The following is an 89,396-nucleotide window of genomic DNA, read 5'->3' on the forward strand; positions in this document are numbered from 1 at the left end:
CGCCTACATCCACGAAAGGAAGTATGCCGGAAAAAGTTGTCCGGAGAAGTTGGCCGCCATCCGCCGGGAAATGAAGAAAAACCAAGCAAACGTACTGTTGGTATCGGCATTGGACGAGATAGCCTGGACGCTGAACCTGCGCGGAAACGACGTACATTGCAATCCGGTCGTGGTCAGCTATCTGATAGTCTGCGAGCAGGAAGCGCACTACTTCATCCAGCCCGGCAAAGTGACGGAAGAGGTTTCTGCCTATCTGAAAGAGGCCGGTGTCACCCTCCACGCCTACGAATCGATTGAATCTTTCCTGAAAGAACTGCCGGACAGCTGCATCATGCTCGAAGCAGACAAAACGAATTACGCCGTTTACTCCGCCCTCTCCCCTACCCACCGGATAGTGAACGAATGCTCACCGATAGCTCTGCTGAAAGCCATCCGCAATGAATGCGAAGTGGCCGGCATACGCGCCGCCATGCAACGCGACGGCGTGGCCTTGGTGAAATTCCTGAAATGGCTGGAGGAGGCTGTCTCCGCAGGCAACGAGACAGAGCTAAGCATCGACCGGAAGCTGCATGAATTCCGCGCCGCACAACCGCTCTACAGGGGCGAGAGCTTCGACACCATCGCCGGCTACAAGGAGCACGGCGCCATCGTCCACTACGAAGCCACTCCGGAAAGCGACGTCGCCTTGAAACCGGAAGGTTTCCTGCTGCTCGACTCGGGAGCGCAATACCTGGACGGCACCACCGACATCACCCGTACCATCGCATTGGGAAATCTGACCGAAGAAGAAAAGACGGATTATACTTTAATATTGAAAGGACACATCAACCTCGCCATGGCCGTCTTCCCCGAAGGCACCCGGGGAGCGCAACTGGACGTATTGGCACGCATGCCGATATGGCAACACCGCATGAACTATCTGCACGGCACGGGACACGGCGTAGGCCACTTCCTCAATGTGCACGAAGGGCCGCAAAGCATCCGCATGAATGAAAACCCGGTCGCCTTGCATGCGGGAATGGTCACTTCCAACGAACCGGGCGTTTACAAAGCCGGAAGCCACGGCATACGTACGGAGAACCTGGTGCTGACCGTACCGGCAGGCGAAGGCATGTTCGGTAATTACCTGAAATTCGAGACCATCACCCTCTGCCCCATCTGCAAGAAGGGCATCCTCCCGGAAATGCTGACAGCAGAAGAGATAGCATGGCTGAACAACTACCATCGTCAGGTCTATGAAAAACTGGCGCCAAGCCTGAACAAGGAAGAGCAGAAATGGCTGGAAGAGGCGTGCAGCGAACTAAAATAAAAATACAGAGACACGGAGGCACAGAGATTCTATCTCTCAATCTCCAGACCAATCCTCTGTGTCTCCGTGTCTCTGTGTTCCATCATTAATCACCAATCATTAAACACCCAATAAATGGCACTTATCAAATCAGTAAGAGGCTTCACTCCCGAAATCGGAGAAAATTGCTTTCTGGCAGACAACGCCACCCTCATCGGCGATGTCAAAATGGGACAGGATTGCAGCATCTGGTTCAACACCGTGCTGCGCGGCGATGTCAATTCCATCCGCATCGGCAACGGAGTAAACATCCAAGACGGAAGCGTGCTCCACACTTTGTACGAGAAATCGACCATCGAGATAGGCGATCACGTATCTGTAGGCCACAACGTGACCATCCATGGGGCCACCGTCAAAGACTATGCCCTGATAGGCATGGGAGCCACCATCCTCGACCATGCCGTGATAGGCGAAGGAGCCATCGTAGCCGCCGGTTCACTGGTATTGAGCAATACCGTGATCGAGCCGGGCAGCATCTGGGGAGGGGTACCCGCCAAATTCATCAAGAAAGTGGATCCCGACCAGGCCAAGGAACTGAACCAAAAGATTGCACACAACTATCTGATGTATGCGGGATGGTACAAGAAGAATGAGGTATAAAAAAAATGAAGAATGAAGAAATCTGACAGCGCAGCCAGATTCTTCATTCTTCAATTCTTAACTCTTCTTTTTTCAAATGTTTTCTATCGCACGTTGGATACGCACCAGCGTCTCTTCCTTACCTATCAGTTCGGTAATGTCAAACATGTGCGGGCCTTTACACTCTCCCACCACCGCGAGGCGGAAGGCATTCATCACATTGCCCAAATGATAGCCATGTTCGGTAATCCATCCGATGACGATGTCCTCAGAGGGTTTGGACGAGAAGTCCTCGATGCCGCGCAACACTTCCATGAGTTCGGTCATGATGCGGGGGGTATCTTCCGACCAGCGTTTCTTCACATCCTTTTCAGCGTAGGCTACAGGAGCCACGAAGAAGAAGCGGGTCTGATCCCACAACTCTTTCACAAAGTTGACACGCCCCTTCACCAGCGACACCACTTTGGCAAGGAAGTCATCGCTATAATTGCCGACCGCCACGCCATTGGCCTCCAGCACCGGCTTGAAGAGCGCGGCAATCTCCGCATCGGGCTTCGCCATGATATACTCATGATTGAACCAAATGCCTTTCTTATAATCGAACTTGGCACCCGACTTGCTGCAATGGCTCAAGTCGAACAGCTTCACCAGCTCATCCATCGACATCAATTCCTGGTCGTTGCCCGGATTCCATCCCAACAGCGCCAGAAAGTTGATTACGGCTTCGGGCAGGTAGCCCGATTCGCGATAGCCCGAAGAGACATCGCCCGTCTTGGGGTCGTGCCACTCCAACGGGAACACCGGAAATCCCAGACGGTCGCCGTCGCGCTTGCTCAGTTTGCCGTTTCCCTCGGGCTTCAGCAACAGGGGCAGGTGGGCAAAGGCAGGCATCGTATCTTCCCATCCGAAAGCACGATACAACAACACGTGCAGCGGTGCAGAAGGCAACCACTCCTCGCCACGGATGACGTGCGACACCTCCATCAGATGGTCGTCCACAATGTTGGCCAGGTGATAGGTAGGAAGCTCATCGGCCGACTTATAAAGCACCTTGTCGTCCAGGATGGAAGAGTTGATGACCACTTCGCCCCGAATCAGGTCGTTCACATGCACATCCTCATTCGGCTCTATCTTGAAACGCACCACATACTGCTTGCCGGCCGCAATCAGCTCGTCCACTTCTTCCTTGGGAAGAGTCAGCGAATTGCGCATCTGTATGCGGGTTGAAGCATCGTATTGGAAATTGGCTATTTCCGCACGTTTCGCCTCCAGTTCTGCCGGAGTGTCAAAAGCGATGTAAGCCTTTCCCGCCTCCAACAGAATCTGCACATATTTCTTGTAGATGTCACGGCGTTCCGACTGGCGGTAAGGGCCGTGGTCTCCACCGAAGCTCACTCCCTCGTCAAACGGAATTCCCAACCACTTGAAAGATTCCAGGATATATTCTTCCGCTCCCGGCACAAACCGGTTGGAATCAGTATCTTCAATACGGAATATCAGATCTCCTCCATGCTGACGCGCAAAGAGATAATTGTATAAAGCTGTACGCACACCGCCAATGTGCAACGCCCCCGTAGGACTTGGGGCAAAACGGACTCTGACCTTTCTTTCTGTCATAATCTATCTTAACATATAAATAATTTAGGTGGCAAAATTAATCCTTTTTTTCCACACTATTGTTTTTTTTTGTACTTTTCGCAAAAATTTCAGTTGATATGAGCTATTTCAAGACTAAAAGAGAATTTACACTCAGAGATTTGTTATACAGAGCTTTGATATTTATCGGTACTGTAGGGGCCATTGCCTATTTTCTGCCACGTGACGGCAAGTTCAACTATCAATTTGACATTGACAAGCCTTGGAAATACGGACAGCTGATGGCCACATTCGATTTTCCCATCTACAAATCAGACGATGTGGTGAACCGGGAACAAGACAGCCTCCTGGCCTCCTTCCAACCCTATTTCCAATTGGACAAAAGCGTGGAGAAAAGCGTGCTTTCCAAGCTGAAGACAGACTACCAGAACCATCTGCGCAGCCTGCTTCCCTCCATCGACTACGTCCGCTTTCTGGAACGGAAACTCACGGAAGTATATCGCGCCGGCATCGTCGCTACCGAAGAACTGGCCCAACTGCATAAAGACAGCACCACCGCCCTGATGGTCATCAACGACAAACTGGCCAACCAACAGGACATCGACAAAGTGTATTCGGTGAAAAGTGCCTACAACTACATCCTCACCGCCGACACCGCCCACTATCGCCCGGACATCCTGCGGCAATGCGCGCTGAACGAATACCTGTTTTCCAACCTGACCTACGACGAGCAGCGGACGGAAACCGCCAAGAAGGAGGTGCTCGACAACTACTCATGGGCCAACGGCATCGTGCTGAGCGGACAGAAAATCATCGACCGCGGCGAGATTATCAACCAAGACACCTACAACATCCTCGAAAGCCTCCGGAAAGAGTCCATCAAACGCAGCGAATCCATCGGACAGAAACGATTGATACTGGCCGGACAGGTATTATACGTCAGCCTCTTCATCCTCTGCTTCATGCTCTATCTTGACCTGTTCCGCAAAGACTACTATAAGAGCAGGGGCAGCCTATCCTTGCTCTTCGCCTTGATTATGTTCTACTGCATCATAACTGCCGTCATGGTTGCCAACAACATATTCAATGTCTATATCATCCCGTATGCCATGCTGCCCGTCATCGTGCGGGTATTCCTCGACTCACGCACGGCATTCATCGCGCAAACCACTACCATTCTGATATGCTCCATCTGCCTGCGCTATCCGCATGAGTTCATCTTGCTGCAACTGTCGGCAGGGCTGGTTGCCATCTTCAGCCTGAGAGAACTTTCGCAACGCTCGCACCTGTTCCGGACAGCGCTTCTTGTGATATTGACATACGCCACCGTTTACTTCGCCTTCGAACTGATTACAGAGAACGACCTGACGAAAATCAACGGAAGCATGTACACGTACTTCATCATCAACGGCATCTTGCTGCTGTTTGCCTATCCTCTGCTCTTCCTGGTGGAAAAGACCTTCGGTTTCACCTCCAACGTCACGTTGGTGGAATTGTCCAACATCAACACCAACCTGCTGCGCCGCATGTCCGAGACCGTTCCGGGCACCTTCCAGCACTCCATGCAGGTGGCCAACCTTGCCGCCGAAGCGGCCAACCGCATCGACGCCAAGAGCCAACTGGTACGTACCGGTGCCCTGTATCACGACATCGGAAAAATGGAGAACCCCGCATTCTTCACCGAAAACCAGTTGGGCGGAGTCAACCCACACAAGAATTTAGGATATGAGCAGAGCGCCCAGGTGGTCATCAGCCACGTGACCAACGGACTGAAACTGGCGGAAAAGCACAACCTGCCGAAAGTCATCAAAGACTTCATCACAACCCACCACGGACAAGGGAAAACCAAATACTTCTACATCTCCTGGAAGAACGAACACCCTGACGAAGAGCCCAATGAAGAGGCGTTCACCTACCCCGGCCCCAACCCGTTCACCAAGGAGCAGGCCATCCTGATGATGGCAGACTCTGTGGAAGCGGCTTCGCGCAGCCTGCCCGAATATACCGAGGAAAGCATCAGCAACCTGGTTGAAAAGATTATCGATTCACAAGTGGCGGAGGGATACTTCAAGCAGTGCCCCATCACCTTCAAGGACATCGCTACCGTGAAAACCGTATTCAAAGAAAAACTGAAAACGATTTACCATACTCGCATCAGCTATCCGGAACTGAAAAAGTAGCCTACAGCCTCTCCCCCAACCCCTCCCCAGTAGGGAGGGGAGAAGAGAATGAAATCACTAATCACTATAACACTAAATCAGCATGGAAGTAACACAGAAAGAACAAAAAAGAGCCGAACGACTGCTGCAAAGCCGGCACATCGAGCCTCAACACATCAAGAGTTTCAGCTTTATGCAACGTTACCCGCAAAAGCCTGCCAAGGAACAGCCATCGTCTGCTGTGAAGTACGGGCCGGGCATCCTGACGCTCCATCTGAAAGAGGGGAAAGACAGGGTAATATGCCTGCACCCTTTCCGCCATCCCTCTTCGATGATCCGCTACCTGGTGTCACAAGGAATTCCGTTCGACAACTACATGCCCCGCGAACGCACCGCAACCGAACTGCCGGCCACCACCTACCGACGCCCGTCGCTCTACATGTTCTGGTTCTTCGTCCTGTTCCTGACATTTCTTATAGTAGGTTATTACTCCGTCAGTGGCGAAGTGTGGTGGGGATTCATTCCGGCGACCGTCTCCTTCGTCTTAAGTCTTTTCTTCCTCAACATGCTGATGACACGCTTCTGTTATCTGACACTGGAGAAAGATGCGCTTGTCATACAAAGCGTAGGCAGAACCATCCGCTATCCGTATCGGCAATTGCGGAAAGTAAACTTCGACTTCGCCCGCGAACAAGCCTTCACACACGTCATGGAGCTGCTGGATGACAACTATCGCTACCGGCTGTTCTACATCGGCAGGGTTCCAAGAAAGGAATTGAAAGAAATCGCCGAACGCCTGTCAAAAGCCGGTGTGGATGCCACTTGCAGCCTGAACATCGACAAACGGCACTACCACGACACGTCATCGTTCCTTTAGAGGCCGATGAGCAGTAAAAAGCCATGAGCAAACGGACAGCTTTTCCCGCATGCCGAGAAGCGATTTCACAAAAAGTCGTATCTTTGCCGTCGCGATGAAAAAGTTTGCCGACGTCATATTGCCTCTGCCCCTGCACAGCTGCTTCACCTACTCCCTGCCGGAAGAGTGGGCGGACGAGGTGCAGACGGGCTGCCGGGTGGTAGTGCCATTCGGACGGAAGAAGTATTATACGGCCATCGTGCGTAACGTGCACTACTACGCCCCCACCGACTATGAGGTGAAGGAGGTATCGGCATTGCTGGACACCCGCCCGATACTGCTGCCCGAACAATTCCGGTTCTGGGAATGGATTGCCGATTACTACCTCTGCACGCAAGGCGATGTATATAAGGCGGCACTGCCCTCCGGCCTGAAGCTGGAGAGTGAGACCATCGTGGAGCACAATCCCGACTTTGAGGCCGATGCCCCCCTGTCGGAAAAGGAACAGCAGATACTGGATATGCTCTCCACCAACCCGGAACAATGCGTGACGAAACTGGAAAAAGAGAGCGGCCTCAAAAACATCCTCTCCGTCATCAAGTCCCTGCTCGACAAAGAGGCCATCTTCGTCAAAGAAGAGCTGCGCCGCACCTACAAGCCCAAGACCGAAACCCGCGTGCGCCTGACCGCCGCCGCACGCAACGAGCACCGTCTGCACATCTTCTTCGACGAGCTGCAACGCCGCGCCCCCAAGCAACTGGACCTGCTGATGAAATACATCGAGCTGTCCGGCTTCTTAAGCGGACGGGATGTGAAGGAGGTATCCAAAGCCGAACTGCTGCGCCGAACTGCCGCCACACCGGGCGTATTCAACGGTCTGGTGGAGCGTGGTGTGTTCGAAGTGTACCGGCAGGAAGTGGGACGATTATCCGCAGCTCCGCAGAAAGAGACCGTTTCGGTCAATCCGCTGAACGAACACCAGCAACAGGCCTATCGCTCTATCCTGGAAAGCTTTCAAAGCAAAAACGTCTGCCTGCTACACGGAGTCACCGCAAGCGGCAAGACAGAAATATACATCCACCTGATAGAAGAGACCCTCCGTCAGGGAAAACAAGTGCTCTACCTGCTGCCCGAAATAGCCCTTACCACACAGATTACGGAACGGCTGCAACGGGTCTTCGGTTCCCGTCTGGGCATATACCACTCCAAGTTCCCGGATGCCGAACGGGTGGAAATCTGGCAAAAACAGCTGTCGGACAACGGCTACGACCTCATTCTGGGAGTCCGTTCGTCCATCTTCCTCCCTTTCCGCAACCTCGGTCTGGTGATTGTGGACGAAGAGCATGAGAACACCTACAAGCAGCAAGACCCCGCCCCCCGCTACCACGCCCGCAACGCCGCCATCGTATTGGCCGCCATGTATGGTGCCAAGACATTGCTGGGCACGGCGACCCCCTCCGTCGAGACCTGGCACAACGCCACTACCGGCAAGTACGGATTGGTGGAGCTGAAAGAGCGCTACAAAGCGATACAGCTGCCGGAAATTGTCCCTGTGGACATCAAGGAACTGCACCGCAAGAAGCGAATGAACGGCCCCTTCTCCCCGCTGCTGTTGCAGCATATCCGCGAAGCGCTGGAGCTGAAAGAGCAGGTCATCTTGTTCCAGAACCGCCGTGGCTTTGCTCCGATGATAGAGTGCAACACGTGTGGATGGGTGCCCAAATGCAAGAACTGCGACGTGAGCCTGACCTATCACAAGGGCCTGAACCAGCTGACCTGCCACTACTGCGGCTACACCTATCAACTGCCGCGCGTCTGCCCCGCCTGCGAAGGAGCCGACCTGCGCAACCGGGGATTCGGCACGGAAAAGATAGAAGACGACATCCAAATCCTCTTCCCCGAAGCCCGCGTGGCACGGATGGACCTGGACACCACCCGCACCCGCACCGCCTACGAGCGCATCATCGCCGACTTCGAGCAGGGGAAAACAGATATCCTGATAGGCACCCAGATGGTTTCTAAAGGACTGGACTTCGACCACGTCAGCGTTGTGGGCATCCTCAACGCCGACACGATGCTGAACTATCCCGACTTCCGCGCCTACGAACGTGCCTTCCAGCTGATGGCGCAAGTGGCAGGACGCGCCGGACGGAAAAACAAACGGGGCAAGGTGATACTGCAAACCAAAAGCATCAACCACCCCATCATCCCCCAAGTCATCGCCAACGACTACGAAAGCATGGTGGACGGACAGCTTGCCGAACGGCAGATGTTCCACTACCCGCCCTACTACCGCCTGGTGTACGTCTATCTGAAGAACCGCAACGAGACCCTGCTCGACCTGATGGCACAAACCATGGCAACCAAACTCCGCACTATCTTCGGCAACCGGGTATTGGGTCCCGACAAACCGCCCGTGGCACGCGTGCAGACCCTCTTCATCCGCAAAATCATACTGAAAATAGAGACCAACGCCCCAATGGTCCGCGCCCGCGAACTGCTGGTACAGGTACAGAAAGAGATGATGGCAGAAGATCGGTTCAAGTCGCTGATTGTGTATTATGATGTGGATCCGATGTAAAGGAAAAACTCAAAGTTATGATAAAAAACCAGCCGAGATGCTTTGTAAACTTCTGATAGGAATACAACGGTCAAGGCAGGATCCGCTTTCGATGCCGGAAAGCGAAGTCCGGGGAAAAGGCTGATAGCCTGATATCATGGCGTGAAGCGTAACGACATAAAAAACTTGATTATAAAAGAGAAATATGAAAAAGATACTTTTTGTCTGCCTCGGCAACATTTGCCGTTCCTCCTCCGCAGAAGGAGTGATGAAGCGTCTGGTAGAAGAAGCTGGACGCGAAGATGAGTTTTTAATTGATTCTGCCGGTATCCTCTCCTATCACCAGGGGGAGTTGCCGGATAATCGGATGCGTGCCCATGCCGCCAGACGTGGATACAACCTGACCCACCGTTCGCGCCCCGTGCGCACCGAAGACTTCTATACCTTCGACCTGATTATCGGTATGGACGACCGCAATATTGACGACCTGAAGGAACGTGCCCCTTCGGTGGAAGCATGGAGCAAGATACACCGTATGACAGAGTATTGCACGAAGTTTACATACGCCGACCACGTACCCGACCCTTATTACGGAGGTGCCGAAGGGTTCGAGTACGTATTGGATGTATTGGAAGATGCGTGTGCGGGGTTGCTGGAAAAGTTGTAAGCGTCCCCGCCTACTTCCTAACCAGATATTCATTGAACATGATTCCCGTCACTATCAAGGCGAGGCCGATATAGGTCGCCAGCACAATTTGCTCGCCCAAAATAAGGGCAATAAAGAACAAAGACAGGAAAGGCGACAAATAGCAAAGCTGGTTGATAAGCGCCGGATTAGTGGTTTTCCGCATAGCAAGGCTGAAGAAAATAAAAGGAATACCCATCTCGAATCCGCCGACATACATTCCCGACAAAATGCCGGGCAGCGTATGAAGATTCACGCCCACCACCGCTGCGCCTATCAGCAGATAGCCCGTGCCAAACAGGAAACTCATGAACAGTGCCACACTGCCGTCTGTTTTATCTTTGAACTTGTTGTTTATCATCCAGTACATGGCCCACAGCAAAGAGCTCAAGAACGCCAACAGCAATCCGAACACCGATAGGTTCATACCTTCCGACTGCCCTGTGCCTATCGAAATAAGCGCCACGCCGCTCAATGAAATGAACATACCGATGTACTTCTTCGCCGGTATGGGCTGATGGGCGAACAAGGCAAGCAGGATCAACAGCATAATGGGCCAGATATAGTTGACAGGTTGAGCCACCTGCGCAGGCAGCAGGTCGTAAGCCTTGAACAACACCAGATAATAGGCCACCGGATTCAGCAATCCCAACATAGCGAAATACCCCCACTGCTTGCCGGACAATTCCGCCACCTCTTTCCATTTCTTCCGGACGGTGATCAAAAGGGTGAAAATGACCAATGAAGTGCAGCTTGCCACCAAGAGCATTTCAAAATGGGTAAGGTGCATCAACGCAATTTTAAAAGCGGTCGCCACGGTGGACCAACTGAGCACTGCAATGCAGGCGTAAAAAACAGAACTTGTATTATCTTTCATAAAACCATCATAAACTAAGGAGTTACCGAGAATTAAAAATTCTCGGTAACTCCCGAATAGCTGCTATACAATTATTTAGAAGATGTAAGCTGCGGAAACCTGCCAAGTCTTGTTCTTAACGCCAACAGCTTTAACGGCATCCGCAACCTTGAAGCTGTCGCCCAACGGAATCTGATAGTTCACACCCACCTGCAAGTGCTTGATCAACTTCAGACCGGCACCCAGGTTAAGCCCGCATTGCGTCTTACGGTCCACTCCATCCTTTTCTTTCAGATCGAAATAAAAATCGGGACCGGCAGCCAGATAAATACCCAACAAGCTTCCCAAACCAATGGTATATTTCAGATTGACAGGAATCTCGATACCCTGCTGCTTCCAGCCATCCTCTCCTTTCTGCGAGAACAGCAATGCGCCATCCACTCCTAAGCCTACGATAGGAATCGTCACTTCAGCCATCGGACCGATGAAGAAACCGGTGGAATTGTCCTTGTTTCCTTTAACTCCGCCATCCCAATCAATCTTTGTCATATTCACACCGCCTTTTACACCAAACTTCAACAACTGAGCCTGTGCCGGCATAGCCATAAACATACAGCATACGACTGCTACAAAAGCACTAAAAATCTTCTTCATAACTCATTCTTTTTTAAAATTACGCGACAAATATATGTAAAATCTTTCTAAAAGAGCAAGTAGCACAGAAAAATAGATTCATATCCATACCATATTTTGATTATTTTCTTCATCTTTGTAACATAAACATTCATTCCTTAAACAGATTATGATGAAAAAAGAACTATTACTGCTCAGTGCCATCGGTTTATTATCCTTTACAAACCTCCGTGCACAGGAATTCCGGCTACAGCCTACCCCACAGGAATATGTATCCCAACAGGATTCCGTTGACATTCCCCAACAATACCAACTATTGTCCGGCAATTCGCTGAACGGAAAGGCAGCGCTTCCCCTACTCCGCTCCCTGTTGCCGGGAGAAACCGCTCATGCAAAATTCCGTATATATATAGGTACAAAGGACGATAAAGCGGTGAAGAGCTACAAAAACCGCATTCCTCAAAGGTCGGAAGGCTATTACCTGAAAATAGAAAAAGACCGCATCGTCATTGCCGGCTCCGATGAACGAGGCACCTACTACGGCGTGCAGACGCTTGCCCAACTGCTTACGCTACACAAGTTGCCCCTTGCAGAAGTGACCGACTTTCCCGATGTCCCCTACCGTGGCGTGGTGGAAGGCTTCTACGGTACACCGTGGAGCGAGGAAGCCCGAATCCGCCAACTGGAGTTTTACGGACGAAACAAAATGAACGTCTATATCTACGGACCGAAAGACGACCCCTACCACAGCACGCCCAACTGGCGCAAGCCCTACCCGCCCAAAGAAGCCGAACAACTGAAACGACTTGTGGACAAGGCCCGTGAAAACAACGTCATCTTCTATTGGGCTATCCATCCGGGACAGGACATCCGCTGGAACGATGAAGATCGTGCTTTGCTCTTGCAGAAGTTTGAAAATATGTACCAACTGGGCGTACGCGGATTCGCCGTCTTCTTCGACGACATCTCAGGTGAAGGGACCAAGGCTGGCAAACAAGCCGAGCTGCTGAACTACATAGACGATCACTTCGTAAAGATAAAGAAGGATGTGGCCCCCTTAGTAATGTGTCCTACGGAATACAACAAGTCATGGGCGAACGTAAAAGGCGGCTACCTGACCACCCTCGGCGACCAGCTGAACAAAGGCATCGAAATCATGTGGACCGGCAACAGGGTCATCGCCACCATAGACAAGCCTTCCATGGAATTCATCAATCCGCTGCTGAAACGCAAAGCGTATATCTGGTGGAACTTCCCCGTATCCGACTACGTGCGCGACCATCTGTTGCTGGGTGCCGTCTATGGTAACGGACTTGACATCAAAGACGAATTGGCGGCATTTGTCTCCAATCCGATGGAGTATGCCGAAGCTTCCAAAATCGCGCTCTATAGTGTGGCCGACTATACCTGGAATATGGAGAAGTATGACAGCAACGTTTCCTGGGAACACGCCATCCGGGACTTGATGCCACTCCATGCCGAATACCTGAAAACCTTCGCCGCCCACAACTCCGATTTGGGCAAGAACGGGCATGGTTTCCGCCGCGAAGAGTCCACAGCTCTTCAGCCTGCCCTCGCCGCCCTGCTGAAAAGCTATCAGGAGAACGGAAAGGCTGCCGATGATGCCTACCGGCAAGTGGCCGAAGAGTGCCGCAAAATTATCCTATCGGCAGATATGCTGCTTGCTTCCGGCAATGAGAACCGTCCGCTTATCGACGAAATCAGGCCATGGCTCGACCAGTTCAAGCTGGTGGGAGAATATGGAGAAACCGTCTTAAACATGATTCGCCAACAGGCGCAAAAGGAGGCTTTCGCCCAAAGCCATGCGCACGCACAAGCCTTGCAAACACTGATGACAGACAACGATGCCCGCTATCCGCAAGGTGTGAAGAGCGGAAGCGGACAATTGATGCCGACTTTCGACGCGCTGTTTGAGGCCTCCACGAAGCAATACAACGAACGCTTCCACACCACACTAAACGCACGTGCCATCTATTCACCTTATACATTGGAAAGCAACGTGACACAACTCGCCCTGCTCCCCACCCAGCAAAAGGGAAAAGAAGGTAGCATCACACCTTCCAACGAAGTCATCAACTGGCAAGCAGGCGGTTCGCTGACTCTTTCAATGGACCATCCGCGCATCCTCTCTTCTTTAAGAATAGATTTAGGCACATCGGAAGAGACATACGCAAACTTCAAACTGGAGACAAGCCTTGACGGTGAAGAGTGGCAACCCGCAACCCTGCAAACTGTATGGAAAGGCTACACCACGAAGCAAGCGGACGTGAAAGGACGGAAAGTGATGAAGATCAGACTGACAAACATTTCCGACAACGAACAAAAAGTCTATTTCAAGACATTCCGATTGACAGAATAAATTAGAGTGATAAAGTGATAGAGTGGTAAGGTGATAGAGTGGTAAGGCGATAATGAAAATAAATTGCACTACCACTACCACTCTACCACCTTATCACTTTAAAACATTATCATTTTAAAACTATGAAACTGAACAAAATCATATCCCTTTGCCTCCTTATGGCAAGCTGTACGGGCGGTCTGAGTGCCGCCGAACGTACTTATGACCTCTCCCAAATGGGCTTGAAAGCCAACAGCAAAAAGAACGCAAGTCCTATCTTGCAACGAATCGTCAACCGTATTAAATCCGAATGCGCTCCGGAAGACAGCATCATCTTACGCTTTGCGAAAGGAAAGTATCTCTTTCAGGAAGCAGGTGCCGCTGAACGTACCTATTACATCTCCAACCATGACCAGACCAATCCTAAAAAAGTCGGCATCAACTTGGAAGGCTTCAAACACCTGACACTGGATGGCAACGATGCCGAACTCATCTTCCACGGACGGATGTTGCCACTGGCATTGCTCAACTCCGAGAACTGCACCCTGCGCAACTTCAGCATCGACTTTGCCAATCCGCACATCTCCCAAATCGAGGTAGTAGAGAACGATGCCGAAAAGGGCATCACTTTCGTACCTGCCCCTTGGGTGAAATGGCGCATCAGCAAAGATTCTGTTTTCGAGGCATACGGTGACGGTTGGACAAACCACCCCCGGTATGGAATCGCCTTTGAAGGAGAAACCCGCCACATCGTTTACAACACCAGCGATTTGCCCTGCCCCACCAAAGGAGTGAAGGCAACGGCGGACGGCAAGCTGCTTTCGCCGAACTGGAAAGACAGCCGCCTCGTTCCGGGCACCGTGATAGCCATGCGCGGCTGGGGACGTCCCGCCCCGGGCATCTTCCTTCATCACAACCGCAACACCGTACTGGAGAATGTGAAGGTACACTATGCCGAGGGCATGGGTCTGCTTGCACAACTGTGCGAAAACATTACGCTCCGGGCTTTCGGCGTTTGCCTGAAAGGAGCGGATGACCCGCGCTACTTCACCACCCAGGCCGATGCCACCCACTTCTCCGGTTGCAAAGGCAAGATACTCTCTTACGACGGTTTGTATGAAGGTATGATGGACGATGCCATCAACGTACACGGCACCTACCTGAAAGTAGTGAAACGGGTAGATGACCATACCCTCATCGGACGTTATATGCACGACCAGTCGTGGGGTTTTGAATGGGGAGAACCGGGCGACAGCATCCAGTTCATCCGCTCCAACACAATGGACATCATCGGGCAACCCAACAGCATCACCGCCATCGCTCCGGCCGATAAAGAGGAAACGGCAGGCGCACGTATGTTCCAAATCACATTCCGTGACCCCATTGACCCGCAAATCTGTGAAAAGGAGAAGTTCGGCATCGAGAATCTGACGTGGACACCCGAAGTGGTATTCAAAGGAAACACCATCCGCAACAACCGGGCACGGGGCACGCTGTTCAGCACCCCGCAAAAGGTAGTAGTAGAAGAAAATCTCTTCGACCACACTTCGGGAACCGCCATCCTGCTGTGCGGCGATTGCAACGGCTGGTACGAGACGGGGGCATGCCGCAACGTCATCATTCGTAAGAATCGTTTCGTCAATGCGCTGACCAACCAGTTCCAATTCACCAATGCCATCATTTCCATCTATCCCGAAATCCCCAATCTGAAAGGGCAACAACAATATTTCCACGGTGGCAAGGATGACAGCATCATCATCGAAGAGAATGAATTTGATACCTTCGACGCCCCCATCCTCTATGCCAAGTCTGTGGATGGGCTGATATTTCGGAACAACGTCATCAGGAAGAACAACGAATACAAACCTTTCCACTGGAACCAAAACCGCTTCTTGCTGGAAAAGGTGAATCGGGTGAGAATCGATTAAAAAAACGGAGAGGATGTGCGTGAGATATAATTGAGGCACATCCTCTCAACGTATAAACAATGAGCCAATGATAGAAATCAGAAAAACCAGACCGACAGAGTTAGATACGCTCATGGATATTTTCGAGCAGGCCAAACGCATCATGCGAAAAGACGGAAACATGCATCAGTGGAGGGGCAACTACCCTTCTACTGACATCATCAAGAAAGACATCCAAAACGGCCACAGCTACGTATGCCTTGAAAACGGAGAAATCATCGGTACCTTCGCGTTCATCCCGGGCAAAGACCCTACCTACGCGCAGATCTATGAAGGAGAATGGCTGGAAGACACGCTTCCCTACGGTGTCATCCACCGGCTGGCCAGCACAGAAACGAGCAAAGGAGTGGCCAAAGCCTGCCTGCAATGGTGCCATGCCCGGATTCCGAACCTCCGTGCAGACACCCATCGCGACAACCGCATCCTCCAGCATATCCTGAAGAAAGACGGTTTCCACTATTGTGGCATCATCTATCTCGCCAATGGAGACGAACGATTGGCGTTCCAAAGGGTAGAATGACGGCCGGAATGGAGCACTCCCTAAAAAAAAATCAACCGAAAAAGAACAACGAAACAGAAAACGCATTACATTTGCACCCGAAACAAGGAAAGATGCCAGAGTGATCGAATGGACCGGACTCGAAATCCGGCGAACGGCTTTTGCTGTTCCGTGGGTTTGAATCCCACTCTTTCCGCCAGCGGGGTCAGAACTTCCGCTTCAACTCCTCTACTCCTGTCCCCGTGAAATAGTCTTCCACAAAGTCCCAACGCTGTTCGTCCGTCAGTTTATCCGTTCCAAAGAAAAGGGAGAACAACTCTATCTGCTCTTGGAATATCTGCTCGTTATTATCCAAAATCAGGTTACGGTAATCGTCACCGGAAGCGAGTTGCTGCAAGGTGTCCGCATCATGGAAGCGCACAAGGACACAAGGAGTGCCTCCTCCTTCCACACTGAACGAAAGGCAATCGAGCATAGAAAGCAGATTGAGAAGCATGTTCAAATCGGAGAAGGGCGTACAATAGAAAAGTAAGCGATCGCCCTTGCTACCCACAATGCGCTGGCTGAACAGTTTCTGATAGCGGGAAAGCAACAAGTCGAATCCTTTGGTCACTGTGAACGAAAGCTCGTTGGACTCCTTTTTCTTCACACTGCTGATATAGCTCACACTGCGTCCCTCTTCCGTACGGCTCTCCAACAGCGAACCGATGAAACGCTTGGCCGAACGCACATCCATGCCATGCGCTGCAAAAAGGTTGCGCAATTCCTCTTCATCGAAACGACCTTTGGACTTCAACAACGCCGTCTTCAACAAAGTTACCAGATTCTTGAACAGGGCATCCATCCGTTCGCGGATGACAGCGGCATCCTCTTTCAGCAGCACTTCATGCTTGCCCACGGAGACGGCACGCGAACCTTCCCACAAAGTGCCATTATTCAGTTTCTGCTTAAAGTCCTTATAACCGAAATCGGGGAAACGCTCTTCCCACAGGGCTTCCAAACGTGCCTTATAGACACCCTCCTGCCCCTCCACCGGGGTCAGATAATCTTGGAACTCACGGATAAAGGCATCCCCTGTCTTGTCCTGGATATAACCTTCGGTCAGCAAATTCTGAGGACTGACCTCCAGCAGATGCCTGCCGTATCGTTGCGCCAAATCCTCCTCCAGCCACAGCAATGCCGTCTTGATGAATTGTCCCAATTCAGCCTCATACTCCAGTTTGTTTCTGGTTCGGGGCAGCTTTACAATAAACTCAAAATCGGAAAGAGAAACCTGTATCGCGTTTTTCTCCCCTTTCATACGGTAAACCTCCATCAGCTTCCGCAAGATAAGTGCCAACTGCTCTTGCGCAATGTTGCCCGTCTGATGCAGCCGCTTCATATAGTAGAAATCGCGTTCGTGGAAATCGGTAGCGGCGATACCCCGGACATCTGCATCACGCGCCGCACGACCTATCTCCTGAATGTAATCGACAAACGTTCCGGACGGAGCCACGTGATAAACACGGTCGATGTCACTGATATCCACTCCCATACCAAAAGCCTTGGTAGCGACAATCAGTTGCTTGGTTCCCTCCTTAAACTCCCGCACAATCTCAGCCTTCTGCTCTTTGTCCTTCTTGCCGTAATAGGAAGCCACCAAATGCCAGTTTGCAGGCTTCACCCATCCCTTCATACGCATATCAATGCCACCGGCAAAGGGATAGTAGAGCAATGTCTTATGCCCGTCCAGAAAATCATCGATACGGGCAGCCACCACATTCTGCTTGGCTTTGTCGTAGGTTTCTCCCTCTTCAATAGACAGTTGCCGGATATCGAAGCCGATGTTACGGCGCTTCACCGTACCTATATAGAGCATACACGAATCCATCTGCAAGGAGCGGATGGTATCGAATATCATATCATTGCCTCCGTTGGGATTCCATACCGCCGTAGCCGTCAGCGCAAACAGGGGGAAAGCATAACCCAGATTCTTTTTCAGGTCTTTCAAATAACGTCCTAAGAACCAGTAGTCCACCCGAAACTCCTTTCCCCAGGTTGTCACCGTATGCGCCTCATCAATAACGATAAGACCGATGCGACGTTCGCCCACAAAATGCTTGATATCGTATGAGAGAAGCAGCTCCGGCGAAAGATAAAACAGGTCGATCTCTCCCTCACGCACCTGCCGATAGACTTCGGTTTTCTGCTCAGGCGACAGGTCGGACGAAGCGTATGCCACACGGGAATAACCTATATCCTGCAACCCTTCCACCTGATCGACAATCAACGCTTTCAAAGGGGAGATAATGATAGTCAACAAGTTGTACTCCCTTCCCAAATAGATAGCGGGCAACTGGAACAACAGCGACTTTCCGGAACCCGTAGGAGCGGTCAGCAAGATATTGTCCGGATGCGCCTCAGCCTGCTGTGCCTTTTCCACCTCCCGAATCACATTCTCAATCAGTTGCCCTTGCGAAAGGGTGACTTTCTCCTTTCCTTTGAACAAATCATCATAAATCTCCAGTTCTCGGAACTGATTGTAACCATAGACTTCTTTCAACAGGTCTTTTACCGTTTCCCGGCATTTCTCCGGCAAATGTCGCTCTCGCAGTGTGGGCAGTGCGTATGTCGCTCTTTCTTGCATATCTATCATATTAACAGGAGGATATTAAATGAACAAATCACATCGTGATGTGATTGGGCAAAGATACTGATTTTTGAATAAGCGGAGCATATAGCAATCAGTATATTTATAGGGAAACCATGAAATAATGTAAGCGGCACAAGGCTTTCGGTCAACCGCCCCCTTAAAACCAACAGCGGGACGAACAACCTTTCCTTGTTCGTCCCGCTGATGGTTTACGTTTTGACCTATCCGGCAGTTGTCAGTACTCTTCCTCGTTAAAAAAGAAATCTTCCTTACTGGGATAATCGGGCCAGATATCTTCTATGCTTTCATAAATATCGCCTTCATCTTCCATCTCTTGCAAATTCTCTATCACTTCAAGGGGAGCACCCGAGCGCATGGCATAATCTATCAGTTCATCCTTAGTTGCCGGCCAAGGAGCATCTTCCAACTTCGATGCTAATTCCAATGTCCAATACATGATTCTTAGTATTAAAATTGTGAGTATTAAGTTCTATTTCTATTTGAGGGCAAAAGTATAACAATTTATTTCACATACAACTATTATTCCAAAATATTTCAACTTTTTTCTCATCTTGATTCATTTTACGTGAAAGGACGAACAAATAGTCGGACAAACGGTTCATATAAGACAATAGTTCAGCGGTTATCTCCACCTGCTCGGCAAGAGCAAGAATCCGCCGTTCGGCACGCCGACAAACCGTACGGCAAACGTGGCAGACTGCCGCTCCACGGCTTCCACCGGGCAAGATGAAAGCTGCAAGGGGAGGCAAAAGCGCATCCAGACGGTCAATCTCCCGCTCCACCGATTCCACCTGCTCGCCGGTGATGACACTCGCCGCCTTTAATCCGGTTTTTTCCTGATCGGTAGCTAACTGGGAGCCTACCGAAAATAATATGTTTTGCACTTGCTGCAAGAAAACTTTGTCCTGCTCATCAGACAGATAGGTGACAAGCAGCCCCAAGTTGGAGCTCAATTCATCGACTGTGCCATACGCTTCAAGGCGGATATGGGTTTTGGGCACACGGGTACCGCCTACCAGTGAGGTGGTTCCTTTATCGCCGGTTTTGGTATAAATCTTCATAAGGTTGTAACTTTATTTAAAGGAGCTGTCGGGAGTTAGAAGGAGTTATCCGGGGGTTAGAAGCCGATACTCCGATTTGCACAAACCCGGACTATCGGTTTTCAACTGCTCCAACGGAGCGAGGCGGAGTGTGACGGCTCCTTCCAACTCCAGACAGCTTCTTCTCCTTAAACGCCTAAAGACAATCAAAAGTTGACAATATAGTCTTGTTTTATCTTCGTTTTATCAAAGAAAATGATGCCCAGGTCGTAAAGGTCGAACGTAATGCCCGCCTTTTCATCCTGCTGCATACGCTTCCAAAGGGCGACCATCTCAGAAGTGTAGCGAATGCCTTCCACCACAAAGACCGACTTTCCGCACGTGCGGGCGGCACAGACACGAAAGACCTCCTCTACGAATGCAGGACGACGGTAGTCGTGCAGATAAAGGAAGTCAACAGGCACGCCTGCTTCCAGAAACAGCTCCGACAATTCGGTGGCAGCCAGATAGTCCGCCCCCACCTTGCCCGCCTTCAGGTAGAGGGAAGAAGCGGCAAGCGTGCCGGCATCTACCACCACATTCGGTTGGGCCTCGTTCACCAGCCGGAACAAAAGCCGCTTTATCTTCTTCGATTCATATTTCCAGTTCTTGTCCTTCTCCGGTGCCAGCTTCTTCTCCTCTTCGGCCAAATCCTTGTATTTATAATAAGGTGTGCGTTCATAAATCACCTGCGTAATCAGATTGAAAGCAAAGGGAGAATGCACCCCGTAACCGCAACGGTGGCGGAAACGAAGCAACCAGATGAAAGGGCGTTTCAACGCAAGAGTTATATGATTCATAGCTTCATGTCTAAAGATTAGTACAAAGATACGAACAATAAGCGATTAAACGCTATTGCAAAGAGAAAAAGAGAGGCAATTTGCAAGAGCAAATACACGACTTGACAGACACTTGCTCCTGACGTGACAGACACTTGTGTTTGAGACGACAGACACTTGCGTCTGTCCGCTCAGACACAAGTGTCTGTCAAATGGGGTAATAATGGGCTCATTTCAGTTCGAAAGAAACCGCTCCACGTATATCTGTGGAGGAGGCGCCAATGTATGCCTTGAACTTGCCCGGCTCGTATTTCCAGCCAGAGGAGGCCTCATCGTAGAACTTCAAATCATCCGGCGTAAGGGTGAAAGTCACGCTCTTCTCCTCGCCCGGTTCCAATGCGATTTTCGCAAAATGCTTCAGCTCTTTCATGGGGCGAAGCACACTGCACCGGTCGTCACCCACATAGAGCTGCACAACCTCCTTACCGGCAACGCGGCCTGCATTCTTCACGGCGACCGTGACCGTCAGCGTGCCGTCGGCGGCAATGTTTTTGGCGGAAGCCGTCGGCTTGCCATAGGTGAAGGTGGTATAGCTCAGCCCATGCCCAAAGGGAAAGAGTGCCGGGATCTTCTTCGTGTCGTGCCAACGATAGCCTACCAATATGTCTTCCTTATACTCCTGGCGGATGCTGTCGCCCGGATAGCTCAGTTCGCCGAAGGCGTGTGCGCCGCAATCTGTCAACCGGACTGGAAAGGAGAACGGCAGCTTACCGCTGGGATTCACCTCACCGCTCAGCACATCGGCCAACGACTTGCCACCCATAGAGCCAAGGTACCAGCCCTGCACAATGGCGGGGACTTGCGCCACCCACGGCATCTCCACCGCATTGCCACTAAGAAGCACCAGCACAAGGTTCGGGTTCACGCCCGCCAACTCCTGAATCAGTTCATTCTGTCCGAAGGGCAAGCCGTAATCCAGACGGTCGCCGCCTTCACAATCCTGATAATGGTTCTTGTTCAGGCCGCCTACCATTATCACCAAATCTGCCTTCTTCGCCATCTCCACCGCTTCGGCACGCAGGGAATCCGTTATATGCTGCGGAATCTCATCGGCCCGGCCGTACATCGGACGACCGGCAACATAGCCTTGAGCATACGTCACCTTATTGCCATAAACGGCACGCAATCCCTCCAGCGGGGAGATCATATCCTTCACCTTCAGTTCGGAAGAGCCACCACCCTGGTTCAACAGACGGACAGCGTTGTCGCCCACCACCAGGATGTTCCGATACTTATCCGCAGCAACGGGCAACAGCGGAGCACCTTTCTTTTCTGCCGGCGCGTTCTTCAGCAGGACGATGCCTTCGTTGCCAATCTCGCGGGCAGCGGCATAGTGCGCTTCCGTCGCCACCGAACCGAATGGTTTCCGGGTGTTCATCGCCGTACGAAATATCAGGCGAAGGATGCGCGAAGCCTTGTCGTCGATGGTGGACATCGGCACCTTGCCCTCCTTCAGCATCTTCAGGTAGGGATCGGCCAGGTAGTAATCATTGTAGCCGAAAGCGCTTTCGGAAGTCAGGCCGTTGGTGTAAGAGCCCATCTCAATGTCCAATCCGTTGACGGCAGCCTCATAAGTGTCGTGCGCACCGCCCCAGTCGGTAACAACGCAGCCATCGAACTTCCAATCGCCTTTCAGAATTTGGTTCAGTGCAAAGTCGTTGTGGCAGGCATGCTGGCCGCGAATCTGATTGTAAGCTCCCATGATGCTCCACGCACCGCCTTCCACTACCGCCGCCTTGAAAGCGGGCAGATAGATTTCGTGCAAGGCACGGTCGCTGAGATAGACATCGATATGTCCGCGCCACAACTCCTGGTTGTTCAAAGCGTAATGCTTGACGCAAGCCGCCACACCGTTCTTCTGCAATTCCCGGATATAAGGCACGCACATCACGCCTGCCAAATAAGGGTCTTCGCCCATGTATTCAAAGTTACGCCCATTCATCGGCGTTCGGTAGATGTTGACACCGGGTCCCAGCAACACATCCTTCTCGCGATAGCGTGCCTCTTCACCAATGGCTTTGCCATACTTGGCGGACATTTCCGGATTCCAGGTAGCGGCAAGGCATGTCAGGGCGGGGAACGCGGTGATGCTGTCATTCGTCCAGTTGGCATAGCCCCAATCGTTCCAATTGATTTCGGCACGCACGCCGTGAGGACCATCGCTCATCCAAAGTTCGGGAATACCCAGACGGGGAACGCCCGCGCTGCTGAATTTGCTCTGCGCATGGCAAAGGGCCACTTTCTCCTCCAGCGTCATCCGGCTGAGGGCATCTTTCACTCGTGCTTCAAGGGGTTGGGCATCGTCCATATAGACCGGCGTCTGCGCAGAGGCGGCGGTGAGGGCGCATGCAAATAGTAGGGTGGTTAAGAATTTCTGTTTCATACTAAAATGGGGGCCTCTCCCCCGGCCCCTTCCCCGTAGGGAGGGGAGATGGGAGAATAGGATTGTAATGTTGAACGTATTAATTATTTTATACGGGCTTATCTGAGCTATCAAAAGAAAGATTCAGGGAAACCGAAGTCTGAGTACTCTCACACTTCCCCTCCCTACGAGGGAGAAGCATCGTTGCCGTCACCTTCACGTTTCCTTTTTCGCCGTTACTCTGCACTACCAGCAGACATTTCCCGTAGAAGGCTTTGCGGTGGTTGGCTTTGAAGCGTTCCATGGAAATAGGGCTTCCGTTGTCCACGCCGGCAATGAAGCCGGTACCCTCTACAGTGAAAGTGATGTCGTTGTCGGCATTCGGACAGAGGTTTCCGTCCTTGTCCAGAATCTCGACGGTGACGAAACTCAGGTCTTTGCCATCTGCCCGGAGGATGGAACGATCAGGAGTCAGACGGATTTGTGACGGTTCACCGGCGGTACGGATTTCCTGCTCGGCAATCACCTTACCTTCCTTGCGGGAGACGGCTTTCACCATTCCCGGCTCGTACTTCACGCGCCACATCACATGGAAGTCATCCTCTCCCTTGCTGCGAACGCCCTGCGACTGACCGTTGACAAAGAGTTCCACCTCATCGGCATCGTTATAGTATGCCCACATATCGACCTCCTGTCCCGGCGTCCAGTTCCAATGCGGAAAGAGGTGCAACACGGTCTTGTCGGACCGCCACTCGGACTGGTACATATAGTAAACGTCTTTTGGGAAGCCCGCCAGGTCAATGATACCGAAGTAAGAGCTGCGGGCAGGCCAGCCATAAGGGGTAGGCTCGCCGATGTAGTCGAAGCCCGTCCAGATGTATTGTCCGCTGATGAAGCCGTTGTTCTTCACGCGACGCAACGTGCCTTCGTGACGGTTTCCCCAAGGCACATGGCAGTTGTCGTAGGAAGAACAGGAGAACGAAGCATCCTGGAAAGGTTTGTCCCATCGTTCGGGCCAGATGAACATCGAGTCGCTCGGCATGCGGTAGTAGCCGCGGGTCATCAGGGCAGAAACACTTTCTGTCACGATGAACGGCTTATCCGGGAAGTTCTCGGGAACACCTGCAAACCAATCGTCGTGATAGTTGAAACCGATAACATCCAGCGCACCGGAGCGGAAAAGGTGGTTAGCCGGATTCGGCTCGTTGCAGCCCGCCGTCACGGGGCGTGTGGGGTCGAGCGACTTCACCATATCCACCAACTTTTGGGTCAGCAGAGAGTTTACGGACTGTTCACCCTCCTTTGCCAGCCTGTCGGCACCGTGGCCGAAGTTCAATATCAGGTTGGCTTCCTCCAGGCTGAGCGTATCGGCCTGGGCATCGGTCCATTGCTCCAGCACTTCGTTGCCGATGCTCCAGATAAAGACGGAGGGATGGTTGCGGTCGCGCACCACGAGGTCGGTCAGGTCGCGTTCATGCCACTCGTTGAAGTAGCGGGCATAGTCGTGACGGGTCTTCTGCTTGCGCCACATGTCGAAAGTCTCGTCCATCACGATGAAGCCCATGCGGTCACAGAGGTCGAGCAGTTCCGGTGCGGGCGGGTTGTGGGAACAGCGGATACCGTTACAACCCATCTCCTTCAGAATTTCCAATTGGCGCTCTATCGCACGGACATTGACGGCAGCCCCCAAACAACCGAGGTCGTGGTGCATGCAGACACCGTTTATCTTCAGCGGCTCTCCGTTCAGGACGAATCCTTCCCGGGCATCGAAGCGGAAGGTACGTATGCCGGTCGGGGTATAGTAGGTATCCAGCACCTCACCGGTCCGCTTATCTTTGAGGATAGATGCCATCTTATATATATAAGGTGTACGGATGCTCCAGAGATGAGGGTTCCGCACAGAGATTTCCTGCTCCAACTCTTGCGAGGCGGTGGCGGCAATGCTTTGTTCAGCCACCGTTTCGCCCACCACATTTCCTTCCGCATCCAGCAGACACGTCAGCAGGCTGACTTCCGCCTGTGCGTCTTGTCCTGCAACGGCATCATACTGCAACCGGGTACGTATCTTCAGCCGGGCACTGCCTGCCGACACCTCTTCTGCCGTGACGTAAGTTCCCCACTGTGCCACGTGCACCGGATTCAGCTTCGTCAGCCAGACATTGCGGTAAATGCCGCAACCGGAGTACCAACGCGAGTTGGGTTGTTCGGCATTGTCCACGCGGACGGCAAGCACGTTCTTCCCGCCCCACCGGATATAGGGAGTCAGGTCGTAACTGAACGAAATGTAGCCGTAGGGACGTGTTCCCAGTTTATGCCCGTTGATATAGACGGTGGAATTCATGTAAGCACCGTCGAAGTCGATGCGCAGCCGCTTTCCTTCATCGGCTTTGTCAATCGTAAAAGACTTGCGATACCAGCCGATATCGCCGGGCAACGCACCGCCACCCGTACCGGAAGGATTGTCCTCGCTGAAGTCTCCTTCAATCGCCCAGTCGTGGGGCAAGTTCAGCTTCCGCCAGGCGGAATCGTCATAATCAGGCCGGGCGGCAGCCGCATCATCGCCCAAACGGAAAGTCCAGTCGGCGGTGAAGTCGAGGGAACGGTCATCCACGGTGATTTCTTCTTTGGGAGTGGCACAGCCGGTTGCCAACAGGAAGAGACTGATTAAAGAGTAAACTATTCTATTCATAGCCATTTATAGTTTCACAATTTGCGCCTTTCCGTCGTACTTCACCACTACCCCCTTCGCCTGCGGTTGGTCTTTGCTGACCTTCACAACCGTGAAAGTACGTTCTTTCAGCATGCCGGGGAAATCGCCCGTGCGGTCGCCAATGGACAGCGTCCCTTCAACATCGTCATAAATGAAAGGAATGGTGGCATACTGCCCTTTCTCGTAGTTATAGTTCACCCCTTCATCCTCGTAGAGCGTGAAGGCACCGTTCTTGCCCGCATAGACATAGAGCGTGATTTCCTCCGCCTGCTTTTCATCGCTATACTGCATATCGGGACCGAAAGGCAAGATGGAACCTGCACGTACATAGAGCGGAATCCGTTCGTAAGGAGCGTCCACCTCCAGCCGCTGACCGCCGGACACATATTGGCCCGAATAGAAATCGTACCAACCACAACCTGCCGGGAAATAGACCTCGCGGCTGCGTGCCCCGTACTCATAGACCGGAGCCACCATCAAGGCAGGGCCGAACATATACTGGTCGCCGATGTTGTTCACATCCGCATCAGCCGTAAAGTCCATCACCAGCGGACGCATGATGGTATAGTCATCGAAGTGGGTCATACCCGCCAACGAATAGATATACGGCATCATCCGATAGCGCAGCTTCGTATAATAAACTACGGAGTTGTAGCACGGATGCCCTTCGGGAGCAATGTTCCAGATTTCGCGGAAGGGATATTGCCCGTGCGCACGGAACAGCGGGCAGAAAGCGCCGAACTGATACCAACGGGTGTTCAGCTCCCGCCACTCCTTGTAGTCCGCATTCTCGCGTCCGGTCTTGTTGTACTCCACCTGGCCGGCCACGTAGCGGTTCTCCACACAGAAGCCGCCGATATCCATCGTCCAATAGGGAATGCCGCTGACGGCAAAGTTCAGTCCGGCCGAAATCTGTGCCTTCATATCTTCCCAACGGGTAGCGATGTCACCGCTCCAGGTAGCGGTGGAGTAGCGTTGCAGTCCGGCAAAGCCCGAACGGGTCAGCAAGAAGACACGCTTGTCGGGCTCCACACCGCGCTGTCCGTCATAGATAGCCTCGGCATTCATCAGGGCGTAGGCATTAAAGAACTTGGCGGAAGGGCCAAGGGCCGTGGGGCCGCAAAGGTCCTTGCGATATTGCAAGTCTGTGCAGTCGCGGATGTTGGGTTCGCTGGCATCCATCCACCAGGCATCGATGCCGAGCGGATAGTAGTGGTCCTGCATCTGCTTCCAGAAGAGCTTCCGCGCCTCCGGTTCGTAAGCATCATAGAAGGAACCTAAGTAACCGGGGCCTACCCAGTCTTTGATGCTGTCCTTGATAGCCTGCCGATACATCCATCCCTTCGCGTCGAACTCCTTGAAGTGCTCGGTCGTGGCATAGAACTTGGGCCATACGGAGACCATCACCCGCCCGTGCATCGCATGAATGGAATCGACCATCCCCTTAGGGTCGGGAAAGCGGACCGGATCGAACTCGTGGCTGCCCCATGCATCTTGCGGCCAGTGCAGCCAGTCGATGACGATGTTGTCGATGGGAATCTGGCGATCACGGAATTCCTTCAATGTGGAGAGCACCTCTTCGCGTGTATTATACTTCTCACGACTCTGCCAGTAGCCCATCGCCCACTTCGGCATCACCTGCGCCTTTCCGGTCAGTGTGCGATAACCGCTGATGACATCGTCCATGTCATCACCGTAAACAAAATAGTAGTTCACTTCGTTCTGCATTTCGCCCCACCAGGAAAGTTTTTCCTGCTCTTCATCCGCCACCGGACTCAAAGCACGCAAACCGCAGTAAGAGACCACGCCGTCCGGCTTCCACTCTATCTTCAGGGGAACACGCTTACCGGCTTCCAGGTCAACGGCAAATTTGTAGCTGTTGGGATTCCAAGCCGTGCGCCAGCGTTCGGGCACAACCAGCTCGTTATCGATATAGACCTTCATATAGCCCGCATAGTAGAGGATGAAGCGGAACCGTCCCGTTTCAGCCGGTTCTATCTCGCCCTCATACATCACATGGGAGTTCATGAACGGAAATCCGTCGGGCAGGTTGATGACCTTGTCCAGGTGGGCGGCACGGTCCAAGTGCTCGAAGTAGAGAGAGTCTTCGCGGCGCACGATGGTCGCCTCCTCCTTCTTCTCCGGAGTATAGGTACCGGTCAAGGCACCTTCCTTCCCCTCTTTGTCGTAAAGCTTGAACACCTTGCCCAGCTGCGAGTAGTCGCGCGGGTCGCCAAAACGGCACAGCGAATAGCTGTCCCACAGCACGCCATAGTGCTTGTTGGAGACAATGAAAGGCACGGAAACCTTCGTGTTGTATTGAAACAGCTCCTCGTTCTTTCCTTTATAATTGAACTCATCCGCCTGGTGCTGTCCCAAGCCGTAAAAAGCCTCATCGCTGCCCGCTGATTGGAACACCTGACGCACACTATAGCCCTTTGTCCCTTCCACCTCCATCGGTATGAAAGTTCTGCCGTTCCGCTCTTCGGCAAGAATCTGTTTGCCATCGATATCCGTGAAGCGCACTTCACCCGTCTTCTTTGAAACAATGGCACAAAGTGCCGAAGTCTTTACAATGACCTCATCCCCCTGTTCCTCTACCTTGAAATCGGCCTTCTGCCTGGGAACGATGATCAGACTCTGCTCTTCCGAGAAATCCTTCTCCGGAGTAGCCGATACATGGATGAGCTTTTCACCCATCACCTCTACCTTTACCTTGCGTACATCCGTCGGCCGCTGTTGTCCGACTTCCACAACCACACCGCTTTCGGTCTGTTGGAATCCGCTGCCGGAACATGCCGCAAGCATCCATCCGACAAGCCAATACACTGAAGTGTTTTTCAATTTCATATTACTGCTTTTTTAAGTGATATTTCGCTGACGTAAAGGTAAGCTATTCACTTCAAAACAGGCGTGCCCAATGTTGACAGGAAAGGGTATTTTTGATTTTTCCTGAGACAATATGTTTCCGTTAGGGGTATCTTTTGTTATTTTCCCTCCCTTTCCTGATAGGCAGAGGGCAAAACTCCGAACTCTTCCTTGAAATACTTGCTGAAGTATTTGGGATTATTGAAACCCAACTGATAGGCTATTTCCGACACACTCTGCTGGCTCTCGCGCAACAACTGCGCGGCACGCTTCAGGCGGATGACGCGGATGAATTCGATGGGAGTTCTCCCGGTAATCTGCGACAGTTTCTTGTACAGATGCACCCGACTCATCCCCAACGCCCGGCTCAACTCTTCTACCGACAGGTCGCAACGGGAGATGTTCGCCTCCACGTACCTGATGGCGTTCTCCACCAGCTTCTCGTCCATCGAGGTAATCGCCACCTCGCCCGGTTCGGGTTCTATCATCGTCTTCTTCTTGCGCTTCTTGCTCAGGTCTATCAGCTTGCGCATCCGCAGAATCAGTATCTCCACATTGAAAGGCTTGGTCACATAGTCGTCCGCACCGACGGTCAGCCCTTCCACCTTCGCCTCTATCGCTTGCCGTGCCGTGAGCAATATCACTGGAATGTCGCACGTGCGCTTGTCGGCTTTCAGGCAACGGCATAGCTCGTTTCCATCCATTTCGGGCATCATCACATCGCTGACCACGATGTCGGGCATCAGCTCCGGCATCTTCCGCCAGGCTTCCTTGCCATTGTAGGCCGCCTCTATGCGGAAGTAGAGGCGCAGGCTGTCCCTCATAAAGGCGACAAGGTCTTCATTGTCATCCACAATCAGGGCAAGCGGTTTTCCATTGTCTCCGTTCCCTTTTTCCGCATCCGGCAAGGTTTCTGGCAACGCTTCTTTCTCCGCATCCGGCAAAGAGGTTTCGGCAGCGCCCGCCCCTGTCGCAAGCGAGGCCGCTTTAAGAGCGTTCGCCCGCACGTGCTTCACAGGGAGTTCCACCAGAAAGACGCTTCCTCCGCCGGGGTTGTCCACCACACGCACCGTTCCCTCGTGCAGCGTCACGAAGTCGTGCACCAGGCTCAGCCCGATGCCGCTACCCATGGGTTGCTGCTTCAAATCGGCCCGCTCCACCTGATAGAAACGTTCGAAGATACGTTCCTTCTCCTCATCTCCGATGCCGACACCCGTATCCGAAACCTTTATCAGCAACTTCTCGGGAAGCTCTTTCGACATCTCCAACGCCACGTCCACGCGCCCTCCTTCGGGCGTGAATTTGAAGGCATTGGACAGCAGATTCATCACCACCTTGCCAATCTTGTCTTCATCGAACGACATCTCCAGTGACTCCATGGCCGAGAAGAAGGTCAGGCGCACGTGCTTCTTCTCCGAAAGCATCAGGAACGAAGTACAGATGCCGTGCACATACGCCACGATATCGCCTTCGGACAAGGTGAGGTGCAACCCCGCCATCTCGTTCTTACGGAAGTCGAGCAATTGGTTCACCAGGTTCAGCAGCCGTTGCGCATTGCGGTACATCAGCTCCAGCTTGCCGCGCAACTTCTCGTCCGTCACCTCCTTCAGCACGCCTTCCATCGGCGACAGGATAAGCGTGAGTGGAGTGCGCAGTTCGTGGCTGACACTGGTGAAAAAGCGGAACTTCAACTGGTTCAGCTCTTCTTTTTTCTTTGCATCCTCCTCCAGCTGACGCATTCTGAACTTGTTGCGCTCCTTGCGCTGTATCAGGTAGAGCGCAAACAGAATAGCTCCTACTGCCAGCATGGCATAGACGAGGTATGCCCACGGAGTCATCCAGAAGGGAGGCTGCACGACAATCTTCAAGCACGCCTCTTCGGTACCCGCATAGCCGTCGCTGTTGGTCGCCTTCACCTTCAGCCGATAGGTTCCCGGGGCCAGGTTGGTATAAGTGACGCGATGTATGCCGGCAGGGGTGGTCAGCCATCCGTCGTTGAAGCCCTCCAGCTTGTAGTGGTATCGCGTCTTTTCGGGCAGCACGAAGTTGTCTGAAGCAAACAGCACCGTGAACACGTTCTGACTATACGTCAGGACAACCTTCCCGGCCGTGTTCAGCGACTCCTTCAACAGGATATGTCCCGCATACTCATCGCCCACTCTCACCTCTTCGTTGAACAGTTGAAAACCGGTGAACATCACCTTGGGCAACTTCCGGTTGTATCTGATGCCGTCCGGCCTGAAGCGGTTCAAGCCGTAGAGTCCTCCCACCACAAGTTCACCCGTATGCAGGCGCCTCAAGGAACGCTGGTTGAAGTCGCAGCTTTGCAGACCATCCTTGTCGTCGTAGGTATAACAGCGGAACAGGGGTTGCCGTGTCTTCTCGTCCATGGTCAGCACGATATTGGTCAGCCCGCCTCCCGCACTGACCCACATAGTCTTGTTATCATCTTCCGTAATGCCTAGCATCAGCATGCCGGAGAAATCGGGCCGGATGGGTACTTCATACAGTTCATCGCGCTTCGGGTCATACAAGTCCAGGCCTTCGCGCGTACCTATCCACAACAAGCCGCGGCTGTCTTCATATACTTGATGGATGTTTTTGTTCGAAAGTTCCGCCCTCCCCTGCTTAGTGCCCGTGAAGTCCGTAATCTTTCTGGTGGACAAATCCATAAAGGCCAATCCCTTGGAAGTTCCTATAACCAGCCGGTTGTCTCTGCCGATGCAAAGAGAAGAGATGTAGTCCGAGGGTAGGTTTGAGTTTCCGGCAGCATAGGTGGCAAAGGTTCCCGTCTGCGGATTCAGGCATTGCAGCCCCCCGCCCAATGTACCAATCCAGATGTTCCGGTCGGCATCTTCCGCCAATGCCCACACGTTGTCATCGGCCAACGAATTAGCATCGCCCTTGCGGGCCTTGTAACGGACAAACCGATTGCCGTCGTAGCAATTCAGTCCTCCCCAGAAGGTGCCGGCCCACAACTTGCCGCCGCTGTCGCGAAGCAGGCAGACCACCACGTTGCTCGAAATGGAACGGGCTTCCTCCGTATGCCGGAAAGTGGTATATTCGTCCGTCGCGCGGTTCCAGCGAATCAATCCGCAATCATTGGTGCCCAGCCATACGATGTCATCCCCGCCGTCTTCCACGCAGTTCACGTCGCCCACTTCGGCAATGCCGAACTTGAAAGCGCTTTCGTTGTAGAAGGAGACGCCTTTCTTGTAGGTGCCCACCCACATCGTTCCGCCCTCGTCTTCATAGAGGACTGTCACCGTATTGTTGGACAACGTACGGCTGTCACCGGGAGTATTCATCAGGTATGTCTTCTCCGCTGCCGCCGGTTCTATCAGTTCGATGCCGTCCTGGTCTCTGCCTATCCATATACGTCCGTACTTGTCTTGCGCCACAGCCCGCACGACGTTGTAGGTATCTGTCCGGGGAGAACGCTGTTCCCACGTGTCACGAGGCAGATTGTAAATCCACACCCCTGCCACACTGAACGCCCACAACCGTTCGCTATTATCCGCAAACAGACCAAATTCCACATCCTTCATCTCGCCACAATCTCTCGGGATGTCACGATTTATCCAGCAGACTTTCGGCTCCGCCTTATCCATACAGACTATAACACCGTCCTCCAGTATCAGCAGCACCTTTCCGCCACACTCTTTCATATCAGAAGCGACGGCTTCCGTTCCAAGTGCCTCCGAACCTTCCACCGCCACCGCCTTGTCCTTTCCCTCTTCATACCGATAGATGCCTTTGCCCTGAACCACTATCCAAAAGGTGTTCGCGCTGTCAATATAGACCAGCGAAGGGCTTCCGGCGATGCCGACATTCCGCATCCACGCCTCCACGTTGCGGTCGAATGTCTCCGATGCTGCATTGTAAATGGCATATCCGGAAGCCATACGTATCCACAGATTGCCGGAAGCATCTTCCTGGATGCCCTTGATGTAGCTGTCGGGAAGAGACTTCTCGTCATCCTTCCGGTTGCGATAAATCTTTACGTCGTAGCCGTCATAGCGGTTCAGCCCGGAAGCCGTACCAAACCACATAAATCCTTTGGAATCTTTATAGATGGCATTCACCTGATTGTTGGACAGCCCGTCCTTCACCTCCAGATGCTTGAACATATAATTGTGTGAAAATATCGGGAAACATATCACCCAAAGCCATATAAGCAGAAGTCGCACTCTTTTCATACTATCAGATTTTGTTGCAAATGAAAGGAAAAACAGGTAAAGAAACAAGAAAAGGAACAGTTTTAAACAAAGAAACTCCCTTTGGAAAGTAGTTCGGCCTGCCTTATAAAGTTGCACAACCGTGCCCATAAACTTCATCTCGCGTGCGGAGATGTACATCTCAGCAGCTGAGATATACATCCCGGCACGCGAGATGTATATCTCACGCCGCGAGATGAAGTTTTTCTGCTGTGTTTGTCATTTTTCCCCGCCAGAAAAACTATTTTCCCTACCGTTCTTTGCCTTTTCCGCTCAATCTTCTTCCCGATACTCCAATATATCCCCCGGTTGGCAATCCAGCACTTTGCAGATTGCCTCCAGCGTAGAGAAGCGTACAGCTTTGGCCTTGCCGGTCTTCAGGATAGAGAGGTTGGCGGGAGTGATGTCCACTTTCTCCGCCAGCTCGCTCAAAGATATTTTCCGACGAGCCATCATAATGTCAAGGTTTACTACAATCATATCTGTTTCCTCTCTTCGTTAAATGGTCAAGTCTTGTTCCTCCTTCATCTTCACCCCAACGGCAAATATCTCGGTGAAAAGCGCCAACAGCAGATAAGAGGGACGGATATATTTGGGCGAATAGGGCAGCACCGCAAAGTCTGTCAGTTCCACCTGCGAAGCGGCGAGGTGATAGTCCATATAGAAATTGACTTCCATCATCAAGTATAACAGCAACGTGGAATAGACGAAGAAGCGCATCCGCCGCACATTCTCCCGCGTAAAGACTTCCCCACGCAACACCCGCATAATCAACCGGAAGATGCACCAACAACCATACAGAAAGAACAGGCAGACCAGAAGGGTGACAACCGTCTGCACATAGCGCATGGACGAAGGCTTCACGCCTACCCGCACGGAAGAGACAGCGCACTCCACCTTCCGTTCCAATACCTTGTTAAATACAGAATCGCACTCCTGCACAGCAATCGGACGCACACGCAAACCCGCAACAGGGTCGCGGCTTATCATCGCATCGTTGTATCCGGCAGCAAAATCCCACCAACTCAAAAACGTATCTCCCAACCAAAAGAGCACCACCAGCAGTGCCAACAATTTTATCATTCTCATATCGTTACATCCTCCTTTATTAAATGGTTAAGTCTTGTTCTTCCTGCAACTTCAGCCCGATGTTGAAAATCTCTGCACCCAACAGGGCAAAGATACCTGCCACCAGATAGAGCAAAGAGGAAATGCCATTGAATGACGGCCGGTAGTTCTCAAAATCGACCAAAGAACTTATCATCCGATAATCGATATAGGCAAACAGAAAACTGAAAAGCCAAGTAACGGCCAATGCCCACCCCAACCGGCGCAATAGGCGCACATTGTCGAAAACAAAGACCCGGCACTTGCGGACATTTGTCAGGAAACGACGGGCCTGCCTCATCGAATAGACCAAACAAGCAAAAAGCGCTATGCCGCACAAGCATCCCGCCGCCCGTACACCAAACGGCACTTGCCGCACATCCAAAGCCACAAATCCCGTCTCCATCTCTTCATAACGCACGGGCAGCACCTCGCCGGAGCGGATATTGGCCAGCGAGTCCGTATAATGATAACCGGTCTTCGACTCCAGTCTGACAGGGAGCCTGCGCTCTGTCCCTTCAGAACAATTCTGCACTACATAGTCTATGACACGACCACCTTCCACCATAATAAAATACCCATACAATCCGCCAATAAAAAACGAAAGCAGATAACACAACATCTTACTTCTTGATATTCCTTTCATTATCATCGTTACATCCTCCTTCCATTAAATGGTTAAGTCTTGTTCCTCCTGCAACTTCAGCCCGATGGCAAACACCTCCGCCACAATCAGCGCCGTGAGTCCGATGACGAGGATGGTGGTGCTCACCAGGTCGGAAATGGAGAGGTCGTAGTTCTGCAAGACAAGCACTTCGCGCAAGCTGCAAACAGACAGATAGCAGGAAAGCAACGAGCAGCCGAACCCTGCAATCAGCAACAACCCCATACGGCGCAGCCGGCGGACGTTCTGCCAGTTGAAGATGTGCGAACGGTTGACCGCCACTATGAGTTTGAAGAAAAGCACTATCGCCCAAACGATGGCAACAAAAGTCAAGAGTCCCAACACACCGGATGCCGCGGAACTTACCCAACTCCGGTTCGTCCTTACGCTGACTGCCATCGAACTATACATCACGGGCACATACTCCCCGCTCTTCTCGTTATAAATGGAATCGGAAAGCAATTTCATGACTCCCTGATTCAACGAACGGGGTATTAAGCCGATGTATTCCATCCCTTCCAGTTTACGGAAGCTTTCCATCGCCTCCTTATCACTGCTTTCCATTATCTCTTGCGAGGCTTCCACGCCGGCTTTCATTCCCAGCCCCATATAATAAGCGGTCACTGCTACCGAATAGCCTAACACCAGTAGCACAAGTACACAAAGGATGTTCAATCGTCTTTTCATCGTTCTGTTGTCGTTATCGGATTCATATTGTTCAGTTTCTTCAGCGCCACTCCGAGCAGCAGCACGGCAACCACCAAGGCTATCGCATAGGCGGGAGCGCCCATCAAATCGGCTGTCGTATCCACCTCCTTGTAGTTCAGGCTGAGCCAGACGGAGAGGCTGTTGTTCAGGATATGTATCAGGATGCCGGGCACCAGGCTGCCGCTCTTATAATAGAGCCATGCGAAGAGAAAGCCCGAGAAGGAAGCCGCCACCACCTGTGTCGGATTCAAATGGAAGATGCCGAATATCAGTCCCGAAATCAAGATGGCCTTGAACGGCGCATACTGCCGGAGCAACACTTTCGTAATGGCCCCCCGGAACAGCAGTTCTTCCAGCACAGGTCCCAGCACCGCCAGACAGAGAATGCCCAGCCAGCCCGTCTGCAACACGTCGAACGTACTCTCCATCCAATCGGGCAAAAACTTGAGGCACGACATCAACGCATCCACCAAGAAGATGCAACCCGCACCCGCCGCCAAGCTCCATCCCAAATAAGAGGGAGTGAGAGGGTCATAAAGGCGTTTGTCTCCTGTCAGGTAACGCTTCTTCCACAGGTAGAACGTCATGAAGAGAAAACCCAGTAACATGGCAGGCGCCACCACCCATGTCTTCCCCTGACCGTTTTCCAACGTACCCGTTGCCCAATAGGCATATACCGCATACATCGCACCGACCACCAACGCGCCGGCCAATTGCATCAAAAAGTAAATCAATACCAGTTTAATCGAAGTTTTCATCTTTCTTTTTCCTTTCAAGTTCTACAAAGATACCCAGTTTTGTACCTATCTGTCAAGCTCCCGCAATCATTCCTATTAATAGCGTCATCGCTACGGAGAGTGATAATACCAACACTGTAATGCTCATAAATGCTTTTTTCATAACCAAACCTTTTACTAATTATACTTACTTTGAATTGTTCTCTTCACGAATCCCGATAATTATTTATCGTTTTTCGATATGCAAAGAAAGAGTATTCTTCTGAGATGACAAAGAAAAACAGCAATTATTTATCGAAAAACGATAAAAAAGGTGTGTTTTACAATAATAGCGGATAGAAAAAACTAAAATAAGAAGAGACAGAGACAAAAAAGAAAAAAAGAGCCCATTCAGCAGGAAAGCACCGCCCTAATTTCCTTTTCATCCCGGCGGATGCGCGCCACAAGCGCCTCAACCGTATCGAACTTCAGTTCCGGACGCATAAAGCGGACAAAAGATATGCGCATCGGTTGCTGATAAATATCGGCATCGAAATCGAAGATATGAACCTCAATGCTGCGATTGGCACCGTTGTTGAAAGTAGGACGATAGCCGATGCTCAACATGCCACCGTATTCCGTACCGCCTATGGACACACGAACGGCATACACTCCATCGGCAGGAACCAATTTGTCCGGGTCATTGAGATGCAGATTGGCGGTAGGGAACCCAATCTTGCGGCCTACCTGATAGCCGCTCACCACCGTGCCGTTCAGAAAGAAATCATAGCCCAGATACTCCGCCGCCTCCGACACGTTGCCCGCCAACAACAGACGGCGGATGGCAGAAGAGCTGACCGTCCCTTCCGCTCCCGACTCTCTCCCCCCCCTCATATAGGAATATACGCGTGCCAGAAGCACCTCCATGCCCAGCTCCTTGCCGTAGTGCACATAGTCATCGAACCCCTCGCTGCGATTGTGACCGAAGCGGTGATCGTATCCGATGACCAGCGCCGCAATCCGATAGCGTTCTTTCAGTATCGCCATGAATTGCCGTGCCGAAAGCCGTGCCACTTCCTGCGTGAAGTCGAGCATGATGCAACAATCTATCCCCGTTTCCGCCAGCAGCGCCACCTTCTCATCGCGCGTAGTCAGCAAGTCGGGCCGACAATCGGGTTTCATCACCTTGCGCGGATGTATCGGGAAGGTAACGACCGACGAGGCAAGCCCACGCACCGCCGCAACCTCGCGCACCTGCTCTATCAGGTAGCGATGCCCTCGATGTACGCCATCGAAGAAACCGATGGTGGCCACCCTTGAACGGCAAGCGGAAATGTCTGATGTATCGGAAAGGAGAAACACGGGAAGATTTATGATTTATGAACTATCAATTATCAACTGTCAATTAACCAAAGATTTTCCCCCAATCCTCGTGCGCCATCGGAGTATAGGTGGAGATGCCCAGGGTTTCTGCGGTACGGCAATTGGCTTCGGAGTCATCGATGAAAAGCGTTTCTTCCGGAAGAATGCCTGTCTCATCCAGCACCTGCCGGAAGATGTCGGCATCGGGCTTCGCCTTTTTCATCTCGAAAGAGAGGTAGATATGCTCAAAGTAATCTTCTACTCCAAACACCTTGTGGGGGAAGGCGTTCCGGCATGCCCACTGCCAATGGAGCTCATTGGTATTGCTCAGCAGATAGACCACATAGTTCCTGCGCAACTCCAACAACAAATCCAGCTTGAAAGCGGGGATTTCCACCAAGAAGCTGTTCCAGGCTTCATCTATCTGCGCATCGGTCACGGGCTTTCCTATTCTGCTTCGAATCTCATCCCGAAACTCCGCACTGGTTATCAGTCCCTTTTCATACTTCTGGAAGAAGTCCTGCTGATGATAGATGTCCAATACATTCTCTACATCGGTCAGTCCCAGTCTCTTAAAATTCTCAACACAACGCTTGCGGTCCAAGTCTATCAGGACACCGCCAAAATCAATGATAAGATTTTTAATAGTTCCTTTTTCCATCATTTTTCCAATCTCTATTTTTGAGTAATACGCCGGATAAAGCGGAACAATTCGCCTGCCCACAACACAAGGGAAGTGGAAGCAACAATTGTCACCCACGTAGTGAGGTCGAGCGGTTCGGTGCGGAACACGCTACCGCCAAACTGCACAATGAGTACCTGCCCCACAAAGATGGCAAACACAACCAATTCCATTCCGTACGATTTGGAGAGCCCCTTGAACGCCGAGTCCGTAGTGCCGAACACCCGCGCATTGAAGAGGTTCCAGAATTGAAGCATCACGAAGAACGTGAAGAATATCGTCAGGCGGCGAGTCGTCATCCCCCCGTCTGCCTGATTGCACCAGAAGAGCAATCCCATCAGCAACAGCAAGAAAACAAGCCCCATCCCAAAGATGAACATCCCCATCGACGAGGTGATGATGAAGTCCGTACTCTTGCGCGGCTTCTCTTTCATCACGTTTTCATTCGGTGGAATGGAGGCCAGCGCCAATGCAGCGAACGTATCCATTATCAGGTTCACCCACAGCATCTGCGTGACGGTCAGCGGAAGGGTAGTGCCCAGCAGCGATCCCAAGAGCACAATGAGCAGCGCCACAAAGTTGATTGTCAGCTGAAAAAGGATGAAACGTTGAATGTTCTTGTACAGAGAACGGCCCCACATCACTGCCGTGCCTATGCTGCCGAACGAATCGTCCAACAGGGTGATGTCGCTCGCCTCCTTGGCTACGGATGTTCCCGTACCCATCGAGAGTCCCACTTGCGCGTAGTTCAATGCCGGGGCATCGTTGGTTCCATCGCCCGTCACCGCCACCACTTCACCTTTTCGCTGCAACAGCTGCACCAGGCGTTGCTTGTCTGTAGGACGCGCACGCGACATAATCTTCAGCTCCGTCACGCGCTCCAACGCCTCCTCATCCGTCAGTTCGGCGAAGGCGGCTCCCGTAATGCGGTTCTCCTCCGTATCTTCCGGTGTCCACAGGCCTATCTGGCGGGCTATCTCAGTGGCTGTGCCCGATGTATCACCCGTCACAATCTTCACTCCGATACCTGCCGACCGGCACTTTGCAACAGCGGCAGGCACATCCGGACGGATAGGGTCGCTGATGGCCGCCACGCCAAGGAAGGACAAGCCTTCTATCAATTGAGAATGGAGAATGGAGAATGGAGAATTATCCGTCTCCGATCCTTCTTTTTCATCTATTATCTTGAAGGCAAAGCCAAGGGTGCGCATCGCCATGTCCTGATAACCGCGCAACTGCGCCTCTACCGTTGAGCGGTACTCTACGGCATCCACACGCCTGCCATCCAACACCACGTCCTTGCACTTGCCCAGCACGATTTCGGGAGCACCCTTCACGTACAATATCTTTTTCCTCAACAGGGAAGACTGCACCAGTGTGGCCATGAACTTGCGTTCTGTGGAGAAGGTCAGCTGGTCGATGACCACAGCATCTTCACGCAACGACAAGTAGTCCTGTCCTTGCGCATTCAGCCAAAGCAGCAAAGCCACTTCCGTGGGATTGCCCACCCCTTTCAGCCGCTCGCCGGAAACTCCTTCTTCCAAGAAAGCGGTGGAATTGGCGCTGATACCCTCCATCACCAGCTTGCTGACATCATCGTCGCCCAACTTACCGCCGCCCTTCAGCGCATAGAAATCGGCCTTATGGACTTGCATGCGGTTCTGAGTCAGCGTCCCCGTCTTGTCCGTACAAATCACCGTGATGGCACCCATCGTCTCGCAAGCGTGCATCTTGCGCACCAGGTTGTTGGTAGAAAGCATGCGACGCATATTCAGAGCCAGGCTGAGCGTCACGCTCATCGGCAGCCCTTCGGGAACAGCAACCACAATCAGGGTGACCGCCATCATAAAATACTCCAGCGTAGCCCGCAAGGCAGGCAGCCAATCACGGAAAGTATGAAAAGAGGAGAAATCATACACCAACACCACATCCTTCACAAAGAAGATGAGGAATGCCAATCCGGCTACGGAGAAGCCTATTTTACCTATCAGATTGGCAAGTTTGGTAAGCTGAATGTTCAGGGGAGTGGGTTCCGCATGATGCTCGGTGCTTTGTCGTGCCACTTTTCCTATCTCCGTGGCATCTCCTACGGCCTCCACGCGCATCGTCCCGTGTCCGTCCACAACCGTCGTGCCACGCAGTATGCGATTGGAAGCATACGTTGCCTCTTCATCAAAATCGGCCTCCACCACCGTCTTGGCCACAATCGGCTCGCCGGTCAGATTCGATTCGTTCACTTGCAGGGAGACGGCTTCCAGCAGTTCGCCATCGGCCGGAACCTCCTCACCGGTCTCCAGCATCACGATGTCACCCACCACCACCTCCTTGCGGGGAATCTCCTGTATGCGGCCGTTGCGGAGCACTTTCACCAGCGTCTCTTCGTTCACTGCATTCAGCAGGTCGAATTTCCGACCCGCATCATATTCGAAGAAAAAACCGATGCCCGTAGCCAGCAGGATGGCAGCTATGATGCCGATGGTCTCGGCATATTCATCTTCTACAATGGAAATAATCAGTGAAAACAAAGCAGCTACCAACAGCACCCTCACCACAGGGTCTTCAAATTTCTCCAGATACAATTTCCACAAAGAAGGCCGTTCGGGAGGCGTCAGCAGATTGACCCCATGCGCGGCGCGGCTCTTCCGCACCTCTTTATCGGTCAGCCCGATAGGGGTATGATTATCCTTTGTTGCAGTCATCAAGCTCTTTTAAATTTGGATTAGGGAACGCAAAAGTACAATAATAATTCTGTAAAGACATCATATAACCCTGAATTTATATAATCATTCAAATTAGCTTCCGTCTTTTCACAATCCAACATATTCTGATGGAAAATTGTTTTGCTTTTTTCTAACCGGCACAAAGAATGTAAAGCATTTTCCTTCTCCCTCTCACATCCGGCACGTCTTGGTGAAAAAACAGCCTTCTCCACCTTTCTTCCGGCCTGTCTCTGGTCTGCCCCCTACCAGGGCCTATTCGGCTTCGGACGTTCTTCGGACAAACTCCACTCCCTAGGACCGAAGAATGTCCGAAGAACGTCCGAAGAAACACCGAAGAAACTATGGAGCAGAAAAGGACCTGACAAGACGCGGACCGGAAGAACAAAGGATGGGGAAGAGTTCGCGAAGGGAACGATTCGTGTAAACATTTACGACTTTCAAATCACGGTTCCTACACCAGAAGGAGTTGGCGCCAACTTATATACCTATCCTCCCTAAAGAACTACCGTCACATTTTCGTCTGAAGCGCCGAACAAAAGCACAAGTTCATCTGTTCTTATAGAAGAATAAACCTAAAAAAAGGAGGAAATTATGGAAAAGTACATTTGCACCGTTTGCGGCTACGTTTACGACCCCGAGTTGGGTGACCCTGAGCATGGAATAGAACCGGGAACGCCCTTTGAAGACGTTCCCGATGATTGGGTTTGCCCCCTGTGCGGAGTAGGCAAAGATGAATTTGAGAAAGCGTCTTAAGGCGCTTTCTTCTCTTTTATATCGCTGCTGACTTCCACCACGTTCACCACGTAGTCGCCCAGCTTCTCGCATTCTGCAATGATATCCATGTAATAGACACCCATCTGGTAATCATATTCCTTGTTGTTCACATCCAAGATATTCTGATTCTTCAGCTGGTTGCGATAGTTGTTTATCTCGTTTTCGATATTGAACGACTTATTGACATCAATGTTCTGATGTTCGGGGCGCTCCACTACCTTAATCATCTGTGCCAACGCACTATCCGTCAGCTTCATCATGAAGTGGATATGGCCATATTGCTTTTCCGTGAATTCCTGATCGGTCTGACGGCGGCGGTTGATGGTACGTGCCAAGTTGTAGCAGCTGTCACCGATGCTCTCTATCTCCGTCACTTCACGAAGCATGGCACGTATCTGCAACTTACTTTCTGAACTCAAACGCCCTTCGGATACTTGGTTCAGATAGTTGGCAATCTCCAGTTCCATACTGTCGCTGATATTCTCATATTTCTCGATGCGGCTGAACAGCTTGTTGAAATCATCATCTTTCTCTGTATGAAGCAAGTCCTGCACCATGCCAAACATGCGATGCGTGCGTTCGGCAAAGAGGTGAATCTCCTTGCGTGCCTCCAGGATGGAGAGTTCGGCCGTAGAGAGCAAGCCTCTGGAGATGAAGCGCAAACGGTACTCTTCATCCACCTCCTTCAACGGAAGCAGTACGCAGACAATTCGTTCGATGGCCTTCACAAACCAGATAAGCAGCAACACATTGAACACGTTGAACGCCGTATGAAAAGCGGAAAGCTCGAATGCCACTTGCGAAGCGGGGTCGCCTCCCTGATGCATCACATCATTCACAAACCACGACACGCAACGGATGAAAGGATGGAAAATAATCAGCACCACCACCACGCCGAACACATTGAACAGCAAGTGAGCCAACGCCGCCCGTCGTGCCTGCGTATTACCCGTCAGAGCCGCCAAGTTGGCAGTAATTGTCGTACCGATATTCTGTCCCATAGCAAGCGCGGCACCCAGCTCAAAGCTAATCCAGCCGTTGGCACACATGATAAGCGTGATGGCCATCGTTGCCGCCGAAGCCTGCACAATCATCGTGAGCACCGCACCCACCAACACAAATATGATGATGGAGAGGAAGCCCAAATCGGTCCATTCTTGCACAAAAGCCAGCATTTCGGGATTCTGCCCCAAATCGGGCGAATAGCGTTGCAGATAGGAAAGTCCCATGAAAAGGAAAGAGAAGCCGAAGATAAATTCACCGATAGACTTGCGTGAACTTTTTTGTGAGAAGAGGAGCGGAACGCCGATAGCCAGAAGGGGAAGCGCAAAGGAGGCGATATCGACCTTGAACCCGAAAACCGAAATGAGCCAGGCAGTAACCGTGGTACCCACATTGGCACCCATAATCACGCCAATAGACTGGGAAAGTGTAAGTAAACCTGCATTAACGAAACTTACCACCATCACTGTGGTTGCCGAAGAGGATTGAATCAGAGCGGTAATCAAAATTCCGGTCAATACGCCGGTCACCCGATTCGTGGTCATTGCCGTCAGAATGGTTCTCAATCTGTCACCGGCAAACTTCTGTAGTCCCTCGCTCATAATCTTCATACCATACAGGAACAAAGCCAACGAGCCTAACAGCTTTAAAAGATCATAAAAAGAATATTCCATCTTTAATTATTTAAGGTGTTTCATTCTTTCGTATGTTATAATGCCTATATTTAACGTATTAAACTTTTAAAAGCAGAGCATTATGGAACATACGGTACAAATTTGTTGCAAAAATAACAATATTTTCCAAAAATTCCCTATCGGAAGCACACTTTTGGATATTTATTCCGGTTTTCATCCGGAACTCCCCGGCCGGGTGGTCAGCGCCAAGGTAAACAACCGTTCCGAGGGACTGAACTTCCGCGTATATAACAACAAAGACGTGGAATTCCTCACCATACGCGACTCTTCGGGGATGCGAACCTACGTCCGTTCGCTCTGCTTCATACTCTACAAGGCCGTCAGCGAACTGTTTCCCAACGGCAAACTATACGTGGAGCATCCCGTTTCCAAAGGTTACTTCTGCAACCTGCGCATCGGCCGCCCCATCGAACTGGAAGATGTCATCACCATCAAGAAACGGATGCAGGAAATCATCGCCGAAGACATACCCTACCACCGCATGGAGTGCCAAACCTCCGAAGCGGTGCGCATCTTCAGCGAACGGGGAATGGACGACAAAGTGAAACTGCTGGAAACTTCCGGCTCCCTCTATACCTATTATTATACTTTGGGAGACACCATTGACTATTATTACGGTAACCTCCTGCCAAGCACCGGCCATATCTGGCTGTTCGACATCGTGAAATACTACGACGGCCTGCTGCTGCGCATCCCCAACAAAGAGAATCCGAATGTACTGGAAGAGGTGGTGAAACAAGAGAAGATGCTTGACGTATTCAAAGAGCACTTGCGCTGGAACTACATCATGGGGCTGAACAACGCCGGCGACTTCAACCTGGCCTGTGAAAAGGGACATGCCACCGATCTCATCAACGTGGCCGAAGCCCTGCAAGAAAAGAAGATAGCACAGATTGCCGATGAAATATACCGACGCAACCAGAACGAAAACGGCGTCAAGCTGGTGCTTATCTCCGGTCCCTCGTCTTCCGGCAAGACCACCTTCAGCAAACGTCTCAGCGTGCAACTGATGGCCAACGGTCTGCGCCCCTACCCCATCTCACTGGACGACTACTTCGTAAACCGTGAAGACACGCCCCTTGACGAAAACGGTCATTACGACTACGAATCTCTCTATGCCCTCGATCTCAACCTGTTCAACACCCAGCTACAAGCATTGCTCCGAGGAGAGGAGGTGGAACTGCCCCGCTTCAACTTCACCACCGGTAAAAAAGAGTACAGAGGCGAAAAACTGCGCATCGACAATCATACCGTGCTCATTTTGGAAGGCATCCACGCCTTGAATCCCGAACTGACCCCACAGATTCCGGCGGAAAACAAGTACAAAATCTACGTATCTGCCCTGACCACCATCTCGCTGGACGACCACAACTGGATTCCCACAACCGACAACCGCTTGCTGCGCCGCATCATCCGCGACTACAACTACCGTGGCTATTCGGCAGAAGAAACCATCTCACGCTGGCCCAGCGTGCGGGCGGGCGAAGACAAATGGATATTCCCCTACCAGGAAAACGCCGATGTCATGTTCAACTCCGCCCTGCTGTTCGAGTTTGCCGTCTTGCGCAGCCACGCAGAACCCATCTTGAACAGCGTCCCCCGCAACTGTCCGGAATATGCAGAGGCCTACCGATTGTTGAAATTCATCAAATACTTTATTCCTGTACAGGACAAAGAGATTCCGCCAACCTCTTTGCTGAGAGAATTTTTAGGCGGCAGCAGTTTTAAGTATTGAATGAATTATCAATTGCCGATTATCAATTGTCAATTATTTATTCTACCTTTGCGAACGAATCAAACAATTCAACGTATGAAAAGAATCATTTCAATACTTCTGTTGGCCACCTTATGTATTTGCGGCCAAATCCATGCACAAAGCCGTGCAGACGAACTTATGAAGCAAGCACAAGAAAGCCTTGCGAAGAAGGAGTATATCAAAGCACGCTACCTTTTCTTACAGGCTTACAATGCTTTCGCAACCCGGAATAGTTATGACAAAGCAGTAGAGTGCGGCATCCATGCCAGTGCCCTCTATCACCGGGAAAACTATTATAAAGAGGCCTTCGAGCTGCTACGCAGTGCCGAACAGGTGGTGACTACCGGCGAGCAGAAGACCGAAAAGGCCATGCCCGAACTGCATTTCCGTATCAGTAAAGAACGCTTGCAGATGTACATCAACCTGAAAAATCCGGCACGAGCCAAAGAGCAACTGGCACGTCTGGAAGAGACAGCCAAAGCTTCACGCAACGACTCCTTGAACAACGACCTTCTCTATACACAAGCCAACTACTACTACACCTTCGGTTTGAACGCACAAGGGGATGCCGCCATCAACCGCCTGATAGGGCAATACAAAGAGCTGAAAAACTATGCCAAGATAGACGAATGCTACAAGACGCTTATCGGTATAGCCCGCAAAGCCAACAATGCCGGACTGGTGGCACGCACCTACGACAAGTACATCCTTTGGACCGACTCCGTAAAAGCGCTCACCGCACAAGATGAGCTGAATGTACTGAAAAGAAAGTACGACGAGAGCCTGGCCACCATTCAGGAGAAAGACGACTCGCTGAGTGCCAAACAATACATCATCATCGGGCTATGCGCACTGGCCGCCATCCTCGCTGCCGTACTGATATTCGGTGCCATCGTATTGCTGCGCTTCATCGTGCTCACCCGCAAGCAGAAGAAAGCCATCTGCATCGCCAACGAACACAACGAGCTGAAGACCAAGTTCATTCAGAACATTTCCGCCCAAATGGAGCCGACACTGAACACACTCGATGCTTCGCTGCCGGGAGTAAAGGCGCTGCACATCTTTGCCAACCACATCCAAGAGTTGTCTGAACTGGAGAGCACGCTATCCGAACCTTACGAAATGCAGGAAAAGAACATCTCCAACTTCTGCGAGAGCATCATGGACAAGATTAAGGGAAAGACTCAGGAAGATGTCTCCCTCGCCGTCAACGCTCCCAAACTGAATGTGAAAATCAACCCCGAACAACTGGAACGTGTATTGCTGCACCTGCTGACGAACGCCGCCGAATACACGCCTGCCGGCGGTAAAATATGGCTCGACTTCAAGAAACGCGGTGCACATACCCACCAGTTCATCGTCAGCGACACCGGCTGCGGCATTCCCGAAGAGCAACGTGAAAACATCTTCAAGCCCTTCACCGAAGTGAAAGACCTGACCCAAGGCGACGGCCTCGGCCTGCCCATCTGCTCGCTGATAGCCACCAAGATGAACGGCTCGCTGACCTTGGATGGCAGCTACACCAAAGGCGCACGCTTCGTGCTGGAGCTGCACGCATAAGACATTGAGAATACAAATATCAAAGAAAAGAAGACCGCAGATTCTCTCTGATTGATTTACAAAAAAGAAAGAATCTGCGGTCTTCTATTTACTCCTGTGTCATCCGTGTGCCATGATGAGTTCTTGACACACCTCCACAAAAGCTCCTCTTTTTATCGTTCTCGTCTCATCCGATATCCATAAGTCACTATCACTACAAAACAGAACAACGGCAATATGAACGACAGATTAACCGCGGGCATGCCAAACAGCGTTTTACAATCGATGATAGATGCCTGAAGCGGAGGCAATATCGAACCTCCTAAAATGGCCATGATAAGTCCTGCCGCACCAAACTTGGCATCGTCGCCCATGCCTTTCAATGCTATACCATAAATTGTAGGGAACATCAACGACATACACACGGACACTCCCACCAGACAATACATGCCCCAGATATTCTGAAGAAGGACAACACCTGTCGTAAGCAGGATTGCAGCAAACGAAAGCACCATCAGCAACATTCCGGGCTTTACGAAACGAAGCATGAAGGTACAGACAAAACGGCTGATGCAGAACATCACCATTGCCACGATATTATACTTCTGAGACAGAACCTCGGCTGCCTGTTCCTCCATCCCCTGCGACATGAACAGATGAGTGCCGTACTGTATGATAAACGTCCAGCACATGATCTGTGCGCCCACATAAAAGAACTGTGCGACGACCCCATATTTATAGCTGCTTCGCGAGAAGATGCGCTTCAATGTAGGGATAAAATCAATGGAATGCGACTGGTCGGCATTTCTGGGCATCTTCGACATTCGGATGACTACAAACATCGCTATTATCACCAGCCCTATCACAAGATAAGGCGCTATAAGCACAGACAAATCGGATTCCTTGACAGCTTCGAACTCTGCCGGGCTCAGCAATGCCCTCTCGGCAGTATCCATAGGATGCAACTTATTTTGGATGAAGTTCATCGCCACATACATACCCATCAGCGAGCCAATAGGATTGAATGCCTGCGCAAGGTTAAGGCGACGTGTCGCCGTCTCTTCCGTCCCCATAGAAAGGATATAAGGGTTGCAACTGGTCTCAAGGAAAGACAGTCCGCATGTCATAACAAAGTATGCCAAGAGGAAAGGATAATAGTCTCCCGTAAGTTTTGCCGGGAAAAAGGCCAATGCACCCAAAGCATATAATCCCAGACCCAACAACACCCCTGCCTTATAGGTATATTTCCGGATAAACATGGCAGCAGGAAAAGCCATGGCAAAATATCCGCCATAAAAAGCCACTTGTATCAAAGCACCGTCGGTCACGCTCATTCTGAAGATTTTGGAAAAGGCCTTTACCATTGGATTGGTAATATCGTTCGCAAATCCCCATAGGGCAAAACACATTGTAACCAATATGAAAGGGTACAAATAGCTGACCCCGTCTTTACTAATAATGGATTGTTTCATGAATAATTTTAAGGTTAATAAATTAAGACGAAAGGAATCAGGTTTCAATACAGATAGAACATCCTTTCCATCGGCTGCCATTTTTCGGAAGAGGTGCTTCCCGGTTCAGAACACTGGAATATGGACATATAATCTTCCCACTCTTGTTGGCGGGGCAATCCGGCAAGTTTCTCCATGGCAGTGTCCCAGTCAAAATCCAAAGGAGTTTCCACAATCATGAAAAGCCTTGTTCCCAGGAGGTATATTTCCATTTCCAGTATGCCTACACGGCGTATGCCCTCAAGCACTTCAGGCCATACCTTTTCCTTGTTGTGACGCAACTTGTACTCGGCTATCAGTTCCGGATTATCCCTTAAATCCATTGTCCTACAATATCTCTTCACATTGCAGCCGTGATTTTTTACTGCATATCCTTTGTTTTCCATCCGTTATAATTTTAATGTTTCACATTCATTTATATCTGGTCTGAACCAGGATGTTGCCAATTGCCGTAGCTTCGACAGGACCGGCTTCCACCTCAAGGCCTGTTGCCAATGCCGTCAACCGATTGAGATATTTATTCTGCGAACCTCCTCCTATGATATGAAGCCTTTCGACCGGTCGAGGCAGCAACTTGTCAAGTCCCTCTATGCCTTTCCTGTATCTCTCTGCCAACGACATCAAAACACATTTCACAAATTCTCCCTGTGTCTGTGGAACCTGCTGTCCGCTTTCCTTACAATAGGCACTTATAGCCTCCGCCATATTGAGAGGACTGGTGAAGGAGCTATTGTCAACATCCACCACAGATGAGATGTCGGCTTCTTCCGCAGCAGGAATCAGCACGTCATATTCCGTACATCGACCCTCTTCCGCCCATTCCGACATAAGTTTCTGAAGAATCCATAGTCCTGTGATATTCTGGAGGAAGCATATTTTTCCATCCACACCGCCTTCGTTTGTAAAGCCGTTGATTCTGGCTTCTTCCGAAAGAATCGGCTCATCGGTCACCACTCCGAGCAAAGACCATGTACCTGAACTCAAAAAGGCCGTAACCTTCCCGTCCTCTTTAACCGGCACCCCATATACGGCACTTGCCGTGTCATGCGACGCCACTGCCACTACCTTCACATCATAGTCTAGTCCGAGTTCTTCCCTTATCTCCGGTTTCAGAACTCCTCTTTCCTGTCCGGGCATTACGATGTCGCAGAAAAGATGTTCGGGCAGTCCGAGTTCCCTGATCAGCCCATAATTCCACGCACGGGCCTTGATATCCATCAGCTCGGAGGTGGAGGCTATGCTGTATTCATTGTTGGCGACACCGGTCAGGAAGTAACTGAACAAATCCGGCATGAACAACAGTTTGTCGGCCACAGCAAGCAACGGGTTGTTTTCCTCCTTCATGGCATAGAGCTGGAACAAGGTGTTTATGGACATCACCTGTGTCCCGCTTACCGAATAATGCTCGCTCCGGTCAATCAAGCTGAAGACTTTCTCAGGCATGCCGTCAGTGCGGCTGTCACGGTAGCAGACCGGGTTTCCAATCAGGTTCCCGTTCTTGTCAATCAATCCGAAATCCACGCCCCACGTATCAATGCCGATGCTGTTTATCTTATACCCTTTTTCAACAGCCATCCGTATTCCACTCTTCATGTCTTCAAAAAGAGAAAGGAAATCCCAATAGAGATGCCCCCCCATCCTGACCTGCCTGTTCTGAAAACGATATATCGTATCCAAGCAGAGTTCACCATCGGAGGTGTAGCCGGCAATCACCCGCCCGCTACCTCCTCCGAAGTCTATAGCTAAAGTCGCTTCTTTCATTTCGTTTTCTTTCCAAGAACGTAGGTTTCCAAATCGTCTATCTCAGCATTTGTCAGCGTTTCATATTTTCCACCTGTCAATAAGATGATTCTACACGCCATTTCAAAGAACATGGCTCTTTCGAAAGCCTCATCAAAGTTTTTGCCGCAAACCACCTGCCCATGCTTTCTGAGAAGAACAGAATTATGCTCTTTCATGGCAGCTATCACAGCGTCCGCAAGTTCTTTCGATCCGGGTCGGTAATAGGGCACCACCGGTATGGAAGAGCCTACATGGCAGGGCACTTCTGCCGTAACATTATAGTCATTCGGCAACTCCTTCATGCAAGCCACCGCCGTTGCGTATGGCGACTGGAAGTGCAGAACCACGTTTACGTCCGGTCTTTCCCTCAACACTCCAAGATGAAAACCGTTTTCCATGGTCGGCTTTACCCCATTAAGCACTTCGCCAGTCTCCAGTTTGCATACCGCCACCTTTTCTTTAGACAGCGAAGGCACCCATGAGCCTGTTCCCGACAAAAGTACCTCATCGCCTACTCTCCAGGAAATGTTACCGCTACTGCATATTGTCAAACCTGCATCACCTACACGGTGAGCTTCTGAAATGAATTTCTCTATTTGTTCGTTCGTTATCATAATACTTTCTTATATAAATCCAAAATAATTTCTTCTGTCACTTCACGTGGGTTACCGGGAGTACATACATCTGCGTATGCCGCCTTGGCAAGACGGGGAAGATCTTCTGCCTTCACACCCAACTCTGAGAGATGCTGAGGAATTCCCACACGCACGGCAAGCTCCTTAACAGCCTTTACCGCCGCATCGGCTGCCTCTTCCTTGCTCATGCCTGCCGAATACACATTCATTGCCTTAGCGATGTCCACATACTTATCAAGCGCTGCTGAAGCATTGAATTCCATGATTGTAGGCAAAAGTAATGCGTTGGCCACACCGTGAGGTATATCAAAGATTGCACCCAACGGATGTGCCATTCCGTGTACCACTCCCAAGCCTACATTTGAAAATGCCATACCGGCTATATATTGCGCCACCGCCATTCCGTTACGAGCATCTGCATTGTCCGGTTCATTTACGGCAGTTTCAAGATAGCGGGCTATCATCTCGATGGCCTTGATTTCGAACATGTCACTCATCTCCCACGCGCCTTTGGTTATCAAGCCTTCTACGGCATGAGTAAGGGCATCAAGACCCGTAGCGGCAGTCAGGCTTTTGGGAAGAGTGTACATCAATTCGGCATCCACTATCGCGATGGCAGGAATATCGTTAGGATCGACACAAACCATCTTTTTATGGTTTTCCTCATCGGTTATCACATAGTTGATTGTGACCTCGGCTGCTGTTCCGGCCGTAGTCGGAAGAGCGATTATGGGCACTGACTTCTTCTTTGTATCAGCCACTCCTTCGAGTGATACGACATCGGAGAATTCGGGGTTATTGGTTATGATGCCTATAGCCTTGGCCGTATCCATGGATGAGCCACCACCAATGGCAATAATGAAATCCGCTCCGGAAGCCGCGTATGCCGAAAGGCCCGCCTTCACATTTGAAACGGTAGGGTTCTGTTTGATTTCGCTGAACACTTCGTATGGGATATTCGCATCGCGCAATACGGACAACACCTTATCGGCTACACCGAACTTTATCAAGTCCTTGTCTGTGGCAACAAAGGCTTTTTTAAGCCCAAGGCGTGATATTTCTTTGGGAAGCACTTCTCTGGCTCCCGGACCGAAGTAAGAAACTTCGTTCAAAATGAATCTGTTTATCATAACAATCAGATTTTATGAAGTTACGAACAGGCAGTAAAAAGATCCACTACCTGTTCATAATCTCCCCAATTAACTATAACATAAATAATCAGTAATAATCTACTCGCTTTTACTTATAGATAGGTCCATAATTCTGGCAAGCTCTATAGTCGGCCCCTTCCTTATCCATACCGAATGCATTCCATGCTGCCGGACGGAAAATTTTATCTTCGTCCACATTGTGCATACATACGGGGATGCGAAGCATGGAAGCCAATGTAATCAAATCCTGACCGATGTGGCCATAGCTGATTGCTCCGTGGTTTGCGCCCCAGTTGTTCATTACCGAATATACATCCTTGAATGCCGGTTTATCGCACAAACGCGGTACGAACCATGTCGTAGGCCATGTACGGTCAGTGCGTTCGTCAAGAAGCTTATGTATTTCGGGGTCTATTTCCACCGTCCAGCCTTCTGCAATCTGAAGCACGGGACCAAGGCCTTTCACCAGGTTCAAACGGCTCATCGTGACAGGCATACCACCTTTTGAGAGGAAGTTTGAAGAGAAACCGCCGCCACGGAAATAATCTCTGTTGGCAGGATACCATGTCGTAGCTTCCAGACATTTCTCCACTTCCGCATCTGTAATTTCCCAAGCCGGCTTCATGACAGGATTTCCTTCGGCATCAGTCTGCTGGCCTGTACCGTCAAGCGTAGTGGCACCTGAGTTGATAAGGTGTATGATACCGTTCTCTGCCAATCCGGTAAGTTCTTTTCCCGTTACACGCTTTACGGCTTCAGGGCTCCAGTATGTACGTACATCCGAGAAGATCTGCGCACGGTTTGTCAACAGATGTCCGAAGAGCATGGCCACCCCGTTGCAGGCGTCATTCTCTGTCGCTACCACAAATGCCTCACGGATGCCGTTCCAGTCAAACGATGTATTAAGCAGCGCTTCCGAATAGTCACCGTTCGGATAGAAGTCTGTCCACTGACGCTGGCCTTGGAATCCGGCCGCAATCGCATTATGTCCGAGCGCCTCTTCCTTGAATCCCATCTCCTTGAGTTTGGGATTACCGGTCATCAGGTCGCGCATGATGATTGTCATCTTAACGATAAATTCCCAATCGGCATCCTTTTCTTCACGCGTCTTTTTCTTTGCATCAGTATTGAAATCATGACCTTCGTTCTTCTTGCAATACTTCTCTGTCCATGCCATAGCCTTGGCATATTCTTCCTGGTCATAGATGCCTTCGGTCATACGGCGGATTATTTCTGTAAGGTCAACCGATTCATTGCGCATTCCAAGATACTCTTGGAAGAAATCGGGATTTACGATAGACCCCGCAATGCCCATCGACACACTGCCCATAGAAAGATATGACTTGCCGCGCATGGTGGCCACAGCCTGTGCCGCACGTGCGAAACGGAGTATTTTCTCAGCCACATCAGCCGGAATTGTGTTGTCCTCAAGATCCTGCACATCACGTCCATAGATGCCAAAAGCAGGCAAGCCCTTCTGTGCGTGTCCGGCAAGCACAGCTGCCAGATAGACAGCTCCCGGTCTTTCGGTTCCGTTAAATCCCCAGACAGCCTTCGGATAATAAGGGTTCATATCCATCGTCTCAGCTCCATAGCACCAGCAAGAGGTAACCGTAATAGTAGCGCCTACCCCTTCACGTTCAAACTTTTCCGCACAAGCAGCACTTTCAGCCACACGCCCTATCGTAGAATCGGCAATCACACATTCAACCGGGCTTCCGTCTCCATTCTTCAAGTTAGAAGAAATGAGTTCAGCCACGGCTTTGGCAAGGTTCATAGTCTTTTCTTCAAGGCTCTCGCGGACACCACCCTGACGTCCGTCGATTGTGGGACGAATCCCGATTTTCGGATAATTTTTCATTGTTTCGACAATTTATAGAATTGGTATTTGATATTTTTACTCACATATTCCGGCATAGGAAAGCTATGCTGAACTATGCAGACTTCTCTGTAAACAAAAGTATAACAACATCCGGATAAGGCTGAAATCATACCGAACTTCGCAAATGCACCTCCGTGTGGAGATAAGTCTGAACGGCTTCGCCCGTAAGTATAAATTTTGCAGCCAGCCTCCCCATTTCATCCCAATTTACACTCAAAGCAGTGATTCCGTCGTCTATCACCTCGTATGCGGGCGTATCATTGTATGCAATAATACCAAAATCGCGTCCGCACTTCATGCCTTTTTCCCTACTTCGTTTTATGATGTTCACAACATCCGTCTGCCGTATAACGATATAAGCCACCTCTTTCTCCACATCTGTAATGTCCTCAAGCTCTGAAATTTCAGAAATGAAATCATTATCACGACAATACTGCCTGAAACTATCTGCCGACACGCGGGGATGCTTGGAATCGACCGGCAGCTGGAATATAATCTTACGATATTTCTTCAGCCTCCCGGTCAGTTGCACAAGGACATTATAAAATTCATCATCAAAATTCTGGCATATATAAGAATAATTCTCTTTCTCAAACCTTCCGAAGTCGAGCAACAACAGACGCGAAGGGTTGATCTTATGGAACAAAGGAGAGAATCTCGCATTATCAAAGTTCATCACCACATAATAATTATAGCGGCCTATGGCTTCGTGCAATATCGTATTGAAAATATGCTCATTGTATTGATGAAACCACAAATCCACTTTATACGACGTGGATAGTCTGCGTACGAAACTGTTATACAATGTATTCTTAAAAGGCGAATACTCGTCAAGCAGCAGAAATATCTTTTCCTGACGGTTTTTCACATAATACCCCTTGCCTGGAGTAGAATCAATAAGCTTCCGCTCGCGCAAATCGGAAAACGCCTTAAAGACAGTATCGCGCGACACGTTATAAGCCTTACTGAGAGAATTGATAGAAGGCAGACCGGTATCTGTCTTGTACTTCCCCATCATGATATCCTGTTCGATGATATCCGACAGCTGTTTTACTTTTGTGGACTGCTGTCCGAAGTTCACTTTATCTCTCATTACTCAGGCTGTTATCTGTGCTGAACTGTTCTGATGCAAAGGAATGAAATTTGTGTCTCACAGCAAAAGAATATTATATGTTTAAAAACATCCGGAGGCGTTTTTTATCCAAACGGCAAAGTCTTGTCCCAACCTGTTGATGGAACTAAATCGACCAGAAAACAACTTCTGCAATTTTCCCTATATTCCCCGGTTTGACAGACACTTGCGTCTGTCGTCTCAAACACTTGTGTCTGTCAGCTTGAACACAAGTGTTTGTCACGTTGAACACAAGTGTCTGTCAGCCCATTTTTCAGCCACTGATAATCAGTATATTATAAAACTTTGAGCAGCAAGCCTGCGAATTAACTCCGCTGATGCGGCAGCCACAACTTTTGCATCACGCTTTTTGCATTTAAAAGAGTTAGAAAAGTTTAAACCGATACTTCTGCAACCACATATATGCACAAGAGCATCGGCTTTTAGTTCCTCTAAAAGGAAATGGAAATCACAAATATTTACACAAAAAATCTCCCTCCCACAAATTCCATTATCCTCTGTTCCTCCTGCCCGCATCTTATCAGGTCCTTTTCTGCTCCGTACTTTCTTCGGTGTTTCTTCGGACGTTCTTCGGACATTCTTCGGTCCTAGGGAGTGGAGTTTGTCCGAAGAACGTCCGAAGCCGAATAGGTCCTGGTAGGGGTGGGATAAGATGCAGACAGGGAGAACAAAAAGGAAAAGGGGAAAGGGTGTTTTTTTCACCGGAACACGAAGAGCGCTGGAAGGCTACGAATTTTTCTTTACATTCAAAAAGAAAGAGAAGAAACAGGGAGGTGTGTACGAATTTACTCTTTGCTCTGATTTATCGGTTTTTATTGCGTAATATGCCGATGTTTGCGTATCTTTGTACATCGTATTAGTCCAAAATGCCAAAGTTATGATGAATACACCGGTCGATATGCTTCGTAAGCTCCCGATAGGGATACAGAGTTTCGAGAAACTTCGTTCCGAAGGATTCATGTATGTGGATAAAACCGCATTCGTATTTCGGCTGGTACAGGCGGGTGTCCCTTGTTTCCTCAGCCGTCCCCGTCGGTTCGGAAAAAGCCTTTTGCTTTCCACTTTGGAGGCTTATTTCAAAGGGAAAAAAGAATTGTTCAAAGGGCTTGCCATCGAGCAGTTGGAACAGGAATGGTTGGAATATCCCGTGTTGCATCTTGATTTGAATGCAGAAAAATACGACAGCAACGAACGGCTGGAAAAGATGCTTGAACGGCAACTGGAAGGATGGGAAGCGACCTATGGCGTAGATAAAGGCAACATGACCTATTCCGGACGCTTTTCTGCCGTCATACAGCGTGCTTGCGAACAGACCGGACGTCGCGTGGTCGTGCTTGTGGACGAATATGACAAACCCATGCTGCAAACATTCGCCAGAATAAACGAACAAACCGTAGAGGATATAAATGCGGGAAAAGAAAGTGCCTTTGCCGCATTATACGACAGCTACTATAGCTACCTGTGCGTGTTTGCCACCACCTAATTATATTCAATGCGGACGAGGCTAAGGAGATTGTCAATGACGTGTTCATCAATGTATGGAACAGCAGAGGAAGGCTCAACTTTCCCATTCATAATTACCTGCTGCGGAGTGTACAGAACCGCTGCCTGAACCACATCCGCACGCTGCACACGCGCGAACGGGTGCTTGATGAATATCGGGAAGAATTGCTGGCCTTTCAGGAAGAGCTCTGCGCGAATGACGATGACCCGCTGCAATTATTGGAGATTGAAGAGCTGAAAGAACGGGGCGGCACGGTAATAAGATTCACTGCCTGCCAAGTGCAATCTGGTCTTCAGAAAATATCTGTACGAAGGCATGTCTCCGCAAGAGATTGCAGACGAGCAAGCCATGTCTGTCAATACGGTGCGGGTCCACATCAAGAATGCGATGGACCGCATCAAGCTCCGGTTAGGTCCTATGGCGGGGATGTTGCTGCTGTTCGTTTATGGCAAGCTATGAAGGAAACACAAAAAGCCTGCCGTCACATATCAGGACACGGCAGGCTTTCTATTTTATTCTATAAATATATCGGAAAAAAGAAACGGACTTATCTCAACGCCTCCACCTCTTCCGGTGTCAACGGAATCTTCTTGCCCAAACGACGGGCACCGGTTTCGGTAATCAGATAGTCTTCTTCATTGCGGATGCCACCAAAATCACGATACTCTTCCAACTTATCATAGTTGATGAAGTCGGCGAACTTCTTTTCACCCTTCCAAAGATCCATCAGTTCGGGGATGAAATAGATACCCGGCTCTACGGTAATCACAAAGCCCGGCTCCAAAGGAACGGCAAGGCGCTGGCTCTTGCGACCGAACTGCGTACTCTTAGGCTGACCGTTGTAACCGACCCATACTTCACCTAAGTTCTCCATGTCGTGCACATCCAGCCCCATCATGTGTCCCAATCCACATTGGAAGAACATGGCGTGCGCACCTTCGCGCACCGCATCTTCGGTATTTCCCTTCATCAAGCCGAGGTCTTTCAGTCCATCGACCATCACGCGTGCCGCGAGGTCATAGACCTCCATGTAAGGCACTCCGGGACGAAGCGCATTGACCGCCGCTATATGCATGGCATTTGAAAGTTCGTAAATGACGCGCTGGCGCGGAGTGAACGTCTTATCGACAGGCATTGTGGACGACATGTCACCGCAATATCCCGAAGGGAGTTCGGCACCGGCATCAATCAGGAACATGTCGCCCGACTTCACCTTATTGCCGTGATAGTGGTTGTGCAGCGTCTGACCGTTCACCGTAGCAATCGTAGCGAACGAGAGTTCGCAGTTGTTCATCTCGGCGACGCGGTTCATCTCGGCCACCACTTCATACTCATACATTCCCGGACGAAGCACCTTCATGGCGGTGATGTGCATATCGGAAGTCACGTTGCAGGCCTTCTCTATTTCCACAAGTTCTTCTTCGGTCTTATAGTTACGCTGTGCCACTACCGCACGGATAAACGGTACGGAACCTTCCTGATGTGCGGGAGGAACACCCAGCCAATCCATCAGCTTCAATTTGTGTTCGGCACGGTAAGGAGGAAGATAGTGTATGTTCTGTCCTTTTTGCACAGCCCGGTGCAGGTAATTGACGATATCGGCGTATGGACGAGTCTCGGAAATACCCACCATCGTCGCTTTCTCGTGAAGCGTAGGCTGGGTTCCCATCCAGACAATGTGGTCAATAGAGAGTTCATCGCCGAAAATAATCTCTTTATCCTCATCTATGTCTATAATGGCTGCCAATCCGGCAAACGACAATCCGAAAAAATAGAGGAAAGTGGAATCCTGGCGGTAACGGAAGGTATTATCCGCATAATTCAACCCTTGTTCATCGTTACCCAAAAACAATAACACTCCGGAGCCAATCGTTTTTTTCAGCAGGGCTCTGCGCTGCACATACGTTTCTTTTGCAAACATAGTATTCTATTTTAGTTGTTTTTAGGGCAAAGATAAACATAAATACAGAACCTACCCGCCCCTTTCTTGTTAAATATCGTATGAGAAGGTTTCGCATTCTCGAACAATTCACTATTTTTGCACTAAATTCAGAATCAAACAAAGTATGGCACAAGGTTCCCGACAGGTACAGACACAAGCGCAGCAACAGGTACAAACGCTGTCGCCGCAACAGATTTTGGTGGTTAGGCTGCTGGAACTCCCTGCTGTAGAGCTGGAAGACCGCATACGCGGCGAACTTCTGGAAAATCCGGCACTGGAAGAAGGGCGGGAAGAGACTCCGGAAGACGAGTACTCCAACGATAACGGCACGGAAACCGAACAGGAAGAAAACGGCGATACCGATTACGATTCACTGAGCGACTATCTGAACGAAGACGATATTCCCGACTATAAGCTGCAAGAGAACAACCGAAGCAAGGGAGAGCAAGCGGAAGAAATACCTTTCTCCGACACCACCTCTTTCTACGAAACCCTGAAAGAGCAGCTGGGCGAACGCAACCTCACCGAGCACCAACGCGAACTGGCGGAATATCTGATCGGCTCGTTGGACGACGACGGCCTGCTGCGCAAATCGCTGGAAAGCATCTGTGACGAACTGGCCATCTATGCCGGCATAGACACTTCCATGCAAGAACTGGAAGAGATGCTGAAAATCATCCAGGATTTCGACCCTGCCGGACTGGGTGCCCGCAACCTGCAGGAGTGCCTGCTCATCCAGATACGCCGTAAGATAGAGCAACAACCGTGCCCGGATTCACTGCTCCGCATCGAAGAATCCATCATTTCCGAATGTTACGAGGAGTTTACCCGCAAACATTGGGACAAGATACAACAGAAATTCGACCTGAAAGAAGAAGTTTTCGACCGGGCAATCAAGGAAATCTGCAAACTGAATCCCCGCCCGGGGGCCTCTTTGGGAGAAACCATCGGCAAAAACATGCAGCAGATAGTTCCCGACTTTCTGGTGGATACCTACGATGACGGCACCATCAGCGTGACGCTGAACAACCGCAACGTGCCGGAACTGCGCATGAGCCGCGACTTCACCGAAATGGTGGAGGAACACACCAAAAACAAGGCGAACCAGTCCAAAGAATCGAAAGAAGCCATGCTGTTCCTGAAGCAGAAAATGGATGCCGCACAAGGTTTCATCGATGCTGTAAAACAACGGCAACAAACGTTGATGACCACCATGCAAGCCATTATCGACCTGCAACGCCCCTTCTTCCTCGAAGGAGACGAATCGCTGTTGCGCCCCATGATACTGAAGGATGTGGCAGAGCGTACCGGGCTGGACATCTCCACCATCTCGCGCGTGAGCAACAGCAAGTACGTACAGACCAACTTCGGCATCTATTCGCTGAAATTCTTCTTCAACGACGGCTATATCACCGAAGACGGCGAAGAAATGTCCGTACGCGAAATACGCAAGATTCTAAAAGAGTGCATCGACAGCGAGGACAAAAAGAGACCTTATACGGATGATGAGCTTACCGAAAAGCTGAAAGAAAAAGGCTATCCGATAGCTCGCCGGACGGTGGCCAAATACCGTCAGCAGATGGGCATACCGGTAGCAAGATTAAGAAGATAAGAGCAGTAGTAATTGTACAATTCATAAGTGGAATTAGATTCATGGAAGAATATATCATAACAGACAGGACCTTGGTAAAAACCTCAAAAGTCATTTCGGCCATCTTCACGCCGTTTTCCATTCCTTTTGTGGCTTTCCTGATTCTGTTTGCCTTTTCATACCTGCGCATCATGCCGCTGCAATACAAGCTGATTGTGCTGGGCGTAGTCTTTTGCTTCACTATTCTGATGCCTACGCTGACTATTTTCATCTTTCAGAAAATCAACGGTTTCAGTCCGAAAGACATGACCGACCGGAAAAAGAGGTATATCCCCTTCTTTCTGACCATCGTTTCCTATATATTCTGCCTGCTGATGATGCAACGGCTGAATATCCCTTGGTATATGACGGGAATCATCCTCGCCGCACTGGTAATGATGGTTATCTGCGTCCTCCTCAACTCGGTATGGAAGCTCAGCGAACACATGGCAGGAGCAGGAGCGGTAGTAGGCGGGCTGGTGGCTTTCAGTGCGCTGTTCGGCTACAACCCCATTTGGTGGCTCTGCCTCTTCATATTGGCGGCAGGAACATTGGGCACTGCCCGCATCATCCTGCAACATCATACCTTGAGCGAAGTGATGGGAGGATTTGCCGTGGGACTACTTTGCACCTTATTGGTGCTCCACCCGTTAAGCAACATCCTCTTCCGCATCTTTCTTTTTTAGAACTATAAATCGACAATCGTGAATTTTCAATTAAATAAGTATTAACCCTTAAAAACTAACAATCATGAATTTTCCAACAAATGTAAAGTACACGCAAGAACATGAATGGATTCGCCAAGAAGGCGACATCGCTTATGTAGGTATCACCGACTACGCACAGGAGCAACTGGGCGACATCGTATTTGTCGATATCCCGACAGAAGGCGAGACATTGGCTGCCGGCGACACGTTCGGTACCATCGAAGTAGTGAAAACCATCTCAGACCTTTTCTTGCCCGTAGGCGGAGAAGTGCTGGAACAGAACGAAGCGTTGGCCGACCAACCGGAGCTGGTAAACACAGACCCGTATGGCGAAGGCTGGCTTATCAAAATCAAGCCTGCTGCCGATGCCGACTTCGACAGTCTGCTGGATGCGGAAGCATACAAAGCACTGGTGAATGAATAACCAAACAATTGATAATTGATAGTTGGCAGTTGCAATTGACAGATATTATTTTATCAGTCAATTATCAACTGCTAATTGTCAATTGTCAGTTATCAATTATCAATTTAAAAGATATGACTCCAATCGTTAGCATTATCATGGGCAGCACCTCCGACCTTCCTGTTATGGAGAAGGCGGCTCAGTTGCTCAATGACTTACATGTACCGTTCGAAATGAACGCCCTATCCGCTCACCGCACCCCGGAAGCAGTGGAAGAGTTTGCCACGAATGCCCGCCAACGCGGCATCAAAGTGATTATCGCCGCTGCCGGCATGGCTGCTGCCCTACCCGGCGTCATTGCAGCCAATACCACTCTGCCGGTCATCGGTGTACCCATCAAAGGTTCCGTGCTCGACGGCGTAGATGCCCTCTACTCCATCATACAGATGCCTCCCGGCATACCCGTAGCGACAGTTGCCATCAACGGTGCCATGAACGCCGCCATCCTCGCCGTACAAATGCTCGCCCTAAGCGATGCCTCACTGGCCGAGACATTCGCCGCTTACAAAGAGGAACTGAAGAAAAAAATCGTCAAGGCCAACGAGGACTTGAAAGAGGTGAAGTACGAATACAAAACCAATTAAAAAAAGGTGGATTTATTCAACTATTCCCGACGGGAAACAATCGAAGTAAACATTGGGGCCACTCCGATGGGAGGCTCCAATCCTATCCGCATACAAAGTATGACGAACACCGCCACGCAAGACACGAAAGCCTGCGTGGCACAGGCTAAACGCATCGTCGATGCCGGAGGAGAGTATGTACGACTCACGGCGCAAGGTGTCAAAGAAGCGGAGAACCTGAAGAATATCAATGCGGCACTGCGGCAAGACGGCTACATGGTGCCGCTCGTAGCCGACATTCACTTCAATCCCAAGGTAGCGGATGTCGCGGCACAATATGTAGAGAAAGTACGCATCAACCCGGGCAACTATGTGGACTCGGCACGCACCTTCAAGCATCTGGAATATACCGACGAGGAGTATGCCCAGGAACTCCGGAAGATACACGACCGCTTCGTCCCCTTCCTCCACATCTGCAAGGAGAACCATACCGCCATCCGCATCGGCGTGAACCACGGTTCCCTATCCGACCGCATCATGTCGCGCTACGGCGACACGCCGGAAGGCATGGTGGAATCGTGCATGGAGTTTCTGCGCATCTGCGTGCAAGAGCACTTCACAGACGTGGTCATCTCCATCAAGGCATCCAACACTGTGGTCATGGTGAAGACGGTACGCCTGCTGGCAACCATCATGGAGCAGGAAGGCATGAAGTTCCCGCTGCACCTTGGCGTAACGGAAGCCGGAGACGGAGAAGATGGCCGCATCAAGTCGGCCCTGGGCATCGGTGCCCTGCTGGCGGACGGACTGGGCGACACCATCCGGGTCTCCCTGAGTGAAGCGCCGGAAGCGGAAATCCCCGTAGCCCGCAAACTGGTGGACTACATCGTGCAGCGCCACAATCATCCCTACCTCCCCGGAGCCGACGTGCCGGAATTCAATTACCTCTCCCCTACCCGCCGCGAGACAACCGCCGTGCATAACATAGGCGGTGACCATCTGCCCTTAGTAGTCGCCGCACGTCTGAACGGAACGATGGACTTCCGCCCGCCATTCATGCCGGACTACGTTTATACAGGACGTATCCTCCCCGAAGCACTGCCGGAGGGCATGCAGGGCATCGTGGATGCCGATGTCTGGATGCAGCATAGTGCCGAAGGCGCAGAGCTAAGCAGCATCTGGCCCGCCTTCAAAGGAGACCAGCTACCTTTCCTCAGCAGCTGCGGTGCCTCCTTGAAGTTCCTCTTCATCACCTACATGGGATTGAACGACGAGGCCATCGCCTGCCTGAAGTATCATCCGGAGGTCGTATTGGTATCGCAAAGCAACCACCCCAACCGTTTGGGAGAACAACGCGCCTTGGCACACCAACTGATGAAGGAAGGCCTGAAGAATCCGATAGTCTTCTTCGAGCACTATGCCGAGAGCGAACTGGAGAATCTGCAAATCAAAGCCGCCGCCGATATGGGAGCCCTCATCTTTGACGGCTTGTGCGACGGTATCTTCCTCTTCAACCAAGGAGAAGCGATCAACGGGCAAGCAGTGGATACCACCGCATTCGGCATTCTGCAAGCCGGACGCGTACGCACCAGCAAGACAGAATACATCTCCTGCCCCGGCTGTGGAAGAACACTCTACAACTTAGAGAGCACCATCGCCCGCATCAAGGCAGCCACCTCCCACCTGAAAGGCCTCAAGATAGGCATCATGGGATGCATCGTCAACGGCCCCGGAGAGATGGCGGATGCCGACTACGGCTACGTAGGTGCCGGACGTGGCAAAATCAGCCTCTACAAGAAAAAGGAGTGCATCGAAAAGAACATTCCCGAAGAAGAAGCCGTGGAGAAACTGATAGAACTGATAAAAAACAACGGAGACTACAACCGAGAGTGAGTTGACGAGTTAACGAGTTGACAAGTTTACAAGACTTCTCCTTGTAGCCTTGTAAACTCGTCAACTTATAAATTCACTAACAAACTTCTAAAAACCTTATTTATGGACTATCAGAAGATATTGGAAGACATCTATCAGGAGATACAGCCATACGCCTCTGTCGGCAAACAGGCTGATTATATTCCGGCACTCGCCCGGGTCAACCCGGACCAGTTCGGCATGTGCATTCACACCATCCAAGGCGAAACATTCATGCATGGGAAGGCTGCCACCGGCTTCTCCATACAAAGTATCTCGAAAGTATTCTCACTGGCTATGTGTCTGAGCCTTGAAGGAGACCAGCTGTGGGAGAGAGTGGGCAAAGAGCCTTCGGGCACCGCCTTCAACTCACTGATACAATTGGAAGTGGAAAAAGGCATTCCCCGAAACCCGTTCATCAATGCCGGAGCCATCGTGATGACCGACATCCTGCTGAACCGCCTGAAACATCCCGAAGAGGAGTATCTCCGTTTTGTCCGCTCCATCAGCGGCAACAGCCGGATAGACTATAACGAGGAGGTGGCACAATCCGAACGTGGGAACGGCTACCTGAACGCAGCCATCGCCAACCTGCTGAAGTATCACCACAACATTGACAATGACATCGAACGTGTGCTTCGTTTCTATTTCCTGCAATGCTCTATAGAGATGAGTTGCTACGACCTGTCGCGTGCCTTCCTGCCTTTTGCCAACCACAAGCAGGAGTTCGCCTTCGAAGGCATCACACTGACATCATCGCAGGTGAAAAGAATCAATGCCATCATGCAGACCTGCGGCTTCTATGACGAAGCGGGTGAGTTCTCTTATCTGGTAGGCCTTCCGGGAAAAAGTGGAGTGGGAGGCGGCATAGCGGCCATCTATCCACTGCGCTACTCTGTAGCCGTATGGAGTCCACGGTTGAACCGAAAAGGAAATTCCGTAATGGGTATCAAGGCGTTGGAACTGCTGACCACACAGACGCAAGAGTCTATTTTCTGAAACAAAAGAATAGCAGAAATACTTCTTTCCCTTTCAAGCCGAATAAGAGAAAAGGTGTGTTGAGATGGAAAGAGGCAAACATAATGATTGAATAAGGTACAAATTCTAAGAACCTGAAAAAGCAGGAGGTGCGTTAAAACGCACCTCCTTTCAAATACAATTAAACCTGAACTTATTCCACTTGATTAATAACCCGGATTCTGGTCATCGGCAAGAAGCGGGTTGTAGTCAATGGCACTCTGCGGGATAGGCATCAGCATCAGACGCTGGTTCCAAACAAGGTTGATGAGCAGGTCACCGGCAGGATTATAGCAAGGACCGTTCATGTATTGTTCGCAGTAGGTCTCACCGTAACGGCGTACATCCTGGAAACGCTGTCCCTCACCCGCCAACTCAATGCGACGTTCGTTACGCACAAAGTCAAGAGCTGCTTCTTTGGAGAGCGAAGCAGGCACATCGGGCATACCGCAGCGGTCGCGCAAGTCGTTGAGGGCTGCCTGCACGGAGCTATCCCAACCGGTTGTCTGGATATGTGCCTCCGCATAGGTCAACAACACCTCGGCATAGCGGATGACGGGATAGTCACACGAAGAAGCCCAAGTGTCGTATGCTTCGAGTGCCACCATTTTACGGAAGGCATAGCCCGACCACGATTCGTTACCATTCTTGTTGAAATTATCCGGATTGAACATGAAATAGTAGGTTCCTTTACCTGCCAGTTCGTGCCAGCCCTTGAAGGGGAACATCAACGACGCATAGAGACGGCTGTCGCGATTGCGGAACTCGTTCATATAGGCATACTGCATCAGGTCGGTCTGTTGCACCTGTTGCTGATAAGCATTCTGGTCGTTGCTGTTGGCAGAGAAGTCGCTCCACATCGCCTCAAAGTTTGCCGCACGGGTTTCAGGAGCAATGTCATTGCGCTTGGTTTTTCCATCTACATCCCAATAGGCATCCACCAGGTTCTGCATCGGTTCGAAAGAGATATAACCTTCATAAGCAGACATCGACATGGGAATCATATAAGTATAGCGCATCCAGTCGTAGTTGTTCTTGTCGGCTGCATATTCACGTGTCACCACATACTCGGGATTCTTCGGGTTGGCGTTTTCGTCAAACCAGAGAGCTTCGTAACTGAACATGCCTCGGATGAACTTGTCACGATCAATGCCTTTGGCTTCATAGTCGATGTAAGCGTCCATTTCGTCAGTTTCCTGCTGTTGGGCAGCACTTAAGGCACCATTCAGACGGAACAAGGCATGGTTGCTCTTAGTGATGATTTCGTTGGCCGAAGCCTCCGCCTCGGCATAGTTGCCAAAATAAAGGGCAGCACGCGCACGCAATGCCAAAGCGCCCCAGCGGGTGATGCGGCCGCTTTCATACAAGTAACCGCCCTTGTAGCTTTCGGGCAGAATATTGGCAACTTCCGCCAACTCCCTGAGGACGAAGGATTGCACCTCTTCTACGGAATTGCGCGGAACATTGGGTGCATCGTATGCCAATACATCGGTCACAATAGCCACCTTACCAAACTGGTTGGTAAGCCCCAAATAACTATAAGCACGGAAGAAACGGGCTTCTGCCTTCATGCGTTCCTTCAGGTTTTCGTCCATCACACAAGTTTCCACGTTGGCGAGGAAGTTATTAACCATACGGATGGTGCCGAAGTAATAGTTTCCATAGCTTTCGGAGGCACTGATACCATTCTGTTGCAGCATCTCCATATTGCCTTCCCATGGTTTGTGGCTATGGGAGTTGTCGGTACAACATTCATCGTAAAGTTTGGCACCGTCAAGCTCGGCATAGCAGCTGTTCAGCGCATACCAAGCATCCTTTTCAGTTTTCCAGAAGTTTTCGGCAGCCATTTCGGATGGCGGCACTACATCAAGGTCGCAAGCGGTGAAAGAACCCGCCATGCAGAGACCTAAAGCGATGATTTTTATGTTATTTTTCATTGTTCTGAAATTTATAAGTTTAGAAAGAAACATTGACACCTAAAGCTACAGATTTAGTTCCGAGATTATAGATGACACCACTGGCCGATTCGGGGTCGAAATCTTCCATACGGTCATCTGCACGGAAAGTGAAGAGGTTTTCACCAGTGACGAACACCTTCAGCGACTGCAATCCCCAATTCTTCACCACCGTATCAGGTACTTTGTATCCCAACGAGAGGGTCTTGATGCGGAAGTAGTCGGCATCAAACAAGTGGCTGGAGTTGAAGTTACGATTGTACGTGGTGTGCACGCTACTTGCCGAGTAGATACGAGGATAAACCGCATGTGGGTTGGGATTCTCTTCAGTCCAACGCTTCAAGTGGAACTTGCGCGGTTGGTCCATACCATGGAAGAAGGGATGTATGCCATAGACATCGAATGCAACGCTGGTACCGCTTACACCCTGTCCGAAGGCACTGAATTCAAAGTCCTTCCAGTTCAAGCTGAGGTTCAATCCATAAGTAAAATCAGGCACGTCTTTACCAATGATGGTACGGTCATCAGCCGTGATGGCACTACCCCATTCCACTCCCTCACGCTGGGGAACGAACTTGATATCACCGGCATTGGGCTTCACCCCGCTCAGTGTATAATAGTGACCGGCATCAATTTCTTCCTGTGTGTAGAGTCCGTTGGCCTGATAGCCATAGAACGATCCTACGGGATGTCCCTCGCGCAAGATATACTTGATGATGTGACTTGCATCAACGGTCTTGTTGTTCGAATCACCCATCTCAACCACTCGGTTGCGGTTAGTGGCGATGTTTCCGCCAACGGTATATTTCAACTTGCCGATATTGCCCTGATAAGTGGCCGCGAATTCAAAACCGGAATTCTTCACCTTACCAAAGTTTTGTGACGGCTCGGTGGTGATACCTGTTTCGGCAGGCACATTATAGCGCAGCAGGATGTCGCTTGTATTCTTAATATAATAGTCGGCTGTGATGTTCAACCTTCCATTGAAAAGGGTGGCGTCGATACCGAAGTCGGTAAGGGCCACTTTTTCCCAACCTAACGAAGCGTTGGCAGGTCTGGACTCCACGATACCCATGACATCGGAATTATCAAAAGTATAATGGTAGTTCGACGAATAGTTCTGGAAGTAATCATAGTCGCCCACATTGTTGATGTTGCCGAGCGTACCGTACGAACCACGTATCTTGAGGTTGTCGAGCCAGTCGATATTCTTCATGAATGCCTCCTCGCTGATTCTCCAACCTGCGGAGAACGAAGGGAACCACCCCCAACGGTTGTTCTTGTGGAAACGGGAAGAGGCATCGGTACGGAGGTTGAATTCAAAGAGGTAACGGTCCATCAGGCTGTAGTTGATACGGCCGAAATAGGAGAGCATCTTGTTTTCCGAAGAGGAACCGCCATTCTGATAGCCGGCACCTGCCGTGGAACCGCCACTGATGTCGGTCAAGCCATCGGAGGGGAAGTCCTGACGAGATGCGGTGAGTTGCTCGAATTTATAGTGTTCGTAAGAGGTACCCAGCAAGACGTTGATGGAGTGGATGTCCTTACTCCAATCGTAGCGTGCGGTAGTGGTATAGAGGATGGTAGAAGAACTCTGCCAGTTCATATTCATTTTGTTCACCGTATTGCCGGTACCGCCAATCTCCTCGTCCGAGAAGAAGTTGATGGCATTCTCCTGCAGGGCGGTATAGCTTTTGGACTTATATTCAGTGGTGCGGTAAGTACCTTGTGCGCTGAGGGTGAATCCCTTGAAAGGCTTCAAGTCCACGCCGAGGTCGTACAGGGTGTTTTCGCTCTTGGTCTTGCTCCAGTCGTTCTTGGAGAGGGCACGCAACGGGTTTTTGTTGATGAAATTACTTTCAGCCAGTTTACCGCCGTTCACGGTACCCCAGTTGCCGTTGGACTGACGTGCAACAAAGGTGGAAGGCACCATGGAGAATGCGCCCAAGTCAGGTGCGCCGCAATCGCGGTCGTTCAGGCGCTGGATGTATTTCACCCCTGCCTTCACGGTCAGCCATTTGGTGACATCGGCATTCAGGTTGAGGTTCAGGTTGTAGCGGTTCATGTCCTGACCGGGAATCATCTTGTCGCGATAGACGTAGCCCAAACCGGCATAGTAGCGAATCTTCTCCGAACCGCCACTCACGTTAAGCGAATGTTGGGTAGTAACCACGTTCTTGTCCAGTATCAGGTCATTCCAACTGGTATTTGGATAGAGGTCGGGCTTGGAACCGTCACGGAACCATCCTATCTCCTCTTCGCTATAGCCTTGGAAGCGTCCGGCGGCAGGATTGGTATTGTAGAGCGCCTCGTTGTAGAGTTCAGCATATTGAGCTGAATTTACATATTCAGGCTTATAGGTAGGATTGTCGAACGATACGTAGCCGCTGTAAGATACATTGGTACGCTCTTTCTTACCCTGCTTGGTCGTAACCAATACTACGCCGTAAGCGGCACGTGAGCCATAGATGGAGGCAGAAGCTGCGTCTTTCAGGAAAGAGATAGATTCGATGCTGTTGGGGTCAAGGTTAGAAAAAAATGAGGAAGTAGCAATGACTCCATCGATGACATAAAGAGGGGCGGAAGTGCCCAGATTACCGCGACCACGGAAGTTAATCGTCGCGTCGGCACCGGGGCGAGAGATAATCGTCACACCGGGAACGGCGCCTTGCACGGATGAAAGCACATCGGTCTGCACACGGTCTTTGATTTCATCGGTGCTGACCGACGCCACCGAACCGGTAAGGTTCACCTTCTTCTGTGTGCCATAACCTACGACCACCACTTCCGCAAGGGCTTGTGCATCCTCTTTGAGCGTGATGTTATACTGAGTGACACTGGCCTTCACCTCGATGACCTGGCCGGCATAACCGATGTAGCTCACCTCAAGTTGCGCCCCCACGGGAACGGTCAAGGTAAAGTTTCCATCGACGTCGGTGATGGTTCCGTTAGCGCTGTTTCCCTTTTCAAAAACAGAAGCACCAATCACAGTTTCGCCCAAATTATCTTTGATGGTTCCCTTCACCGTGACATGTTTGTTCTGCTGAGCAGCCTGAACTTTAGTCACGCGTATCGATTTCAAGATAATCTCGTTGCCTTTCACCTGGTAGCTGATACCACTACCTTCAAACATTTCCTTCAACACCTTTTCGATACTGCCTTCACAATTGAAGTTCTTTGAGCGGAGTCCCTCCAAATCATTGGTGTCATAGAAAAAAGTGTAATCACTACTCTGCTCAATCTGCCGGATAGCGTCCTCATAACTGAGGGATTTTCCCTTGACAGCCACCGTTTCCTGGGCTGCCGATATCATACACACGGGAGAAAGGAGTAAGAGCATAAATGCCATGCGAAGATGGCGTGCCTTGAAATTGAGACAAAATTTACTCATGTTTCTCATGCAATTAGTTATTAATTAAACCTTAGATTATTTATATATAACATAGATGTTATCTCGTTTTTTATACCGCAGACTGGCGTTGTAGCAAATCTTGTCGAGCACCGACTCCAAGCTCTCGTCATAGCGGATATATCCGTTGAAACGATGATGACGGGACAGGTCACGGGCAGGCTTCACCTCCACATGATAGAGGTTGGAGATGCAGGCAACCAATTCGTCCAACGAACGGTCGGTAAAATGATAACGGCCATTGTCCCATTCAATCATCTCTACACTTTTCAGCTCGATTTTATCGGTCGAGGCACAATAGCTGATGCGCTGCCCCGGCTTCATCTCAATGCATTGTCCGCCTGACGAAGTTGTGAAATCCACCGCACCACGATAGAGGGTCACCTCACTTTCCTGAGCCTCGTCCCGGCTGATGACCTGGAATACCGTGCCCTTCACCTCGACAAATGACTCTCCGGTATATACTCTGAAAGGAACGCCCTCGCACTTCTTGACATCAAACACCGATTCTCCACTCAGCCAAACGCGGCGGTTCGTCAGATAGTTGGAAAAATACCGGATGGTACTGCCCGCCTTCATCCAAACCACAGAACTGTCCGGCAAAACAAACGTTTCATTCTGCACGGCATAATAGGTACGTTCCACCTCAGCCACAAGAGAGGGGGCAGGTTGTTTGCGGTCGGTAAGTCTCCATGTTCCCATCACCACCAACAGCAGAACAGAAGCCACGGCAAGGCTGCGCCACACGATGGCGAACATCCGGTGTCGCCGACGACCAACGGTCTGCCGACTGATGTGTTTCCAACACTTTTCTTCTGACTCATGGCTCATGACGCTCCGACCGATGAGGTCCCATTGGCGGCGCATCAACTGCTCTACGCGTTCCTCTTCAGCGAGCTTGCGTTGCTTTTCCCAAGAGGCGGACGTAGATTCGTTGTCTTGTCTGTTGTGGCTATCTATGTGCATAAAGAGATAGATATAAAAGGGCTATTTTGTTATTTTAAAAAAAGGTTCTTTGATGAACTTCACACTGCCACGAGCAGTATGGTCGAGCTTCACCTTCGAACCAAGCACGTCGCCTTCCACTTGGCTGCGGCCGATACGCACGTTGCGGCAGTATTCAAGCGTAATGCCTTCCTTACGATAATGATAAGGTTGGTAAGTGGTATTGCGGATAAGCTTATTATCCAAGAAGGTGAGTCCGTCCACCGAACGGGCATAGAGGATGGGATAGTCGAAAAGATGGAATGTGTTTTCCTCTATGCGGATGTTACGGTGGAAAGGATAGCGCACATCAGGCTCGGGAATCTCGGGATAGATGCTGATGACCGCCTCGCAGAACTGATAGAGCGAGGAGTTGCAGGGATAGCGGAACTCATTACGGCGAATCAGCACATCTTTCACCGCACCCGACTCAAACCAGTCGTTGGCATCGCCAGCTATCAGAATTGCCGAACCGCTGCTCTCGAAGATGTTATCTTCAACAACCACCTTACCTGGAGTAGAGACAAGCAAGCCACGGGCACGACAACTACCGAAGTGGCAGTTACGAATCTCGGCATCAGGGGCGCAAGTGAGGTTCTCCAACACATTGCCTTCCTGAATTCCGGCAGGGATAGGCTCACTGAAATCAACGATGAAGTCGGTCAGATTGATGGCTTCAAACCTGCTGACGGTACTTGTACCCACGGTACGCATGGTCTTGTTGTCGATGAAGCCGGCCTTTTCGCCCGGACGCCCCCACTCCATGCCCACGCTCATACTCTGCATGAAACGACATTGCACACGGGTAGGCGACAGCACCTTGATGATGCGCGAGCAGGTGCCGTGGATGTTGATGGGGTCGTCCATCAGTCCGGCAAAACGGCAACCGTCCACCGTCACCTTGCCGCTACAGCCCATGATGTGCAGTCCGTCATCGTGGCCGCTCAACACGCGCTTCTTGGCTTCGTTGGGCACCAAATTGACCCGATTGAACGAGAGTTCCTTACTATATTGGCAAAGCACGCCGAGACCTCCGGTATGATAGATATTGATGTTTTCAAGTTTTACTCCTTCGCTGTGGAAAAAGAACATGCCGGCATGGTCACGGTTGTTGTGACGAAGCACAAGCATGGTACCTGCAGCAGGAAAAGGAGCGGTTTCCCCCTCTCCGGGTTCGGTGAGGCGCACCACACCTTTCTTCAGTTCTTGAGCATGATAGCGCTTGCCCCAACCCAGATTATCACCCGTGTTGTAGCAGACGAAACGGGTGTCGGGCTCAAATTGCATGATGCTCCAGCAAACGCTCTTCCATCCTTCACCCACAAAAGTGAGAAGGTTGTTCTCTATAATATAAGGATATTGTTCACGGTCAATCTCCACATCCATGTATCGGGGCGTGCTGTTGAGCACCTTGCCCTGTGCGGTAAGAGGCACTTCCCAGTCAATGGAGAAATTGCGCAAGGTGATGTTCTTGCAACGGTGCAAGGTGACAGGCTGTATCTGTCCGTGCATGATGAACTCCGAACCTTGCCCATCAAAGGTCACGCCCTGCATCTCGTCAAGCAAGATGGCCAGGACTTTCGGATTACGGTCATCATAAGTGTTCGATTCATAATACTTGCGTTCTGTGGCATGAGCCTCCCAGAAGTCATATCGTCCTTTATCGAACGTAAGTACGGCTTCCGGATGTTTCTTGCACTCCTGAAGCGCCTTCATCACGTAAGGGGTAGCGTTGACACGGCTGTCAGGTTTCAATCCGAAACTGTTTACTGAGACAATGGTAGCCGCCGCAACCGCCTTCAAGGCTACCAACATCAGGGTCAAACAACTGAAAAATCTGTTTCTCATAATACTCTGCTTCTTGTTTATTTTAATCTAATCTACGCTGCTAAATACGTTTCCTCCATTATCGTGCCCGTAGAAAATAAACATTCATTATGAATAAAACACCGAAAATTAACAATCATACACACTCTTATTTTCATATAACACGACTTTTCCATTTCAATCTTTGTGCTTGTTCTTCAAACATGTAATTCCATACTTGATGTCAAAACTCAGCCGCGTGCTATCCGGCATCTTGCTCACCCTCTTTACGGAAGTTAAATGAAAAGTCGTGCCGATATAAAGGAAAAAAACATCACTTTAATTGGGTTATCCCCAAAAAGTCCTTACCTTTGCGGTCATCTACTCAATATATTATATTGTTCTACAATATAGAATCTGCTTCTTAATTATTCTTAAACTGCTCTGCACCCCAAAAAGCGGAGAGGATTATTGTGTGTATAAAACAGATATTCAGTTAAGTCTATGGAGAGGTATGTTCTGTCCCGTTTCAAGGAGGGCGACGCCACAGCCTTTGAAACAATCTACCGGCACTACTGGTCAAAGGTTTACTCTTTTACCAGGCTCTACATCCGCACGGAATCCGAAGTGGAAGATATCGTGCAAGAACTCTTCATTAAACTTTGGAATGTAAGGGAAACCATCGACTTGACCAAGAGCTTCGAAGGTTTTCTCTTTATCCTGACGCGCAACCTCATCTTCAGCCAGCTTCGGCAATCGTTCAACGAGGACTATTTCGAACTTACCGTGCTCGAGGCCACCGCAAGCCCTTGCGATGTAGAAGGAGAAGTGGCGACTGCCGACCTATCAGCACAGATTGACACCCTGTTGCTCCAGCTCACCCCACGACAGCAAGAGGTCTATCGCCTCAGCCGCAAGGAGCTGCTCTCTTATGCCGAGATAGCCCAACGCCTTGGCATCTCCGAACGCACCGTGGAGAAACACCTCAGCGAAGTGCTGCACTTCCTGCGCCAACGGCTACGACGGTAGCCAGCTTATACATTCCCGTTTCATCCGTTCGGCCTAATGCAGTGTATAAGTTTCGAGGGTGCGCAAAACTCATCATTTTTCCACAAAAATGGCATGTGAAACGAGAAGCGCCCTCATTTCCACATGCCATTTTTTGTTTAAGAGAGACTTATGGCATCTCTCTTACCTACCCCCGAAGACGGAAGAATCAGCCAAGCGGATTTTCGTCCGGATTTTCGGCGCCGCCGTTGTCGCCACTGCCGGTATTGCCATCGGTGGGAGCAGACGCTTTGTCCCACTCCTCCCAACAAATGTTGGAATCTACCATGCTGCGGGTAACCACCCTGCTGTTCACGTCGCGCCCCACCTCGGGGATGAACCGCACACGTACTCCGTTAATCTGCTTGGCGTTCACCTCTTCGGGGGTCTGCACGCCCCGCTTATTCGCGGCTGCCGTATAATAGAAAGTACCTACACCTTCTATCTTCACAGTCCGCCCCTGCGCCATATAATCCGAAAGCACCACACCCAGATTCTTGATGATGGCATACGCGTCACCGCGAGTCACGGTAGAAAGCAGCGCCAATTTGTCTGCCACTTGATCGCTTGTAATGGGTTTGCCCCAAGTAATGGATTTAGGATACCACAAACCGTTAATCTTCTGTTGAATTTTCTTGTAAAACATACTAATAATGTATTAAATGGTTAATAAATTGTTTTTCCTTCGAGATAACAAGAACAAAGTTTCATCGCGAGGCCTCAACGATTTCACCCTTCTCTTCCTCTCAGAAGCGATGTTGCAAAGTTAAAGGCAGAAAAAAGAAAAAACAAGAAAACGGTCTCTACAGCAAACGCACGTAAACAACTGATAATCAATATATATCAAAATCACTATCTCTACAATGTCCCCCCTGTAGAGATCTATACCATGCACACGATATCTCTACAGAGCCTGTACACATCTCTACAATCAAAGCTGCAAATCACTGATAATAAGCACAATGACATCTTACTACTCCGTTATCTTCAAGGATGCTCAAAATTTGAGCAGTGGCACTCTCCGTATCTTTTCCATCTCTGAAAAAGGCTAACCGTTCAGGCAAAAGAGGCTCCAGTCTTCAAAGAATAGCGTGTAGCCAATCAGATGTTTTACACACATGCTTAATACTTATTAACTAAACATATTTGCTTCACTTCCGTAATGCGCCGTATATTTGTCAGACAAATCAGATTAATCATGCAATAAAAGCAAAACAATATGGAAACACTAAAAATTCATGGTAAAGTTCAAACACTTGTAGATCAAGTAGAAGACCAACTATTGAATTATCTAAAAGATAATAATTTGAAAGTCGGGGATGCCATACCTAACGAAACGGAACTTTCCGCCGCTTTAGGAGTTGCCAGAAGCGTTCTCAGGGAGGCTTTGAGCCGTCTGAAAATGATAGGTATGATTGAAAGCAGAACCCGTAGAGGGATGGTCTTGACGGAACCTTCTTTATTTGGGGGTATAAAACGGATTGTGGATCCAAGAATACTCAGCGAAGCATCACTATACGATTTGATGGAATTCCGAGTCGCTCTTGAAATAGGCATGTCACATAAACTTTTTCAGAATCTTACCCCTGAACATTTGAAAGAACTGGAAGAGATTGTCAAGCTGGAAATCGTATTCGAGAACAATGAATACGCACCTGTCAGCGAACTGAGCTTCCATTCCAAGCTCTATGAGATTACCGGCAACTCTTCCATCTTTGAATTCCAGGAAATCATACATCCCATCATGGTGTTTGCCAAAGACAGGTTTAAAGCAGACCTTGAGCCTATAAACCTGCAACTAAAGAAAGAAAACAAGCTCGTCGCACACGACGATTTATTAAAATTGTTGGTAAAAGGTGATGAGGCAGGTTATCAAAAGGCCATCGAACAACACTTTAGCGTATATACCATCTTTTTGGAAAACAAGCATATCTAAGAATCTATGAAAATCCTACTTAGGTCTATACTATCAGAAAACACTTCATGGCTAACTACTTGACAGATTAGCGATGAAGCATTTTTCCGGACGCGTGTCCTCATCCCAAGGTATGCGGATGCCTCTGTATTTGAAACAACAAAAAACAACTTTTTATTCACTAAAAATTTTAGATTATGAAAAACTATCAACGTCTCAAAGGAATGGTCGCGGCCACCTTTACTCCGTTTGATGCAAATGGCGAGCTGAACCTCTCCGTCATTCCCCACTATGCCGACCTGATGGCGGCGGCGGGCATGACGGGCGTGTTTGTATGCGGAACCACAGGCGAATCACTTTCGTTAACGGTCGAAGAGCGCAAGAGCGTACTCGAGGCTTGGGTAAAAGCCGCCGACGGCCGTTTCAAAGTGATTGCCCACGTAGGAGCCAACGCCATTCGCGAAGGAATCGAACTGGCAGCTCATGCACAACAAGCAGGTGCGGACGCCGTGAGCGCAATGGCACCTTCCTTCTTTAAGCCTGCCTCTGTAAAAGATTTGGTAGATTTCTTTGTTCCAATCGCAAGCGCCGCATCGGAACTTCCATTCTACTACTACAACATGCCTTCCATGACCGGGGTATCTCTTCCCGTAGCAGAATTTCTGTTGGAAGGAAAGAAGGCTATGCCTAACCTCGCGGGAACCAAATTCACGCATAACAATCTGATGGAGATGAAAGATTGCCTTGCGCTCAACAACGGTGAGTTTGAAGTGCTGCACGGCTATGATGAAATTCTTACCGCAGGTCTGGCCTTGGGCGCCGTAGCGGGGGTCGGCAGCACGTACAACTATTGCTCCGACATCTATAATGGCATTTTCAAAGCTATGGAAACAAACGATTTGGCAACAGCCCGCCTCCTGCAACAGCAGTCTGTCAACGTGGTCAAAGTCATCATTAAATATGGCGGCGGCGTTAGAGGAGGAAAGGCTATCATGAAACTGATAGGCATTGACTGCGGAGATTGTCGTAAACCGTTCACTCCGTTCTCCGAAGAAGAATACAAAAATCTAAAAACAGAACTTGAATCAATTCATTTTTTTAACTGAAAGTAGCGGAAGGGGTAGCAGATTGGGGAATTGAGCATACCCCGTTCCGTCCACTTAAAAAAGAATACAAATATGAGAAATATTTTGCAATACCGAAATATTTTGTGCCTGTTATTTGCATTGATAGGCTTCGCAAATTTTGCATACGCGCAGGGTACCATCACCATTAAGGGAGTTGTCAGGGACGCGATGGACGAACCTGTTATCGGCGCTACGGTAGTAGTGGTCAAGAGTACAATCGGAACAACAACAAACGTGGATGGTGAATTTATGTTGGAAGTTCCCGAAAAGTCTCTGATAAAGGTCTCATATATCAGCATGAAGTCCTTCGAGTTTAGGGTTTCAAACAAGTCTTTCTACGAAATCAAGCTGGAGGATGAATCTATTGCCCTGAATGAAGTCGTAGCCATTGGCTATGGCACACAATCCAAGGCGACCGTAACCGCAGGCATCGAGTCCGTCAAAACCAAAGAACTTTCTGCCGCGGTTTCCGCTTCTCCCTTAAACAATCTTCAAGGCAAGGTGGCGGGTCTGGATATCCGGCAGACTACCGGCCAGCCCGGCGCGCAACCTGTCGTGCTGATTCGCGGCGGTTCCACCAATCCGGCAGGCGACACGCCCCTATTTGTTATCGACGGTGTAATCTGCGCAAACATGAACGGGATCAACCAGGAGGATATCGAGAGCATGCAGGTGCTTAAGGACGCGTCCTCATCGGCCATCTATGGTGCCCGTGGCGCTAACGGCATTATCCTGATTACCACCAAACAGGGCAAGACCGGCAAGGCCCGTGTCTCCGCATCCTACCGTCTGGGTATCGAAAAAATCCGCGAGCACTATCCGTTCACCAATGCGCGGGATTATCTGTACGCTTCCCGATTGGCAGGTGCGCGCGGCATCAACGACCCGAACGTAAAAAACCGCCTGGAAGGAGGAGCTTATCCTTATTCTACCGGCAACATCAACTACAAGAACGGCGAATTGGCAGGTTACGGCTTTTCACGTTTTACAACGGAATACCTTGATGACTTGATAGACAACATGGGGCGCGATTATGTGGACAATCTGCTCAACAAGCAAGGATATGAAACGATGAAAGACCCTTATTCAGGCCGTGAGTTGATTTTCAAAGACAACAACTACCAAAAGGACGTATTGTTTCAAACGGGACTCATCCATAATTATGATGTCAACGTATCGGGCGGCACAGACAAAGCCAGCTATTATGTCAGCATGGGATATATCGATGCCGAAGGCATGGTTTTGGGTACAGGATACGATCGTTTCAGCCTGACAGCCAACGGCAACTACTCGCTGCGCGACAACTTGAAACTGAATCTCGGAGTCAAACACTCCACCATATCCAACCAAGGCACCGACCCGGCAGAAAGCGGAACAAACACGTTGGACCGTTCTTCACGCTATCCCACCACCTTCCGCCTGTATTATGACGACGGCACTCCGGGCATTGGCGAGAGCGGCGGTTCTCCGCGTAACCGTCTCCACGAATTGTACTACCAGGACATCACCGACAAGGCTTACAGGAACACCCTCCAATTGGGTTTGGATTGGGAAATCATACCGGGATTGCACTTCAAGCCCACCGCATCCTACTATATGCAAGAGAACATTTATAAGTTCTATGAGTCCTACAACGAGTTCAACAAAGGACGCAAAACCTTTGAAAAGCACTCGCAAAACAAGCAGATTATGGCAGACGCCATCCTGACCTATGACAAGACATTCGCCCAAAAGCATACGATGAACTCCATGGTGGGCATGAACTATACCGGCAACACTTCCTATTTCCTGCAGGGAAAAGGCAGGGAGGCAGGTACAGACCATATTCATTCGTTGGCACCTTCAAAACCCGAAGAGCAACGCACCACCTCGAAATCTACGGAAGAACGGCTGTTAGGCTTTTTCGCCCGTGTCAACTACGATTATCTCCGCCGCTATCTCTTCTCTGTATCGCTGCGTTATGACGGGGCTTCCCAGTTCACGGAAGGCAACAGATTCACTTTCTTCCCCGCAGTATCAGCCGGATGGAACATGCACTATGAAAATTGGTTCCCGACCGATGTGGTGAGCCGCCTGAAACTTCGTGCCAGTTGGGGTAAAACCGGCAACAACAACCTGACCTACTCCAATACTCAGGGTGAATATGCCATTTACGCTTATGGCGGCAACAGCGGTATCCTGAACAGTGTTTTAGCGAACAACAACCTGATTTGGGAAACCACTTCGAATGTAGATGTCGGTTTTGATACCGGTTTCTTTGACAATCGCCTGGAACTGTCCGTAACCGGCTACAACAAACTGACTACCGACCGTCTCTATGACAAGTCACTGCCTGCGGAGACAGGCTTCGCTTCCATCAAAGCAAATTTGGGAACCGTACAGAACAAAGGTATCGAAGTTACGCTGACCGCCCATCCGCTTTCCACCTCCTCCCCCTTGCAATGGGACATTACCGGAAGTTTCAGCATCAACCGTACTTATATGAAAAAACTTCCGTACAATGGACGTGACAAGAATCGCATACAGGGAGGTATCATTTTTGACCCCGCCTCCGGCAAGTATATCGAAGCGGGCGGTCTTGCCGAAGGGGAACGAATCGGCGGACGCTGGGGATATAAGTTCCTTGGAGTTTACGACACGGACGAAGCTGCCGCCAACGCTCCCGAAGACAAGAAAGTTTCCGGCTCCAAGATGGGCAAGCCCAAACAGGCGGGCGATGCTATCTGGGCAGACCTTGACAACAATGGCGTCATTGACGACAAAGACATCACTTTCATCGGATGGGCAAATCCCGATAAAAAAGGCGCTTTGATCAACTCTTTCTCTTATAAGGATTTCTCGCTGCGCTTTGTCATGGACTTTGCATTGGGACACTCCATCGCCAACATCTGGCGTTGTCGCGCCAATGCCAATGCCCGCAACGCAATCATCACAACCGATGATGTAGTGAACGGAAACATCTGGTGGAATCCAGGAGATGCGGCCACAGCCAAATACCCACGTTATGACAACGCCTCAGACTGGGACAACGGCTATCGGAACCACATGCGCACCATCGCCTATGCTGGCATGAACAGCAACGGAAATGCCGACAACACCGCTTACTACTCAAAGGGCGACTACCTGTGCTTCAGAGAAATCACTTTAGGCTACAACCTGCCTAAGAAAGTGTGCGGCAAACTTGGTGTCAGCGGCATTTCGCTGAGCGCCGGTGTCAACAACATCGGTTACATCACAGCCTTCGACGGCCTCAACCCCGAGCAATACGACGGCAGTGAAACCGGTGAGTACTTCATTCCCATTCAGTTTAATTTCGGTGCAAGATTAACTTTTTAAAGATTCAGAATTACAATGAAAAAGATATTTATCCTTGCCGGCATAGTAGCGGGCAGCACGCTGCTCTCCGGTTGTGACAACATTCTTAATGTAGAGCCGGCATCCACCATCACCTCATCTTCGTTTTGGAAAGATTCAAATGATGCAAAAGTCTATCTGACAGGAATTTACAATGCCGCAAGAAATTGGTCCAACACCTCATACTACGGCGAAGACAGAGGAGATTCCTTCAAACCCGGCGATATCGGCCCGGTAAGTGTGGCATGGTCGCAGGAGTTGCTGGAAAGCAACGCCCCTTCCTACCGGAACGCCTATAAAATCATTCACCACTGCAACCTGCTGTTTTACAAGATACAAGGGTTGAAGTTCAACAAGGAAGAAGACAGGAACAATATACTTGCCGAATGTCATTTTTTGCGCGCACATACCTACTTCCAGTTATTGCGCTCATGGGGAGGCGTGCCTCTGGTGGAGAAACCGACTCTATCGGACGATGTGGAACTGAAGCCACGTTCCTCAAAGGAAGAGGTGATGGCCTTTATCCTTCAGGATTTGGACGATGCCATCAGGTTGTTTACACAGGACGGCAGCAGAGACAAGAACAAAGCCTCCAAGCCAGCCGCTTATGCGCTTAAAGCGGATGCCTTGATGTGGAAGGCCAAGGTGCTCGGCGGCGGCGAACAAGAGCTGCGGGCCGCCATCGGCATGATTGAGAAGGTAGAAACCGGCGGTGTCCGCCTGTTGGACGACTATCGCTCGGTATTTGCCAATGACAACAAGAAGAATGCCGAGATTATCTTCTCATTCTATATGGAACGGTATGAGACAGGCAATCTCTCGATTGCGACCAACACGACTTCACGTACCGACAACCTCTCGATGGCGGTGAACTTATCCGACGCGGCGACCTCGCCCAACAACAGCCGCCACGTCTATGCGCCGAGCGACAAGCTCCGCACGCTGTACTTGAAAAACGAAGGCGATGTCCGCATGAACGCCGCAATGATCGACTTGGTGGATAAAGATAACAATCTTGTCTTGACGCAGACAAACAAGTTCAGAGGCAAGGAATATACGGACGACCGTTACTTCGACGACGACTTGATTGTGTACCGTTGGGCCGATTTGCTTTTGCTGCGTGCGGAAGCCTATGCCGCCTTGGGCGAAAGCGCCAAAGCCATCGCGGACCTTAATCAAGTGCGTCATCGTGCAGGATTGCAAGATTACGCGGGTCCTTCGGCAAAGCCGGCTCTCGAAAAGGAAATTTGCAACGAACGTCTTCGTGAATTGTTCTTGGAGCAGAAGCGTTGGTTCGACTTGGTCCGCTTCCACTTCGGAGGTGCAATCAATATCTATGAGGAGGTACCGAATCTGAATGACAAACAAGGTTATCCGCTCTACCTTCCCATCAATTACAATGACATGGTTCTGAACGAACATCTTGTTCAGACTGAGGGTTACGAATCCAGTATCAAAAGATAAACAGTATTATTCACAGGCGACACGCGGCCTTGCCGGTTTCCCGTGCCGTCTTTAAAAAAAACAAAATTATGAGAAACAAAATCATCACTTGTCTATTGCTGCTTCAAGCAATACATCTTTCGGCGCAGTCATACAGAAACAACATGCCTTGGGTAGATTTATCAGAAAATCATGCCCTGCAGACGGTCATTGCCAAAGGAACCTCTTCCTTATATAACGGGCACCCGACAACGCTGCTTTCCGACGACCAACAAACGATATTCTGCGTGTGGTCTAGCGGACATGGAGGCAAGGCTTCCTTTATGGGGTTAAGCAACGATGCGGGAGAAAGCTGGAAAGTGCAGGAAACCCCGGCAGACTGGCAAGGCATGAGCAACTGTCCGAGCATCTACCGCCTGACCGACAAACAAGGATGCCAACGCCTGTTTGTCTTTTGCGGCTCACCCGACATGGGCTACTCTTACAGCGAAGACAACGGAAAGATTTGGTCGCCGGTCAAGAGCCTGCACAAACCCTGCGTCATGGCATTCACCAGCATCGTGCGCCTGACCAACGGCGACTATATGGGATTCTATCACAGAGGATATAAGGACCGCGACCAATCACCGCTGACGCTTTGGAGCACGGTGTCCCACGATGGCGGACTCACGTGGGATGAATCGGTCAAAATCGCGGCAGTCGAAGGGCGTTCCCCCTGCGAGCCATTCGTCTTTCGTTCACCCAATGGCAAGCGATTGGTCTGCATAGCCCGCGAGAACAACCGTGTCGGCCTTTCACTCATGATGTTTTCCGATGATGAAGGCAAAACCTGGTCTTCGATGAAAGAGACCCCATGGGGGCTGACGGGCGACCGCCACATCGTTCGTTTCACGAAAGACGGCAGGATGGTAGCCGTTTTCCGGGATATGGCTCCGAACAGTCCGACGAAAGGCCATTTTGTAGCATGGGTAGGACATTACAAAGACCTGCCCGAAGGCACATCGGGACAATATCGGATTAAACTTCTACATAGTTATGCCGGTTCCGATTGCGGATATCCCGGTCTGGAGATTCTGCCGGACGGCTCTCTACTTGCCATCACATACATAAAAAATGCTCCGGGGAATGTGAAGCATTCAATCGTGCAAGTCAAGTTCAAACTGGATGACACGGATTCCATGCTGAAACAGAGATAACCCTGAAATTTCCGAAAGAACCGTGACGGTCATGAGCCTGCTCTTATGGGAGTATGACTCATGGCCGTTTCTTCTACTATCAGAGCATGGGAATCAGGAGTGAAGTGCTCACTCCTTTAACTCCCGTAAATGAAAAAGCCGTGGTGAGCAAATACTAAAAAAATAAAAAATATCAGCCCTAATGATGCGCTATTTTGTTTTTATATATTTTTTGTATGCGATATCCGTTTCTTGTGGAGAAAGGTGATAGCACAATGTAGAAAGAACCTAAAAGCGCTTCCAACAATTATCGGTTTAATATGACGGAAGAAGTTCATGGCAAACAGAAGCATTGGCAAAAGTCCGATAGCACTTGTGCCAAGACGCATCCCGACTTCACACTTGAAAAGGAGTATGAGATAAAATGGAACTCCGCAAACGCAGATGGAGTAGAGTTTAATTATTGCATTGTAGCCGTATGAGTGTATTGGATATTGAGGATATAAACCGCAAATTAGAGAATTTCGTAGAAAGGATACGACCTAAGATGCTGCAATTCAAAGAGTTCTTTAAAAAAGTATTGTCAGCTGTTATAGTCTGTTCCGATGATGACTTTTCATTGTCGCGCTTTCACAATACCGAAGTCCCCAATAAAGAACGCGTTGCGTATTTCAACCTATCCAACGTGACGGATGGAGATTATAAACTGATTCTCAAATCATTATCTTGCAATACAAAAGAGGGAGTTTTATTTGACAATATAGACCGAATACCGGACATCTCTGATAAAAAGGATTTTGAGTATCTGGTACAAATGGCACTCAAAAGAGATATACTGCCGACAGACAGGGGAATACTGGATTTCAACGACTTGATGATCGGCGCAAAGTGCAGTGAATATCCCGATTATCTCAGAGGTAAATCATTACAGGCAATTACTATTTCAGTGAAAGACTAAATCATCCACACGCTCTTGCTTTTGCAGTTGCTTTGCGCCTATGGCAACGGAAAGTTTGATTTCATCCAAACTCCATTCCGTTTAGTTTTAAGTAGCAAAGAATTTTTCTATCCAACTCCTTCCGGCTTTCTTCTATGGATTTATGGGCGGTGTCAATAACGATTCTCTCGCTTTCCCACGGATGAAATATCCTGTTCTCAACCTCTTCCCATGTAGGCGGCTTCAGATTTTCAATTTCCATCCTCCTTGTTTCTATCCTCTGCCTGTGTTCATTCTTATCCGAACAGACAACTTCTATATTGATAAAATCGCCGTGATTATTCTTTGCAATAGTTTCCCATGCCATCCGTGTAAGATTGATTGGATTACAAGAATCAACCACAAGATGGACTCCCAATCTCAACTGTTCTGCGGCCATCCGATAAGCCAAGCCGCAACCTTCCGTAATGACCTCAATATGGCATAAGTCTCTCAATCCTTATTCGATGGTATCAATTCGGATGTATGGAATCTTATATTTCTTCGCCAAAAATTGAGAAAGTGTGGATTTCCCGGAGCCCGGCAAGCCTGACAGAATAAATAATATCGGTTTCATAAATAAATCCTTTGTTTTTTTAGCCTATACTCTGATTATTGCATATTATGCACAGAAAACCCTTCTATTTCGGAATAATCATGCATATTCACAAAGTTACGCTTTTAATTCGATTGTACATCAAGTTCCTACAATATTATCAGTCATACTCACACGGCTTTATTTAACGGGTTATAGGAATTAAAACGGAGTTATCAACCGGCAAGCCGGCTTAGGAGTCCTCCCCCCCACCACATTACCGACTTCCGTCCGGTTTTGAGCAGCACATAGAAGTCAGAACGGCATTCTTCTACTCCGGTGCAAAGAAAGATTGCTTTCTACCGATTGTGGGAACCATGACATGTAAAAAAATATCATTTTCCGCCCAAAAACGCGAAAAATTGCCATTTTCTCATTTCTCAACAAAAAAACGGTTCCAGAAGTACTTCTGGAGGGGGTAGGGAAAGGTAACGACTGAGGCTACCTCAAGTAACGACTGAGGCTGCCTCAAATAACGACTGAGGCTACCTCAGATAACGACTGAGGGTAACGACATGCAGCACCGTGATTTCTGAAAGTGTTTTTGTAAAGAATAAATTAATAGTTATAAAGGAAAGCCGTACGCAATTGGAGTTTCCATTTATAATATTTGATGGAGAAAATCTGTATTTGCATAGCGCTTAAGATATTATTTAAATACCGGTTCTTCTAATATTGCGTTTTTATACAATACATTATTAAATAAATAAAAAGTCGTATATTTGCATATTATATGATATGTTGGTTATGACAAAGAATACAATGGGGACTAAGTTGCCCCGAAAATTGGAGCAGAAGATGTCGGTTGTGGGAGAGCAGATTAAATTAGCTCGCTTACGTAGGAATCTTAGTGTGGCTCAGGTAGCAGAACGTGCCACCTGTTCTCCATTGACCGTATCTCGAATAGAGAAAGGCACACCGACAGTAGCAATTGGAATCTACTTGCGAGTGCTGTATGCTTTACAACTTGACGATGATATTCTGTGGTTGGCCAAAGAAGACAAATTAGGAAAAACTTTGCAGGATTTAAGTTTGAAGACAAGAAAACGAGCCTCAAAAAAGGAGTAAATGATGAAAACACTATATGTATATGCCGATTTTGATTGGCTCAAGGAAACAGAACTCATTATGAATCCCACTCTAAATGAGTATCAAAGCCTGCTTGTCTCATCAACTTCCAATAAAACTGACTTAAACATTTTGTTTGATGCTTGCGAAGATTACATGCTTAATCGAAAAACAGCGGAAGAGATTGTTTCTGAGGTGATAGAAACCGTAAAAGGATGGCGAGAATTGGCAACACGATTAGAGATTTCCAAGAGAGAGATAAATATGTTTGCCGGAGTGTTTGATTGGCGGTGTAAGGAGAAATAACTGTTTCTGTGTAAGAGACTCAGCATCCGCACACCACCGCCTCCACCGTTCTCCCGTTATCAAACAGCCCCTCGTCTTCCTGCATCATCCGTTTCTTCAAGCGGAATTTCTGTTGGGAGACCGAAGCAGGAGAGACTGCCGTCAGTGTGGCAATCTCCGTATTGGAGAAGCGCAGACGCATCAACAGGCAGAGCTGCAAGTCGGCAGAAGTGAGACGTGGAAAGCGCATGGAAAGGCGGCGACGGAATCCTTCATATACATGGTCTGCCAGTTCCTGCAAATGCGCATAATCGGCATCCGATAGGTACGCAGGAGCCGCGTGCAGACGTGCCATCACCGCATCATTCGCCAACATGGCAGAGGCCAATGCCTCCACCTGCCCGTCCAGCACCCTGACCCGCTCGCCCTCCTGCTTCAGCATCGCCAATTCGCGGGGCACGGGACGGTCTTCATACTCCTTGAGGCGGGCACGGAGCGACTCGTTCTCCCGGTCCAGGCGGTTGCCATGCTCCATGAGGTTCATCAGCGAGGCATGCACCTCTTCCCGTTCCTCGTCGGTTAACGACATCTCCTTCAGGCACTCTTCCAGCTCCTTGCGCTCGCGTTCGTTGTTGCGCAGGCGCTGTTCGTTCTCGCTCAGGTCGAGCAGGTAGCGGCGGTGCTTGCGCTCTTTGGAGAAGTTGAGGCCGGTGATGGAGAGCCAGATGTTAAGACCTATCATCAATGCGGCAAGCGTAAACCAGCCAAACCGCTTCCAACGGTTGGCAGGCTTCAAGCGGACAAGGCTCCCGTCGGAGCGTTCTTTCACCTGAACATACTCACGATGCAGGTCGGAAAACAGGCGGACAGCCCCAATGCTGTCCACAGCACCACACTGCGCCAACGAATCGGCATGGGCAAGGGATTGTTCGTAATTCAGCAAAGTCCTGTCGGCGGGTTTCGAACAGGCTGTCAGCATGGCAAGAAAGGCTAACAGGAGAAGAAGGCGTATCAGTTTCATTCCCGGCATCTCCTATTGGTTTTCTGCCGGCACCTCCAGCATCTTCTTATATTCCGCGGGAGCGGTCAGCACCTTCACCGCTTCTTTCAGGTCAGCGTCATCTTTCAGTTGCTCGATGATGCCTCCCCGCTGATAGTAGTAGCGTTTGACAATTTCCACGGTTATCATGCTCTTTATATCCTTCGAGAAGTAGTCAAGATCGTGGTCGAGGTTGTGCGTCAGTTTCTGTTCCAATGCCTTGAACTCTTCCGAAGCGCCTGCCAGGTATCCTTCAAACTCCGCCATCTCCTTCAGGTTCTTCAGCATCTTTTCCGTCTGCTGGTCATACTTGAAGTCCGCCGCCTTCACCATTGCCTTGAACTCCGCATAATCGGCATCCGTAATCTTGAACTCCTCCGGTGCGGGAATGTCGGCATGCTTCAAGCAATACTCCGTGGCATAATGGAATATCAGGTTGTCGTTGACCAGATAGAACAGGATATTCGGCAACTTCTCCTGCTTCACTTCGATGTCGGGAGTGACACCGCCGCCATCGCGCACCTCACGCCCGGCAGCCGTATGGAACACCGTGGTCAGGCTGTCGGGAATACGGCCCACACTGCCATCCTCGTTCCGGTGCTTGTAGTCGATGGCTTGCACGCAGCGGCCGCTGGGGATATAATACTTGGAAGTTGTCAACTTCATGGCAGCGCCGTATGGCAACGGACGGGTGGTCTGCACCAGTCCCTTGCCAAAAGTGCGGTTACCGATGATGACGGCACGGTCAAAGTCTTGCAGGGAACCGGCAAGGATTTCGGAAGAAGAGGCGGTACCGCCATTAACCAGGACAGCCAAAGGTATCTCCAAATCCAGTGGTTCGCGCAGCGTCTTGTAGGTGTTGCTCGCCTGCTTTATCTTGCCTTTCGTCGTCACCAGCGTCTTGCCGCGAGGCAGGAAGAAGTTGGCTATTTCAATCGCCTCGTCCAGCAGGCCTCCCGGATTGTTCCGCAAGTCGATGACCAGGGAAGTGATGCCCCGCTTCTTCAGGTCCAGAAAGGCCTGTTTGAACTCTTTGGAAGGATTGCCAGAGAAAGTGCTCAGATTGATGTATCCTATGTTATTGTCCAACATTGTATAATAAGGTATCAGTGGCAGCTGGATAGAGCGGCGGACAATGTCAAACTCCAACGGCTTTTCCGTGCCGGGACGCTGCACTTTCAACTTGAAGCTGGTGCCTACCTGTCCGCGAAGCATCTCGCTGACTTCCTGGTTGTTCTTCCCGGCAAGGTCTTTTCCGTCAATCTCCATCAGGATGTCACCCGCTTTCAGCCCCACGGCAGCGGCAGGCATATCCTCATAGGGCTCGGCTATCATGGAACGCTTCAGCTTCGCATTCCACGTGATGATGGAGCCGATGCCACCATAGGAGTTCTTCAACATCTGTTCCAGTTCGCTCTGGTCGTCTTCCGGATAATACTCCGTATAAGGGTCCAACGAGTAGAGCATGGCATCAATGCCTTCGCGAATAGTCTTGTCCGGATTAATCGTATCTACATAAAACATATCCAACTCCTTCACTATGGAATTGAAGACATCCAGGTTCTTGGCTATCTGAAAACTACGATCGTCACCGCTCTTGAAGTTCAAGAAACAGGCCGATCCCGCCAGCATCAGCAAAACAACTATCCAATGTATTCTAAAAATCCTTTTCATAATATTTAATGTGATAATGTGACTAATATGATTAATGTGGTAATGTAATAATGTGGTTGTGTGATAATGTTCAATATCAATGTGATGACACACCGCATGGCAATTATCACATTCATAAAATCTCTTCCTTTATCTTTTCCCATTGCTTTTCAGGAAGCTCCGTACCTACTACCTGTATCACGTCGCGGGCAAGGATGGAACCTATCTTCGCGCATTTCTCCAATGAGCTGCCGCACGTCAGCCCGTATAGGAAACCTGCGGCAAAGTAATCGCCCGCTCCCGTTGTATCGACCACCTTCTCAACCGGGAGTGCCGGCACGCGCACCACCTCCGTACCTTTGCGGATTAAAGAGCCTCGTGCCCCCATCTTTACGACAGCGATGCTGCACATTGCGGCTATAACTTCCAACGACTCTTCCGGTCCCTTACCGGTGAACGCCTTGGCTTCCTCCTCATTGGCAAATACAATATCCACATATTTATTAATCAATAAAGAGAAGAAATCAAGGTCTCCTTTCACGATGTTGTAGCTTGCCATGTCCAGACATATCTGCAAGCCCGCCTCTTTAGCCAACTCGATGGCGCGGAGAATCATATTGTGATCCTGTACCAAATAGCCTTCTATAAAAAGATAGGCATACCCTTTGAACATATCCAGCGACAGGTCTTCCACCTTCAAGGTTGAAGCCGCCCCCAGGTAAGTGCCGAACGTGCGTTCACCGTCGGGAGATATAAAAGTGGATGCGACGCCCGACGGCAAGTCGGCGGAATAGAGCAAATTTGCCTCAATTCCATGTTCCAACAAGCTGTCCCGAAAAAAATTTCCATAAAAGTCATCGTTTATCTTTCCGATGAATCCTGTGCCCGCTCCAAGGCTCGCCATTCCGCGGATTGTGTTCCCGGCAGAGCCTCCGGTTGCCAGACAAGGTTTCTTCTGATTAAAATAACCATTGATTTTCAGGAGCTTATTTTCATCTATAAGGATCATGCTGCCCTTTGGAAGTTGCATCTCGGTTAGAATTCCATCGTCTTCAATGGCTACCAATACATCCACCAAAGCATTCCCCAAACCTATAATTTTATCCATTTTCGATTTTTTTTTTGCAAAGATATTGCATATTTCAAAATATCCTATTACTTTTGCAGCGCATTTGAGAAAAAAAC

The 89,396-nt window shown here is 50.1% G+C and carries 66 protein-coding genes, 1 tRNA gene and 2 pseudogenes; 31 read left to right on the forward strand and 38 right to left on the reverse strand.

The window, feature by feature from the left end:
- Together K2G43_RS02600 and K2G43_RS02605 are read left to right on the forward strand one after the other, a co-directional pair.
- On the forward strand, positions 1 to 1,309 hold a 1,309-nt coding region (locus K2G43_RS02600; RefSeq protein ID WP_300152897.1), incomplete at its 5' end, for an aminopeptidase family protein P.
- 114 nt (positions 1,310 to 1,423) lie between these two features.
- Positions 1,424 to 1,948, forward strand: a complete 525-nt coding sequence (locus K2G43_RS02605) for a gamma carbonic anhydrase family protein (RefSeq protein WP_297645389.1) — start codon at positions 1,424 to 1,426, stop codon at positions 1,946 to 1,948.
- 72 nt (positions 1,949 to 2,020) lie between these two features.
- On the opposite strand, the gene gltX is transcribed toward K2G43_RS02605, so the two are convergent.
- Positions 2,021 to 3,544, reverse strand: a complete 1,524-nt coding sequence (gene gltX / locus K2G43_RS02610) for a glutamate--tRNA ligase (protein WP_300152898.1) — start codon at positions 3,542 to 3,544, stop codon at positions 2,021 to 2,023.
- Between the two features lie 98 nt (positions 3,545 to 3,642).
- Here gltX and K2G43_RS02615 point away from each other — a divergent pair, with 98 nt between their 5' ends.
- From K2G43_RS02615 to K2G43_RS02630, 4 genes are all read left to right on the forward strand, one after another.
- A complete protein-coding gene (locus tag K2G43_RS02615) occupies positions 3,643 to 5,703 on the forward strand; it encodes an HDIG domain-containing metalloprotein (protein ID WP_300152899.1) in 2,061 nt (686 codons plus the stop codon).
- An 82-nt stretch (positions 5,704 to 5,785) separates the two neighbouring features.
- Positions 5,786 to 6,559, forward strand: coding sequence for a hypothetical protein (locus tag K2G43_RS02620; RefSeq protein ID WP_297644219.1), 774 nt, complete (start codon positions 5,786 to 5,788; stop codon positions 6,557 to 6,559).
- A gap of 94 nt (positions 6,560 to 6,653) precedes the next feature.
- A complete protein-coding gene (gene priA, locus K2G43_RS02625; RefSeq protein WP_300152900.1) occupies positions 6,654 to 9,119 on the forward strand; it encodes a primosomal protein N' in 2,466 nt (821 codons plus the stop codon).
- Positions 9,120 to 9,303: 184 nt separating this feature from the next.
- Entirely contained in the window at positions 9,304 to 9,765 is a 462-nt protein-coding gene (locus K2G43_RS02630) for a low molecular weight protein-tyrosine-phosphatase (RefSeq protein ID WP_300152901.1), read from the forward strand.
- 10 nt (positions 9,766 to 9,775) lie between these two features.
- Here K2G43_RS02630 and K2G43_RS02635 read toward each other — a convergent pair whose 3' ends face one another.
- Both K2G43_RS02635 and K2G43_RS02640 read right to left on the reverse strand, forming a co-directional pair.
- Positions 9,776 to 10,660, reverse strand: coding sequence for a DMT family transporter (locus K2G43_RS02635; protein WP_297644222.1), 885 nt, complete (start codon positions 10,658 to 10,660; stop codon positions 9,776 to 9,778).
- Positions 10,661 to 10,735: 75 nt separating this feature from the next.
- Positions 10,736 to 11,293, reverse strand: coding sequence for a porin family protein (locus K2G43_RS02640; protein ID WP_297644223.1), 558 nt, complete (start codon positions 11,291 to 11,293; stop codon positions 10,736 to 10,738).
- 151 nt (positions 11,294 to 11,444) lie between these two features.
- Between K2G43_RS02640 and K2G43_RS02645 the strand changes: the two genes are divergently transcribed.
- The 4 genes from K2G43_RS02645 to K2G43_RS02660 all read left to right on the forward strand — a co-directional run bounded on the left by K2G43_RS02645 (position 11,445) and on the right by K2G43_RS02660 (position 16,296).
- On the forward strand, positions 11,445 to 13,652 hold the full coding sequence (locus K2G43_RS02645) for a beta-N-acetylglucosaminidase (protein WP_297644377.1): 2,208 nt from the start codon (positions 11,445 to 11,447) through the stop codon (positions 13,650 to 13,652).
- 122 nt (positions 13,653 to 13,774) lie between these two features.
- Entirely contained in the window at positions 13,775 to 15,559 is a 1,785-nt protein-coding gene (locus tag K2G43_RS02650; protein WP_297644371.1) for an alpha-1,3-galactosidase B, read from the forward strand.
- Positions 15,560 to 15,626: 67 nt separating this feature from the next.
- The gene (locus K2G43_RS02655) at positions 15,627 to 16,118 is read left to right on the forward strand and encodes a GNAT family N-acetyltransferase (protein ID WP_297644373.1); all 492 of its coding nucleotides are present in this window, start codon (positions 15,627 to 15,629) and stop codon (positions 16,116 to 16,118) included.
- Between the two features lie 86 nt (positions 16,119 to 16,204).
- Positions 16,205 to 16,296, forward strand: a tRNA-Ser gene (locus K2G43_RS02660).
- A gap of 6 nt (positions 16,297 to 16,302) precedes the next feature.
- On the opposite strand, the gene K2G43_RS02665 is transcribed toward K2G43_RS02660, so the two are convergent.
- The 16 genes from K2G43_RS02665 to K2G43_RS02740 all read right to left on the reverse strand — a co-directional run bounded on the left by K2G43_RS02665 (position 16,303) and on the right by K2G43_RS02740 (position 40,763).
- A complete protein-coding gene (locus K2G43_RS02665; protein ID WP_300152902.1) occupies positions 16,303 to 18,732 on the reverse strand; it encodes a DEAD/DEAH box helicase in 2,430 nt (809 codons plus the stop codon).
- A 232-nt stretch (positions 18,733 to 18,964) separates the two neighbouring features.
- Positions 18,965 to 19,186, reverse strand: coding sequence for a DUF2795 domain-containing protein (locus K2G43_RS02670; protein ID WP_072531153.1), 222 nt, complete (start codon positions 19,184 to 19,186; stop codon positions 18,965 to 18,967).
- A 70-nt stretch (positions 19,187 to 19,256) separates the two neighbouring features.
- A complete protein-coding gene (locus K2G43_RS02675) occupies positions 19,257 to 19,811 on the reverse strand; it encodes a cob(I)yrinic acid a,c-diamide adenosyltransferase (RefSeq protein ID WP_300152903.1) in 555 nt (184 codons plus the stop codon).
- 185 nt (positions 19,812 to 19,996) lie between these two features.
- Complete coding sequence (locus K2G43_RS02680; RefSeq protein ID WP_300152904.1) at positions 19,997 to 20,629, reverse strand: hypothetical protein; 633 nt, start codon at positions 20,627 to 20,629, stop codon at positions 19,997 to 19,999.
- A 208-nt stretch (positions 20,630 to 20,837) separates the two neighbouring features.
- Positions 20,838 to 23,051 carry a glycoside hydrolase family 3 C-terminal domain-containing protein gene (locus K2G43_RS02685; RefSeq protein WP_300152905.1) on the reverse strand — a complete coding sequence of 738 codons (2,214 nt, stop codon included), beginning with the start codon at positions 23,049 to 23,051 and terminating at the stop codon, positions 20,838 to 20,840.
- Positions 23,052 to 23,139: 88 nt separating this feature from the next.
- Positions 23,140 to 25,719: a glycoside hydrolase family 2 TIM barrel-domain containing protein gene (locus K2G43_RS02690; RefSeq protein ID WP_300152906.1), complete on the reverse strand. Its 2,580-nt coding sequence runs from the start codon at positions 25,717 to 25,719 to the stop codon at positions 23,140 to 23,142.
- Between the two features lie 6 nt (positions 25,720 to 25,725).
- Complete coding sequence (locus K2G43_RS02695) at positions 25,726 to 28,590, reverse strand: TIM-barrel domain-containing protein (protein ID WP_300152907.1); 2,865 nt, start codon at positions 28,588 to 28,590, stop codon at positions 25,726 to 25,728.
- 137 nt (positions 28,591 to 28,727) lie between these two features.
- Positions 28,728 to 32,807 (reverse strand): two-component regulator propeller domain-containing protein, encoded by a 4,080-nt coding sequence (locus K2G43_RS02700; protein WP_300152908.1) that lies wholly within the window; start codon positions 32,805 to 32,807, stop codon positions 28,728 to 28,730.
- 291 nt (positions 32,808 to 33,098) lie between these two features.
- On the reverse strand, positions 33,099 to 33,305 hold the full coding sequence (locus K2G43_RS02705; RefSeq protein WP_297642953.1) for a helix-turn-helix transcriptional regulator: 207 nt from the start codon (positions 33,303 to 33,305) through the stop codon (positions 33,099 to 33,101).
- Positions 33,306 to 33,323: 18 nt separating this feature from the next.
- Positions 33,324 to 33,914: a DUF2975 domain-containing protein gene (locus K2G43_RS02710; protein ID WP_300152909.1), complete on the reverse strand. Its 591-nt coding sequence runs from the start codon at positions 33,912 to 33,914 to the stop codon at positions 33,324 to 33,326.
- 19 nt (positions 33,915 to 33,933) lie between these two features.
- Positions 33,934 to 34,554, reverse strand: coding sequence for a DUF2975 domain-containing protein (locus tag K2G43_RS02715; RefSeq protein WP_297642951.1), 621 nt, complete (start codon positions 34,552 to 34,554; stop codon positions 33,934 to 33,936).
- A gap of 48 nt (positions 34,555 to 34,602) precedes the next feature.
- Complete coding sequence (locus K2G43_RS02720) at positions 34,603 to 35,283, reverse strand: DUF2975 domain-containing protein (RefSeq protein WP_300152910.1); 681 nt, start codon at positions 35,281 to 35,283, stop codon at positions 34,603 to 34,605.
- Positions 35,280 to 36,062, reverse strand: a complete 783-nt coding sequence (locus K2G43_RS02725; RefSeq protein ID WP_300152911.1) for a type II CAAX endopeptidase family protein — start codon at positions 36,060 to 36,062, stop codon at positions 35,280 to 35,282. Before K2G43_RS02725 ends, K2G43_RS02720 begins: the two co-directional genes overlap by 4 nt.
- Before the next feature lie 369 nt (positions 36,063 to 36,431).
- Entirely contained in the window at positions 36,432 to 37,382 is a 951-nt protein-coding gene (locus tag K2G43_RS02730) for a bifunctional riboflavin kinase/FAD synthetase (RefSeq protein WP_300152912.1), read from the reverse strand.
- A 43-nt stretch (positions 37,383 to 37,425) separates the two neighbouring features.
- Complete coding sequence (locus K2G43_RS02735; protein WP_297642314.1) at positions 37,426 to 38,043, reverse strand: HAD family phosphatase; 618 nt, start codon at positions 38,041 to 38,043, stop codon at positions 37,426 to 37,428.
- A 14-nt stretch (positions 38,044 to 38,057) separates the two neighbouring features.
- Positions 38,058 to 40,763: a calcium-translocating P-type ATPase, PMCA-type gene (locus tag K2G43_RS02740; RefSeq protein WP_300152913.1), complete on the reverse strand. Its 2,706-nt coding sequence runs from the start codon at positions 40,761 to 40,763 to the stop codon at positions 38,058 to 38,060.
- 612 nt (positions 40,764 to 41,375) lie between these two features.
- Here K2G43_RS02740 and rd point away from each other — a divergent pair.
- Positions 41,376 to 41,537, forward strand: coding sequence for a rubredoxin (gene rd, locus K2G43_RS02745; RefSeq protein WP_297642308.1), 162 nt, complete (start codon positions 41,376 to 41,378; stop codon positions 41,535 to 41,537).
- Here the strand turns inward: rd and K2G43_RS02750 are convergent.
- Entirely contained in the window at positions 41,534 to 43,234 is a 1,701-nt protein-coding gene (locus K2G43_RS02750) for a Na/Pi cotransporter family protein (RefSeq protein WP_297642307.1), read from the reverse strand. The two genes, rd and K2G43_RS02750, sit on opposite strands and share 4 nt — an antisense overlap.
- Before the next feature lie 82 nt (positions 43,235 to 43,316).
- On the opposite strand from K2G43_RS02750, the gene K2G43_RS02755 reads away from it, so the two are divergent.
- A complete protein-coding gene (locus K2G43_RS02755; RefSeq protein ID WP_300152914.1) occupies positions 43,317 to 44,990 on the forward strand; it encodes a nucleoside kinase in 1,674 nt (557 codons plus the stop codon).
- A 75-nt stretch (positions 44,991 to 45,065) separates the two neighbouring features.
- On the forward strand, positions 45,066 to 46,571 hold the full coding sequence (locus K2G43_RS02760) for a HAMP domain-containing sensor histidine kinase (RefSeq protein ID WP_297642305.1): 1,506 nt from the start codon (positions 45,066 to 45,068) through the stop codon (positions 46,569 to 46,571).
- Positions 46,572 to 46,723: 152 nt separating this feature from the next.
- Here the strand turns inward: K2G43_RS02760 and fucP are convergent, their stop codons facing one another.
- The 7 genes from fucP to K2G43_RS02795 all read right to left on the reverse strand — a co-directional run bounded on the left by fucP (position 46,724) and on the right by K2G43_RS02795 (position 54,604).
- On the reverse strand, positions 46,724 to 48,022 hold the full coding sequence (gene fucP / locus K2G43_RS02765; RefSeq protein ID WP_300152915.1) for an L-fucose:H+ symporter permease: 1,299 nt from the start codon (positions 48,020 to 48,022) through the stop codon (positions 46,724 to 46,726).
- A 44-nt stretch (positions 48,023 to 48,066) separates the two neighbouring features.
- Entirely contained in the window at positions 48,067 to 48,447 is a 381-nt protein-coding gene (locus K2G43_RS02770) for an L-rhamnose mutarotase (RefSeq protein ID WP_297642303.1), read from the reverse strand.
- A gap of 25 nt (positions 48,448 to 48,472) precedes the next feature.
- A complete protein-coding gene (locus tag K2G43_RS02775; protein ID WP_300152916.1) occupies positions 48,473 to 49,822 on the reverse strand; it encodes a rhamnulokinase family protein in 1,350 nt (449 codons plus the stop codon).
- Positions 49,819 to 50,457 carry a class II aldolase/adducin family protein gene (locus K2G43_RS02780; RefSeq protein WP_297642301.1) on the reverse strand — a complete coding sequence of 213 codons (639 nt, stop codon included), beginning with the start codon at positions 50,455 to 50,457 and terminating at the stop codon, positions 49,819 to 49,821. Before K2G43_RS02780 ends, K2G43_RS02775 begins: the two co-directional genes overlap by 4 nt.
- The gene (fucO, locus tag K2G43_RS02785) at positions 50,454 to 51,608 is read right to left on the reverse strand and encodes a lactaldehyde reductase (protein ID WP_297642300.1); all 1,155 of its coding nucleotides are present in this window, start codon (positions 51,606 to 51,608) and stop codon (positions 50,454 to 50,456) included. Before fucO ends, K2G43_RS02780 begins: the two co-directional genes overlap by 4 nt.
- Positions 51,609 to 51,717: 109 nt before the next feature.
- Positions 51,718 to 53,490, reverse strand: a complete 1,773-nt coding sequence (gene fucI / locus K2G43_RS02790) for an L-fucose isomerase (protein WP_297642299.1) — start codon at positions 53,488 to 53,490, stop codon at positions 51,718 to 51,720.
- A 127-nt stretch (positions 53,491 to 53,617) separates the two neighbouring features.
- Positions 53,618 to 54,604, reverse strand: coding sequence for a GntR family transcriptional regulator (locus K2G43_RS02795; protein ID WP_300152917.1), 987 nt, complete (start codon positions 54,602 to 54,604; stop codon positions 53,618 to 53,620).
- Positions 54,605 to 55,523: 919 nt separating this feature from the next.
- Here K2G43_RS02795 and K2G43_RS02800 point away from each other — a divergent pair.
- Positions 55,524 to 56,033: pseudogene (locus tag K2G43_RS02800) on the forward strand (AAA family ATPase); the annotation flags it as partial.
- A gap of 381 nt (positions 56,034 to 56,414) precedes the next feature.
- Entirely contained in the window at positions 56,415 to 56,606 is a 192-nt protein-coding gene (locus tag K2G43_RS02805) for a LuxR C-terminal-related transcriptional regulator (protein ID WP_297642312.1), read from the forward strand.
- An 88-nt stretch (positions 56,607 to 56,694) separates the two neighbouring features.
- Here K2G43_RS02805 and K2G43_RS02810 read toward each other — a convergent pair whose 3' ends face one another.
- Complete coding sequence (locus K2G43_RS02810) at positions 56,695 to 58,068, reverse strand: aminopeptidase P family protein (RefSeq protein WP_297642297.1); 1,374 nt, start codon at positions 58,066 to 58,068, stop codon at positions 56,695 to 56,697.
- Positions 58,069 to 58,213: 145 nt separating this feature from the next.
- Between K2G43_RS02810 and rpoN the strand changes: the two genes are divergently transcribed.
- From rpoN to K2G43_RS02840, 6 genes are all read left to right on the forward strand, one after another.
- On the forward strand, positions 58,214 to 59,701 hold the full coding sequence (gene rpoN / locus K2G43_RS02815) for an RNA polymerase factor sigma-54 (RefSeq protein WP_300152918.1): 1,488 nt from the start codon (positions 58,214 to 58,216) through the stop codon (positions 59,699 to 59,701).
- A 41-nt stretch (positions 59,702 to 59,742) separates the two neighbouring features.
- On the forward strand, positions 59,743 to 60,405 hold the full coding sequence (locus K2G43_RS02820; RefSeq protein ID WP_297642295.1) for a phosphatase PAP2 family protein: 663 nt from the start codon (positions 59,743 to 59,745) through the stop codon (positions 60,403 to 60,405).
- Positions 60,406 to 60,469: 64 nt separating this feature from the next.
- A complete protein-coding gene (gene gcvH, locus K2G43_RS02825) occupies positions 60,470 to 60,850 on the forward strand; it encodes a glycine cleavage system protein GcvH (protein ID WP_297642294.1) in 381 nt (126 codons plus the stop codon).
- Between the two features lie 113 nt (positions 60,851 to 60,963).
- The gene (purE, locus tag K2G43_RS02830; protein ID WP_300152919.1) at positions 60,964 to 61,473 is read left to right on the forward strand and encodes a 5-(carboxyamino)imidazole ribonucleotide mutase; all 510 of its coding nucleotides are present in this window, start codon (positions 60,964 to 60,966) and stop codon (positions 61,471 to 61,473) included.
- 6 nt (positions 61,474 to 61,479) lie between these two features.
- Positions 61,480 to 63,345 (forward strand): 4-hydroxy-3-methylbut-2-en-1-yl diphosphate synthase, encoded by a 1,866-nt coding sequence (locus tag K2G43_RS02835; protein ID WP_300152920.1) that lies wholly within the window; start codon positions 61,480 to 61,482, stop codon positions 63,343 to 63,345.
- Positions 63,346 to 63,447: 102 nt separating this feature from the next.
- Positions 63,448 to 64,362, forward strand: a complete 915-nt coding sequence (locus K2G43_RS02840) for a glutaminase (RefSeq protein WP_297642291.1) — start codon at positions 63,448 to 63,450, stop codon at positions 64,360 to 64,362.
- A gap of 185 nt (positions 64,363 to 64,547) precedes the next feature.
- Here the strand turns inward: K2G43_RS02840 and K2G43_RS02845 are convergent, their stop codons facing one another.
- The 4 genes from K2G43_RS02845 to K2G43_RS02860 are packed head-to-tail and all read right to left on the reverse strand — an operon-like array spanning position 64,548 to position 72,576.
- Positions 64,548 to 66,317 carry a RagB/SusD family nutrient uptake outer membrane protein gene (locus K2G43_RS02845; RefSeq protein WP_300152921.1) on the reverse strand — a complete coding sequence of 590 codons (1,770 nt, stop codon included), beginning with the start codon at positions 66,315 to 66,317 and terminating at the stop codon, positions 64,548 to 64,550.
- A gap of 19 nt (positions 66,318 to 66,336) precedes the next feature.
- Entirely contained in the window at positions 66,337 to 69,726 is a 3,390-nt protein-coding gene (locus tag K2G43_RS02850; protein ID WP_297642718.1) for a TonB-dependent receptor, read from the reverse strand.
- 36 nt (positions 69,727 to 69,762) lie between these two features.
- The gene (locus K2G43_RS02855) at positions 69,763 to 70,710 is read right to left on the reverse strand and encodes a FecR family protein (protein WP_300152922.1); all 948 of its coding nucleotides are present in this window, start codon (positions 70,708 to 70,710) and stop codon (positions 69,763 to 69,765) included.
- A gap of 21 nt (positions 70,711 to 70,731) precedes the next feature.
- Positions 70,732 to 72,576, reverse strand: a complete 1,845-nt coding sequence (locus K2G43_RS02860; protein WP_300152923.1) for a right-handed parallel beta-helix repeat-containing protein — start codon at positions 72,574 to 72,576, stop codon at positions 70,732 to 70,734.
- A 462-nt stretch (positions 72,577 to 73,038) separates the two neighbouring features.
- On the opposite strand from K2G43_RS02860, the gene K2G43_RS02865 reads away from it, so the two are divergent.
- Complete coding sequence (locus K2G43_RS02865; RefSeq protein WP_297642710.1) at positions 73,039 to 73,563, forward strand: RNA polymerase sigma-70 factor; 525 nt, start codon at positions 73,039 to 73,041, stop codon at positions 73,561 to 73,563.
- Between the two features lie 187 nt (positions 73,564 to 73,750).
- On the opposite strand, the gene K2G43_RS02870 is transcribed toward K2G43_RS02865, so the two are convergent.
- Positions 73,751 to 74,227: an HU family DNA-binding protein gene (locus K2G43_RS02870; RefSeq protein ID WP_300152924.1), complete on the reverse strand. Its 477-nt coding sequence runs from the start codon at positions 74,225 to 74,227 to the stop codon at positions 73,751 to 73,753.
- Positions 74,228 to 74,800: 573 nt separating this feature from the next.
- Between K2G43_RS02870 and K2G43_RS02875 the strand changes: the two genes are divergently transcribed.
- The 7 genes from K2G43_RS02875 (at position 74,801) to K2G43_RS02905 (ending at position 83,553) form a co-directional block, all read left to right on the forward strand.
- A complete protein-coding gene (locus K2G43_RS02875) occupies positions 74,801 to 75,517 on the forward strand; it encodes a GntR family transcriptional regulator (protein ID WP_297642708.1) in 717 nt (238 codons plus the stop codon).
- 176 nt (positions 75,518 to 75,693) lie between these two features.
- The gene (locus K2G43_RS02880) at positions 75,694 to 76,602 is read left to right on the forward strand and encodes a dihydrodipicolinate synthase family protein (RefSeq protein ID WP_300152925.1); all 909 of its coding nucleotides are present in this window, start codon (positions 75,694 to 75,696) and stop codon (positions 76,600 to 76,602) included.
- A gap of 72 nt (positions 76,603 to 76,674) precedes the next feature.
- Positions 76,675 to 79,959 carry a TonB-dependent receptor gene (locus K2G43_RS02885; protein ID WP_297642704.1) on the forward strand — a complete coding sequence of 1,095 codons (3,285 nt, stop codon included), beginning with the start codon at positions 76,675 to 76,677 and terminating at the stop codon, positions 79,957 to 79,959.
- Between the two features lie 15 nt (positions 79,960 to 79,974).
- On the forward strand, positions 79,975 to 81,441 hold the full coding sequence (locus K2G43_RS02890) for a RagB/SusD family nutrient uptake outer membrane protein (protein ID WP_300152926.1): 1,467 nt from the start codon (positions 79,975 to 79,977) through the stop codon (positions 81,439 to 81,441).
- A 68-nt stretch (positions 81,442 to 81,509) separates the two neighbouring features.
- Entirely contained in the window at positions 81,510 to 82,616 is a 1,107-nt protein-coding gene (locus tag K2G43_RS02895; protein ID WP_297642700.1) for a sialidase family protein, read from the forward strand.
- Positions 82,617 to 82,915: 299 nt separating this feature from the next.
- Positions 82,916 to 83,077 carry a hypothetical protein gene (locus K2G43_RS02900; RefSeq protein ID WP_297642698.1) on the forward strand — a complete coding sequence of 54 codons (162 nt, stop codon included), beginning with the start codon at positions 82,916 to 82,918 and terminating at the stop codon, positions 83,075 to 83,077.
- Positions 83,074 to 83,553 (forward strand): hypothetical protein, encoded by a 480-nt coding sequence (locus K2G43_RS02905; protein WP_300152927.1) that lies wholly within the window; start codon positions 83,074 to 83,076, stop codon positions 83,551 to 83,553. Before K2G43_RS02900 ends, K2G43_RS02905 begins: the two co-directional genes overlap by 4 nt.
- A 61-nt stretch (positions 83,554 to 83,614) precedes the next feature.
- Here the strand turns inward: K2G43_RS02905 and K2G43_RS02910 are convergent, their stop codons facing one another.
- The gene (locus K2G43_RS02910; RefSeq protein WP_297642695.1) at positions 83,615 to 83,899 is read right to left on the reverse strand and encodes a hypothetical protein; all 285 of its coding nucleotides are present in this window, start codon (positions 83,897 to 83,899) and stop codon (positions 83,615 to 83,617) included.
- Positions 83,900 to 84,031: 132 nt separating this feature from the next.
- Positions 84,032 to 84,148, reverse strand: a complete 117-nt coding sequence (locus K2G43_RS13485; protein WP_363316944.1) for a zeta toxin family protein — start codon at positions 84,146 to 84,148, stop codon at positions 84,032 to 84,034.
- A 765-nt stretch (positions 84,149 to 84,913) separates the two neighbouring features.
- On the opposite strand from K2G43_RS13485, the gene K2G43_RS02915 reads away from it, so the two are divergent.
- A complete protein-coding gene (locus tag K2G43_RS02915) occupies positions 84,914 to 85,234 on the forward strand; it encodes a helix-turn-helix transcriptional regulator (RefSeq protein WP_297645113.1) in 321 nt (106 codons plus the stop codon).
- A 60-nt stretch (positions 85,235 to 85,294) separates the two neighbouring features.
- Positions 85,295 to 85,540: pseudogene (locus K2G43_RS02920) on the forward strand (type II toxin-antitoxin system HipA family toxin); the annotation flags it as partial.
- 19 nt (positions 85,541 to 85,559) lie between these two features.
- Here K2G43_RS02920 and K2G43_RS02925 read toward each other — a convergent pair.
- From K2G43_RS02925 to K2G43_RS02935, 3 genes are all read right to left on the reverse strand, one after another.
- Positions 85,560 to 86,540, reverse strand: coding sequence for a hypothetical protein (locus K2G43_RS02925; protein WP_297645116.1), 981 nt, complete (start codon positions 86,538 to 86,540; stop codon positions 85,560 to 85,562).
- A 12-nt stretch (positions 86,541 to 86,552) separates the two neighbouring features.
- Positions 86,553 to 88,232: a S41 family peptidase gene (locus K2G43_RS02930; RefSeq protein WP_297645110.1), complete on the reverse strand. Its 1,680-nt coding sequence runs from the start codon at positions 88,230 to 88,232 to the stop codon at positions 86,553 to 86,555.
- Positions 88,233 to 88,344: 112 nt separating this feature from the next.
- Positions 88,345 to 89,319, reverse strand: coding sequence for an adenosine kinase (locus tag K2G43_RS02935; RefSeq protein ID WP_300152928.1), 975 nt, complete (start codon positions 89,317 to 89,319; stop codon positions 88,345 to 88,347).
- Positions 89,320 to 89,396 lie beyond the last annotated feature (77 nt).

It is taken from the genome of Bacteroides sp. (assembly GCF_029057325.1).
Taxonomy (GTDB): domain Bacteria; phylum Bacteroidota; class Bacteroidia; order Bacteroidales; family Bacteroidaceae; genus Bacteroides.

Bases quoted from the DNA above. Each gene is read 5' to 3' on its own strand.
- K2G43_RS02845 (WP_300152921.1), bottom strand. From the start codon at position 66,317: ATGAAAAATAACATAAAAATCATCGCTTTAGGTCTCTGCATGGCGGGT.
- fucI (WP_297642299.1), bottom strand. From the start codon at position 53,490: ATGAAAAATTATCCGAAAATCGGGATTCGTCCCACAATCGACGGACGT.
- K2G43_RS02705 (WP_297642953.1), bottom strand. From the start codon at position 33,305: ATGATTGTAGTAAACCTTGACATTATGATGGCTCGTCGGAAAATATCT.
- K2G43_RS02925 (WP_297645116.1), bottom strand. From the start codon at position 86,540: ATGAAACTGATACGCCTTCTTCTCCTGTTAGCCTTTCTTGCCATGCTG.
- K2G43_RS02620 (WP_297644219.1), top strand. From the start codon at position 5,786: ATGGAAGTAACACAGAAAGAACAAAAAAGAGCCGAACGACTGCTGCAA.
- gcvH (WP_297642294.1), top strand. From the start codon at position 60,470: ATGAATTTTCCAACAAATGTAAAGTACACGCAAGAACATGAATGGATT.
- rpoN (WP_300152918.1), top strand. From the start codon at position 58,214: ATGGCACAAGGTTCCCGACAGGTACAGACACAAGCGCAGCAACAGGTA.
- gltX (WP_300152898.1), bottom strand. From the start codon at position 3,544: ATGACAGAAAGAAAGGTCAGAGTCCGTTTTGCCCCAAGTCCTACGGGG.
- K2G43_RS02670 (WP_072531153.1), bottom strand. From the start codon at position 19,186: ATGTATTGGACATTGGAATTAGCATCGAAGTTGGAAGATGCTCCTTGG.
- K2G43_RS02655 (WP_297644373.1), top strand. From the start codon at position 15,627: ATGATAGAAATCAGAAAAACCAGACCGACAGAGTTAGATACGCTCATG.
- K2G43_RS02725 (WP_300152911.1), bottom strand. From the start codon at position 36,062: ATGAAAACTTCGATTAAACTGGTATTGATTTACTTTTTGATGCAATTG.
- K2G43_RS02690 (WP_300152906.1), bottom strand. From the start codon at position 25,719: ATGAATAGAATAGTTTACTCTTTAATCAGTCTCTTCCTGTTGGCAACC.
- K2G43_RS02640 (WP_297644223.1), bottom strand. From the start codon at position 11,293: ATGAAGAAGATTTTTAGTGCTTTTGTAGCAGTCGTATGCTGTATGTTT.
- K2G43_RS02905 (WP_300152927.1), top strand. From the start codon at position 83,074: ATGAGTGTATTGGATATTGAGGATATAAACCGCAAATTAGAGAATTTC.
- K2G43_RS02635 (WP_297644222.1), bottom strand. From the start codon at position 10,660: ATGAAAGATAATACAAGTTCTGTTTTTTACGCCTGCATTGCAGTGCTC.
- K2G43_RS02720 (WP_300152910.1), bottom strand. From the start codon at position 35,283: ATGAAAAGACGATTGAACATCCTTTGTGTACTTGTGCTACTGGTGTTA.
- K2G43_RS02650 (WP_297644371.1), top strand. From the start codon at position 13,775: ATGAAACTGAACAAAATCATATCCCTTTGCCTCCTTATGGCAAGCTGT.
- K2G43_RS02665 (WP_300152902.1), bottom strand. From the start codon at position 18,732: ATGATAGATATGCAAGAAAGAGCGACATACGCACTGCCCACACTGCGA.
- K2G43_RS02675 (WP_300152903.1), bottom strand. From the start codon at position 19,811: ATGAAGATTTATACCAAAACCGGCGATAAAGGAACCACCTCACTGGTA.
- K2G43_RS02750 (WP_297642307.1), bottom strand. From the start codon at position 43,234: ATGGAATATTCTTTTTATGATCTTTTAAAGCTGTTAGGCTCGTTGGCT.
- K2G43_RS02685 (WP_300152905.1), bottom strand. From the start codon at position 23,051: ATGAAACAGAAATTCTTAACCACCCTACTATTTGCATGCGCCCTCACC.
- priA (WP_300152900.1), top strand. From the start codon at position 6,654: ATGAAAAAGTTTGCCGACGTCATATTGCCTCTGCCCCTGCACAGCTGC.
- K2G43_RS02715 (WP_297642951.1), bottom strand. From the start codon at position 34,554: ATGTTGTGTTATCTGCTTTCGTTTTTTATTGGCGGATTGTATGGGTAT.
- K2G43_RS02865 (WP_297642710.1), top strand. From the start codon at position 73,039: ATGGAGAGGTATGTTCTGTCCCGTTTCAAGGAGGGCGACGCCACAGCC.
- purE (WP_300152919.1), top strand. From the start codon at position 60,964: ATGACTCCAATCGTTAGCATTATCATGGGCAGCACCTCCGACCTTCCT.
- K2G43_RS13485 (WP_363316944.1), bottom strand. From the start codon at position 84,148: ATGAAACCGATATTATTTATTCTGTCAGGCTTGCCGGGCTCCGGGAAA.
- K2G43_RS02890 (WP_300152926.1), top strand. From the start codon at position 79,975: ATGAAAAAGATATTTATCCTTGCCGGCATAGTAGCGGGCAGCACGCTG.
- K2G43_RS02935 (WP_300152928.1), bottom strand. From the start codon at position 89,319: ATGGATAAAATTATAGGTTTGGGGAATGCTTTGGTGGATGTATTGGTA.
- K2G43_RS02895 (WP_297642700.1), top strand. From the start codon at position 81,510: ATGAGAAACAAAATCATCACTTGTCTATTGCTGCTTCAAGCAATACAT.
- K2G43_RS02930 (WP_297645110.1), bottom strand. From the start codon at position 88,232: ATGAAAAGGATTTTTAGAATACATTGGATAGTTGTTTTGCTGATGCTG.
- fucP (WP_300152915.1), bottom strand. From the start codon at position 48,022: ATGAAACAATCCATTATTAGTAAAGACGGGGTCAGCTATTTGTACCCT.
- K2G43_RS02900 (WP_297642698.1), top strand. From the start codon at position 82,916: ATGACGGAAGAAGTTCATGGCAAACAGAAGCATTGGCAAAAGTCCGAT.
- K2G43_RS02630 (WP_300152901.1), top strand. From the start codon at position 9,304: ATGAAAAAGATACTTTTTGTCTGCCTCGGCAACATTTGCCGTTCCTCC.
- K2G43_RS02820 (WP_297642295.1), top strand. From the start codon at position 59,743: ATGGAAGAATATATCATAACAGACAGGACCTTGGTAAAAACCTCAAAA.
- rd (WP_297642308.1), top strand. From the start codon at position 41,376: ATGGAAAAGTACATTTGCACCGTTTGCGGCTACGTTTACGACCCCGAG.
- K2G43_RS02780 (WP_297642301.1), bottom strand. From the start codon at position 50,457: ATGATAACGAACGAACAAATAGAGAAATTCATTTCAGAAGCTCACCGT.
- K2G43_RS02810 (WP_297642297.1), bottom strand. From the start codon at position 58,068: ATGTTTGCAAAAGAAACGTATGTGCAGCGCAGAGCCCTGCTGAAAAAA.
- K2G43_RS02695 (WP_300152907.1), bottom strand. From the start codon at position 28,590: ATGAAATTGAAAAACACTTCAGTGTATTGGCTTGTCGGATGGATGCTT.
- K2G43_RS02710 (WP_300152909.1), bottom strand. From the start codon at position 33,914: ATGAGAATGATAAAATTGTTGGCACTGCTGGTGGTGCTCTTTTGGTTG.
- K2G43_RS02885 (WP_297642704.1), top strand. From the start codon at position 76,675: ATGAGAAATATTTTGCAATACCGAAATATTTTGTGCCTGTTATTTGCA.
- K2G43_RS02680 (WP_300152904.1), bottom strand. From the start codon at position 20,629: ATGAATCATATAACTCTTGCGTTGAAACGCCCTTTCATCTGGTTGCTT.
- K2G43_RS02880 (WP_300152925.1), top strand. From the start codon at position 75,694: ATGAAAAACTATCAACGTCTCAAAGGAATGGTCGCGGCCACCTTTACT.
- K2G43_RS02840 (WP_297642291.1), top strand. From the start codon at position 63,448: ATGGACTATCAGAAGATATTGGAAGACATCTATCAGGAGATACAGCCA.
- K2G43_RS02860 (WP_300152923.1), bottom strand. From the start codon at position 72,576: ATGAGAAACAGATTTTTCAGTTGTTTGACCCTGATGTTGGTAGCCTTG.
- K2G43_RS02775 (WP_300152916.1), bottom strand. From the start codon at position 49,822: ATGAAAGAAGCGACTTTAGCTATAGACTTCGGAGGAGGTAGCGGGCGG.
- K2G43_RS02915 (WP_297645113.1), top strand. From the start codon at position 84,914: ATGACAAAGAATACAATGGGGACTAAGTTGCCCCGAAAATTGGAGCAG.
- K2G43_RS02910 (WP_297642695.1), bottom strand. From the start codon at position 83,899: ATGGCATGGGAAACTATTGCAAAGAATAATCACGGCGATTTTATCAAT.
- K2G43_RS02755 (WP_300152914.1), top strand. From the start codon at position 43,317: ATGGAACATACGGTACAAATTTGTTGCAAAAATAACAATATTTTCCAA.
- K2G43_RS02605 (WP_297645389.1), top strand. From the start codon at position 1,424: ATGGCACTTATCAAATCAGTAAGAGGCTTCACTCCCGAAATCGGAGAA.
- K2G43_RS02615 (WP_300152899.1), top strand. From the start codon at position 3,643: ATGAGCTATTTCAAGACTAAAAGAGAATTTACACTCAGAGATTTGTTA.
- fucO (WP_297642300.1), bottom strand. From the start codon at position 51,608: ATGATAAACAGATTCATTTTGAACGAAGTTTCTTACTTCGGTCCGGGA.
- K2G43_RS02760 (WP_297642305.1), top strand. From the start codon at position 45,066: ATGAAAAGAATCATTTCAATACTTCTGTTGGCCACCTTATGTATTTGC.
- K2G43_RS02870 (WP_300152924.1), bottom strand. From the start codon at position 74,227: ATGTTTTACAAGAAAATTCAACAGAAGATTAACGGTTTGTGGTATCCT.
- K2G43_RS02770 (WP_297642303.1), bottom strand. From the start codon at position 48,447: ATGGAAAACAAAGGATATGCAGTAAAAAATCACGGCTGCAATGTGAAG.
- K2G43_RS02875 (WP_297642708.1), top strand. From the start codon at position 74,801: ATGGAAACACTAAAAATTCATGGTAAAGTTCAAACACTTGTAGATCAA.
- K2G43_RS02735 (WP_297642314.1), bottom strand. From the start codon at position 38,043: ATGGAAAAAGGAACTATTAAAAATCTTATCATTGATTTTGGCGGTGTC.
- K2G43_RS02700 (WP_300152908.1), bottom strand. From the start codon at position 32,807: ATGAAAAGAGTGCGACTTCTGCTTATATGGCTTTGGGTGATATGTTTC.
- K2G43_RS02855 (WP_300152922.1), bottom strand. From the start codon at position 70,710: ATGCACATAGATAGCCACAACAGACAAGACAACGAATCTACGTCCGCC.
- K2G43_RS02850 (WP_297642718.1), bottom strand. From the start codon at position 69,726: ATGAGTAAATTTTGTCTCAATTTCAAGGCACGCCATCTTCGCATGGCA.
- K2G43_RS02795 (WP_300152917.1), bottom strand. From the start codon at position 54,604: ATGAGAGATAAAGTGAACTTCGGACAGCAGTCCACAAAAGTAAAACAG.
- K2G43_RS02645 (WP_297644377.1), top strand. From the start codon at position 11,445: ATGAAAAAAGAACTATTACTGCTCAGTGCCATCGGTTTATTATCCTTT.
- K2G43_RS02740 (WP_300152913.1), bottom strand. From the start codon at position 40,763: ATGACTGCAACAAAGGATAATCATACCCCTATCGGGCTGACCGATAAA.